We start from the raw sequence: 115,343 nt of genomic DNA, 5'->3' as shown, positions 1-115,343 counted from the left end.
TTGTTACAGTCAAATTAGTTTTAACAATTGTTGACTTTACATTATTTTTGGTTGATAACTCCACTAAATGTTTACCGACAGTTAAATATTTTGCAGATATTTTTCCATCTTTATATTCGATTTCATATAATTGTATGGTTTTAAAAGTTACAATCCCATTTTTGTCAGCAGTTCCAGTAAATCCTGACCTAATATTTTCACCTAAAGTTATGGATAATGTTAAACCAGTTAAATTTTCAGTATTATTATCACAATCCACTAATTTAAATGTAAATGCACCATTATTATATTCACTTTTAGTATTAATCTCTTCAATTTTAACATTATAAATTCTATTCAAGGTAACATTTGCCGATTTAACGCTTTCATTAGCATTATAAACAAGAGTTATTGTTGATGTGGTAATGTTATTTGCTAATTCATAATTGAATATTAGTGTATTGTTCACAATTCTAAAATCAGTTATACTGATGTTTTTGGTAACATTTCCATCTTTATATGTTAAAGTAACATTGAAATCTTCTTTGTTAATCACTTTTGGATCAATACCATTTGTAACATTGATTGGTACTTCAACGGTTCTTGTACTGTTTACATTAACAGAACTTGGTGCTTGAATTGTATAATTTCCAAAAATGGTCAAAACAATATTTTTTGAAGAATTGGTATAGTTACCGTTTCCTAAATAGCTAACGAGTAAATTATGTTTACCAAGAATTAATGTATCTTTGATAATGATTTTTGAATTATTATAATCAAATTTGATTGTTTTTGTTCCTTCTTTAACTGTTAGGTTGTTAGCTGTAATTCCTGTGATTTCTTTGGATTCGTTATCATTAACAGTCAAATCAATTGTCTTGTTTGATGTTTCATCTATTGAAATTTCGTCATCTGAAACAACTGTTGTATTTATTTTCTGTGGTGTTGTGGGTGTTGACGGGTCTACAACTGGGTTGTCATCCATAACAACACTGGATCCGTCATCTGATAGTTCCACTGTATCGTTAGCAGAAACATCACTAGCACAAGCAGATCCTATGATTACTAATTGGAATAATGCCATTGCTATTAATAAGACATAAGAGTTTTTAAGTTTCAACTTTAATTCCTCCTTTTTGAAAAAAATCATATTAGTTAAAATAGAGTTTATGATTTTCAGTAATTTCTATATTACTTTTATAAACAATTATATTTTTGTACAAGTTAATATATAATCATTTTTATTTTATTGTTTATAAATTAAAATTTACTTTAACTTGTATCAAGCGAAGTATAAAAATTTATCATCGTAAATTTTATAAAAAAAAGAAATTTTGAAGAGTATAATTATTCTTCGAGGTAAGAATCTAAGTCGATACTTAAATCGTCACAGATTCCTTTTAATTGTTTGTATAATTTTTCGTCAATGTTAATACCATTAACTTCAGCTTCTTTAACCCTTTTAACTTCCAAGTCACCAGGTACAGGAACGTTGTCACCAGTAGCTCTTACTTGTGCAATGAAATCTTCGGTGTTTGCTTTGAATTCATCAAAGTCACCAAATTTGGAAGGGTCAATTACTACGTATAAATCTCCTTTAGTACAGTTTTTCTCAGGTGAGGCAGTACCGGTTACTCCATGTCCATATCCTGCTTGTACTAATGGTCCAGTTAATACTTCGATTAATAAGGATAATGCGTATCCTTTGAATCCACCGAATGGTAAGATTGATCCTTTTAATGCTTCTTCTGGGTTGTTGGTTGGTTTTCCATCAGCATCTAATGCCCATCCGTCAGGTAAATCTAAACCTTTTCTTTTGGATTCGATGATTTTTCCACGTGCAGTAACTGATGTTGCCATATCTACAGTAAGGTAACTGTCTGATGGAATTCCTAATGCAATAGGGTTGGTTCCGATTAATGGTTCTTTTCCACCGATTGGAGCAATTGCAGGGTCAGTATTTGCAATTACAAGTCCAATACAGTTTTCTCTTAATGCTAAGTCGGAATAAAATCCAGTAACTCCAAAGTGGTTGGTATTGTGAACACCAACACATGCAATACCCATTTCTTTTGCTTTTTTGATTGCAATTTGCATAGCTTTGTAGGATACTGCTTGTCCAAATCCGCTGTTACCGTTAATTAATGCCACTGCAGGAGTTTCTTTTTCAATAGTAATGTTTTCTTTTAAGTTGATTGCTCCTGCTTCAATACCTATGATGTATTGTGGAAATCTACCGAGCCCGTGTGATGTAAATCCTTTTAAATCTGCGTCTACTGTAGCTTCAGCCACTAATTCCTGATCTTCTTCGCTAGCCCCTAACTCCTTTAATATTTCTTTTACAAGAGCTATTTCGTTATCTATCATTATTTTCATCATATCAGCCTCTTTTTTTTAATTAGTATTCAAGTTCGCTGCCTTCGAAAGCTTTGACTTTGATTGTTTCATCGTCAGTTACGGTACCGATGATTTGGCAGTCGCAATATTCATTTAAAGTATCCATAATTTTATCTGCCTCTTCCCCATCACAGATAACAACAAAACCGACACCCATGTTGAATACTTTGTACATTTCTTTGATGTCTACGCCTTGTTCATAGATAAGTTTGAATATTTCTGGAACTTCTGGAAGGTCTGTAATGTCATATCCTACGCCTTTTTTCAAACGTCTGAGGTTGGTGAAACCTCCTCCGGTAATATGAGCAAGACCATTAATATTGTATTCTTTTTCGAATAAAGCAACAATAGGTTTAACGTATAATTCGGTTGGTCTAATTAATTCTTCACCAATGGTTGTTTCTCCATTAGGCATTTTGTCATCGACAGAATAGCCACCTTTGTCGAAGATTGCGCTTCTAGCTAAACTGTATCCGTTAGAATGAATACCATTACTGTTAATACCGATTAAGACATTTCCAGGTTGGATGTCTGCACCGCTGATGATTTTATCAACATCTACAAATCCGATACCTGTTCCTGCTAAATCGAAATCTTTGATAATTCCAGGAAGTGAAGCAGTTTCTCCACCAATTATTGCAATTTTTGATTCATTAGCACCTTTAACAAGACCTTCAGCAATTTCAGCTGCTCTTTCAGGGTCTGGTTTTTCAACAGCGAGGTAGTCCACTAAAGCTATTGGTTCTGCGCCGACACATAAGATATCGTTAACTACCATAGCAATACAGTCAATACCTACTGTATCGTATTTGTTCATCATTTCTGCAATTAAAATTTTACTTCCAACACCGTCAGTACTCATTGCAATAGCTTTGTCTCCTAATCTTACTAAAGCTGCGTAATGACCACTGTCTGTAATAATATCTCTGCATTCTAATGTTGATTTGAGTTTATCAGCTAATTTTGAAACAGTAACTGCTTCTAAGTCAATGTCAACACCTGATTCTGAATATGTAACCATTTTAACACCTATTGTTTTAAAAATAAATAAATTGTTGTAATTATACAACATTCATCATAATTATTATTTGTTCTAATTAGTATTTATTTATTATTAATGTATTCTCACACTATCTAAATTAATTGGAGTTTTTGTCTCTATTTTATAACTTCTGTGTATAGAAGATGCGAGGTCCACAGTTTTGTATGGGTCTCCGTGACATGTAATGACTTTGTCCGGTCTTGGATTAAGTCTTTTTACGTACTCCATCAATTGTCTTCTGTTAGAGTGACCACTGAATCCATTAATGGTTTTGATTTCCATTCCAACATTGAAAATTCTGGTTTTTCCGTCGTCGTCTTCAAGAGGAATTTCTTTCCAACCTTTTTGAACTCTTCTACCCATTGAACCTTCGGATTGGTAACCTACAAAGATTAAAGTGTTTCTTTCATCTTCACATAACCATTTGAAGTATTCAACTGAGTTACCACCGGTTAACATACCTGAAGTGGATAAGATGATTGCCGGATCTTCACTTTCAACAATATCTTTTCTTTGGTCGTGGTTTTGAACTTTATTGAATAATTCAGAAACAAACGGATTTCTTCCCATGTGGAAAATTTGGTCTCTTAAGTCTTTACTTAAGTATTCTGGTCTTGCAGTATGGATTGCAGTTGCTTCCCAAATCATTCCGTCAATGTAGATTGGTACTTCTTCAATTAATCCATGTCTCATGTATTCTTCTAATACTACCATAAGCTCTTGTGCCCTTCCTACAGCAAATACTGGAACGAGTATTTTTCCGCCACGTTTAAGAGTTTTGTAGATGGTTTTCATCATTTCTTTTTCAGCGTTGTTTCTGGAAGGTTGAATGTCTTCTCTTCCACCGTATGTACTTTCCATAATAACTGTTTCAGCACGTGGGAAACGAATGGTTGCAGGTTCAAGTAATCTGGATGGTTCGTATTTGAAATCTCCTGTATATACCAAGTTGTGGGCTCCGTCTCCAATGTGCATATGGGAGATTGCTGAACCTAAGATGTGTCCTGCGTTGTGTAATGTTAATCTGATATCCGGCGAGATGTCAGTTACTTCACCGTAATCTAATGTGATTGTATTTTTAATTGCCTGTTTCACATGTTTTGATGTGAATGGTAAAGGATTACCTTCCCTGTGAGCAATATCGAGATGGTCGAATTGTAAAAGGGTGGTTAAGTCTCTAGTTGGGGTTGTACAGTATACTGGTCCATCATATCCGTAATGGAATAAGTATGGTACAAATCCACAATGATCTAAGTGAGCGTGAGATATAATAACTGCATCTAATTCTTCAATTGAGAATTCTGGAACATTCAAGTATGGGAATGCATTTTTGTTATCTGATGCAGCAACGTTTACTCCACAATCTAATAAAACACGGCTGTTTGGTGTTTGTAAAAGCATGGATGAACGTCCAACTTCTTTAAATCCTCCCATGGAAGTAACTCTTGCCCAGTCATTTGGGTATTTGCTTCCTTGGTGAATTTGACGTCCTAAACGTTGTAATAATTTTTTCCTGTCTTTACTACTACTTTTTTGAATAGTTCTAATTTTTCCAATAATATCGGAACTGATAGGTGGGGTTCTTAAGATTTTAGGTGCCCATCCTGTATTTTTAACAATATTTCTAGAAGTAACTCCGTATTTTCCAATAACAAGGCCTGGTTTCTTAGCAGTAATAACTACTTCTCCAGTTACAGTATCAAAGTAAATATCAGTAATTTCCGCTCCGTTGGGAACAATTTCGTGAATTTTATTAATGGTTGCTTCGTTGTCAAGCAATGCGCTTTTATCTGATCTGATAATTATTCTTTTTCTAAGTTCTTTTGCAAGTGATCTAATTAAGTCACCGTTTTCTGTTATAATTTCTGGATTTTTGGTGTAAACTACTACTTCTGGTCCTTCGAATTCTACTTTGGAAACCTGAATTTCATTAGGTAGTTTTTGCAAAATCTCTTTTTTAATATCTTCTAAAATATCTGAAGCCATATAATCCCTTCAAAAAAAGTTTGTGTATTAAGAATAGTTTATGAAAAGCTTTAAGCCAATAATTAGTTAAATTTCATAAACTATGTACACATTTTATATAAAAAAATAGTTAGTTATGAAAAATTAGTTTTGCTTATAATTTATCCAAAATCTCTTTTACTTTTTCATTATCTAACATTTCAAAGCCGTCTTTGTCCACTTTAGCGACTAAAAATCCGTTTCCGGAGTAAGTGTCACGTTCGGAAGCAGCTCTGATAGCTCTTATAGCTAATTCAAGTCCTTCTTCTACTGATAAATCATCTTTAAATCTGTCTTCAAGAACACCGTATGCTACGATGGAACCTGATCCAGTTGAGATGTAATTATCTTCAATCATACCACCAGCAGGGTCTAATGAGTAGATGGATGGTTTGTCTCCGTCCATACCTCCAAGTAATATTTGTACATACATTGGTCCTGAACGTAAGATATTTGCAGTTAATGATGCTGCAGCTTTAACGCTGATTTCATCATTGTTTCTCATTTGGTATAATGAGACTTCTGCACCAATAACTTTCATTAAACTTTGTGCATCTCCAACAGAACCTGCAATGGTTGTTGCAATGTGATCATCAATTTTAAATATTTTTTCTGCTACTTTATGAGCTACTAAGTTTCCCATAGTTGCTCTTCTTTCAGTTGCGAATACAATTCCGTCTTTACAAGTAATTCCGACGGTGGTTGTACCTTCTACGATTTTATCTTTCATTTAAATACACCTCATATAAGTATTTAAAATATCTAATTTCAACTACTCATAGGTTAATATAACAAAATAAATTAATATATTCAGTATTAATTTTATTTAAAATCAGAATCAATATAGTATAAACTAACAATACTATATTATTAGATTAGTATATATAAACTTTTCTTTCTAAAGGTGAGTAAAATGAAATATAAAAAAATTGGGGATATTCTAATTTTGGACAACAAGTACTCAGATAATAATTTCGAGGAGTTGTCAAAGAAACATAATGTGAAAACCATAATGAAGATCGACCACATTCAAGGGACTAAAAGGGAACCTATCTATAAGGTTCTCTATGGAAGTGAAACAGAAACTATCCATAAGGAAAATGGCTGTCTGTTTAAATTGGATTTGGCTAAGGTAATGTGGTCAAAGGGAAACAACAATGAAAGATTGAGGATCGCAAAGCTTGTTGAGGATGGTGAAACAGTGCTTGACATGTTTGCTGGGATTGGATACTTTTCCATTCCAATTGGAGTCCATGCAAATGCAAAGGAAATCATTCCAATTGAAATAAATCCGAATTCCTATAAGTTTCTATGCGACAACATCAAACTGAACAAGTTGGATAATGTAACTCCTATATGGGGTGACTGTAAGAATGAAACACCAAATTTCAAGGCTGACAGAATCCTAATGGGTTATGTAAAAACAACTCATCATTATCTAAAAATAGCTATTGGCAGTCTAAACAAAGGTGGAATTATTCATTATCATGAAACAGTTCCAGAAAAATTAATCGAAACTCGACCGATAGAAAGAATAAGGGCTCAAGCGGGAAACAGGGATGTTGAGCTATTGAAAATAAATAAAATAAAAAAGTATGCTCCCGGTGTAGAGCATGTTGTTATTGATGCTAGGATAAATTAGATATCTTCTCAAGAAGATTATTGTTTAACCATTCACCATTAATGTATTTTTCATAGATGCATAACCTTTCGGTCAGTTCGAATCCTGCATCAACGGTTAGCTTTTCAAGTTCATCAATTCCCGGCCATGGGGATGTGATGTTTACATAATCAGGACTTACGGGTGAAACTCCGCCCCAATCGTCTGCACCGCATAATAAGAATATCTGTGCGGTTTCATTGTTGAGGTTAGGTGGAACCTGAATACTGACGTCAGTATCTCCAAAAAGGAGAGTTCCTGCAATTACGGTTCTAATCATATCTAAAAAGCTTGGTTCAGGCCAGTCTTCCATTTCAATTCCAGGTATTGGTGTGAAATTTTGAATAATCACTTCTTGGATATGTCCGTATTGGTCATATAAGTCTCTGATTGCCATTAATGATTCTGCAACTTCTTCTTTTGTCTCTCCAATTCCGATTAATATTCCTGTTGTGTAGGGTATTTTAAGTTTTCCTGCATTTGCAATGGTTTCAAGTCTTAAAACCGGATTTTTTCCAGGACTTTTATTGTGTGCAGGCAATTCCATTAACCTGTTGGATGAGTTTTCAAGCATTAATCCTAATGATGCATTAACTTCTTTTAGTCTTTTCAAATCATCAAAACTGAAGTTTCCACCATTGGTATGAGGTAATAATGTTGTTTCGTTCAAAGTCATTTGGCATATGTCTATAACATAATCAATCATTCTGTTATATCCATATTCTTTTAGTTTGAGCTGAACAACTTCTTCTTCATCAGCATCTTCACCGAAGGTAAAAAGAGCTTCCTTGCAGCCATATTCTTCAGCTTCCTTTAAGCTTTCCAAAACTTCTTCCTTTGTTTTGAGAATAATAGCTTCTGGATCATCAGGATTTTTTTTAAAGTTACAGTATCCACAGTCATTTCTGCAAATTTCAGTCAATGGTATGAATACATTTTTAGAATAAGTAATAAGATTATTCTCCCTATATTGCACTGTCTGTGACATGTATTTAATTATGTCACTGTCAGTAGCATTTAAGATTTGGAGAATATCTTCTTTTTTTAAATTAGATTGCATTTTAATCTGTGTCATGTTTTGAAACAGTTACTTCAACATATAATGGTGGGAATTCATTTTTATCTTCCCAAATAGCAACAACAACATCAAAACCTGTAAGTTGGAATATTTTATATTCAACAACAAGTCCCATTGATTCAAGCTCTTTTTTCATTCTAGCAAATCCATTTGCATCAACGGAACCTAAAGATTTGTCAGTTTCTTTTATATGTTCGTCTCCAGCCTTTAATATTTCAGTAACTTTTTCTGAGGTTGCATCTAACTCTGTTCCCCCAAGGATTTTGCCTAACTCGGTAAGTTTTGAGTCAAATTCAGCAATTGGGATAACTTTTCTAGATCTTCCTCTAACAATAAGTATGCTGTCATTGTCAATTGCAGGTCTTGAACCTTTAAAAGATTCAAAAAATCCCATTACTTGTCCTGCAATTTCATAACTTTTTTTCATCAAATCAGACCTATTCGATATTTAATTCAGCTTTTAATTCAGCTTTTAATTCGCCCATAGTAGTTACTTTTTCAGCATAAGCATTATGTCTGTGAATACTTTCTTGGTTTTCTTGACGTGCTGTGATTAAAGTATCGTTAGGTAAATTGCCATATCTTGCAGCAATTTGGTCCATCATGTTTCTAACACAATCTTCAACAAAAACAGGGTTTCTGTGTGCGTTTAAAACGGTTGCATTTTCATCTGGTCTTTTAAGTAATTCGCAAACAGGAGAACTCATTGAAGTTTCAATGATGTCAATAAGATCTTCAGCTTTAACTTTGTAATCTTCTGGAACTTCAACTAATAATGTTCCAACTCCTCTTTGGTTATGTGAAGCAAAAGTAACAGTGTCTAATACTTTTTGAGTGGTTTCTTCATCCAAGAATTCTAATAATTGGGTTTTATTGGATTCTCTTACGGATTCCTGTGCACATGGGCAAACAGTCATTCCAATAACTTCTGCACCTACGCTTTTTGTGATGTTGACGTTTCCATCTTCATCTCTAAAACCAACAGCTTTTGCTATTAATTTGCTCATTTCTTGAGTTTTGTTTTTTGTGACTGGTGACTCTTTCATGAACATGAAATCGGTTGTCATTGAGATTTCAACACGTTTTGCGTATTCATGTTTGGTCATCATTTTGTCAACAATTTTTGCACATAATGATTCAATGTCTACAGTTGGATCTTTAGCAGCACTTTCAAGTACTTCACTAATAGCTTCCGGGTTTCTAGACATGTGAACTCCTTTTTGATCACCTGGTAAATCTACAAATGCATCAAAAGTAGGTAGTAAAATTATTGGTCTTTTATTTGTTCTTTCTAATTGTAATAATTTCTTTACTCCAGTAACACCTACTCTTGTTAATTTAATAGGTATCTGAGGAGTATCGTCTTGAGTATCGGGTAAGCATACTGCCAATTTCATAACCTCTAAGTTTTAATATCTAATACTATATGTATTGTCTGTTTTTATTTATATAGTTTAATAAATTTTTATGCCATTTAGTTAACTTTTCATTACAATTGTTATTTTTTTACAAATTTTATAAAAATAGTTCAGAAAAAATATACTTTGAAAAAAAGTGTTGGGTGAAAGTAGTTCGGTTGAACTACTTTAAAAAATAAATTTATAAGATGTTTGAAGATCCCATATCTTCTTTGATTACATCTAAAACAGTTTGAGTATAGGTTCTTTCTATAATTGGGTCTTTTAATAACTCTTTAATGAATGCATTTAATTCATTGGTGTTTCTGAACTTAGCAATTAAAAATGCATCGTATTCCCCGGTAACATCATAGATTCCAACAACGTTTTTGTTGAAAAATGTTTTTTCTTCCCAATTTTTGAGTTTTCCACCTTTTACTCTTACACCTATGATTGTGGTTAAAACGAAACCTAATTTTTCGTGGTCAATTACTGGTGAGAACTTTTTAATAACTCCGGATTTAACCATCTTATCAATACGATTGTGAACAGTTCCTACAGATACATCTAAACTACGAGAAATTTGTCTATAAGAAGTTCTTACATCTTCATTGATTATTTTCAAAATGTTGATGTCAGTATCGTCCAACTTAATAACATTATCTTTAGCTTTTACCATCTTTACATGCCTCTTAATATTGACTTAATACAAGATTGGTCAATTAATTCTAATCAACCGTATAATCTGTAATATATTTTTTATGATATTTAAAACTTTATAAATTTTTTTACTTTTTACTTATTTTTTTTAAAAATCATTAAGATTTATGTGTTTTTTTGGTATTTTTTATAAAAATATCATTTGTTATATTGGTTTTTATCTAAAATATTGTACTCTGTAAATCGATAAGTATCTCTTTAATTTTATCAACAGGAGCATCTGTTTTCAAACCTAATGGCTTGAAATGTGTTTTAACGGCTATAAATCCCTCTTTTTTTAGTTCATCTAATATCAAATCAAATTTGGGAGCGCTAACTTTCAATGTCTTACATATGCTGTGGATATCGAAGAATGTAGCAGGTGCATCGGCTTCCAATAGGCATTTGTTCAATAATTTCAATGCTTCCTTTTCAGTGTTGATTTTTTTGTGTTCAGTTTCTTCAATCATTTTCTGGATAAACTCAGCATTTTGTATAGATCCTAACCATAAAGGTCCTGCTTGAATCAATTTTTCACCGCAGACAGGACATACTTCAGCAATTGGTCCTGCAAGGCCGTTACTTGTTTGTCTGTGGTGGCAATGTTTACAATGGCTGATGTAACCGATATTTTTTAATGTTTCATCAGTTCTTTTTGAACCTTTTTTAATTTCCAGGTATAATCTCATATAATGTTCAGTACTATGGGACATTTTTACTTCAATGCATTTTGCATACTTTGAAAGAGTGAGTGCAACAAAACCTGCCAATATTCTAATTCCGGTTTCATGGCAGTATTCGCTTTTGTATGGTTTTGCATTGTATTTACGTATACATGGTTCTTTGTATGTTCCGCATAATGCTGATGTGTCTGTTGCTGTAACGCATAATAATGAGTTTCTTCTAGCACAGTATCCTGATGAGTCAAGGAATGGGGATGGAGTTCCAAACGGATCGATGTCTATTACATCAAATTCGCCACGTTTCATTCTAAGAAGCATGCTTGCATCATGTTGGTATACTTCGACATCTTCTAAATTGTTCAATTCAATATTGTGTCTTTCGTAATGGTTTGCCACTTCACTGATATCGTTGATTGAAACTTTGCCAACGCCGTCAATTTCATTTTTATAACGGATACCGCGTATTCCACTTCCTCCAAACAAATCGCAAATGTTGATTTCATGGTCTTGTTCTTTTTGGAAAGTTTGTATTGCAAGGATGGATAAGTCTCTGTTCAATTCCATGTGGGGGTTATAAAAAACAGGTGCATCAGAAGATACTTTATCGAATTCTGGAAACTCGATTTTTGTCAATCCTTCTTCAATAATTTTGGTTTTATATTCTTCCATTAAATCTCACTCTTAAATGTTTTTTTCTAATAAGTAATGTTTTAAATATTATTAGATTTAAAGATTAGTATAGAATTTATATTTATTTATTAATATGGTGATTTATGTGGCAAATATTAAAGTCCCAATTGCAAAACCAATAATTGGAGAAGAAGAAATTGAAAATGTGGTCGAAGTTTTAAAATCAGGCATGATCGCTCAAGGACCAAAAGTTGAAGAATTTGAACAAAAATTCGCTGAATGGGTTGGAGCAGATTATGGTATTGCTGTTAACTCTGGAACTGCTGCATTACACGTTGCATTACTCTCCTGTGGTATTGGCGAAGGAGATGAAGTAATCACAACTCCATTCACTTTTATTGCAACTGGAAATTCAATCGTATACACTGGTGCAAAACCTGTCTTTGCTGACATTGATTTAAAAACATACACAATAGACCCTGAATCAATTGAAGCATTAATAACTGAAAATACTAAAGCTATTTTACCTGTTCAATTATATGGACAATCTGCAAATATGGATAGAATCAATGAAATTGCTGAAAAACACGGTTTAATAGTCATTGAAGATGCTGCACAAGCTCATGGTGCAACATGCAATGGTAGAAACGTTGGTAATATGGGAGACATGGCTTGTTTCAGTTTTTATCCAACTAAAAACATGACTACTTCTGAAGGTGGAATAATCACTACTAACGATGAAGAGTTAGCTGAAAAAGCTAAAATTTTCAGAGCTCACGGTGCAAGCGTAAGATATCATCACGATGAAATCGGATACAACTTCAGAATGACTGATATTTCTGCAGCAATTGGTCTTGCTCAATTGGATAAAATCGATGGATTCAATGATGCAAGAATCAAAAATGCAGCTTACTTAAATGAAGGTTTAAAAGATGTTGATGGTGTTGTAACTCCTTACTGTGAAGATAACTCAAAACATGTATATCATCAATACACAATCAGAGTTGAAAAAGGAAATAGAGATGATTGGGTAGACATTATCAATGAATGTGGTGTTGGAACTGGAATTTATTACCCAATTCCATTATACAATCAACCAATCTACAAATCATTAGGAATAACTGGAAATTCTCCAAATGCAGAAATTGCTGCTGACAATGTTATTTCTCTTCCAGCTCATCCATCTTTATCAAAAGAAGATTTGGATTTAGTTATCGAAGCTGTTAAAACTGCTTCTGAAAAATTAGCTTAATTGCTAATTTTCTTTTTTTTATTTATTTTAACATTTTATTTACAGTATCAACTTTAGCGTCTAAAGTTCTGTTTTCAAGATCTCTTCTGTCGTCTACTTTTATGACTGTGTATACTCTATCTATTCCAAGTTCAAAAATTGCTTCTTGCGCTTTAGCTATTGTAGAGTAGAGTTCTTCTAAGTTGTCTGCTTCTATTTGTGTTCCCATTCCAGTCAATTGGTAGCTGAGTCCTGAATCCTTGATGGATTGAACAGCTGCAGTTACATAATCTTTACATTCAGTAGTTTCTGTTCCGACCGGTAATATTGCAAAATCACATGTTATCATTTTTTCACCTACTAAAATTATTTATTTATCTTTCTATAAATTAATTTAGTAATGGTTAAATTAAACAAAGATGAATTCAATGAACATATTTTTACAAGGATTAATACATTAATCCATGACTATGAATTGATTAAAGAAGGCGAATTGATAGCAGTAGCATTATCTGGAGGTAAAGATAGTGTACTTACTTTACATGCACTAAAAAATTATCAAGAATATCTGGATTTTGATTTGGTAGCTATTAGTGTAGATGAAGGAATCGAAGGCTACAGACAACATGGTATTGACTCTGCTGTTAATAATGCTCGTGAATTAGGTGTTAAATTAGTTCAAAAATCATTTAAAGATGAAGAAGGTTTTGCTCTTGACGATATTTATCAGGATTTTAAGAGTGCATGCATTCCTTGTGGGGTATTTAGAAGAAATATCTTAAATAAGACTGCATATGAGTTAGGTGCAGTAAAAATAGCTACTGGACACAATTTAGATGATGAAATTCAATCTTTTTTAATGAGTTTTGCACGTGGAGATACAATTAAATTTTCCAAATTCGGCCCTGAACTTGATGTTATTCATCCAAAATTGGTTCCAAGAATAAAACCGTTATGGAACACACCGGAAAAAGAAGTAGGGATGTGGGCTGTAATTAATAATATTGATATTCATTTTGCTGAATGTCCGTATTCTCATTTGTCTTTGAGAGCTAAAATCAAGGAATTCCTGAACGTAAGTGAAGATCACTATCCTGGTGTTAAAAATAATGTGATGGAATCTTTCCAAAAGATATTGACTTTTGAAAATTACATATCCACAAACCTTAATGAATGTGAAGTGTGTGGTGAGCCAACTTCATCCAATGTCTGTAAGGCTTGTGAATTAAAAGAATTAATTTCTCAAAATTGCGAAGGCCATATATGCAATAAATAATGCTATTAAAATAATACCTTCTTTTTTATCATATTTTTCTTGTGTTTTACTGAATATGAAGCACAATGCGGTAATGAATATCATAAATATGACATCTATAAGTAAACTTGAATCAAGTGGTATTTCGCTTATTGCACTACTTGCACCTAGAACAAATAGTATGTTAAAGATGTTTGATCCAATAACGTTACCTATAACTAATTGATTTTCCCCTTTTTTTAAAGCAGTAATTGAGGTTACAAGTTCTGGTAAAGATGTGCCTATTGCAACAATGGTTAAACCTATTAATGTTTCACTCATTCCAAGTGCCATTGCTATAGCTGAAGCACTATCAACAACTAAATCTCCACCAATAATAATTCCTGCAAGTCCAATAATGATGAATGCAATACTTTTTGGAAGGCTTAGTTTTGGCTTTTCAACATCTTTTGCATGGCTGTCTTTTCTTGCTGTATGAACAAGATATGCAATATAACCAATTAATATTAACAGTAGGATAATTCCTTCGATGCTTGATATGTTCCAACCAAGTAAAATGAATATGGATAATAATACTGTAATTGCTACGAGAAATGGTAAATCTTTGTTTAAAACATTTTTTTCCATCAATAAATCGCTGAGTAATGCAGCTATTCCGATAACCATCATCATGTTGAACAGGTTACTTCCAATGACATTACTTACTGCCATTGCATTGTTTCCAGTAATGGATGATGTTATGGATACTGCAGCTTCAGGAGCACTTGTTCCAAATGCCACAATTGTCAATCCAACAATTATTGTTGGTATTTTTAAAAGTGAAGCGATGCTGCTTGATCCATCAACAAAAAAGTCGGATCCCTTAATTAAAAATACAAATCCCACAAGCAATAAAACAACTTGGATTATTATTCCGGCATCCATATTATTCCTCTTCTTCTGTTTCTTCCTCTTGTGGTCCAAGGTCAGTTACAAGAACCTTATCGATTTGGTGACCATCAATATCTATAATTTCAAATATGAATCTGTCACATTCGTATTTGTCTTTCTCATTTGGAATAGTTCCACTGATACTTAAGATAAATCCAGCAAGAGTTGTGTAATTGTCCTCTTCTTCATCAGGAAGGGAATCCTTAAAGTCAAACAATTCCTTAAACTTGTCAATTGGGTATCTTCCATCGATTAACCAGGTTCCGTCATCTCTTTTTATTGCTTCAGGGTCATCTTCTTCATCAATTCCAGGAATATCTCCAACGATTCCTTCAAGTAAATCGTTTAATGTGATTAAACCTTCTACACTTCCAAATTCGTCTACTACAAGAGACATGTGTACGTATTCTTGGTTTTCCTTGAATTCTTTTAATAATTCTAATGTTTCTAAATGTTCAGAGATTACCAAAGGTTCTTTTATGATTTTGTGAATGTCAAATTCTTCATCTTCAATAAACATCATTGAAAGGATGTCTTTTGCTTGAACTACCCCAATAAAATCATCCAATTCACCGTTAGCTATTGGGAAGATTGATCTTCTACTTTCAATGATTTTGACTTTATTTGCGTTTTTGTCATCGTCAAGGTCAATCCAAATAATCTCGTTACGAGGAGTCATTATACTTTCAACTTTTTGATCATCAAGTTTGAAAACTCTTTTGATAATGTCTTCTTCCTCTTTTTCGATAGTTCCGTCTTCTCTTCCTTCTTTAATCATCAGTTCAATTTCTTCTTCGGTAACTATTTCATCGGTTTTATCTTCGATTCTCATTAACCATAAAAGAAAACTACTTGATTTTGCAAGAACAAAACTGACAGGTCTTGATATTTTGGATAGAATAACCATGCTTCTTGCAACTTTAAGTGAAACTTTTTCAGGGTCATTTAAAGCAATTACTTTCGGTACAATTTCTCCAACAACTAAAGTTAGGTAAGTTGTAACAATAACAACCAAAGCTACACTAATCATATCACAATATGGTACAAAATAGATTATTTTAGCTAATGGTTCAGCTAAGGTTATTCCACCGAATGCCCCAGTCAAGACACCAATGAGTGAAATTCCAATTTGAACTGTAGATAAGAATTCGTTTGGATCTTCGAGTAAATCAAAAACAATTTGTGCGTTTTTATTTCCTTCTTCTATGTATTTCTGCATTTTCGCTTTTCTTATGGATACAACAGCAAGTTCTGCCATTGATAAATATCCAGTAAGAATGATTAAAATTATAATTATAATTATTTTGAATGTCGTTCCAATCATTTTTAACAAACCATATACTTATAAATCACTGGCTTTCATGAATCCAGTGTTTCCATATATTTTATCTTGCATCTGCTGTACAGCCAATGACGCTTCCTCTCTTGTTGCTACCTTTTGAAATATGCGTCTTGATTTTACTTTTAATGTTTTACCACAAACGCATTTGCGTGTAGCTACTCCCTCTTTTGCATAGAGTGCACGTCCACAATCACAACGAAATATAAAATACATGATTTTCTTCCTTAAAATGAATAGTATAATAATATAACTAAGTTCATATATAAAAACTTTATTTTATCCGCCAAATATTTTCATGAATAATGGTATGAAAACTTTTGATGGTAAAATTACCAAGGTAGCAAGGCTAACTCCTAAATTGGTTCCAATAACTACAAGCAATATTCTGAATATATTGTTATGCCATAAATCTTTAAGACTTTCGATTTTGGCAAGATTCTTAATGTCACTTTGTCTTACATTTCTGTATTTTGCTTCAGTCAATCCTGAAAACCATCCTGCAGCAAGCAATGGATGTATAATAGTTAATGGAGCAACTATACCACCAACAATTGCTGATTGGATTTTGGAACCTGAAAGAATTGATCCGATAAAACCCATAATCACACTGATTACTATGAATTCATAGATGTTTCCTGTGATGTTTATCCCATTAAAAAATGCCAGAAAAAATATCACAACAAATAATATTGGAATCATTGCTAGGAATATTTTAAGCCATGGAATGCCTTTTTTATCATTGATGACTTCCAATTCTTTTAAGTTTGGTAAGGTTTCTGGGTTATCAAGGTATTTTTCAATTCCAGGTTTGTGTCCAGCTCCAACAACTGCAATAACATGTTCATATGGTATTTGCATTATTTTTCCGGCAAGGTATGCGTCTCTTTCATGTACAAGAACTTCATAAATGCTTGGAGCCTCATCTTTAAACATTTCCATCATGTCATCAATATTTTCGGAGTTTTTCAAGTCTTCAATATCAATGTCTTCTTCTTCATCATCAAATCCTAGAACTGAAGCTATTAGACCATATCCAAATTTTGCTTTTTCCATAAAGCCCATTTTATTCAATGCCCTTTGTAATGTAGTATTTATCTCACGGTCAATAAGAGCAATTGGAATATTCAAGTCTTCACATGCTTCGATAGCACCAATCATTTCAGAACCTGGATCAACATCCACTTCTGCTCCAATCTTTGACTGGAAATATCCGAGAAGTGTACTAACTAAGAATAATCCTACTTTATTTTCTTTGATTATTCTAGTAATCTGGATGTTATCGTCCTCTTCAACACCTCTCATTTTATTTCTTATTTTTATATATCGTCCTCTGTCAAGTTCGATAGCAACGATATCTGGGTGTTGTTCATAGATAGCATCCTTTACTTCATTAACACTTTCTTCAGATACATGAGCGGTACCAATAATTGTTAATAATTCTCTATTCAAAAAAAACACTTCTTTATTATGTTATCATATATTATTAAATAAGAATAATATATAAAGTTAATCTTTATAATAATATTAATTCTTGATTTTCATAGATTGCCACATTTGTGGAGATGTTCTTCATACTGCAAAGTTCCACATCACTTTCATAGCCAAGTTCAATCAATCTTCTAGCTGATCTTGAATTTGTGAATGCTTCTTTTAATGAGTCATAATCTCTGCTTGCAAGAATTGCTGATTTTGCATATTCACTTAACTCACAGTCATCTAATTCCTGACTGATCCAGTATAATATCTCGCCGGATGCCAAAAAGTCCTCTATTGCAAATTCTCCTTTAACTCCTGCCATCACGACGTCAATATGGTCATCTGCAATTTCAATGCTTCTACGTGCAGCTTCACGTGCATTAATCATGGATCCAACAAGCACTGTGGATTTCATATTCTTAAGTATTCTTGTTCCGTTGCTTGTTGTTAAAATTAGATGGTCATTGTCGGTTTTGTAATCTTTTATTGCAACCGGGGAATTTCCAAGGTCAAAACCTTCAATCTTTTTGCCTCCACGTTCTCCTGCAACAACTCCACCAAGTTTTTCTTTCAACTCAAATGCCGCTTCAGGTGTGAAGCATGGAATTACTTTATTGAAATTATCCAAAGCCAATGTTATTGTGGAACTGGCTCTTAGTGCATCAACCATTATTGAAACATCCAAACTTTCACTTTCTTCAAAACTTAATGTAACTTTCATGAATTAATTTATATCAAAGAGTAATATATAATATTATTATGAAAATAATCACAACACCAATGTGTGAAGAAATTGTCAAATTGGCAGGTATTTCTGATTATGTTGTAAATAAATTTCCAGATGAAGAAGAAGGTGATTTGGCTATTTTATTGTCAGAAAGCAAAGTTGAAATGAATTCTTTGGCCATTAAAATCAATACTCCTTCACAAGTTTTTGAAAGTATTAAAAAAGTCTCCAAAATCACTCAAAATGAACTATCTGATGTAGATGTATTGACCTTTTTTGAGGATTATGGGTTATGTAAAAAATATTTATCATCTAATTTCAAAAGAGATGTCAATGTCAAAGTTTACTCTAATTTTTTAAAGGACATTGTTTTGGATATGGGATTCAATATTGTGGATGATGATTTTGATTATGTGATTTATCCGGATTATTTAAAGGATAATGTCACTGAAAGTGAAAATCTGGTTGAAATTCCATCTCATAATGATATTTCTAAAAACCCATTTGAGAAAATTGAAATTAGGTATTCATTATTAGAAACTTTAATATAATATATAATAATATACCTATTAATAATATAATTGCATTTTTGAGAGTTGTTAATATGTATGAAACATTAACATTTACTGGTGGAGTTCACAAAAGTGAAGAAATTAAAGAATTAATTGAAGATTTAGGTGGATTTATTCTTCAAGAAAGTATTCAACAAATGGAATTGGTTTTAAATTTGGCTGTTCCTTTGGAAGATGTTGATAAAATCGAGGAAAAATCCAAAGAACTTTTAGCAAAGATTTCAGTTGCTCCTATGGCAGGTTCTGAGATAGCTATTGTTTCACCAACACTTGCAAGGCATCACTTGCCTCATGCAGCATGTGATATTTCAGAATATCTACGTGAATTTGGTGCAAAGGATAATATGGTAGGTCTTGCTAGAGGTGATGGTAAAGGTACTTCTGGAATCACTGAAAATGAAAAAAGCTTAATCAATGAACATGACATAGCTATTTTTGCTTTAGGCAGTTTTGAAAAATGTATCAAAGAAAAATCATTCTTATATGATGATATTGATATTCCTGTTATCGTAACTGGTGCTCCATATGATCTTACTGCAGATGATCTTCCGGGTGCAGATGCATATGTTGGAGGGTTAGGTAGAATTCCTAGAAGACTCAGAAGAGGACCTGACGTTCGTGCACTTGATAAATTGGTTGAAACCTGTGAAAAAATCTTAAATGATAAAAAACGTGAAATGGCACTTGATGCACCATTAGTACCATCTATTGTTGTAAAAAATGCAATTGAAAATCAAGTTAGAGAAATTAAAGATGTTTTCTCTCCAGCGCCAGTAACTTCACAGCTTGATGGTGTTCGTGTAAAATTAAATTATGATGAATATGCTGATGTAATAGGTAATGTTATTATTGACGGCAAAAAATTATCTGAACTTGCTGAGATTAAAAAATCATTCATGTATGATTATATCTTGGTAAAAATAAATAGTGAGAGTTCTCTTGTTGAGAATTCAAACTAACTTTTTTCTTTTTTTATATTCTTCTCATTCCGAAGAAATTGATTGCATCCACTAAATCATTTAATTGCTCTAATTCTGTTTCTATGACATTTTCATCGGTCAGGTCAATACTTAATTCACCATCGACACTTAATGTATCAGGGCCACGTCCGACAAGTCTTTCAACCCCATCAGCACTCAAGATTCTTTCAGCATCAAGTTGATGAACAAAAGATCTTCCAGGAATGATTACTGCATCTTTTATTTCACTTAAATCAAGTTGTTCCAAGTCTTCTTTTGTAATTAGGCATGCTATTTCTTTTTCAACGGCCACTACATTTACACTTTCCACTTCTAACTTGTCAAATATTTTAGAAATGAATGGTGCTGCTATTTTTGAAGTTATTATTGTTGCTTCACCGGTAACTGGTTTAATGAATTGTAAGAACACTTCATTTTCATCTTTAGCTATTGCAAATGGTCCTCCAGTTTCAGGGTCACATAATGGAGTTCCACTTACTCTAAAGTTATATTCACTGTTGATTTGACGGACAAGTTCTGCAAAGTCTTCAATCGGTTGTGATTCAATGCCTTTTAAGATTGGTTCATTTCCAAGGATTAATCCTTCATTGAATGTATTTGCAAATCTCATTAAAAGCATTCCTTTTGCTCCCCATTCTTCCAAATCGTTACATGTCTGGCGCAATATGTCTCCATCATTAACTCCGGGAATTATTACTGCAGCACCTGTCAATTTGATGTTTTCACAAAATGTTTTACATGCTTTTAATGCTTCTTCAGGATGTTGGTCTTTGACCCATTCTTTTCTAAGTTTGGGGTCTGATGAAAAAATAGTGAATGAAACTTCTTCAACTCCATTATTAATTAATCTTGAAGCAATTTTACCGTCACTTATGCCTTTTCCACATGTGTAACTTAATACTGATGGAATTGATAATTGGTTTAAATTGGAAGTTAATGTCTCAAGATGAGGATAGCAGCTGATATCTCCACCGCCACTTATGTTTGCAGTTACTCTGCCTCTTCCCATGTTCATCATTAATGCATTTTGCACATCACTTATAACTTGGAAAGGTGATTTGAATTCACTTTGTGTTTCACTAATTCCTTTGCTGCATCTTTCACAACCTATCTTATTGGGTAGGCAATATGCACAGCCAAAACTTTTAACTTCTTTCACTTTTCTAAAGTAACAGTATTTACAAAAACCGTTACAATCTTTACCAGGTATTCCTCCAACATCAGCTACAAGTTGCATATTTGTATTATTTATTTATTCATTTATTTATAAATTAACAGTATTTTTTGGGTAAATTTTTGTATTACTTTTTGTATTATTTATTACTTAAAATGTTTTAAGTAATAATTTAATATTTTTATTTATTTTTATTAGAAAAGTCATTTATGTTCTAATTTATTTAATATACTTTTGATTTAATCTTTTTTATTGATTATTGAATATTATATTTATTTATTTTAATTTTTGTTGATTTTAAATAAAAATAAAAAGTATTACTTTCAATATTATTTTTCTTAAATTAGAAATGTTTTATTATAGTTTATAAAGTTTTCTAAAAAAGTTGAGAGGTAATCTTTATATTATATCTTTAATAGAATAAAACTTGTATACCATATCGCTGGCTATTGCAAAAACATTGTTTTATAGCTCAACTCAATTTGGTAAAAAATCTTACCAATGGAGTGGTATATTAGTTAAACTCTATTTATTTAGGAGGGAAAAAATGGCAAAGTTTGATGATAAAGTCGATTTATACGACGATAGAGGATCCTTAATTGCATCTGACGTACCAATCGAAGCTATTAGTCCTTTAAGAAACCCTGCAATTCAAAGCATCGTTAAAGGTGTAAAAAGAACTGTAGCAGTAAACTTAGAAGGAGTAGAAAAATCCGTTAAATCCGGATCTGTTGGTGGAGACAAATCTAAAATTTTAGGAAGAGAATTAGATCTCGACATTGTTGGTAATGCAGAAGCAATTGCTGAAAAAATTAAAGCAACCATCCAGGTTGCTGAAGACGATGATACTGTAGTAAATCCTATTTCTGGTGGTAAAAGATTATTAGTACAAGTACCATCTCAAAGAATTGATGTTGCTGCTGAATACTCTGTAGCACCTTTAGCTACTGCTACCGCTTTAGTACAAGCTATTATCGACATCTGTGATGTAAGCATTTACGATGCTAACTTTGTAAAAGCTGCAGTTTTAGGTAGATACCCACAATCTGTAGAATACAAAGGTTCTAACATTGCAACTATGTTAGACATTCCACAAAAACTCGAAGGACCTGGTTACGCTTTAAGAGGAGTAAAAGCAAACGATTTCACTGCTGCTACTTTAAAAAATACTTTCCAAGCTACCGCTTTAGCATCTATCTTCGAACAAACTGCTATGTTTGAAATGGGTGATGCAGTTGGTACTTACGAAAGATTACACTTATTAGGTTTAGCTTACCAAGGTTTAAATGCTGATAATATTGTTATGGATTTAGTAAAAGACAACGCAGACGGAACTGTTGGTTCTATTGTACAAGCAACTATTGCTCGTGCAGAAGCTGATGGAGTAATTGCTCCTCAAAAAGCATTAACTGACTTCTCTATCTACAACACTGATGATGCAGCTAAATGGAACGCATACGCTGCTGCTGGTGCTGTAGCTGCAACTATGGTTAACGTTGGTGCTGCTCGTGCTGCTCAAGGTGTACCATCTACTTTATTATACTTCAACGATAACATCGAATTCGCTACTGGTTTACCAAGTATTGACTATGGTAGAGCAGAAGGTGTAGCTGTAGGATTCTCATTCTTCAGTCACTCCATCTACGGTGGTGGAGGTCCTGGTTTATTCAACGGTAACCACGTTGTAACCAGACACAGTAAAGGATTCTGTATCCCTTGTGTAGCTGCTGCTATGTCCTTAGATGCAGGAACACAACTCTTTTCACCAGAAGCAACTTCTGGTTTAATTAAAGAAGTATACAGTCAAATTGACGAATTCAGAGAACCTATCAACGCTGTTGCAATTGCAGCTGAAGAAATTAAAGGTGACATCTAATTAATTTAATATAAATCTAATTTTCGAAGGTTACAAAATGGATATTGAAATATTCCCACACAGAATTCTTGGAAGTGACACAACTGAAGCATTATTAAATGATTTAGAATCAATTGATGATGTTCAAAGAACTGTTATTCATGGTCCTAGATTTCCAAAAGGTGAAGCTACTTTACCTGATAAATATAAAGAACGTAGAGTTATCAATATTAAAGGTGAAGATGTTGTTTTACAAGTTAAAACTGCTAGAATTTTCATTGAATTAACAATGGAATCCACCATTAAAGAAATTGAAGAAGTCTGTGAAAAACATATTCCGTTCGGTTTTGAAATTAATCAAGACAGAGCAAATTATATCAGAAAACATAAAACTGTTACTGATAGAATCAAATATGGTTCTGCAGATATTCCAGATGATTTAGTAGGAATGACTGATCAGTATTCAGAATTTGAAAGCCATGTGAATATTATTAATAGAGATCGTTTAGATTAATATGATAGGACGCTGTACTCACGTAGTTGATTGTAGGGAAACAAGTGGTATGGGAAAAGGTGGGAGCCTTGCTCAAAGAGGAACTTTCGCTGAATGTGGTACTGATGTATGTGCAGTAGCTATGTCTCCTGGACGTAGACACATTACTAAACCAGTTTGTGAAATTACTTTTGGTTTACGTGAAGCAAATGTTTTAACAAGTACTGTTGTTTTAAATGCAGGTGCTGGTGTGCCTCATGATGCTCCAGCTAGTGGTGGAACATTATTTGGTATAATGGAAAAGGAAATTGATCAATTAAATAATTTTAAGTTACTTGTAATTCACTTAGGTGGAGTTGCAAATCATATTATTTATAAAGCAAGGTTAATCTTAAGGAATGTAAACAAACCTTGTGTGATTATTTGTGAATCACCAGTTGATTGTGAAGATTTTGCTAAAATTGGTGTAAAAACTTCAAAAGTTATGCCTGCAGATGAAGATATCAAAACTCAAGGAACAATTGAGGATATCGTAACAGGAGTTATTCGTGGTGAAACAATTTCACAAGAAAAATTAGATGAAATAATTAGAAAAGTTAAATTAGCATTAGGAGATGCATAATTATGGTACAAATTTATCCAGGTACTTCTCAGGTTGCTCAAAACAGAAGAAACTTCTGTAATCCAGAATATGAATTAGAAAAGTTAAGAGAAATCTCTGATGAAGACGTAGTAAAAATATTAGGTCACAGAGCTCCAGGTGAAGAATACAAATCTGTTCACCCACCATTAGATGAAATGGATGAGCCTGACGACATTGTAAGAGAATTAGTAAAACCTATTGACGGTGCAAAAGCAGGGGACAGAATTAGATACATCCAATTCGTAGACTCCATGTACTTTGCTCCAGCTCAACCTTACTTAAGAGCAAGATCCTACTTAAGCAGATACAGAGGAATCGATACCGGTACATTATCCGGAAGACAAGTAATCGAAGCAAGAGAAAGAGACATCGAAAGATTATCCAAAATCCTCTTAGAAACCGAATACTTCGATACAGCAAGAACCGGTATTAGAGGTGCAGGTGTACACGGTCACTCTTTAAGATTAGATGAAAACGGTTTAATGTTTGATATGCTCAGAAGACAAGTATTTAACAAAGAAACAGGTAACGTTGAAATGGTTAAAGATCAAATTGGTAAAGAATTAGATGAACCTGTTGTATTAGGTGAACCATTAGACGAAGAAACTTTAAAAGCAAAAACCACTATTTACAGAATAGATGGTGAAGCATACAAAGATGATGTAGAAGCTGTTGAAGTATTACACAACATTCATGTTTCCAGATCCTTTGGTGCATTTGATCCAAACGCAGGATGGTAATTAATATGGCTGATAAAAAATTCTTAGATGCAATGAAACAAAAATTCAGTGAAGACCCAACTGAAAAATCAACCCAATTCTACAACATGGGCGGTTGGAAACAATCTGAAAGAAAAACTGCATTTGTAAACGAAGGTAAAGCAATCGCTGAGAAAAGAGGAATCCCAATGTACAACCCAGACATTGGTACTCCTTTAGGTCAAAGAGCTTTAATGTCTTACCAATTATCTACTACTGATACTTTCGTTGAAGGTGACGATTTACACTTCATCAACAACGCAGCTATCCAACAAGCTTGGGATGACATTAGAAGAACTGTAATTGTAGGTTTAAACACTGCTCATAACGTTCTTGAAAAAAGATTAGGTATTGAAGTAACCCCTGAAACTATTACTAACTACCTTGAAACTGTAAACCATGCTATGCCTGGTGCAGCAGTAGTTCAAGAACACATGGTAGAAACTGACCCATTACTCGTATCAGATTCATACGTAAAAGTTTTCACTGGTGACGATGAATTAGCTGATGAAATTGATTCTGCATTTGTATTAGATATCAACAAAGAGTTCAACGAAGAACAAGCTGAAGCTTTAAAAGCTGAAGTAGGAAACGCTGTATGGCAAGCTGTAAGAATCCCTTCCATCGTAGGAAGAGTTTGTGATGGAGGTACTACCTCTAGATGGTCTGCTATGCAAATTGGTATGTCTATGATTTCTGCATACAACCAATGTGCTGGTGAAGGAGCTACTGGTGACTTCGCATACGCATCCAAACACGCAGAAGTTATTCAAATGGGTACTTACTTACCTGTAAGAAGAGCAAGAGCAGCAAACGAACTTGGTGGAGTTCCTTTCGGATTCATGGCAGATATTTGTCAAGCTTCCAGAGTTGTTCCTGAAGACCCTGTAAACGTATCATTAGAAGTAGTAGCTTTAGGTGCTGCTTTATACGACCAAATTTGGTTAGGTTCTTACATGTCTGGTGGTGTAGGATTCACTCAATATGCTACTGCTGCATACACTGATAACGTATTAGACGACTTCACTTACTACGGTAAAGATTACGTCGAAGACAAATACGGTGAATTATGCTCCGCACCTAACAATATGGATACTGTTTTAGATGTTGGTACTGAAGTAACCTTCTACGCATTAGACCAATACGAAGAATACCCAGCTTTACTCGAAACTCACTTCGGTGGATCTCAAAGAGCTTCCGTTATTTCTGCAGCTGCTGGTTGTTCCACTGCATTCGCTACTGGTAATGCACAAACTGGTTTAAGTGCATGGTACTTAGGTATGTACTTACACAAAGAACAACACTCCAGATTAGGTTTCTACGGATACGATTTACAAGATCAATGTGGTGCTGCTAACGTATTCTCCATCAGAAATGATGAAGGTTTACCACTCGAAATGAGAGGACCTAACTACCCTAACTACGCTATGAACGTAGGACACCAAGGTGAATACGCAGGTATTGCACAAGCTCCTCACGCAGCTCGTGGAGATGCTTTCGCATTCAACCCATTAATCAAAATCGCATTTGCTGATAAAAACTTAACATTCGACTTCAGTAAAGTACGTGCAGAATTTGCTAAAGGTGCTTTAAGAGAATTCGAACCAGCTGGTGAAAGAACTGTTATTACTCCAGCAAAATAAATAGATAAATAAACACGTAGGTAGGTGTCTTTTCACCTATCTATTTTTTTATAATTTATTGTTTATCTGAACAACTTTTCACAAAACATTTATATTAATAATTTAAAAAAATATACTATGCAATATTATTATTGCAATTTCAATGATTTTTGTAAGGAACAAAAATCTAAAATCATTTCACGTTTATTAAATGATCAATTTAATAAAAAATATGGAGGAAAAAAATTATGGACCCTGTAACATTAGGTGTAGTTGCATTAATGGGTGCAGTTGCTACTATCGGAGGGGCTGCAGAGGACTTAGAATCTGATATCGGTTCTCAAAGTAACCCTAACTCCCAAGTTCAACTTGCTCCACAAATGGGACATTTACACCGTATGATAAACAAGGCGGCTTCTGGTGAACCAGTCGCTTATGGTGGTTGGTGTGGTGTTGCTGGTGCTATTGCATACATAGTAATGTCTTTAGGTATGTTACCTATCGTTGCTATCGCAATGGGTGCTTGTATCGCTGCTTTTGTTCACGCTATTTATACTGTTACATCCCACATGGGAAGGATTGTTGGACAATCTCAATTTGAACAACCATTGTTTATGGATGTATTAACTCAATCTTTAGGACCTATCGTTGGTCACGGATTTATAACTAGTTTTTGTATTGTTGGAATTTCATACTTAATGACCATTCCAATTAATGGTGTTGCATTACATGTATTCCCATTACCACTCTTAGCAATGCTTTGGGGTATTGCTCTCGGTGCTATCGGTTCTTCTACCGGGGATGTACACTACGGTGCAGAAAGTGAATATCAAAAATTCGAATTTGGTGGAGGTACTCCTGTAGCTATCCAAGGGGATATCGTTACTAAAGCTCCTATGGGTGCTAAAAACTCTATGGATGTAGTAAACTTCTGTGCTAAATTCGGTGGACCTTTAACTGGTTTCTGTTTCGGTCTCGTTGTATTTTTCAGTTTCTGGAATACAGTAGTATTCGGAGTATACGGCGGTATTGTTGTAGGTATTGTTATTGTTATCTTATTAATTATCATGGATAACTACTTAGAAGTATTTGCAAGAAACCAATACGGACCATATGAGGAAGAATAAGGAGGTTTCGATTATGGATCCAATTAGTTTAATTTTATTCATCGCAATAGGCGGTATTATGATTGGTGCTGGTGTGCACTTTATCCCTGTAGGAGGAGCTCCTGCAGCTATGGCAACCGCTACTGGTGTAGGTACCGGTACTGCTATGTTAGCTGCTGGTGCTGGATTAACAGGTCTCATTACTGCTGCAACTATGACTGGTGAACCATTCTATATAATAGGAATTGGTGGAGCAATAGGTGCTATGATTATGATGGGTATTACTATGCTCATTGCAAACTTAATTTACATCTTTGGTGTAGGTATCGTTCCTGCAGCATCTAAAGTACCTGTTGACTGGATTACCAAACGTAACCAAGAAGCATACAAAACCCCTGGTACCGAAGGTCACGGTGTACCAGTAACTTCATTTGTAAGTGGTCTCATTGGAGGTCTTCTCGGTGGTTTCGGTGGTGGATTAGTATACTACGGTATCAACACTGCTATCAACCAAAGTACCTTTGTAACTGACCCTGTTGTAAGTGTAGGTTTAGCTGCTATTATTGGTGTAGGTGTATTCTTTATCAACTCTGTAATTGCTTCATACAACATCGGTGGTACCATTGAAGGTATGCACGATCCTAAATTCAAAAGAATCGGAACTGGAGCTATCGCATGTGCAATTGCTTCTATCGTTGTAGCAATCTTTTGTATTATCTTAACTGGAGGTATCTAAATGTCTGCTGGTGGAAGTGCAGATGGTGCAGCTGCAGGTGCAGTTGACTCAATGCAATTATTAGTATTAGGTGTTATTGGTGGATTAGTCGGTATTTATTTAACCGGATTCTTAGGTTCAACTATTGGACCTTTATTCGCAGCTCTCGGTGCAGTATGTGCTATTGTATGGGGATCTGACGCTATTCGTAGAGTAGCAAGTTACGGTTTAGGTACTGGTGTACCATCTATTGGTTACATGTCTTTATCTGTTGGTATTATCGCAGCTTTTGCAGGTATTAGTTTAGCTACTATCTTAAAAATGCCTATGGTTGGACCTATCGCAGCTTTAATTGCAGCTATTATTATTGGTGTAGTTATCGCTCTCGTCGCAACTAAAATTGTAGGTATGAAAATCCCTATTATGCTCCAATGTACCGTTGAAATTGCTGGTGCTGCAGCATTATCTATCTTAGGATTCTCTACTGCGATTGCAGGTAGTTTCGATATGACCGCAATTTATGAAAGTGTTGTTGCAACTGGATTTATTGCTGTATTATTCATTATGTGTACTATGGCTATCCAACACCCATTCAACGCATGTTTAGGACCTAACGAAGATCAATTAAGAACTCTCAAATGTGCAGCATCTACTGCATTCTTATCCATGACTCTTGTTGGTCTCATGGCTGTCACCGCTGGTGGCTTAGCATGGTTCATTATATTCATCGTTGGTTTAATCGGTTGGATTGTTTCATTCAAAGCATTTGTAGATGCTTCTATGAACGATGCTGCATCAACCAAATGGGCTGGATTATGGCCTAAAGTTGAAAATTAGATTTGGAGGAATTAAATATGGCTCAAATGTTACCTATGGTACAAATCGTACCTGAAATGAATTTCGCATATGACCCTGTATCTGGGGTTATCGGATCATCTTTAGGTTCAGGAGTTGTTCTCCTATCTATGGATGAAGTAAATGAACAAGTAGCAAAAGTCGAATTGGCTGCTGATGAATTAATGGCATCATTAGACCCATACACCAGTCCTGTTGGCGCTTACCCTGGAAGGGAAGGTTCCTATGTTACTGCAGGATTATTAACTAACATGGTATATGGTTTCTTATTAGCATCATTCATTATCTTTGCTGCATTACCAATCTTACAAGCAATGGGGGTTTTATAGATGGCTGATAAAAAAGCTCCTGCAGATGGCTGGCCGGTTATTAGTGGGGATTACATTGTAGGTGATCCTGAAAGCCCTGTTGCAGTAACCACTTTAGCTTCCCACATTGAAGCTGAACTTTCTGGAGCAGCAATCGCAGGTCCATGTAAAACAGAAAACTTAGGAATTGAAAAAGTTGTTGCTAACATTATTTCCAACCCTAATATTCGTTTCTTAATATTAGCTGGTGCTGAAGTACAAGGTCACATCACTGGTCAAAGTTTTAAAGCTTTACACGCAAACGGTGCTGACCCTGACAAAAAGAAAATTGTTGGTGCTACTGGAGCTATTCCTTTCGTAGAAAATGTTCCACTCGAAGGTGTTGAAAGATTCCAACAACAATTAGAAATTGTTGACTTAATTGATACCGAAGATATCGGAGCAATTCAATCAAAAATTAATGAATGTGTAGAAAAAGATCCAGGTGCTTTTGAAGAAGAAGCTATGGTTATTTCTGTAGAAGGCGACGACGCTGAGGAAGAAGAAGGAGAAGCAATTAGGGTTGTTTCTGCTGAAACTGGTCTCATTGAAGCAAGAATTAGGGATATTAACACTAAAATCGATATGGTCGGTGCTATTCAAAGAAATATGGCTGGTAATTACTCTGGTAAAGTTCAAGGTATAATGATCGGATTAGCTTTCACTTTAATCCTTGGTACTTTATTCTTGTTATTCTAAGGAGGAATGAATTATGGTACAAATTTCAAACAAACCAAATATAGGCGGAATGAAAACTGCAGCTGATGATGCTGAATACAGTTCAAAACTCCTTGCAAGAGAAGGTAAATTATTCGCTGGTTTACTCGCAACCAGATTCAAAGGATTTGCTATCGGTGCTTGTATTGCAACTCTTTTAATCGTAATTATTCCTTTCATTGCAAAAGCAGCAGGATTATAGAGGTGTTATTATGAGTGAAGAAAATTCAATACCTCAGGTAATGGTTTCCTCAGATGAATTCAACGAAGTTGTTGCTAAATTAGATGCAGCAGAAGAAAAAGTTGATTTCACTGTTGGAGAATATTATCAACGTTTAGGCCAACAAACTGGTAGAGATGTTGGTATATTATATGGTATTATACTTGGATTAATGATTTTAGTTGTAGCTATTAAATTCGGTTTAGCTTCAATGTTATCTACCTTATTATAGGAGGATTATACTTATGTTTAGATTTGATAAAGAACAACTCGTAGTTGATGTTGCTGGTATGAAAATGGGGGGCCAACCTGGTGAATACCCAACTGTATTAGCTGGTACTATCTTCTACGGTGGACACAATATTATTAGTGATGAAAAAACTGGTGTCTTCGATAAAGATGCTGCTGAAGAAAGAATTAAAACTATGGAAGAAATGTCTGATGTAACTGGAAACCCTTGTATTGTACAAACTTTCGGTGCTACTGCAGAAGCTATGGTAAAATACTTAGAATTTGTAGGAGACATCTGTGACAAACCTTTCCTTATAGACTCAACTGCAGCTGCAGCAAAAATTGCAGGTGTAGAATACGTACAAGAAGTTGGATTAACTGACAGAGCTGTTTACAACTCTTTAAGTATGGCTGCAGAACCAGCAGAAATTGAAGCAGTTAAAAACTCCGACATCGATGCATCCATTCTCTTAGGTTTCAACCCAATGAACCCTGGTGTTGCAGGTAAAATCGAAATCTGGGAAAACGGTGGAGATGTAATCGACCAAGGTATTCTCGAAATGGCTGAAGAATGTGGAATTACCAAACCATTCATGGATGTAGCAGTTACTCCATTAGGTCAAGGTGCTGGACCTGCAGTAAGAACTTCTTTCGCAGTTAAATCCAAATGGGGTTACCCAGTTGGATCTGGTATCCACAACGTTCCATCCGCATGGGACTGGTTAAGAGGATACAAAAAAGAACACAAAGAAGCATGGCCTGTTTGTGATATCGGTTCTAACATCGTTCAACAAATGGCTGGTGGAGACTTCGTACTCTTCGGACCTATCGAAAACGCAAGACTTGCATTCCCTGCTTGTGGTATGGCAGATATTATGATTGCAGAAGCTGCTAAAGATATTGGTACCGAACCAGTAGAAGAACACCCAATTAACAAATTATTATAAATAAATATATAGGGTCTAGATTAGATGATTTATTTCATCTAATCATTTACTTATATTTATTTAATTGTTAACTATTTTTTAAGCATTTTTTTTAAGATTATAACTTATTTTGCTCTAACTTATTTTAATAAAATTTATATTATCATAAAAAGATATTATAATTTAATTATACTCGAGGTTATAAAATGTCTTTTTTAAGTAAAATTTTTAACAAAGGTCCTAAACCTGTTATTGCTAAATCAAGGGAAGGCAATTTAGGTACATTAACTGCTCAAAAAGCAGGTCCTGCAAGTCCAGGTGTTGTTAAAAAACCTGATACTTTTTATGTAACTGCATCTGTTGAATTAGGTAACACTACTACAAAGTGTATTGTCATGGCAACAAACTTAAACACAAGTGAATCTTATTTGCTCAATAAAACAGTTAAAATGACAAGGGATATCAGAAAACCTAAAGCAGGTGAGAAAGTATTCGGTAAAACAGTTTGGGGTATTGAACTTTCCAAAGAAGCTGTAACTGAATTGGTCAGGGACACTGTTTTAGAAGCTTTAAGAAAATGTAATGTTGATAAGGATAAAGATTTGGATTTCGTTGTAAGATCAACTGGTGTAACTGCAGGTTTTGCAACTGCTGAAGAGGCAGGTCAACTTATTATTGCACTTGCAGATGGTTGTCTTGAAGCAGATATTCCTCCTCGTAAAATGTCTCCTGCGATGAGTATTTCCCAACTTCCTGAAAGATTGCAAAAACATTCTCTTTTAGAAAATATCATGTTTGATGGGGCTGTTGTTAGTGTAGTTCCTCCTGAAGGAAAAGAAACTGTTGCAAATGAAATGGAAGGTGAACTTGTTACTGCAGGTATTAAACTAGGTGCAAAATGGACTGATGTGGATTATAGAAACCCATGTGTTTCCCTTGACTTCGGTTCTACTTTAGCAGGTCGTATTGTAAATGACAATGAACCGTATGCTAACACTATTGGTAACTTCTTAGGTTTAGCAGGGGTTGTCAGTGATTCAATTGCTAGAGGTTCTGGTTTAATTGATAAGAAAAATGGTGCTGCATTAGATTTATTCTCTGAAAAAGCAATGAAAAAAGCTAATCATAAAAAAGCTCAGGCTAATGCACTTGAGGCTCATAAATTAATTAATATCTGTAAAGTTCCTGATGTTGAAAGATTTGGTACTGTTCCATTAAATTATGAAGCTGCTACAAAAGCAGGAACCACATTAATTGGTTGTGATGTTGGTGTTAACGGGGATAAATTAGGTGAATTAATGGAATTGGGTGCACAATTCTATGATGCAGATGGTCTTCCAACATTGCTTTCCACTTTGGATTATGTAAGTACAAATATTGTTACAAGATTATTGGATGTTGCATTTGAAGAAAAGGTTATAGTTCCAGGTTCAGCTTTAGGTATTACCGGAAGAGCTGGTATTACTGGTCGCAAACCACAACTTATTTTGGAATCTGTTCAAGATAGATTTGATAATGTTGTATTTGTTGAAGATGGTCTTGCTTTAGGGTCTGCTATCATGGCTCGTTGTATGAATTCAATGGGTACTCCTAAAGTTCCTATTGGTGGAAAACAAGGTGGTAGATGTATTCTTAAAGATCGTATGAAAATGGCTGGCGGTAAATTCGCTTAAATATAATGTGGTTTATCATGATTTATGCAATTTTGATGGCTGGAGGTAGGGGAACTAGACTCAAGGTTCCTTGCGAAAAACCTCTTTTTGAATTACATGATAAACCTTTAATTAAATATGTACTTGATAATTTAAAAGAATCTAAATTAATCGATAAAATAATAATTACTGTTAGTCCTCACTCTTGTGAAACTACCAGATATCTTGAATCATTGGATGATGATTTTGAAATTTTAAATACTTCCGGAAAGGATTATTTGGTTGATTTATCATATATTTTAGATTACTTTGAAAATAGATCTAAAGAAGACATTTTGCTTTTTATTAATGCAGATTTACCGTTTATTTCTGCTGAAACTGTGGATGATGTTTTGGATTGTTATTTGAAATCAGACAAGGATGCATTGTCTGTTCAAGTTCCAGTGGAAATATTTGAAGATTTGGGTTTGGATTATTCATATGAATTCAATGGAAATGTTCCTTCTGGATTGAATGTATTAAAGAGTATGAATATTGTCCAAGATGAAACTCAAATTGTTATTCCAAAAGTGGAATTAGCATTGAATATTAATACTCTTTTGGATAGTAAAGTTGCAGAAAGGCTGTACAAAGAATACTATATTTAAATATAATGAAATTAAATATTTATATAACTAAATTTAATTTTTATCAGGTGATTTAATGGAACAAAAACAAATTCCTAGAAGAGAAGAGAAATTATGGAGTGAAATTAAAAACTATCAAGTAGCTACCAACAATGCACGTATCCTTGGAGTTCTTGATGAATTAATTATCAATGAAAAAACTGGTAAAATCGTGGATATTGCTATTAGAGTTGAAAGTGATCGTAATATCCATGTTAAAGGTGCTAAAAGAAACGGCGATTTATTATTAGTTCCTTTCGCTAAAGTTGAAAAAGTTGGCGAATTTATTATTGTAACTGAATAATTTCAGTTATTCTCTTTTTTTAATTATTTTTTTATTTACTTTTTCTTTCAATATTTTCGCAATGTTTTATTAAATTTTATATATTTTGTTAAACAAAATTTATAATGTTATAAAATATTTGATGTTATAAGGTGATTATATGTTACTTGAAATAGAAAATTTGGCTGTTGAAGTAGCCGGAAAAAGAGTTTTAAAAGGAGTTAACCTTTCAATTGCTGAAGGTGAAACTCATGTTCTTTTAGGACCAAATGGTGCTGGTAAAAGTACTTTATTTTTAACTATTTTAGGATTCCCAAATTATAACGTTGTTGAGGGTTCTATTAAATTTAAAGGTCAAGATATTACTGAATTAAGCACTGCTGAAAGAGTTAAATTAGGTATTGGTGTTAGTTTCCAAACTCCTCCTGCAATTAGAGGAATTTCTGTAGGAGATTTGTTAAAAATTATTTCTAACCAAGATGTTAAAGATGAATTAAATCCAAGAATGAAACAATTGGCTGATCAGCTTAAGTTCAGTGATGAGTTTTTAGACCGTGATGTTAATTTAGGATTTTCAGGTGGGGAGGTAAAACGTTCTGAAATCTTACAATTACTTGCTCAAATGCCTGATTTTACTATGTTTGATGAACCTGATTCTGGTGTGGATATTGAAAATGTAGAGTTATTAGCTTCCGAAATCGGAACTCTATTGGATAAGGACAAACCACAACGTAGTAGAAAAAGAAGTGGTCTTTTAATTACTCACTTAGGTTATATTTTAAACTTTGTTAGTGCAGATAAAGCACATGTTTTAATAGATGGAGTTATTTCCTGTTCAGGAAATCCTAGTGAAATTCTTGAAGATATTAGAAAAAATGGTTTTAATGGATGTGTTGAGTGTGCGCAATGTTTATGAGGATGCTGAAAGAGCAAAAGATAAAAAAGCAGCTCTTGGAGTTGATGTAACAATTGAAAATTTCTCTGATGAAACAATCAATGCAATTGATATGATTGATGATTTGGATGATTTGAAAAAACAGACAAAAAAAGACTTATTAAAAGTTGGTGTTGATACAACTGAAGAAAACAGGTCAGGATCCTTTTTACAAGTTGATCAAAGTAATATTTTTACTAACAATTCCATTTCTGATTCAATTGAAGTAATGAATATGGCTGTTGCATTGGATAAATATCATTGGTTGGAAGACTACATGTGGAATGTAGTTAAACCGGATGCTGATAAATACACTGCAAAAACTGCATTAAGAGAAAAAGAGGAAGGAGTAACAAGCGGTTACTTTGTAAGATCTCTTCCAGGTACTAAAGAAGTAATGCCTGTACAAGCTTGTATGTTTATCAGTGATGAAGATATTATGCAAACTGCTCACAACATCATTATTGCAGAAGAAAATTCAGAATTGCACTTAATTACAGGTTGTGCAACTGGTGATGACATTTCATCTGCAATGCATGTTGGTGTTTCTGAAATGTATTTAAAACCTGGTTCAAAAATAACTTTCACAATGGTTCATAATTGGGCAGAACAAGTTGCTGTACGTCCAAGAACAGGTATTAAATTAGCGGATAATACAACTTATATCAACAATTACATTTTGACAAGTCCTGTAAGCAGTATCCAATCTTTCCCTACTGCATACTGTGATGGTAAAAATTCACGTGCTATCTTCCAAAGTATTCAAGGTGGTAAAAAAGATTCTATTATTGATGTTGGATCAAGAGCATTATTGAATGCAGAAGGAGCTAAAGCTGAAGTTATCTCAAGAGCAGTTGCTCAAGATGAATCTCAAATTTTTGCTAGAGGTCATTTGGCTGGTACTGTTCCTGATGTTAAGGGGCATTTGGAATGTCATGGATTAGTATTGTCTGATGATAGTTTCATTTATGCAGTTCCTGAACTTCAAGCTAGTTCAACTAATTTGGAGATGTCTCACGAAGCAGCTGTTGGTAAAATTTCTGAAGATGAAATTAACTACTTGACTTCTCGTGGAATTCTTGAAGAAGAAGCTGAATCTATGATTGTTAGAGGATTCTTAAACATGGATATTACAGGCCTTCCTGATGAATTGGCTCAACAGACTCAAAAAATGATTGATATGAGTCTTGATGGAATGTAATTCCATCTATTTTTTCTTTTTTTCTTAGTTATTAATATTCATTTTATTTTTATTAAGACTCTTTTTTTAGTATATAAATCTTTTGACTTTTTTGTCTAAGTAACCTTTATATTAATTATAAATAAAATATATTAATTAGTACATAATGTAATGCTGAGCTAGCTCATTACGTACAGAAATTGTGTTTTTAAGGCATACCTAAACGGTATTCTTTAAAAAGAAAATTTTAAAATTTTTTAAAAAAGTTTAAAATTGGTTCAGAAGAGCAAAAATGTTTTTCTGAATTGGAGAAATATTTATAGAGGAGGAGAAACTCTATGGCTGATGATGTAAAAATTGTAATGTTTTGTTGCAACTGGTGTTCCTATGGAGGAGCAGACACAGCTGGTACTGCACGTATGCAATACCCACCGAATATCAGAGTTATTCGTGTAATGTGTTCTGGAAGAATTGACCCACAATTTATTTTAAAAGCATTTAAAGAAGGTGCTGATGGGGTATTTGTAGCTGGATGTCACATGGGTGACTGCCACTATGATGCTGGTAACTATAAATTAGATCGTAGAATGAGATTAGTTTATAAATTAGTCGAAGATATGGGAATTGGAAAAGAAAGACTTCACCACGACTGGATTTCCGCATCCGAAGGTGAAAAATTCTCTGAAGCTGTTAAAATGATGGTTAGCAGAATCAAAGGATTAGGTCCAGCTCCATTAAAAGAACAATTAAATGTTGAGGAATAAATTGGAGGAATTAATATGGCAGATAAAGTAAAAATAGGAACTATGTGGTTTGGCGGATGTTCCGGATGCCACTTATCCATTGCAGATTTCCACGAATCTTTAATTGATGTTATGGAATTCGCTGATTTCGAATTCTCTCCTGTACTTATGGATACTAAATATGATGAAGTACCTGAGTTAGACATTCTCATCGTTGAAGGTGGAATCAGAAACGATGAAAACAGAGAATTATCAGAAATGTTAAATGAAAAAGCAAATATGGTTATTGCTTACGGAACCTGTTCTTGCTACGGTGGTGTTCCAGGTCTTGGAAACTTATGGACTGTTGAAGAATTAGAAGAAGAAGCATACATTAACTCTGTATCTACTGTAAACCCTGAAGGAATTATTCCACATGAAGAGGTACCTCACCTCGAAAGTAGAGTAAGACCTATCACTGAAACTATGGATATTGACTTAATGATTCCAGGTTGCCCACCTCGTTCTGATGTTGTAGCTGAAGCTATTTTAACATTATTAAAAGGCGAAACTATCGAATTACCTTCCACTAACCTTTGTGAAGTATGTCCTAGAGAAAAACCACCTGCTGGTTTAGCTATGGACTTTATTAAAAGACAATTCGAATTAGGTGCACCTGAAGCTGATTTATGTTTAATTAGTCAAGGATTAGTATGTTTGGGTCCTGCAACCGTATCTTTATGTGGTGCAGAATGTCCTTCCATTGGTATCCAATGTAGAGGATGTTACGGTCCTACTGCAAAAGTATTAGATCAAGGAGCAAAAATGATCAGTGCTATTGCATCTGACTACGGTGTACAAGAAGATAAAACTGTAGATCCTGAAATTGTTGCTGACCAATTAGATGATATTGTAGGTACTTTCTACACTTACACATTACCTGCAGCTTTAGTTCCAATGAAAATGCAGAAAGGAGGAGAATAAGATGGTTAAACTTACTATGGAACCTGTTACCCGTATCGAAGGACACGCAAAAATTACTGTACACCTTGACGATGCTGGAAACGTCGAAGAAACAAGATTACACGTTATGGAATTCAGAGGATTCGAAAAATTCTTACAAGGTCGTCCTGTAGAAGAATTACCAAGAATCGTACCTAGAATCTGTGGTATTTGTGATGTACAACACCACTTAGCAGCAGCTAAAGCTGTTGACCAAATTTTCGGATTTGATGACAATGAAATTTTACCTGATGCATACAGAATGAGAGAAATCATGAACTGGGGTTCATACATGCACTCCCACGCTCTTCATTTCTACTTCTTAGCTGCACCAGATTTAATCATTCCTAACGGAACTAGAAAAACTAGAAATGTTTTCCAAGTTATTAAAGACATGCCTGAATTAGCTCTTCAAGCTATTAACATCAGAAGAAACGGTTTAGAAATTGTTAGAAAAATCGGTGGTCGTCCAATTCACCCTACTTCTTCCACTCCTGGTGGTATTTCTACAGAATTAGATGATGAAACTCAAAAAGATTTACTCGCAAGAGCTAAACAAAACGTAGAATTAGCACAAGCTACTTTAGACTTAGCTATTCCTGTATTTGAAGAAAACATCGACTTAATCTCATCTTTAGGTAACTTCGGTGACACCAGACACTGTGGTCTCGTAAAACCTGATGGAACTTGGGATGTATATAACGGTAACGTTAGAATCAAAGATAAAGATGGAAGCGACCTTTTAGAATACAGAAATGCTGAATATACTGATATTGTTGCTGAACATGTAAAACCTTACTCCTGGTTAAAATTCCCATACATTAAAGAATTAGGATACCCAGAAGGTATTTACAGAGTTGCACCATTATCCAGGATCAATGTTTGTGACGACATGCCTGCTGAAGCACCTCTCGCAAGAGAAGCTCTCAAAGACTTCCGTGATGCTTTCGGATATGCTCAAGCACCATTATTATTCAACTATGCTAGACTCATTGAATTATTAGCATCTGCTGAATGTGCTGCTAACGCATTAGAAGGAGATTTATCTGGTCAAAAATTCCCAGATGAATTAGAAAGAACTGAAGGTAAAGGTGTAGGTATTGTAGAAGCTCCTCGTGGTACTTTAATCCACCATTACGAATCTGATGACAATGGATTATGTACTAAAGCTAACATTGTTGTTGCTACAATCCAAAACAACCCAGCTATGGAAATGGGTATTCACCAAGTTGCTAAAGATTACATCAAACCTGGTGTTGAAGTAGATGACAAAATTTTCAACTTAATGGAAATGGTTATCAGAGCTTACGACCCATGTTTATCTTGTGCTACTCACTCAATGGATAGTCAAATGAGATTAGCTGAAGTAAATATTGTAGACAGTGAAGGAAACCTCATTAAAAAATTCTAAATTTAAGGGGGTTTATTAATGATTGTATTTAATGAAGATGGCTGTATTAAATGTGGGGCATGTGAAGGTACATGTCCTACTTCAGCTATTGAAGTAACACCAACCGCTATTGTACACTGTGACACTTGTGGTGGAGAGCCAAAATGTGCTGACGTTTGTCCTAATGGTGCATTAAAAGTAGAAGACTACGAAATTGCTGAAGGAGTTTCCCAAGCAAGATTAGTATTCAACTCTGTTTTATGTGACCAATGTGGTAAATGTGAAGAAGTCTGCCCACAAGAAACTGTTAAAGTCACTGGTACAAAATTAAAAGAAGTTGAAGGTTTCTGTGTAATGTGTCAAAAATGTGTTGACATTTGCCCAGTTGACGTAATTGGTATTCCTGGTGTTAAAGAACCTGCTGAATGTGACTTAGATCTCAAAGGTAAAGGTCCTGTATACATCAAAGATTGTGTTGGATGTGGAACTTGTGTAGAACCTTGTCCTGTAAATGCAATTACTCTTGATGAAGTAGGTAGTCCAGTTACTGTAAATGATAATTGTATCAGATGTGGATTATGTTCCCAAACTTGTCCTTGGAATGCAATTTTCATTTCCGAGAAAAAACCTATTAAACGTACTAAAGAAATTAAATCATTTACTTTCGATTCAGCTAAATGTATTGGATGTAACACTTGTGTAGAAGCATGTCCTGGGGACTTCATTGCTGCTAACAGTTCCAGTTTAACTGTTGCTATTCCTAGCGTATGTGCTGCATGTGGTTTATGTGTAAATCTTTGTCCTGTTGACGCATTGGAAATTGATGTTGAATGGGGTGAAGGTACTCCTGTGGATGCAGAAGGTATCGGAAGAGATCTAGAAAAATGTGACTTCATTGGTGCATGTGCTAACAAATGTCCTACTGAAGCTATTCGTGTAGTTACCAAAACTGGTATGTTATGTCCTGCTTTAGTAGAAACTGATGATGAACCATCTTTCACCAGTTGTATTAGATGTGGAGCTTGTGCTGCAATGTGTTCCAACGACGCATTGAAAGTTGAACAATACGAAGTAACTATCAACGGCGAAGCTGTTGCTAGAGACAGAATTGCATTCAACCCATCTAAATGTGATCAATGTGGTGACTGTATCGAAGCATGTCCTTACGATATGATTCACAAAACAGAAAATCCTAAATTACCAATTGCAGGATTCTGTACCTTATGTGGTCAATGTATGGAAGCATGTCCTGAAGATGCATTATGCTACAAATAGGTGTGATAACACGCACACCTTATTTTTTCTTTTTTTTTAAAAAATAGTTAATAAAAAAATAATAAACAAATTATTTTATAATTTATTCATTACTTGTTTCCCGTTTATTATTGTCATTACTGGTTGTCCAATGTATGTCCAACCGTCAAATGGAGAGTATTCTGCTTTTGTTTCAAAGGTATCTATATCAAATTTACCTTCTTGTTTTAGATCAATTACAGTAAAATCAGCATCTTTTCCAACTGCAATTTCTCCTTTGTTTTCAAGACCATAAACTTTGGCAGCATTTTTAGATAATATGTCTGGAATTATACTCAAATTTATGTTTCCTTTATTTACTTCGGTTAATAGTAGTGGAACAACAGTTTCGAGATTTGGTATTCCTGGTGAGGATTTCCACACTCCTTTTGTTTTGTCCTCAAGTGTATGTGGTGCATGGTCAGTTCCGATTATTGATGTTTCATCCAAGTCACTAACTCTCACGCTCTTGTTTTTTGGTCTTAATGGAGGATTTGTTTTTATTAATGTTCCATATGTATTGTATGCAGAATTATCCATCAATAAATGATGAGGTGTAAATTCCCATGAAACAGACATATTTTTACTTGCATCTTTTGCCATTTCTAGTGCTTTGGATGAACTTAAGTGACAGATATGTAATCTTAAATTATTCTCTCTTGCAAGTTCAATAGCTTGCCTTACAGATTCGTCTTCACTTTCTGTTGGTCTTGCATAAGTGTAGTCAATAGGAGTATTCTCTTTTTTTTCCTTTAATTTTGCAGTTTCACTTTCAACAATGGATTTTTTCTCGCAGTGTACAGCAACAAGACCATTATATTTTGTGGTTTCTTTTAATGTTGATAAATCTTTAAATATTTTTTCTAAGCTTTCATCACTTTCTAAATCCATGAATATCTTGAATGAAATAGGATCTAATTCAATCATTTTTTTCATTTCTTCAAGGTCATTGGTTCCTGCCTGAAGTTCAAAGTTAACAACAGATTTCTTTTCTGCGATTTCAATCTTTTCCTTAAGTGCATCATATGTGTTTGTTTTTGGGAGTGTATTTGGCATATCTATTACGGTTGTAAATCCTCCATTTGCAGCACTTAAACTTCCGGTTTTAAAATCTTCTTTTTGAGTTAATCCTGGATCTCTGAAATGTATGTGTGGGTCAATAAAACCAGGCATGATGTAATTGCCATTGATATCAATTGTTTCATCTGCTTTCAGTGGTGTTTTTGATATTTCGGTTATTTTGCCATTTTCTACTTTAATTGAATATTCTCCAATTTTATCAACCATCTTACAATTTTTAATTACTAAATCCATTGTTAATCTCCTATGGTTTTTAATTTCATATTTGTAGTTTCATATTTTTAAATCATAAGTTTTTTTTAATTTAAAAATTATATTTATTTCCATGTCTCAAGTTTTAGATATTCTCAAAAGGGATAAGGAATTATTTTTCAATGATGTTGATATGGACTGTGAGATTTCAGGCACTTCTTCAGATGCAACTTTGATTGCTGATTTCACAGAGTATAATCCTTTACATAATGGCCATTTTCATTGCATGAAAACTGCAAAACATATGTTTCCTAACGCATTATTTGTTGCTATTGTACCAGGGTTATTTGAGAGAAGTGGTAGAGGTATTCCATATATATTGCCAAGGGAAATTAGAGCAGAAATTGCCATCTCTGTTGGTGCGGATATTGTTGTTGAAGGTCCACCTATGGGAATAATGGGTTCTGGACAATATTCATTATGTCTCTGCAAGATGTTTAAGGCTTTAAATACTGATTATATTCCAAGAGGATATAAACCAAAAGAAGGTTTTGATGAAATTTTAAAAAGAATAAATTTGGGCCACCATATCGCTCCAAAACCTTATAAAATTGTAGATAAAACTACTCATGAAACAGTTTTAAAAGATAAGCTTGAGGAAGATAATTATGTTATCACTTCATTCTCAAATTCACTAAGTAAAATAGGGTTTGATTATACAAACAAGTTTATTTTTGTTGAGAGAATTGAGGGAGTAAGTGGAACTTTGATTCGTGAAAGCATTCAGAAAGATAATTTTGGCAATGTTTTAGATATGATGCCTTCAAAGACAATTGAAGTTTTAAAAAGGGAAATCAAAAATGATTCTATAATTTATGGAATTCGGGATGTTGAATCAATTCTCAACACTGCAAATACTTTCTCTTTAGATGAATTGTCTGCATTGAACATGTTCAATGATAAACTAGCTAAAAATATTGTTGAGAATAGACCATATGATAACTTGAAAGATCTTGAAAAATCTATCTTGCATGGATTTTCATCTCATTTTCATCAAAGAGTGTTGAGTATCTTGGAAAATCCTATTCCTAAAAAAATTATCTCAGAATATATTGATAAATATCCGTCAAATATTCGTATTTTAGGCTATAAAAATAAAGAAATATTGGAAAAATTTATAAAAAAAGTAAATAATGAAAATATTTCATTATTATAATTGGGTTAAAAGACTGTTAATAACATTTTGTGGATTTTGAAGTGCAAATACTGCATCCATGAATGTTGGATAAGTTGAACTTAACAAGAATAAGTAAACAAGGTAGTATAATACAACTAAAATCACAATAACTAAAACTATTGTTAATAATATGTCAGCAACACCCATCGGTTCTTTTTCATCTTTGTAATTAATGTTGTGGATGTTTTTGTCTTCAATATCAGTTATTAATTCATCTTTATTCTCTTTTTTATCTTTATTTCTTAAGCTGAAGCGTTTTTTATCTTTTTTAGATTCAACTTCATCTTTAAGACTTACGTCTCCAGTCATTAATCCTTGTTCTTTTAAAATTTCAGCTCTGATTCTAGCTTCCATTTCTTCAGGAGTTTCAATTTTTGGTTTACTCATTACTGGGGTTGGGATTTCCGGTTCAATAACTTCTTCTTGAGGTTCTGGTTCTTCCTTAGGTTTAGGAACATACTCTTTTCTAGTTAAAGATCCGTATTGTGCTTCATCTTTTGCTAATTGTTCACCTAATGGAATTTCATTTTCATCAAAGTACAAGTCATCAAGATATTTTTCATATTTGTCTTCTAATTCTTGTCTAGCACTTGTAGTTGGTGGTTCATAGGTGTGATCTGGATAGATGAAGTCAGTATTCTCCCTATGAGTTAATGTCTGTTTAGGAATATCTAATTCATTTTGAGCAACTTGAGGTTGTTGATTAATCTCTGAATCTGTTGTGTAGGATGATTCGAGTCCTCCGGTGTATTCGATATTCTCCTTAATGTTATATGGGGAATCATTACTTATTCCTTCGAATTCATTTGAAGGAACTTCTTCTTGAGGTGTGTATGGTATCTCAAAATCAGCAGTTTCTTCTTGTGGTTGATATATTGAATTATCTGCACTTACTGCAGGTGCTTCTGTTACTAGAGGTTCTTGTTCAACAGGTTTGCTTTCTTCAGGAACTGCATTTTGAATGCTCATGCCTACAATTTTTTCTAAACATTCTTTACAGTAAACTTTACCAGCAATCTCTAAACTACAGTCTCCACAAACAGATTTTCCACATATTGCACAAGTATTTGTGCCTTCTTTGTCAGGATGATAATAACATTCCATAAATTACACGCTCTAAATGAATTAATATAATAAATTAATATATCTTTTTTATAATTATATAAAACTTTTTATGATGAATTTTAAAGGTTCTTGTAAAAAAGATCTATTTCACTAATGATGATACTCAGTGGGATGCATCCAATATTTTTTCAACAACAATTTCGGATGCAATTAAATCATCTGCTGTTGCTAAGAAACTGCCTAATGTGGTGCTGTTAATTTCATAAACTATTCTGTTTTCTTTTAATTCAGATTCCAAATAATTTTCATTATCAATTTCTAATGAATCAAACACTACTTTTGCTGATTCTTCGTCCTTGTAATCTAAGCATATTTTTCCTTTAATTTTCATCTTTTCACATTTGTTATTTTTAATTTTTTTTAAGATTTTTTCTAGATTATGGTAACATTTATTAATAACTTAATTAATATATTTAAGTATTCTATCTATTGTGATATAGTAATTTTTATTATAGCTATTATCGAATTTGATTATATTGTAGCTATTTTTAATTAAACATGTTTATCATGTCATATTTATTTCGGAGGAATTATAATGGTTCGTGCTTATACAAGAAGAGATTATATTAGAAAAACCCCAAATTCAAGAATTGTACAATATGATATGGGTAATTTAAGAGATGAATTCCCAGTATCTGTAAGTTTAGTTGTTAAAAAACCAGCTCACATTAGACACAACTCTTTAGAAGCTGCAAGGATTGCTTCTAACAGATTAATGCAAAGAGCTGCTGGTAGAATGGGTTACCACTTAAAATTAAGAGTTTACCCTCACCAAATCGTAAGAGAAAACCCAATGGCAACCGGTGCAGGTGCGGATAGGGTACAAAGTGGTATGAGAAACGCTTTCGGTAAACCTGTAAGTGTTGAAGCTATTGTTAAAAAAGGTCAAAGAATTGTTACTATCGACTGTAACGAAAGAAACTTTGAACAAGCTAAAGTTGCATTAAAAAGAGCAGGTATGAAATTACCAGTTCCATGCAGAATTGTTGTTGACAAAGGTGCAGATTTAGTTAAATAGATTTTTTAACTAAATTTTTTACTATTTTTTTTATTTTTCTATTTTATAGATTTTTTTACTAAATTTTTGCTTTTTATAATTAAATATTTAAACTTTAAATTTTATATTATTATATAATATTGACTATACGTTTATTTAATTATTGGTCAATGTATTAATATTTCAAGCCAAGAGGTTATATTTCATGTATGTTAAAAAATTTGAGGATTTAAACAAATCTGATATTCCAATTGCTGGTGGAAAAGGTGCTAATTTGGGTGAATTGACCCAAGCAGGTATTCCAGTACCTCCAGGTTTTGTAGTAACTGCACAAACTTATGAAAAATTCATGGTTGAAACAGGAATTAATGATCAAGTTTTAAGTATTCTTGAAGAAATTGATATCAATGATACTAAAGCTCTTCAAGCTGCGGCTGAAGAAATCAAAGCTATTATTGTTGAAGCTCCTATTCCTGAAGACATGGTTTTATTTATTACTGAAGCTTACAATCAACTTTGTCAAAGATGCGATGAAGATGATGTTGAAGTAGCAATTAGATCTTCTGCAACTGCTGAAGATTTACCTGAAGCTTCATTTGCAGGTCAACAAGACACTTATTTATACGTTTCCGGAACTGATTCTGTATTGGAATATGTAAGGAAATGTTGGGCTTCATTATTTGAAGCAAGAGCTATATTTTACAGAGAAGAAAACAATTTTGAACACTCCAAAGTTTTAATTGCTGTTGTTGTTCAAAAAATGGCAAATGCTGATAAAGCAGGTGTAATGTTTACTGTAAACCCATCTACTGGTGAAGACATTGCTTTAATCGAAGGATCATGGGGTCTTGGAGAATCTGTTGTATCTGGAGATGTAACTCCGGATAACTATCAAGTTGCTAAAAAAGACAATGATATTCTCAATGTTACTGTAAGTGACAAAAAATTCATGTATATCAATGATGAAAACGAGACCAGTGTCAAAGTTGAAGTTCCAGATGAATTAAGAAAAGAAAGAGTATTATCTGATGAAGAGCTCATTGAATTAACTGAAATGGGTAAAAGAGTTCAAGCTCATTATGGTGAACCAATGGATACTGAATGGGCATTTGAAAAAGGAAACCTATTCTTATTACAAGCAAGACCTATCACTACATTAGGTGATGTTACTGAAGATGTTGTTGAATCTTCTGCTACTGGTGAAGTTTTAGTAAGAGGTCTTGGTGCAAGTCCCGGTATGGCCTCTGGTAATGTTAAAATTATTTTAGATATTGAAGAATTAGATAAAATTAAAGATGGAGACATTATGGTTACCACTATGACAACTCCGGATATGGTTCCTGCTATGAAAAAATCAAGCGGAATTGTAACTGATGAAGGTGGAGTAACTTGTCACGCATCCATTATTTCCCGTGAACTTGGAATTCCTTGTGTTGTAGGTACTGGAGATGCTACTTCTGCATTAAAAGAAAATACTGGTGTTACTATTGATGGTAAAAAAGGATTAGTATTTGATGGAATTTCAGAAAACAAAGAAGAAGCAGTTCAAGTAGTAGCTAGTGCTGGAGCAGCTCCAATTATTACTGTTACTGAAGTTAAAGCTAATGTAAGCATGCCTGAAGCAGCAGCAAAAGCAGCTGCAACTGGTGCTGATGGTGTAGGTTTACTCAGAACTGAACATTTAATGTTAACTGCAGGTATTCACCCTGGAAAATTCATTGCTGATGGAAGAGAAGATGAATTAATTGATACTATTGCAGAAAACGTTAAAATTGTAGCTGATGAATTCTATCCAAAACCAGTGTGGTACAGAACTTTAGATGCTCCTACTGATGAATTTATCACATTAGAAGGTGGAGAAAACGAACCTGAAGAACACAACCCAATGCTCGGTTGGAGAGGAATCAGAAGGGAACTTGATCAACCTGAAATTCTCAAATGTGAATTCAAAGCTATTAAAAAATTACATGAACAAGGATACACTAATATTGGAATTATGATTCCTTTATCACAAAGTCCTGAAGAACTCAAACAAGCTAAAGCACTCTGTTCTGAAATTGGTTTAGAACCTCAAAAAGATGTTGAGTTCGGTATGATGGTTGAAATCCCAGCTGCTGCATTAACTATTGAAGATTACATTGCAGTAGGTATTGACTTTGTAAGTTTAGGAACCAACGATTTAACCCAATACACTCTTGCAGTTGACAGGAACAATGAATACGTTGCAAAACACTATTCTGAAGAACACCCTGCAGTAATGAAATTGATTGAAATGACAATCAAAAAATGTGTTGCAGCTGGTGTTAAATGCAGTATCTGTGGTCAAGCAGGTAGTGTACCTCGTATTGTTGAAAAACTTGTTGGTTTTGGAATTACAAGTGTATCTTCAAACACTGATGCTATAGCAGAAGTTAGAAAAACTGTTGCTAGAGCTGAACAAAAAATTATTCTTGACGCTGCTCGTCAACGTTTAGAATAATTCTTTTATTTCTTTTTTTATTTTTTTTTATTAAATTTTAAATTCAGGTTATTTTATGGACGAAAAACCAATAGATAAAGATATTATTTTAAAAGAGTTAGATGAACTCCATCAATTGGATCATGATTATGCAGATGGTAGAATTTTAGGATCCATGTGTACAGAAGCACATCCTTTTGCAAAAGAAGTTTATTACAAATTCATTGATACTAATTTGGGAGATCCTGGTCTTTTTAAAGGTACAAAACTAATTGAAAATAAGGTTATTGAAAATATAGGTGAACTTTTATCTATTGAAAAACCATATGGTCATATTGTAACTGGTGGTACTGAAGCTAATCTCATGGCTATACGTGCTGCTAGAAATCATGCAAGAAAATATAAAGGGATTGTTGATGGAGAAATAATCGTCCCTGAATCAGCTCATTTTTCATTTAAGAAAGCGGCTGATATGTTAAACTTAAAAATTGTTGAAGCAGACCTTGATGACAATTATAAAATTGACGTTGAATCAGTTAAGGATTTAATTTCTGATAAAACAGTAGCAATTGTTGCTATTGCAGGTACTACTGAATTAGGTTTAATAGACCCAATTGAAGAAATCTCAAAAATAGCTTATGAAAATAATATTTATTTTCATGTTGACGCAGCTTTTGGTGGATTTTCAATTCCATTTTTAAGAGATATGGGTTATGATTTACCAGTCTTTGATTTTTCATTAGATGGTGTTTGTTCTATAACTATTGATCCTCATAAAATGGGTTTAGCACCTATTCCTGCTGGAGGTATTCTTTTTAGGAAAGAAGAATATTTGGATGTTATGGCAGTTGATTCTCCTTATTTAACTGTTAAAACTCAATCTACAATTGTAGGAACACGTTCTGGTGCAGCTTCTGCAGCTACCTATGCTGTTATGAAATATTTTGGAAAAGAAGGATATTCCAAGTTAATTAAAGAATCAATGGATAATGCTAAATTCTTAAAGGAAAACTTGGAAAAAATAGGTTATGATGTGATTTGTGAACCAGAATTAAATTTAGTTGCTTTTAATCATCCTAATATTGAAGCTCATGAATTTGCAGAAAAATTAGAAGAATTAGGATGGAAAGTTTCTGTTGCTAAATGCCCGGTAGCTATTAGGGTTGTATTAATGAATCATATTAAATTAACTCATTTGAAAGAATTGTTAGAAGATTTAAAAGAAATATTCTAATTTTTAATCTTCTGTTATGTCTTCTACATACATTAAAGGATAATTGAGTTCTTCGATGAATTCAATCCTTATTGTAGCTTTGACATTGTCTACTTTTGTATATATTTTTACATCTAACATATCACCATTAAGAGAAGTGTAATCAAACTCAGTCATGGATTCTTCAAGTTTATCAAATCTGATTTTAACGTCAATATCTTCAATTGCAGGTTGCAATCTTAAAGAGTCTTCCATACTTTTTTCTAAACCTTCTTTGGTGTCTTTGTTTACAGGTGTTCCTACAAATTGATGGAATAAAGCACCCATACTAATTGCACCTTCAAATATTGCTCTTTCTCTTGTTGTTATGTTTGAAAAATATTCTTTATCGACATCCATTTACAGGCCTCCATTTAAAAATATGATTTTTTCATATATTATTTCAGATGGTATTGGACTAATGCAGAAATAGAATAATAATGCGGAAATTATTAAAACAACTGCTAAAATATATATCCTATTATCTTTTGGATAGAAATAACTGAATATGCCTCCGACTATAAGGAATACTGCTGCTATTATGAATGCATTTGATTCCTGAGGATTTTCTTTAATGATTTTATCATTAATAGGACTTTGATTTACTAATTCTCCTTCAACAATTATTCTGTTTGCTGTTGAACCGATTGGATCACAAGTTATTAAGAATAATGATTCATTATCTTCTGTTGGTGCATCCGCAGTCCCGGGTACGATAGTTGTATTTGTTACTGTGTAGTTTAATTCACCAACACCAGGCCATTCTAGAAGTAATGTATCTCCTGCTGAAAGTTCATTCAATCTAAAGAATGGAGAACCTTGGAGGGTTCTATGTCCATATAATGCAATATAATCATTAGTTGGAACATTTGTCCCAGGGTCACTTAAAACACCTTGATTTAAGGATACATTATTAATTTTTTCATGTACTCCAATGCTTGGTATTACAATAGAGGGAGAGTCAATATTTCTTTCTACAGCTATTTTGGATGAAAAGTAATTCACTTCACCCATTGCATATAATCCAATTATTAATATACAAATAATAATGACTATAGTTGAAATAGTTGGTTTATTCATAATATCAAATTTGTTAAATCTAATATAATACTTTTCTTAATCTTGGTACGTGGAACTTATTTCATTTATCATCCAATCTGGAGCTTTTGTTGTTGGAATGGTTAATATGATACTGTCCATATTATTTATCACATAATCCACTTTGTCTTGTGGTGTTTCAATTAAAAGCATATATTGAGCATTCAAATCACCTAGATTTATTTGTCTTTCGTAATTTGATAGTTTCACTCCATAATTTTTAAGCATTTCAAGAGTTTTCTCTTCATCATAACCATCAATAAGTGATCCTTTTAGTAATTCCAATACATCGGATGAAAATTCTTTGGTGTTTTCTTTGGGATTTGTAGTGTTTCCTTTCACTATTGTATTTGATTTTGAGTATTCGGAATCAATTTCGCCATTGTCCTCATATCTCATTATTGCCAGAACAGTACAGCCACTTATGTCAGGACTTGTGTTGTTGGGGGTGTAATTCTCATTTGTGCTGTTATTATTGGTGTAGATATCCACAACGCTGCCGACATTAACAAGGCCTGCTCCTGCCTGAAGTCTTGAAATCAAAATGGGAACTGATACTGTATTTGGTTCTTCAAATTTAATTTTGGATAATACTTCAGCATTATTATCATTTACAATTTGTATTGCTTTGGCAGTTGGAAGAATGACATTTTTGCTTTCATTTGAGTATACTGCCATAGTTCTGTTGTATTTGTCTGCATTTGAATAAATTGACTTTTTGTGGAATGATTTCCAATCTTTTGTTGCGAGAGTCATTATATTTATTTGATCAATTTCTCCAGGAGTATGGGCATCATTGATTTTTTCTTCCAATAAATAGGAATTTGGGGATGTTGTTAACGGACCACAATATAATTCATGTAATTCATTGAGTTTTGTGGTTTTTGCAAGAGTTAATTCTTCTTGTGAGGGTTCATAAATCAAAAAATAATATGCTGATGAGATTAATGTAATTAAAATCAATGTTGTTATGATAATACCTGTTTTCTTCTTCTTTTCATCATCAGATATTTCCACGGAATTTGGACTTAAATAAACTCCGAGTTTATGGTTTAATTTTTTTAATGGTGTTAATTCATCATCTTTTTTTGATGGTTTTGAATATTCTTTTGAGATTTGGTTTTTTAATTCTCTTGTTTCTTCAAAACCTTTCGGATATAATGGATCTCTTGGTTTTTTATTATTCATTATTCATACTCCTAATTTTGAATAAATATAGATGGATAATTTAATTATAGGAGTAATTGCTCATTTTTTAATTAAATTAATTATTAGGTAGTATAGGCAGAATAATAGTAATAATACTGCAGGAATATTTACATTAAATAAAATAATGTCAATTGGAAGGATTAATATGATTATTAATAAGAATGAAAATGCAATTACTGGAATGTTATCAAATTTTGGATATCTTATGTTACTTATCATAAGTAATGAAACTATGATACTTAATAAAATTGCAACATATGGATTATACAATCCACTTAAATAAAATGATCCTATGATTAATGACATGCTTGGAATTGGAAATCCAATAAAGTCTTGTGTGTCTAGTTTACCTGAAATCACGTTATATCTTGTTAATCTTAAAACTCCACAAACAACAATCAATAAACTAACGAGGGTTACTATTATCTGAAAAATGCCTGGGGTGGTGTTAATACTGCCGTAAAGGAGTACTGCTGGCGCAACTCCGAATGAGACAATATCGGATAGTGAATCGATATTTTTCCCGAAACCTAATTCATCTTGCCTATTTATCTTACGTGCTACCCAACCATCTGCTGAGTCGAATATGATTGCAATTATCATGAGAACTGCTGCTATGCTGAACTCATGGTTCAATGAAAATATGATTGATAAGAATCCTGATGCCATATTCAATAGAGATATGATGTCGGATAATGCAATGAAACTTTTCATATTTGTGCTTTCAATTTTCATATTCAAACTCCAGTATTACTTTTTAGTTTATTTCTTATTAATTTAATCTTTTATTTTACGTTATTTTTATGTATATTTGTATTTAATACTTAATAATACTTATTTTTATCTATGCATATTAATTAATTTAGTTTTTCATTATTTGATTAAGTTATTATTAATGTTTTTAATTTTAATAATTGATTTGCTTTATATTTACTTTAAAATTATTTTTTTAGTTATTTTTTTTAAAATATCGGCATAAAAGATAAAATATATATAATAATTTTTTAATAAATAGTAATGGTTAAACTTTAATAAATAGCTTATACATTCTTTAATTTAAAATGTTGGATTTGTAATTGATTTAATTAAATTTAATATTTTTTAATAAAGATGATGTTTATTTATGTAAATTGAATTTAAATTAATATTTAGTGAGTAGTTAAATGATAGAAGATAATATACGTGTTCTTAGACAGGCTGCAAGGGTTTCTTCCAATAGCGACTATAAAATTGAAAAAAATTGGTGTGTTATTGCAGGAAATGCAGATTTGGTGGATAAAATAGCTTATAAGGCTATTGCTTCCAATCATCGTGTTAAAATATTATTCAGGGAACATGTAATGTTGAAGGATGGTAAACTGGATAAGAAGTTTGATTTTATCATGCTTTATGGAAGTTCTATCGTTATTGATGAATTCAAAAAACTTGCAAAACAATATGGTGGTGCTTATGTAAGAATATTACGTAAGTATCTTGTTGAAGAGCCTAATTTAATGGTACTTGTAGCTCCAGATAATGTTATTAAAAAGACAGTGTCTGTAATTGAAAAATCAAGAATATCCTTTGCAATTTTACAGGATTCTCAGACTACTGGATTCATTGATGTTGATTTAAGTAATGAAGTAAAATTACCCAATTTTATTAAATCTGCATTGAAACCATTTTATAATGCGAATGAAGTTGTTTTATCAACAATTTTGATTTCTGTCGATAAGAAAGAAGAAATTAAAAAAGTTCAAAGTATAGCTACATCTAACAGAATTTTCGTTATCGATTTTAAAGATATTGTAACGGAGGATTAATCATGAATATTTTTGGAAAAGAAGAAGAACCACAAATTAGTGAAGCCAAAGTTATTAGCAATAGTTTAGGTATTGATTTAGGAACATTAAACACTGTAATTGCAAAACCTTCAGGTGATAAATTTGACTTATACCAAATTCCATCTGTTGTCGCTGTTAAAAAAGATGACCCTACAGAAGTTTTAGCTGTTGGAGAAGAAGCTAAAAAAATGCTCGGTAGAACTCCTGAAGATATTCTTGCTGTAAGACCTTTGAAAAAAGGTGTAATTGAAAATGTTGTTCAAGCTCAAGCATTATTAATTAAAGCAATGCAAATTGGTATTAATGAAGGAGAAAGTGTTGGAAGAATTGTTATAGGTATTCCTGGTGATGCTTCTGAAGTGGAAAAGAATGCTGCTGAAGAAATTGGTAGAAAAGCAGGAGCTCAAAATATTTTAGTTATTAGTGAAGGATTAGCTGCAGCTATCGGTGCGGGATTGCCTATTGCTGAACCTAATGGAACTATGGTTGTTGATATTGGTGCTGGATCAACTGATATTGTTATCATCTCTCTTGGTGGTATTAATGATATTGAAACTGTTAGATGTGGTGGAGATGACATTGATAACAAAATTGTTGAACTCGTAGCTGAAAAATACGATGTAGCTATTGGTATTCATGATGCAGAATCTGCTAAAATAGAAGTTGGTATGGTTCATTGTTCCGAACAATTAGAAAACCTCAGCGTTGAAATAATTGGTAAATCCTTAGAGACTAACAGACCTAAAAAAGTTATCATTGATTCAATGCTTGTTGCAGAAGCAGTTGAACCTTACATGCAACAAATTGTTGCTGGATTGAATGTAATCTTAGAAAGATTATCTCCGGAATTAATGATGGGTGTTTACAATAATTCTGTTGCAGTAGGTGGAACTTCAAGACTTCGTGGTTTGAAAGAAAGAATTTTTGATGAAATTTCCATTCCTATTGAAGTTTCTGATGATCCTATGACTGTTGTAGCAAAAGGTACTGCTATTGTTGCTGCTGAACCTCTTGCATTAGAACCTGAAGTTCGTCTTAGAGCTATGAAATAAATATTTTTATTTATTTCTTTTTTTACTTTTTTTTTAACTGATTTTTATGGATATTTTAGGAATTGATGAAGCGGGTAGAGGATCTGTTTTAGGCCCGATGGTTATTGCAGGTGTTATTGTACCTGAAAAAATGGATAAAGTTTTAGAAAGAATGGGTGTTAAGGATTCTAAAAGACTCACTCCTAATAGACGCACTATTTTGTCTAGAAAATTAAGAAAAATGTTCGAATATGAAATTGTTGTTATTTCTGCTCGTGAAATTGATGAGTTAAGAGCAAGTGGTGTTAATCTTAATGAAATAGAAAAAAATGCTATGGAAAGCATTATTTTAAAATTAAAACCTGAAAAAGCTATTGTTGATGCAGTTGATGTTAAAGCTGAGCGTTTTCAAGAGAATTTGCGCAAAGATACAGGTTGCAATGTTGTAGCTGAACATAAAGCTGATGATACGTATATTGAAGTTAGTGCAGCATCAATCATTGCTAAAGCAGAAAGGGATGATTATATTAAAGAGCTTAATAAAGAATATATTAAATCTGGTGGAATTGGTTCAGGTTATCCTTCAGACCCAAATACAAAAAAATTTTTAACAAATTTCACTTATGATGAAATGCCTGATTTTGTTAGAAAATCATGGGCTACTGTTGCAAAAATGAAGTAATTTGGCGCTTTTTTTAAACAATATTTAAGTATATGAATTAATAAAGTATTCTTATAGCAAATTTTCAATTTAATATTTTATAGAGGATGAAAATGATTATTGAGAGTATTATGCCTTTCATTGATGGAGTGATGGATATTTTTACTCATGGTGGAATTATTACTTACATAATTCTCTTTGTTGGTATTTATGGTCTTATTATTGCATTGAGAAAGATTGCATATCTTAAAAAAATTAGTAAAGTGGATACAACTGAAATTTTTGGGGTTGTAACTGCATCTATGGAAAGGGGAGGAGCTGTAGAAGCATTAAAACAGATTAATGGTTTTAAAAATCCTATTTCCAGAATTATTTCTGAAACTTTAAAAATTGGTTATAAAAATAAAACTGAAGTTGAAGAAAGTATGGAACAAATCTTCATTGTTGAAGTTGGAAAAATGACTAAAGGGTTAGGTACAATTAAAACCCTTACTGAATTGGCTCCATTTTTAGGATTGATAGGTACTGTTATTGGTATCTGGTTAACATTCAAATCATTAGGTGTTAATCCGGATTCTGCTGCAATGGCGGAAGGTATTTATGTTGCATTGACTACAACTATTATGGGACTTTTAGTTGCAATTGTGTTATTGCCTCTTCATACTTATATTCAAGGACTTATTGAAATAGAAATGGATAAAATTGAACTTGCTACAAAAATGACTAATTGGGGTTATGCTGTAGTTAAAGTTAGGGTTGATTCAAATGTTGAATGTGCACTTGAAGCGTTACAAGAAGCTGAAGGTGTCGTTAACACCAGATTAATTTCTGATCCATACGCAAATATTAAAGTTTCTTTTAAACCAAGTATGTTAGATAAGAGTATTTCTAATATTATTTTGGAAAAATGTAATGTTAATGCTGAAATTACTGAAAGTAAACTAAAACAATAGGTGATTAGATGGCAATTGATGTTGGAAGACATAAAAAAAAGATTTCAGACAGCAAGCCAAGTATCAATTTAGTCCCGTTTATTGATATTTTATTCACAATAATGATTTTTTTAGTTGTAACAAGTAATTTTTCAGCCGATATTCAAACGGACGATGCAGATGTTGCTGATGATGGTGGAAGTGGAAAACCTAATGTCACTTCTGTCTCAGGGGATGCTGAATACTATGTAATGCCTGTAGCTAATTTACATAAGGTTACAGTGAATGGTGTGGATAGGTCAGATACGATTCTGAATAGTGCAGTTGGAGTTCAAGCTAATGTGATTGACAACGGTCAAATCACAATTAAACCTGGAGAAATTGTTATTACAACTCCGCCGGATGTCTCACCTGATAAGGCTGTTCAACGCCCAGAACTTAATTGAGGAATAAAAAATGTATACTGGTAGAATTTTATCAACTGGAATGAACTGTGATGGTAAACCTTTTATTGCATATAGGGTTTCAAGCAGGTCATTTCCAAATAGACAATGTCTTAAATTTGAAAAACGTGCATCTATTGTGCCAAAAGAAGGATTTGAAAAAGATATTTTTGAAAATCCATATATTACTTACAATTGTATTCGTATTGTTGATGATATTGCAATTGTATCTAATGGATCTCAAACTGATGTTATTGCAGATAAAATAGCTTTAGGAATGAATTTAAGGGATGCAATGGCATTTTCATTACTTGCCATGGACTATGAAAAAGACAGTTACAATACTCCAAGAATTGCTGCTGTTGTTACAGCTAGCACTGATGAAGAAGAGTATGAATGTTATATTGGTATTGTTAATGACGGCAAAATTTTAGTTGAAAGAGTCCCATATGGAAAAGCAGCATTCATTTCAACATATGGTAGTCAAGTTCCTGATGAAGTTGATTTCGATGCAACAACTGCTGATGGTGCGGCTAAATTTATTTTCGATGAAGGTACTTTTGTAAATTATGAAAAGCCAGTAACTTCTTCTGCTGCGATTTTTGATGGAGAATGGACTATTGACGTCTATAATCCATAATTCTTTTTTTTTAAACTTTTTTTAGATGATTATTATGAGTATTGAATTATTTGGTTTAGAAAATATTCCTATTATTGATGGTAATAGTGATATTTCAAAAATTATTAAGGAAGCTATTGAAAAACAAGGATGCAATCTTTGCCATGGGGATATTATATTGATTGCAGAAACATTAATTTCAAAAGCTGAAGAGAATTTTATAAAGTTAGATGACTTAACTCCATCAAAACAAGCTATTGAACTTGCTGAAAAATCTCAAAAGGAACCTGAATTGGTTGAATCTATTATTCAACAATCAAATGAAATTGTTGCAGTAGGTCCAAAATTCATTATTACTGAAACTGTTCATGGTTTTGTTTGTGCTAATGCTGGTATTGATGAATCTAATGTGGGCGATGGTTTAGTAACACCGATGCCAAAAGATGCAGATAAATCTGCTTCAGAAATTCGTGAATATTTAGAAGATGAATTTGGCGAAGAGATTGCTGTTATTATTACTGATACCCAAGGAAGAGCATTTAGATTTGGAGCAGTAGGTACTGCAATCGGATGTTCTGGTATTTCACCAATATGGAAAAGAGTCGGTGAAAAAGATTTATATGGTAGAGAACTTGAAACAACTGAAATTGCAACTTGTGACGAATTGGCTTCAGCTGCATCACTTATAATGGGTCAGGCTGATGAGGGACTTCCTGTTGTTGTTATTCGTGGTTTCAATGCTTTTGATACTTTAAGAGATGTAGATTCAAATATTAAATCTGTACTTATGCCAAAAGAATTTGATGTATTTAGAAATTAAGTGGTTTTTATGATTACTGTTTTATCTGGTGGAACTGGTACTCCAAAATTATTACAGGGTTTAAAAGAAGTTGTTGATCCTAGTGATTTGACAATCATTGTTAATACATTGGAAAATGATTATTTTTCTGGTGTTTATGTATCTGCAGATATTGACACTGTATTATATACTATGGCAGATATGATTAATGATGAATTTTGGTATGGTGTTAAGAATGACACTTTCATAACTCATGAACGTCTTGAAGAATTAGGATGTCCTGAATTACTTAGGATTGGAGATATTGATCGTGCAACTAAAATACAAAAGACACAATTGATGGAAAAGTATGGTCTTAGCAAAGCATGTGAAATCCAGGCAGAAAATATGGGTCTTCAATCAAAAATTATTCCAATGAGTGAAGAAGATTCTGAAATCAAAATAATTACTGATATTGGAGAATTGGAGTTCCATGATTTTTTAATCAAACATCAATCTGAACCTGATGTTATCGACCTTAAATTTTCTGAGGTTTCACCAACTGATGGTATTGTTGATGCAATTAAAGATTCAGATGCAGTAATTATCGGACCGTCAAATCCAATTACTTCAATTTCACCAATATTGTCTCTAGAGGGTGTTCGTGAAGCATTAAAAGATACTTATGTTATTGCAGTATCACCAATTATTGGTTCTGATTCTGTCTCAGGGCCTGCAAGCAAATTCATGAAAGCATTGAATATTGATGTTTCCTCTGTTGGTGTTGCATCATTGTATGAAGATTTTTTAGATACAATTGTAATTGATATTCAAGATAATGTTAAAAAAGCTGAAATAAATCAAATAATTAATAAGGTAATAGTTACAAATACAATAATGAATAATTTAGATGCTAAAAAAAATTTGGCGCAAATGATTATTGACAGTATTCCTTAGATATATAGGGAGGAGGGTATTCAATGATACAAATGACATTAATACAAATTGACAATTACGGACCTTGGACTGTAACTCCAAGACCAAGAACTGAATCAGACTTACAAATTCTTCAAGCGAGATTATTCGCTGATTTAAACAGTTATTTTGGATCTAAAAAAGGTTTAGTTTTCTTCACTAGATTTGATAACTTACTCGCAATTTCAAATGGTATTAACGAAGAAGATCATTTAAGAATTCAAAGATCTATTAGAAATAAATATCCTATCACAGTAAGTATGGGTGTAGGTGCTGCTGATACTCCGCATGAAGCTCAAAAATTAGCAACTATTGCTCTTCAAAAAGCAGGTAGTGCTCAATCAGGAGAAAGAAAAGAAATCTTAGCTATTGATAGTTTAGTTAGTGAAGAAGATAGCTTTGTTCAAGCAGCTCACATTGATATTAACAGTGTAACAGAAACTTTCACTGATATTGAATCTGCTTTTGATACAAGTTTTAGTGTTAATAAAGCTCAACATTACTTAATGACTAAATTAATCAAAAGAGGGGCATTATTATTCTTCATTGGTGGAGACAACTTCATGGCTCCATGTAATGGATTAACTGAAAAAGATATCGAAGATTTAATGATTGAAATTGATGAAGAAATTGGTATCAAACTCAAAGCAGGTATTGGAAGAGCTAAAAATGCTGAAGATGCTGCTTACATGGCAGATATTGGTTTAGAGGAAATCCGTGCACATAATAATGAAATGTGGACTTGGGTTGTTGAAAAAGAAGACTGAGGATTTTGTATGCTTAAAGTAGTTGCCCCAATGGCGGGAATAACTAATGCTGATTTTCTAAATGGGGTTATTCCTTATGGATTTAATGTAGCTACTTTGGGAGGATACAGTTTAGACTCTCCTACTATTGAAGCAAGCAAAAAAATTATTCAACGTGGAAGGAAGGAATTTGACTTTCCTTTGGATATGATTTTTAATCATATTGCAAATGAAGTTGATTTAATTAAAAAAACTCATAAAAATGTAAAAGTTTCAGCAAATGTTCGCGCAATAAATCCACAACCGATTATTGATGTTGGAAATATTAGTAATCTTGATATTGTAGAAATTAATTGTCATTGTCGCCAAAATGAGATTGTATCTATTGGTTGTGGACAAGAAATGTTAAAAAGAGATGATTTACAAAATTTCATCTCTCAAATTGCTGATAATGTTGATAGTGAAGTTTCAGTTAAAATGAGAGCTAATGTTGAAGGTACTGATTCTTTAAAGATAGCTCATTTGATTGAAGATTCTGGTGCAGATTATTTACATATTGATGCAATGAAAAAAGGTGTTTTTGAGGCAGATTGGGAACTTTTACGTAAAATTTCGGATGATGTTGATATTAAAGTCATTGGAAATAATTCTGTGAACTCTGAAAGTAATGTTAAAAAAATGATTGAGACTGGTGTTGATGGTTTTTCAATAGCTCGCTCAGTTATTTCTGGTAAGTTGGAGTTCGATATTACTAATTTTTAATTTTAAAACAATTGTTATTAAACGATTGTTATTAGAAAATATTATTAATAGTTTTAAATATACATTATTCTAAATAAGGTGATTTCATGGATTTTATAACACTTAAAAATATTACAAAAACTTTTGATGGTGTTGATGTTCTTAAAGATATTAATTTAAAGATTACTGAAGGAGAAACTTTAGGTATTCTTGGACGTAGTGGGAGTGGAAAATCTGTTTTAATTAACATGCTTAGAGGTACCAAGGAGTATCATCCTGATGAGGGCCAAGTATTGGTTAATGTGGCTGTATGTCCAGACTGTTTAGCTGTAGATTCTCCATCTCATGCTGGTGAAAAATGTAGTTGTGGAGCAACTTTGGAAGCAAAAGAAGTTGATTTCTTTAATGCTGAGAGAAAATTATTCGCAAGTATTAAAAGAAGAATTTCTATCATGTTGCAACGTAACTTTGCATTATATGATGAAGAAAGTGTAATTGAAAATGTAATGAGGGCAATGCCTGATGGTAAAGAGTATGATGAAAAAATCTATGAAGCTTTAGATTTATTAGAAATGGTTCAAATGAACCATAGGATTACACATATTGCTCGTGATTTGAGTGGTGGGGAAAAACAGAGAGTTGTTCTTGCAAGACAATTGGCTAAAGAACCAATGATGTTTTTAGCTGATGAACCAACCGGTACTTTAGATCCTCAAACTGCAATTAAACTTCACAATACTCTGAAAGAAGGTGTTAAAGATGAAGGAATCACCATGTTAATTACTTCTCACTGGCCTGAAGTAATGGTTGAATTGGCAGACACTGTAATTTGGTTAGAAAATGGTCAAATTAAAGAGTCTGGTGAACCTCAAAAAATTGTTGATGAATTTGTATCAACAATCCCTATTCCAGAAAAACCGGAAGTTCCTGAATTCGGAGAACCTGAAGTTATTCTTGAAGGTGTTAAAAAACATTACTACTCCATTGAACGTGGTGTTGTTAAAGCAGTTGATGGTGTGGACTTAACTATTAATAAAGAAGAAATTTTCGGCATTGTAGGTTTAAGTGGTTCTGGAAAAACTACAACAACTAAAATGTTGATGGGTTTAACTGAACCAAGTGGTGGTAATGTTCAAATTAAACTTGGTGATGAATGGATTGACATGACTAAAGTCGGACCTCTCAACCGTGGACGTATCATGCCGTACATTGGTTTATTGCACCAAGAATATTCATTATATCCTCACAGAACAGTTCTCGGTAATTTAACTGATGCAATTAGTTTAAATTTACCTGCTGAATTCGGTAAAATCAAAGCAATTCATGCATTGACTACTGTTGGATTTGCAGATGATGTTGCTGTAAATATTCTTGATAAATATCCTGATCAATTAAGTGTAGGGGAAAAACATAGGGTTGCTTTAGCTCAAGTTTTAATTAAAGAACCTAATTTAATTGTGTTAGATGAACCAACAGGTACTATGGATCCAATTACTCGTGTTATTGTAACTGATTCCATTTTAAAAGCACGTACTGAATTAGAACAAACATTTGTTATCATTTCTCACGATATGGACTTTGTTTTAGATGTTTGTGACAGGGCTGCTTTAATGAGGGGAGGTAAACTCTTGGATATTGGTACTCCTGAAGAAATAGTTGATAAATTAACTGCAGATGAAAAAGAAGATATGCTTAAAGAAAATAGATAATTCTTCTTATTCATTCAATTCTTTTTTTATTTTTTTCCAATCTGGACAAAATGTGTCCATTAATTTTTTAAATTTTTTTCCATGGTTAAATTCTATTAGATGGCATAATTCATGTATCATCACATATTCTAAGCATTTTGGTGCTTTCTTTGCTAGATTTATATTTAAAGTTATTCTCCTGTCCTGTCTGCAATTTCCCCAATTTTTCATTTTTCTTACTTTAATTTCTGATGGTTTTTCCCCAACGATTGCACTACATTTATCTAAAACTTCTGGAATTGCCTTTTTCAGTTCTTTTCTATAAAAATCCACTAATATTTTCTCTCTTGTAGCTATTGAACTTCTTGGCGGCACTGGTAAATACATCATTGATTTTTCTTCATCAACTAAAACGTGTTTTACATTGTTTTTAATTAGTTGTAATGTGTATTCATTGCCCCATAAGTAATGTTTCTCACCTGTTGTGAATTTTAAAGGAGCATTGATGTTGTTATCTAAAATATATTTCTGTTTTTTCAAAATCCAATCTTTTCGTGATTTAATGAATTTAGCTAATTCTTCATCAGGTAAAAATAATGGAACTGAAACTTTTACATTTCCTTTTGGAGGTATGACTCGAAGATACATATTTTTGATATTTTTTCTTTCTAATGTGATGGTTATATCTTCGATTGTTACTATTTCCTTCATAAAAATCTATAGTTAGTTTGGTAGTTATAATATTAAAAATTTATTCATTGTTAAAAATACTATTCTATTATAAAAAAGATTATATATTCATTGTTAAAATAAATTATATTATTATTTTATAATTATTTTTAATGATAATTTACAATGATGAATGAATTTTTTGGAGGTTTATTATGACTTGGGAAGATGCACCATCTCATATTTGTAGGGGTGGAGATGTTAGGGGGCTTGCTTTTTGTTGTCCTCCAGTAAAACCGTGCCCAGTTTTAAACGCATTACAGGAAGTTAATTTAACTCCTAGAGAGTATGTTGATATTAAAACTCAGTTTGCTAAAGAGACAAGGTTAGGTGAAGGAGCAGGGACCTGTTTCGGTTCACTTGTATGGTGTTGTAAACCATCTAAGCCTTGCCCATTAAGAGACATGACTTTAAAAAGTATGGGAATGAGTCATGATGAATATTTGGACTTGAAAAAAGAATTATCTGAAAGATTGGTTGGTGTTAAAAAACCCGCTCCTGATGAAAAAGCTGAGGCATTGGCTGAAACATTCAATGTAACAAAACTTGAAGCTATGAATGTTTTAACTGAATGCAATGATGATTTGAGAGCAGCTGTAAAAGTTTTACATGCAAGATCTCTTGAGAATTCTGATTAAAATGGATTGGACTTCTCTTTACTTAAAAACATTTGATTTAAATGTTTTTATTTTAGGCACTGGTGAAGTTGCAACCAGACGTGCAAATAAATTTTTAGACCATGGGGCTAATGTCAAATTGGCTGGAAGTGATATATCTCATGATTTGATATCTAAGGGAGCGATTTTATGTTCTGTTGATGATGTTGATGAATTGGTCAAATGGTCTGATTTGGTTGTCATTGCCAGTGGAGATAGGGATTTATCTAATTATGTCTGTGGAATTGCCGATGACAAACTTATTAATAGGGCAGATTTTCCACAAGATGGGGATATAATTGTCCCTACAAGTTTTAATATTGGTGAAATTGAAATTTCTATTTTTACAGGTGGTAAAAGTCCATTAATGGCTCGCCAACTTAGAAAAAAGATACAATCAATAATCACTGAAGAAGATATTATGGAAATTGAGCTTCAGGATTATGCTCGAAGCATTTTGAAAAAAAGTGTTAAAGACCAGAAAGTGAGAAGAAAGTATCTTTATGAAATTTTTGAAGATGAAAATATTAATGTTTTGATTAAAGATGGGAATATTGATGGAGCTAAAGAGTACATTGATAATTTAATAAGGGGATTAGATTGATACTAAATTTAAGAGTTGATCATAAATTAGCAGATATTCAATCAATGGAAGTTATTTCAAAGGATATTGATGAATTATTTACTAAATTACAAGAAAAATATTCAATAGGTGAATATATTGAGATTAGTACATGCAACAGGAAAGAATATTATCTTCATAATAACAATATTCCTGAGGATGAAGAATTATTGTCTCATGAGAATAGAAGCATTGTAATTGATTATGGTCAGTCTGCAGTTATGCATTTGTTACGTATGACTTCTGGTTTGGAATCAATGATTGTTGGTGAAGACCAGATTTTAGGTCAAGTTAAGGATGCAAAACATAATGCAATGAAAAATCATCATTGTGGTAAGGTTCTTGATTTAATTTTTACTAAATCTATTCATGTTGGTCAGGTTGTTAGAAATAAAACCAATATTAATAAGGGTTCTGTTTCTATTGGTTCTGCAGCTATTGATTTGGCTGAAAAATATATTGGTTCTTTGGATGACAAGTCTGTTTTGGTAATTGGTGCTGGAAAAATGGGTAAATTGGTTGCTAAAGCACTTGCTGAAAAAGATTTGAATGCTATTTTTGTTGCAAATCGTACTTTTTACGTTGCTGTTGAGCTTGCAAAAGACCTTGGTGGGGAAGCTATTTTATTTAATGATTTGGAAAAATACTTAGCTGCTGCTGATTTGGTTATTAGTGCTACTAGTGCTCCTCATGCAATTATTAATAAAGAACGTCTTTTAGGAATTGATATGGATTATGAAGATGTTATGATGGTGGATATTGCAAATCCTCGTGATATCTCTGATGATGTTTTAGAATTAGGGGTTAAAGCATTCAACATTGATGACTTAAGGGAAATTGCTGATGAAAATACTCGTCTTAGAAAAAAGGAATTTGGTGAAGCTGAAAATATCATAAATGAAGAGTTCATTTTACTTAAAGAATCCTTCAAAATGATGGATGTTGATGAGTTACTTGGTAATTTAAGAACCTCTATGGAGGATATAAGACAACGTGAAGTACAAAAAGCTATTGGTAAGTTGTCTGATGTAGATGACAGTGCTAAAATTTTAGATAATTTAACAAATTCTATTGTTAATAAAATATTTTATGATATTTCTAAAAAAGTTAAGAAAGCCGCTAAGGAAGACAATGAAGAAGTTCTTGCAGCTTGTGAATATATTTTTGATTAAATTTGAATGTTTGGTTATTCAAACATTCCTTTAATATCTTTATTTTTGATTTTTGTTGATTCGAATGAATAATTAATGTTTTTCATTGTTATTAAATCAGAATCATTAGCTATTGCATTGTGCAGTGCTGTTTTTAATATTTTTTCTTTTATGTCCCTTCCGGATAATCCTTTTGTAAGTTTAACAATTTTTTCTAAATTAAGTTCATAATCTAATGGCATTGTTTTGAGATTATTTTTTAGAATTGCTAATCTTTCTTCATCATTAGGTAATTTGAATTCAATTTCTTCTTCAAATCTACTTCTGATAGCATAATCTAAACTGCTTGGATTATTGGTAGCACCAATGGTTATGACATATTCATTCTCGCTGATTCCATCCATTTCTGTTAAAAGGGAGTTTACGATTTCTGAAACATCTCCTCTCAGTGACTGGAATGATCTGTGGAGTGCAACTGCATCAATTTCGTCTATGAAAATTATTGATGGTGAATTTTCACTAGCTTTTTTGAATAAATCATGGATTTTAGATGCACCATCTCCAACATGATCTCCAATTAATGATGTTGCTTTTATTAAATGCAATGGAACTTCAAGTTCATTGGCAAGTGCTTTAACAAGCATAGTTTTACCAGTACCTGGAAGTCCGTAAAACAATATGTTCTTAGGAGCCCATGGTCCAAACTTTTCAGGATTCTCCAAATATTTTCTTATAACTTTAAGCTTGTTTTTTGCATTAACTTGACCAACAATATCTGAAATAAGTATATTGGATTTAAATGGTTTTTTATCCTTTTTATTTTCCAATTCATCGGCAATAAGTTTGATTCTTGTTGTTTCAGAGATTATTGAGTTATCAGGTTTTGCTTTAATCACTTCAAAACCGTAATCTGGAATAATTTTTTGATCGAATAAATGTGATTTTTCTTTTACAACTAATCCTAACCATTGTTCACGAGCATATTCTTCGAATAATTCTTTGTTGGTAATTTCGATATGTTCATCCATCAATGCAAATTCAAATGGATAACCAACAGGTTTTAAAATGACACATTCAGCACATTCTTTATCTTCAGTTTTTTGTAGTTGTTGCTTTTGATTAGTTGTTTTGATTTCTGCTTTTTTGTTATCATTTTTCATATCCACTCGCCTCCGATATTTTTTACATTTCTAACATTTGTTTTAATTGTTTAAATATTTGATGGGGTATAATAGATTATTGGTGTTAAATTTATGAGTTTTAGAACAAGAAGGATACTATTTATTACTCCATTTTATATGATATTTCAGTTCTTTTTACTAAAATATTTATTAATGCTTTTTGGTGGAGTTAGTGATGTATATTTGATTATTCTTGCAGTTGTGATTGGATTATTGCATTTTATTCCAATGTTTTTTGAATCAAAAAAATCTACTGTTGTTAGAAGATTCTTAACAACAATTGATGGTGTTTGGATGTGGACATCTCTAATGTTATTAATAGATATTGTGGTTATTTATACTCTTGGAATGTTTGTTAAACTGCCTTTTGAAATTATTTTAGGTTTGATATTGATTGTGCCTATTTTGGCCATATACAATTTCTATAATGCTCATAAATTAGTTATCAATGAGAAAACTTTAAAATTGGATAATATTGAAAGGGATATTGACATTGTGCATTTGTCTGATGTTCATTTTGGATCTGTACGTCACAAAAAACTTATTCAATCTTTAGCTAATAAGTTAAAAGACTTGGAAAACACTTGTGAATTAGCAATTATTTCTGGTGATTTTGCTGATGGCTCTTCTGTTGTTGAAAAAGATGACTTTCTGGCATTAAAAGATGTTAACATGCCGATTATATTCACACCAGAAAATCATGATTTTTATCCTGGAATTGATAGTGTTATAACTACTTGTAAAAATGCAGGAATTATTGTTTTGGACAATGAAAGAAAAGAATTTGGGGATTTAAGTATCTTTGGTTTAACTTTTAGTTTTGGTGATAGGAGTGCTCCAACTTGATGAAAGTTCAATAAATCATAATTTGGTCAATATTATCAATTATCATGTTCCATATTATTGGGATAATTTTTCCAAATTGGGCTTTGATATACAGTTTTCAGGCCATACTCATGGTGGACAATTTTATCCTGTAGTTTGGTTTTCAAATAAGCTATTTGAATATAATATGGGTTTATTTAAAAATAATCTTGGAAAATATCTTCATGTTACAACTGGTGTAGGTTCAATGGATACTCCAATGAGATGGGGAACCGATTCAGAATTGGTTATTTTAAAATTGAGAAAATCATAGTATTTATAAAAAACTTATGTTAAAATAATAACTGTATGACAATTAATGATGACCATAATCATTTTTGTATTTACTGTGGTGCTAAACTAGAATTTGGCCAGCACTTTTGCACACAGTGTGGAAGGGAAGTTTTCCGTGTTGAACAACCTGTTGAAGCAATTCCGTCAAAATATGATGATATGCTGTTTGATATTGAACAGGAGTATGATATTAAACAAAAAAGAGCAAAAGAATTAGTTGGAAAACTCTTTGATCCGACTCATATGACATATACCAAGTTTTTATCTTCTATTAACAATTCCAATAAACTGTTTATTAGTCAGATGGAAGTTACAAAGAAGATGATTGAAGTAAATGATGGTAGTAAAGAATTTGTTGAACGTGAAATTGACAATAAACTAAAAATATTAAGAACATTCATTGATAAGATGAATGATTTGATTGATGAATTGGTTATTCATCTAAGTTCCAATAAAGATGATTCTATTGAGATAAATAACCTTTTTAAGGATATGGATGATTTAATAGATTCTGTAAAAGATTATTAAATCATATTTTCATATATCTTTTTCATTTTAAGTGAATCAATATCTCTAAGTGGAGTTTCACAGATGATGTTTGCATTCCATCCATTGTCAATCAAATTTGAAAGCAAATCTTCAATTTGCGGCCCATATTCATCATTTTCATCTAAAGTATGATGTTTAACTTCTCCACCGTTACCATATTCAATTGTTGTAAAATGGCAATGCAACATATCAATATCTAATTGGTCTTCGATTGTTGAAAATATACAATTGTAATCTTCTTTTTTATTCAAAAAACCTCTTCCTCTTGCATGAACATGTGCAAAATCAATTGTAGGTTCAAAGTGATCAAAAGTAGCACATAATTCAACAACTTCTCTGACATTTCCAAGTTGTGTTCTTTTACCGGTTGTTTCAGGTGCAAAAGTGAACTCTTTGATTCCTTCAGCTTCAAGCTCTTCAAATAATCTGTTAACAGTATTTTTTGATATTTCCATAGCTTTTTCAGGTTTTCTATTCAAATAAGCTCCTGGGTGGAATACTAATCTATATGCTCCCATCCATTCACCAGCACGTGCAGCAGATATTAAATGCCCAATACTTTTATCAAGTTTTGACTCTTCTTTTGCACATAAATTAATATAATATGGAGCATGCATTGAAATTAAAATGTCGTGCTTTTTAGATTCTTCTTTTAAGGTATTTGCTGAGGATTCTCCAATTCTCACTCCGTAGGGGGATTGATATTCATAGGAGTCAAGACTTTCCTCGGAGATGTATTTTGGAGCTTTGTATGCAGCACCTTTATAATCAACTGGACTTCCTGCAGGTCCAAAAAGTACTTTATGTTTCATTTAAATCGTTTAAAAAAATAGTAAAAAAGGGGAATTTAGAATATCCCCATAGCTTTGTTAGTTTTTGCGATGGATTTTTCGTTGTCACTTTCCATTTCTAAAAGTGCACGAATTGCATCAACATTTTCTGGAACAACGTCAGATTCTTGGTGAACAGCTTGCATGTAGAATAATTCATTTCCTACAATATTGATGGATTCTCTCCAAACTGGGATTTCATATAAATCGTTTCTGTTTCTTCCAAGTTCTTTAGCATATTCCATTAATTCAGCAGTGGAACCTAAGCCTTCTTCTGCAGAAACAACAAGAACTCTGGAACGTTTTTCTAAAGCTTTAATGATTTCTTCGGTTTCTACTTCGTTATTGATTTCCACCATAATGTTGTGTTGGTGCATTAATGTAGTAGGTACGAGTAATGCAATGGTTGTCACATCAATGCCTTTCATAACAGTTTTTACGTCAGGACCGTGGTGGGAAGGTACTTTTGGAGGGTTTGGTACAATTGCGTTGATTGGACCTTTTTTAATTTCAGAGGGATCTGATCCTCTTCTTACCATTACTGCTCTAACTTTCTTGATGTCTGCAATCGGGTCAATTGTGGATAATGTACGGGTTAATCCGGTAGTGTTACAGGATACTACTCTAGTGTAATCTGCACCGTATGAGTCATCGTAATTAGAAATAGCATTAAATGAAAGACCTGTTAAATCGTGGTCTTCTCCACCTTGGTAAATTGCTTTAACACCTGCTTTTTTATACATTTCAAGATTTTGTGGTCCGATAGTTCCGGGAGTACAGTCAACGACAACATCTGCTTCTTGAATCATGTCTTCAACAGTACCAGCTATTTCGATTCCAGCATCTTTGAACATTTGTTCTCTTTCTGGGATTCCAATGTATAATGGGTATCCTTTTTCTTCAACTGCAGTTCTTGCTTCGTAGTTTGGTCTAGTTTTACTTACACCAATTACTTTCATATCATCTTGAGCAGCTACAGCATCAGCCACTCTTTTACCGATGGTTCCATAACCATTAATTGCAACAGTTTTCATTTTTTATCCCTTTTTATTTTATAATAAATTTAAAAAAATATTATATGATTAAATTTTGTTTTTTAACTTATTTAAAATTTGATGATTAATTTTAAATTTACGTTAAATAGAAATATACTTATTGAATTTTAATTTCGGTGATTGTTTTGGTTAAACCTGCTATAAATTATCTTGTTGAAGGTGAAGGTGAAACTATTGTATTTATTCATGGGCTTTCTGATAACTTAAATTATTGGGAAGTTTTAGCAAATCCTCTTAAAAATAAATATAAAATACTACGGTTTGATTTAAGGGGCCATGGGGATTCTAAATTATGGGGTGATGAAATAACTGTTGATTCATATACTGAAGATTTGAATTGTCTTTTAGATGAGTTAAATATTGATAATGTGAATCTGGTAGGACTTTCTTTGGGCGGTGCCATTGCACTTAACTTTGCAATAAAGTATCCTTCAAAGGTTTCATAATTGGTTATGATGTCTAGTTTCTCCTATTGCAGCAACCATCTTGAAAATGAATTAAATAAATTTAAGAGAGCTATTTCAAATAGTCCTGAAGAATTCTTTGATACAATTCTTCCGTTTACTCTATGTCCTGATGTTATTAAAAGGCATGAACATAATCTTGGATTGCTTAGAAATAATGTAAGGGTTGTTTTAAATGTTGATGCAGTTAAAAAAGCAATTGATGCTATCTTAAATTTCAATGTTGAATGTATGTTGGATGCTATTGATATTAAAACATTGATCTTGGCAGGAAAATATGATGATTTGTCATTGTTGAGTGAACAAACAGAATTAAGTAGCAACATCAAAAATTCCGACTTAATTGTTTTTGATAACTTGAAACATAATTTGTTGGTCGGAAAGGATATTGGAAAAATAGTTGATATTTTAATTAAATTTTATAGTTAAAAAAATAAAAGTAAAAGAGGATTTATTCTACTTTAAATCCTGCTTCTTCAACAGCTTCGTTGATGTCTGCATCGCTTACATCAGCAGATAATGTTAAAGTGGTAACTCCAGAATCTAAATCTGCTTTAGCATCATCAATTCCGTCAACATCTTTTAAACATAATTCAACAGCATTTACACAGGAAGGGCAGTGCATGCCCACAACTTTGATTTCTTTTTCAGGCATATTAAATCACCTTGTGTTTTATAAATTATAATTATTCATTGTTATATTTAAAGTTTTATATAAATCAAACTGTTCGGTTTTATAATCTATTTTTGAACTTTTGTAATTGACCAATATGGAGGAGTAAATAATTACAATTACTGAACCGATATTATGAATTAATGCTCCTTCAATCGGATTTAATATTCCAAGAATTGCCAATGCCATTGCAAGCACATTCAATGTCAATGCAAAGCCAATACTTATATTGATTGTTCTTATAGTTTTTTTAGATATTTCAATTAAATGAGGGATATTTTCTATATTGTCCTTAATTAATGTAATATTTGAAGATTCAATAGATAGATCGCTACCTATTTTTCCCATGGATATTCCAACATTTGATTTTCTTAAGGAAGGGGCATCGTTTATTCCATCTCCAATCATTGCAACTCTATGGTTTCTTATTTGTTCATCTTGAATATATTTGATTTTATCTTCTGGTAAGCAATTAAATTTAATATTATTTATCTTGAGCTGATTTGCAATGGATTTTGCAGTATTTTCATTATCACCAGTGAGTAATATTGTTTTGATTCTTAGTTTTTTAAGATTTCTGATTGTTGGTTTGGAATTATTGCGTATTGTATCTGCAAGGGATATTGTTCCAATGTGCTCTTTTTCTTTTGCAACAAAAATTTCTATTTCTCCATTTTTATTATCATTTAATGAATTTATTTTAATCCCTTCAGATTCTAAGAATTTTTTATTTCCCACTATTGCTTTTTCTCCTTTGATTGTTCCGGTAATTCCCTTACCTATATGTATTTTAAAATCATTAACCTCTGTTAAATCTTTATTATTGTAATATTTTACAATAGCTTTTGCTAGGGGATGTTCTGATTTGGATTCAAGTGATGTTACAATTTGCATCATTTCTTCTGGATTTTTTGAGGTAACTTTTATTACAGTGGGAGTTCCATAAGTTAATGTTCCTGTTTTATCGAATATTACTTCATCGACATGAGCTAATTCCTCTATTGATTCTCCATTTTTTACCAAAATTCCATATTTTGTTAGATTACTTGTAGCAGCCATTAGTGCTGTTGGGGTAGCAAGAACTAATGCGCATGGACAGAATACTACTAATATGGTAACTGATCGGATTATTTCAAATGTAAATAAGTATGTTAATATTGAGGCAGTGAATGCTATTACAACAATCATTGTTGCCCATTTGTCTGCTGTTTTTACAATTTTTGCATTTTCAGGCTTTGAGGATTCAACAAGTTTAATTAATTTTTGAAGGGAACTGTCTTTACTTATTTTTGTTACTCTCATGGTAAATGATCCATAAAGATTGATTGTTCCACTATATACTTCATCATTCACTGTTTTATCTACAGGTATTGATTCTCCTGTAAGTGTGGATTGGTTAATGGATGTTTCTCCATTAATAATGATTCCATCATTTGGAATGCTTTCCCCCGGAAGTACTTTTAATATATCTCCAATTTTAACTTCTTCAATAGGAATTGTATTTTCAATATTATCTTTTATTATTGTTGCAACTTTTGGGGTCATTTTTGCAAGTTCTTTAATTCTGCTCTGTGCTTTTGATACAGTATATTCTTCTAAAAATCCACCAATTGCCATGATTGTTGCAATTTCACCTGCTGCATAAACTTCACCAATTATAATTGATGCAATAATTGCTATAGAAACAAGTAAATCTGCTTTAATGTCAAATTCAGTTGTTAATCCTTTATAACATTCTTTAAATATTGGAATTCCGCATAATATTATCGGAATCCATGAAAGATAATTAATTGATAAGGTAAATCCTAAAATTAAACTGACTGCTGATATTGTGATAAAAATGATTTCTGTTTTTTCTTCTTTTTTAAATTTCAAATCCATACTATACAACTCCCAATATATAGATATACCCCTTAGGGTATAAATTTAATTTAAAAAAAATTAAAGTCTGGAGTAATATTCTAAAATTGATGAGATATCGCCTAATGCTTTATATGAATCTCCAGCATCAATAGCTTCTTTTACACAGTGTTCTAAGTGGCCTTCAACAATTATGTGTCCAACCTTATGTAATGCTGATTTTGATGCATTTACTTGCATTAATATCTGTTCACAAGGAATGTCTTCTTCAATCATACGATCAATTGCATTTAACTGCCCTATGATTTTCTTGAGTCTTCTATGTAAATTTTCAGTATCCATACATTGTTTCATAAATAACACAACCCATACCTACTAGGGTATATGATTTTTTTAATATATAAATATGATTGTAAAAAATATTTTAAAAAAAGAAAAAGTAATGAAGAAATAGATTTAATTTTCTAATTCTTCAAGTTTTTGTGGGAAGTAAGTATCTACTACGTACTCAAGCCCATATTTTGAGAAAGATTGCTGTTCTGCTTTTTTACCAATTTTAAGCATCTTTTTGATTTCAGTTTGCCAGAAATCATTTTTATACCTTGGGTCTTTGGAAAGCTCTTTGAGTCTCATGACGTCAACATCTTTGAGTTTATCAGTTGGCAAGTCATAGTTGATGATGTCAGATGCAGTTACTCCCATGAATTTAGCATCAGGTGTTGCTAAATCATTGTTAACGTGAGCTAATTTTGCACTTCCAGAAATAATTACTTGTGCAATGTGGAATCCCCAAGGGTCTCCGTCGTTACAGATGTAAACAGGTAATCCAATTTCATCATTTACTCTGTGGAGGAATCTTCTTGTTGCACGAGCAGCTTGTCCTTTAAGTCCAACAATTAATGTGTTGAATCTTTTGTCTGCATTTTCCTGAACCATCCTGTGGAACATTCCCATGGTTTCCACTGCGATAACTCTGTCAACATTACAGTCTAAAAATTCTACTTGATCGATAGTTGGTGATATTGTATAACCGGATTTACCTGCTTTTGCAGCATTAATTTCAACATCATCATCTAATAATGTAATATCTCCGTATACTGATGCTCCGTCTTCCTCTGGCATTAATCCTAAATCTTCACGAGTGGTTCCAAGAGTTACTTCTAAATCTTCTCCAACAATGTTGGATTCTTGTTGTGTTTTAAAACTAATTCCCCAACCTTCAGAAACATAATACATCTCCCTGATGGTTGCTGTTTTTTCACGTGCTACTAAATCTTTACAGAAATTAGCTACATAAACCATTTGACCTAATTTTCTGATTTGTTTTACATTACCTAAGGATCTTTTACCGTATCTGTCTCCTAATACGTAATATCTTTTAGCTTCATCATAAACGATGTTTCCAGTACCCCTTGATGGGACTCTAACGGAAGGAACTTTATTTTTTTCAATGTCTTCAATGATTTCTTGACCTAATCCTTTTAATTTGTTGTATGTGTATTCTTTCCTTTTTTCCCTGTGGGCTTTTTGGTCTTCTTTAATTTTAGTCATTTAATCACCTAGTCTTCAAATCCATCATCAACATCATCTTCTTCAAAGTCGTATAATGAGCTATTTTCTGAGTCAACAGTATGGCCCATTTCATCAACTTCTTCCATGATGATTGCGTCAAGTTCTTCTTCTTCCTCTTCTTCCTCAACTTTTTCACCAAGTAATTCTGCAAGAGCTTTTTTGGTAACTTTTGCTAAAACTTCTTGATATTCTGGAACTCCAGTTTCTCCTAGTTTTGCAGCTTCTTCGATGATTACTGGTACATAATCTTCGAATACTTTTGAACGTTTTTCTTTTTCTTTTGCTGCTTTTTTAGCTCTTAAGTGTTTTTGAAGCTTACGAGCTAATTTCATAGTGGATTGTCTGATCTCATGCACGATTTCAGGTTCTGGTGATACACTTTGTTTACCAGTTGAAAGATATGGTACTTGTGTTGAAATAATATTTACAAATAAAGTTAATGGTGTGTTATCTAAGTCTCTAAGACCGTAACGTTTCCAATCGATACTTTTGAGAGCTTCAGTAATAGCACAGCTTCCTGCATCGAAAGTTAATGGAACTCTGTTTGCAAATCTCATGATTTCAGATTTTCTTTGTTCTTTTACAACTCTTCCTGCATCTCCACCGTAAGCAAGTCCGGCTTCAATAATGAATGAAACCCCACCTTGGTAGGTTACAGGTTTTCTGGTAATTGTTGTTACAAATTCAGGTTTAAGAATTTGTTTCATACCTTTTTCAATTTGTTCTGATCCAATAGGTATAAGTCCATCAGTTGGAGGAGCCATGAATTTCATTTTTTTGAAACACTGTACAATAGCTTCTGCTTCAGGAAATGTGAGGTCTTTCGGACGTTTATTCATGTCAATTTTAGTAAGTTCTGAAATTTCATCCACTCTTTTGTTGGACATTCTAGATAATGATGAGGTTAACATACTTTTATATCTTCTACTGTCTGTGTTTTGTGCCATTGTCATTAAATCATCAGCACTTACACCTTTTGGATGAGGTAATACTTCTTTTGGAAGGATTGGAACAATGTCTGCTGCTCTTTTGAATATGTATTTATGTCCGGATGGATCTCTGAATGTAATTTTAGCGTGAGGGTTTCCAATCATGGTTCTTCTGATGTATTCAAAAGCACCTTGTTCTGCAAGAGAATATGAAACCTCTTTGAATTGTAATTCAATACATACTCCAGTACTTTCTGCTGGATAATCTTCTCTTTCCATTAAAATTCCACGGTTGTTTTTCACATCCATTTGGAATTTCATTTTCACTCCTTTAATTTCACCGTTTTCTTTGTAACAGGAAATTACACGAGCAGGTTTACCTGTGGTCATCTGTGAAAGTAATACACAACCACTACAACCTAATCCTTGTTGTCCTCTTGATTGTATGTTTCTGAATTTGGATCCTGAAAACATACTACAGTAAACTCTCATTACATAATCTTCAGGGATACCTGGCCCATTATCTTTATGTCTGAGAATATAATGTTCCTTGTCAACTCTTTTTAATTCAATTTCGATTTCAGGTAATATTCCAGATTCTTCACATGCATCAAAACTGTTTGTGATTAATTCGTGAAATACAATAGTTAATGAACGGATTTTACCTGTAAATCCTAACATTTGCTTGTTTTTTCTAAAAAACTCGGATGGAGTCAAGTTTTTAAAATCCTGATTCCAATCAAGTCCTGGTTCCTGACTTGCCAAAAAATTCCTCCTAAAATTGGTATATGTTTTACTTTATTATGTGATGTTTTATATTTAAATGAAGTTAGAGAGCATTTGAAAACTAATATTTTTCTATTGCCCTATCTATATTGATTAAATATATAATAAAATAATAAGTTAAAAACATGTAGAAAATATCGTATTTGTACTACACTATCTATATATGTCTATCGATGTATATAATAGTTTTCTATTATTTGAATAATTATGGTATGAAAATTGCATTAAAGTAATACTTTAATTTAAAAAAAGAAAAAATAGTAACATTAAATGTTACTGTAACATGTTTTCATCAAATTCAATTCCGTCTTTGAATTCGATTTTGTCATCTTCGATTCCAACAAGGTCTTTGAATTCTTTCATTTTTAAATCTTCTTTTTTATGTTCTAAGAATCCGTAAACTGATTTATGTCTGGAACCTTTCAAAATCATTTCAATAGCTTCTTTAGCAACCATTATGTTGTCCATTTCCCCTATCAATGAAACTGTTTTACCGTAAATTGCCATGTCAACTTCAGCCATTTCCATAATTATTTCACGTGTTTTCCCGTCTTTTCCGATGATTCTTCCTTTATGTCTTGCGAGGGCTTTTTTGGATTTTCCAATGTATAATGGTAAGCTAATTACTTCTAAATAATAATCGTCACTAACTAATTTCAATGCAACTTCTGGATTGAATCCACGTGCAACTGCTTTGACGATATGGTTTGCATTCCAAACTCCTAATGGATCTTCCATATTGTCGCTAGGTGTGATGTAAACGGTACCTTCATCACTATCTATGTCGAGAATAGTTCCAGTTGCTTTTTCAATGGACTTTTTAACTCCTCCATTGCTTCCAATTAATGCCCCTACTCTATTTTGAGGTATTTTTAAATAATCTGTTTCCGGCATAATTTCACCTTTTTTCTTAAATTAAAATTATTAATAATTATTTATCTGAAGTTATTTAAAATTTAGGATTAAAAAGATATTGTTTACTAAAAAATAAGTTTATAAAAAATAGTTTTTATTTTAATAGCACTGGACGTGTTTGGAGGTCCAGTGCTAATTCGGTATTTTGGATTAATGTTTAGATTTGTTAAATATCATTTTAGGGAATGACATTTAGAACAAATTGATGTTGAGGTTTGAAAATGTAACTTTTGATAAGTCTATAACAAATTGCTTATAATAATTTGTTCATTGGGTGGTAATCTACAGGTTCAGTTCCTAAAGGTTTTGCAGCTTCGGAAATGAACATATCAGTTTGTGCTACTGCAGGGAATGCAATTTTTGCGTTTTCAATAGGTCCAAAGAGAACGAAGTCTCCTCCACACATAACTTGAACAATGTTTGCACCAATATCACAAACGGTGAATGCAGTTTTGTTACCTTCTTTTTTGTAGTCTCTTAACCAGTCCCATGCAGAAGGTACGTTGTGAATACCGGATCCAACTGGGTATCCCCATTTAGCTTTTTCTGCAAAGGAAGTTCTAGCAGCAATACCTGCACCTTGTCCTAAAGGAGTTACAGCAGTATCCATCATAAATTTGTCGATACCACATTCTGCAGCTACTTCAAGTAAACCTTTTTCATAAGCACCATTGTCTCCGTTTTCCCACATGTTCATTTTACCTTCAACGGTAGCATTCATTGGGTTGAATCCTAAGATAATGGATGCAGAAATGTCAGTTTCAGCGAGAGCTTGTAATTCAGATTTGTCTGCTGCCATGTTGATTGAGTTGTAGATAGCTCTTTCGGTTAATCCGGTTTCATCAGCGTACTGTGCACCAGCAACTCTAGCATCTCCAGATGTAGAATCTATAAGGAAAGGAGCATCACAAATTTCACCAACAAATTCAATATATTTAGGGAGAGCTTCAACAGTTTGTCCGAAAACTTGTACAATGTATGGGTTTCCAGTTACATCAGAAATGGATGCCATATCGTTGATTAAAGTTTCAGCTTTAGCTTTATCGAAGTCACCGGTTAATTCATCATTAAGAATGTTGTGTCCACCGTAGAAAATAGTACCAGCTAATACAGTTGGGTATTCTCCAGGTTGTCCACCCATTTTGACTCCACCGAAGTCAAAAACTTCTTGTTCTTTATCAAATTTAAACATTTAATATAACCTCTATATTTTTCGACTTAATTTTCAATAAATAATTTATTCATGTTAATAAAATTAAGTCTAATTAGAATTTATGGTGTAATGTTATTTATACTTATTGTACAGTTTTTAATAAATTGTATATATTTTTAAATTACTGTTTAATTTTATAAATAATATATTAGACAGTTTAACACAACTAAAAAAGGGGCAAATATAAGTTATAATTGAAAATAATGTTTAATTCTTATTTTTTAGCTATTTTGATTGAAAAAATCTAAAATAATTAATTAATCATAATTAATCATTATTATATAATTTAATTCTTAATTTGAATTTTAATTATTAAATCATTGATTTTTAATAAGTTTTAAGTGATATAACTTTAAATTATATGTAAAAAATTTATTTCATGTTCTAAAATGGTTTCAATGAAAAAAATAAGTTACTATGTAGAATTAAAAAAGTAATAATATTTGCGGTGTGTGAGTAATATTTTAATTAAAATTTAGGATTGACATATTCCCAAATTTTTTCAAAACTAGTCTCAACACCAAATTTGGTATACTCACGAACAAGTGTGTTAATGTCCCTTTCAAGAAGTTCTTTTGAAATGGGATTGTCTAAAACAACGGACTGTGAAACATCTATAATGACTGGTTCTTCATCTTTATTTAAAATATTGTAATTTGACAAGTCTCCATGCACTAATTTTGCTTCATTTACAAATAATTTTAGATTTTCGATTAACTTATTGAAAAATTCTTCAGGGTCTTTTGGTGGTTGATTTTTAACAGGTTGGGCAGGATTCCCTTGTTCATCACCTATAAATTCAATTAACAATACATTATTTGCACTTGTAATTGGATGAGGTACTTTAACTCCTGCAGACTCAAGTCTTGTTAGGTTTTTAAATTCTTTTGTAACCCAAGAATAAATGATTTTTCTTTTATTTTTGGTTTTAAGATGGAATCTTGGATCTCCTTTGAGGTAATAATCCATTTTTTTAAAATCAGATGTTGCAATTCTATAAACTTTAACTGCAATAAATTTTTTGTCTTCAGTAATGCCTGTAAGTACATTGGCTTCTTTACCTGTACTTATAGCACCATTTAAAATATCAATGTGTCCCTGATTAGCTAATTTGTATAATGTTTCTAAGGTTATTTTATCGAAAATTTCATTTCCCACTTTTCTATCAGAACTGTCTTTCTTTCTTTTTCGGGAATGTATTTTTTCGTGTTTTGCATCTGCTTTAACTATTTTGGAATCCATTAAAATCAAAAAAATAAGTAGTTAGACTACATTTTTAAGTAGCCTTTTCTTTCAAGCCAATTTGATTCGGTTTTGGTGTATCTCCAAATTACATCAGCTTTTTCATCAGATTGGAAATCCCATGGTTTTACAAGGATTACGTCTCCTTCACGAATCCAAATACGTTTTTTCATTTTTCCAGGGATTCTGGTCATTCTCATATTTCCATCAGCACAACGTACTTTTAATTTTCCGTGTCCCATAATTTGTTCAACTACTCCAGGAATTTCACCTTTTTTAGGAGTTCTTACTCTTTTATATTCTTGTTGTTGATTTTGATTAGGTCTAGACAAATACTCTCCTCCAAAATTATAATAAATTATATAAGATTAAATTATTTATATATTTATCAATATATTATATATTAAGTTATTGTATGTTATATAAGTGGTGATTATGGGAACTGAATTTTTAAAAATTAAAGAATGTGATGAAGCTACTGATATTATTCAAAATTTATTCAATGAAAAATTAACTCAAGAAAGTGAAGAAATTCTTGTTACAGAAGCATATGGAAGAATTTTATTTGAGGATGTTTATTCAAGAATGGATTTTCCTCCATTCAACAAGGCTTTAAAAGATGGATTTGCAATACTTGCTGAAGACAGTTTTGGGGCATCAGAAGAAAATCCTAAAACCTTGGAAGTTGTTGACTTTCTAGAAGCAGGTGCAACAACTGATAAGAAAGTGGAAAAAGGAAAATGTATTGAAATCAGTACTGGTGCTGCAATGCCTGAAGGGGCGGAATCTGTTGTAATGGTGGAGTATGCTGAAAAATTGGATGGTGAAGTTAATTTACTGACTACTGCTACTCCTTCACAGGATGTTGCTCGTAAAGGATCAGATATTGAAGAAGGTAAGTTAATTCTTAAAAAAGGAGATTTCCTAAATCCTGGTAAAATTGGAGTATTGCTTTCACAAGGTTTTGAAACTATTGAAGTTTATAAAAAACCTAGTTTGGGAGTAATTTCCTCTGGAAATGAGATCACTCTTCAAGGAGAGGAATTAAGTTATGGTAAAATCTATGATGTCAATGGTGGTATGATTAAGAACGCAGCTATTTCCTGTGGTGCGGATGCTCATTTTTTAGGCATTATGAGAGATAACTATGATGAAGTTAAACAAAAATTAACTGATGTTTTAAAAGAAGTGGATATTGTACTTTGTTCTGGTGGAACCTCTGCTGGTCTTGGAGATGTTTTAAACAGTGTTTTAGAAGAATTGGGTGAAGTTTACATTCATGGTATTTCAGTTCAGCCAGGTAAACCTACTATTGTTGGTGTAATTGAAGATAAATTGGTTATTGGTCTTCCTGGAAATCCTGTTTCCGCTTTAATGATATTCAATGCATTTGTTGCAGAACCATTGACTAAATTAGCGGGTATTGATAAGGACTTTGAACTTGATACTGTTAAAGGTAAAATGACTAGAAGGATACACTCTCCTGTTGGAAGAATGCAATATCAGCTTGTTAAAGTGGATGGTGAAGATATTCATCCGATCTTCAAAGATTCTGGAGCAATTTTTTCACTTTCAACAGCAGATGGTTATGTTAAAGTTCCAAAATCTGTTGAACTTTTAGATGAAGGCGAAGAAGTCGAAGTTTATTTATTTAATTAAATATTATAAAGTATTATAAAAGGTGTAAAAATGGAAAGTGAAGTTAAAGTAATTCCAGAACAAAAATTAGCTGTTATTAATTGTAAAACTCCAATTACTGATTTAGAAATTTTCCTTTCAATGTTAATGGGTTGGATTGATGCAGAAGATATTAAAACTGATGGTGAACCATTCATTGTCTACTTCTCACCAAGACATCAAGTCAATGAAGGCGATGCAGTATATGATGTAAGTATTCCAATTAAAGAGGATGCTAATGAAACTGATAGGATTCGTGTTGTTGACATGATTTCCAACAAAGTTTTATCTGGCCGTCATTATGGTCCTGTTGACAATATCATGGAAACATATGAAAAGTTGGTTGATATTGCTCAAGAAAATCATTATGATATTATTGGATCACCTAAAGAAGTTTTAGTTAAAAATGTCCACAATTGTGACAATGAAAAAGATTATATTACTGAGATTCAATTACCAATTATCGAAATGTAGGTGTTTATATGCCTAAAAAAGAAGAATTTGATGTTGATAAAGAACTTGAAAAGATTTCTCGCAAAAGCAACATTGATATTAGAAAATCAGAATATTCTTTTGAAAATCAAATTAGAAAATTAGATAAAGAAATTGATAAAATCATGGATAGTAAAATTAAAGAATTTGATGATAATAAAAAATTAACATCAGATTATTTGTCTATTGACTATTCTGAATCCACAATTAATAGATATAGAGAAAAATTAAAAAAGATTTAATTTTTCCACACTCTTTTTTTTATTAGTTCTGTCCGACAACTCTTAAATCGTGAACTAACAATTTAGGAATAATGAATGATCCGTATTGTTTTATTTCGGATTGCAGGCCTTCTACTTTTTTCATAATTTCAAATATATTTCCTGAAATCATAGCTTTATTTATAGGATCAGTTAATTCACCATTTTCTATTTTGAATGCATTACTTGCTTCAACTGAGAAATCTCCAGAAATAGGATTTGCAGTGTGTGCTCCTAAAACACTGGTTGTCAAAACACCTTTTTTGATTTCAGACAGTTCTTTCATGTCTTTAAATTTAAATTCAAGGTTTGTAGGCGAAATCATGGGTGTTGTTAAATAAGAACCTCTAAGTCCGTTTGAAGTTGTTTCAACTCCTGCTTTATTTGCAGTATAAATATCATAAATGAATGAGTTTAATGTTCCATCTTTAATTAAATCAGTTTTTTGACTTACACTACCTTCTCCGTCACATTTTGAGGTGTACATTCCTTTTTCCAAAAGTGGATTGTCGATAATTGTTAAGTTAGGATTTGCTATTTCTGAGCCCATTTTATCTTTCAAAATGGATCTTCCTCTCATAACATTTTCTCCATTGAATGCACTCATGAAAGTCTGTAAAAGACCAGTTGCAGCATAATAATCAAGAACTACATCATAATCATTTGTTTCAACAGGTTTGGTGTCAAGTGAACTTTTAGCAAGATTACATACTTCAATCGCTAATTTTTCACCATCCAAATCAAAGAATCTTGAGGATTGTGAATTGTATGCTGTTGCGATTTTACCGTCTTTTTGCATAGTTACAGATAAACCAATGCCAAACCCAGTGCCTTCATCTTCAATTGAAACTCCGTTTGAATTTAGAATAAGTGATCTTCCTTCACTTGCTGAAAATCCTGATCCGGTTATGTCACATCCTTGATCAAGTGTTGTGTCTATTGTATTCTTTAAAAATTCAATAGATTCATCAAGACTCAATTCATTAAACTTTTTGTCATATACCTGTTTAACAGTTGGGACATCTTCAATTTCTGCAAATGTATAATTTTCATCAACTTTGTTAAGTTTAGTGTTTTCAATTGATTGTTTTGCAGTTTCAGCTATTTTATCCATGTTTGAAGTGAATGCAAAACCAATTTTGTTATCTTTAATTACTCTGATCCCAACTCCACAATCAATTTCCTCTTTTGCAAAATTCAATTCCTCTTTTCTGGAGTCAAGTTCTATGGATTTTGATTCATCAATGTATATCTCATAAGCATCGCAATCATTTTCTATTGCTTTTTTTGCTTCTTGTGCTATTTCATATATCATTTTATCCCTATAATGCAAATTTTTCAATAGCTTCTGCTACTCCATCACCAAACATGTTTTCACAGGTGTAGGTACTTATTTCTTTTAACTTATCTTCTGCATTTCCAACAGCTATTTTGTATCCTGCTTCTTTCAAGAAATCTTCATCATTTTGACTATCTCCAATGGCCATAACGTTTTCCATGTTTATTCCATTTCTTTCACATAGATATTTGAGTGAAGTTCCTTTATTGATACGTTTGTCGGTAATGTGCAATGCAAAACCACTGTCATAAATTTCGAGTTGGTCCAAATATTTAAAATCTTTTAATGCATCTTCTAACTCTTCACGAGCAAGTGTTTTATAAAATACAGTTTCTGTTAATCTGTACATATTGTCGTGAGATGCATGTTTATCGAAGTTATCACCTAATTTGTCTTTTAGGTGTTCTTCAGCAGAGGTTACAAATCCTCTTTCTACTAATGTTTCAACAGCATTATTGTTTTCCCCTTCTTTGAAGACAACGCCGCCGTTTTCCGCTACAAGTCCACCACTACAACCAATCAAGACTTCAGTTGCATAAGCGTAGTTTACAACATTTCCTGTTACGATAATTGTTGGGATTCCTTTCGCTTCTGCTTTTCTTAATGCTTCAATAGCAGAGATGCAGATTTGTCTTTTTTCATCAGTAATTGTTCCGTCAATATCTACTGCAATTGCTTCAATTGTCATGTTATCCTCTTGAATATCTGTGTGCGATGTTACATGTTCCTTCTTTACTTACCATACAAGCTCCGATAGGGTGCAATGGGTTACATGCTTTTCTAAATAACTTACAGTCTTCTGGTCTTGCAAGTCCTCTTAAAATAGGTCCGCAGATACAGCCTTTTGGTGCTTCGTTAACATCTTTTACTTCAATATCATATTTTTCACGAGCATTAAATTCACTGAATTCATCTTTAATTTCTAAGATTGAGTTTGGTATTTTAGGAAATCCTCTCCATTCTCTGGAGGTCACTTCAAATACTTGATTCATCTTTTCTTGTGCGATTACGTTTCCTTCATCTTTAACTGCTCTTGTGTATTCATTTTCAATTTTTGGTGTTTCGTTATGAATTTGTCTTAAAATCATGTATACAGACATCAATATGTCTAATGGATTAAAACCAGCTACTGCTTGTGGAATTCCAAATTCACTTGAGAAATATTCGAATGGTTTGGTTCCTATTATTGTACAAACGTGTCCTGGTTCAATTAATGCATTTAAACTGGTTTCTCCTGAATTGATTAAAAAATCAATAGCTGGGGGTATTAATCTGTGGCATGAGAGTACTGAGAAGTTTTCAGGAGGTGTTGCTAACAATTCTGCTGCAGTTGTTGGTGCAGTTGTTTCAAATCCTGCTGATATGAATGCAACATCATTGTCTTCTTTTTCAGCTATTTCAATAGCTCTGTTAATTCCATAAACAACTCTTACGTCTCCTCCTTCAGCTTTTGCATCTGCAAGTGATCTTTCAGAACCTGGGACTCTTAACATATCTCCAAAGGTTGTAATTGTGACTCCTCTGTCAATTAATTCTAATGCTTCATCAATTTCACGTGATGGGACCACACAGACAGGACATCCAGGTCCTGCAATAATTTCCACTTCTTCTGGAAGTAAACTTCTAATCCCATTTTCCATTATAGTATGTTCGTGGGAACCACAAACATGCATTATCTTAACCGGTGTGGATAATTCATTTATTTTTTGTAATAATTTATCTGACATACTTTTCATATTCATATTAACACCAAAGATTTAATAATATATTATTAGTATATTTATTATTGTATTAATTAAATTTATGGATATAAGGATTGACATGTTTAATAATAATAAAATTTTAGTAGTTATTCCAGCAAAAGGAACCTCAAAAGGAATTCCCCGCAAATATGTTCGTTTGTTGGATAATAAACCTTTGATTTACTATTCAATTAACATCGCTAAATCATCCCAATATGTTGATGATGTTGTTGTAACTACTGATGATTCTGAAATTGCTTCCATTTCTGAAAAGTTTGGAGCAAGTGTTATTAGGCGCTCAGAGGATTTGTCTGGTGAAGATATTCCTCTGGAAGCTGTTATTTTCGATGCAATGGTTCAAAAAGAGAAAGAGGCATTTGATGAATATGATATTGTAATCACAATGTTACCGACAGCACCATTACTTAAAGTACAAACTTTAGATTCTGCTATTGAAAAATTTGATGATTTTGGTCTTGAAAGTGTAATATCTGTTGTGGAGGATAAACATCTATATTGGGGATATGATGAAGATAATAAAAGATTCTTCCCAAATTACATTGAAAGAGTGGATAAAAAAGATTTACCAAGTTCTTTTAGAGAAACTGGTGCAGTCATTGCTACCCGTAGAGGTTTTATAAACGAAATTTCTTGCATTGGGGACAATATTGATGTAGTGGTGTTGTCTGATGAAGAAGCTATTTCTATTGATGGGTTTAAAGATTGGTGGGCTGTTGAAACAATTATTCAAAGAAAAAAAATAGCTATTGTTGTCAATGCGAATAATGAAATCGGAACCAGAAGAATAAATAGCTGTTTAGCTTTTGCATCAAAACTTGTTTCTCATGAATTTTTGTTTGTTTTAGATGAGCAACAGGAATTAGGGCAAAATTTAGTTAAAAAGTTTGGTTTTAACTATAAAATTTATGACGGTCATGAGAGTATTTACAATATTTTAGAAGAGTTTGGTGCTCAAATTGTAATCAATGATGTGTCTGATACCACTGAAGAATATATGTCCGATTTAAAGGAAAAAGGATACTTTGTTGTTAATTTTGATGATTTAGGTGTAGGATCAAATCTTGCAGATGTGGTGTTTGATTCATTATATGAACATGATTTGAGTGATACAAATGTATATTCTGGCCATAAATTCCATGTTCTTAAAGATGAATTTTATTTCCAACCTTGTAAGGTAATTACCCAAGATTTAAATAATATTTTAATCATGATTGATGGAAATGATCCTAAGAGGTTATCTGAAAAATTCTTAGCAGCAATTTTGTCCACAACCTACGAAAAGAAAATTAATATCATTTTAGGCAGAGGATATGAGAACATTGAACAGTTCATATCCAAATATGAAACCAATCCTTTAGTCCAAATTTATCAAAATGTTTCAAATGTCAGCGATTTCATGTTTAAAGCAGACATATTAATTACTTCTGCTAGTAAGATTATGTATGATGCTTCTTCATTAGGTATTCCTACTATTTGTGTTTATCAAAATGATTTAGAAGCTTCACATGTTTTTGCAAATAATGTTAATGGTATTTTAAATCTTGGTGATGTTGATTCTTTAACAAAACAGGAGTTCATTGATCAATTTTTAGAGTTGGTTAATAATTATGAACTCAGAGTGGATATGCATAAAAAAATGAGATCAATTGACTTTAAGCATGGTTATGAAAATATTTGTGCAGTGGTTAAGGAAGAATATAGGAATTTCTTAATGAAAAAGTGAGGGATATTATGAATGTAATCAACAAACATCCTTTTTTGATTGGAGAAATTAGTTTTAATTACTATGATCTTGCTGAAAAAGAGAACGTTCATTATATTCAAATGGCTAAATTTTTAGTTGAAAAATGTAGTGAATCTGGTCTTGATGGTGTTAATTTCCATGTTGGGGATTCTGAATATCTTCATTGTAATTATGAAGATGATTCAAACATATCAGACAAATTAACTTTTGATGAGTATAAAAAATTAGCGGATTATTCAAAAGAACTTGGATTAGCATTTATTATAACTCCAGATAATAAAGAAATTGTTGATAATTTAGATGATGTGGTTGATGGTTATAAAATATCTTCTTCTAATCTAACTAATATTCCACTTATTGATTATATTTCCACTAAAAAGAAACCAATAATGTTGTCAACTGCTGCAGCCAATCTAAAGGAGATAAAGAATGCTGTTTCTTGCATTGAAGATAATTCTAATTTTAAAATCATTATAATGCATTCTGTATTGTCTTATCCTGCTAATTTGGATGATGCTAATCTTTTAATGATTAAGGATCTTGCAGGTCATTTTGAAGATTATGATGTAGGTTATTCTGATTATACAATTTCTGATGATTTCATGTTCATTTTAACTACTGCATTTAATTATGGTGCTGTAGTTTTAGAAAAATATTTTACTATTGATAAATCTATTGAAGGCCATGAATTTGCTATGGATGAAGATGACATTCGTATTTTCAAATTAAATTCAAGTGTATTATCTAAAATTAATGGATATAAAAGTAAACAGCCTCTGATTTGTGAATCTTTTTCAAGGAAAAATGTTAGGAAATCTATTGTTGCTAAAAGAGATATTAAATCTGGGGATATTATTAATGAAATAGATATTGACTTTAAAAGACCTGCTAATGGAATTTCTCCTGAAAAGATAGATGAAATCATCGGTAAAAAAGTAAATTATGATATTCCTAAAGGTTCTTTGATTGAATATGATATGTTGTCATAGACTATTTTTAAAAAAATAAAAAAAGAAATTAAAATTCTGAAGAACAGTCGGCTGAATATTTGTTGATTAAAACAGCACATTTATCGATTGTTTCAGAATCTAATTTAATTGTAGCAGTCTGGATTTTATTTAATAATTCTTCAATAAATAAGTCTTCATCGGTTAAAGGCATATTTATGACTACAACCTCATTGTTTATGAATCCAACTAATGGTTCAACAAAACAATTTTTAATATTGTTGTCATTAAGGAAGTTTATTAAATCTTCACCTAAACTTAATGATTTTTGTTTGACTTTATTGTCCTGTGAAAATTTAGCTTGTTTTGTTGTATATCTAAATTTTCTTGTGTTCCCATAACTTGGGAATTCTTCAATTTTATTTTCTTCAGGTTCAATAGTACCAATTAAATTTAGATTTTCATTTTCTGATTCTAATCTAAGTTTTGGATTATATTTTTGTGAAAGTAATGCATAAATTCCAGTTGGTCCTACAACAACGTGGTTAATACCTGAAGTGGAAGTTGGAGTTTTAACATTGTAGAAAACATAAAATTCTTCTGGAAGACTTAACAAGTGTTCTCTGATTATTCTTGTTCTTTCTTCAGTTTGTTTTACATCTCTAGTTTTATAAATTCCATAACATAAGATAATTACTCCAATAAATAAAGCAACAATTCCTACACCACTGTTGATAGCTAAAATTTCAATTATACTTAAAATAAATATGACAGCTCCAATAATAATGATTGTATTATTGGTGTCCATGTTTTTCACATCAATATTTTTGATGTCAAATTTAGGTTCATTATTTATAAGTGAAGTTTCAACAGGAGTTAATTCTCCATTATCAGGTTCTTTTAAGCTAATTTTATCAAGGAAACGATTACTTGATTTTGTTTCACTATTTTTTGGATAGTATTCTTCCATTCCTTTGAAAAATTCAGTTTTAAGGAAATTTTTCAAGACATCATAATCATTGGTCTTAGGAACTGCAAATTCTTTTCCAAATCTTGATAAAACGGATTGTGGTATAGTTGTTCTTGCTGTTTTTGCAATTACTTTTTCTTGAATTTCTTCCTCTTCTTTTTCTGTATCTGCTATTTGCAACATACGTTCTTCTGAAAAGAAATTTTCAAGTTTGTTAGTAATTGATTTTATTGAGGGGGTATTATTTGTGTTTAATTCTTCAGATGTTGGTTCTTTAGGTTTTGATTCTCTTCTAATGTTTTGAATCTCTGTACGTCTTTCCTCAAGATATGAATCTAACTCTTTATTCATCTCTTCATCTAAATATCTTAAAGATCCACCACAACTGTCACATTCATAATCAAGTATGCTATCGCTGCTTTTGATTTTGTATTTCAATCCACAGTCTTGGCATTGAACAATATATGAATTATCATATCTTGAACTAATTAATGAATTGTTGGATTCTTTTTCTTCATTAGAATAGTTTTCTAAGTATTCTAAGTCACCTGCACATGAAGAACACTCGAATGTAGATATGTCATCATCATCATCGAGTTGGTATTTTGCACCACAGTTCTTACAGCATACAACTTTCATATTATCCTCTTAAATTACTTTTTATGATATTTTATTTTTATTTTTTTTATTATATATGTTTCTAAAAATAGTTAAAAAAAGTAATTTTCAGTGGTGATATTTGGCTAAAAATTAGTATTTTTATATAAATATAATTCATTAATATTTTTTATTTCAGTAAAATTTGTCAAATTGTCCATGTGCTTGTTAGAAATGTAATAACTGACATTGCTTTGGTCGATTTGACTTTGATTGTCTGATGGGATTCCTATTGTATTTGAACCAAGCCACCAGCTATATGGTCTTATATTATAAACACCAATGCTCATGTTTTCATAGTCTGGATTATTATCAATTATCTGGTTTGAAATCTGCTCAGGAGTTAAGTATTTATCTGTCGGTTCAACTGTATATGTAAATGCAAATGCTTGGATTACAAACAAGACTATTAAAGCTATTGGGATTATATTTTCATTGATTTTAGTATGGGAATGAATATTTTCTATTGCCATTAAAACAAAGAATATGAATGGTGGCAATGTAGGAATCATATATCTGTTAACCTTGACTATGTCAAAACTAAGAAATATTCCATTTGCTAAAATCCAACCTAACATGAATACTTCATTGTTGAATTCACGATCTTTTGCAAGCAGATAAATTCCAATGTAAACTAAAACAGAGGTGATTACAGAAGTAAACATTTTAAAAGTTGCAATGCTTATTATAAGTAATAAAATTGCAAATATGTCTGTTTTTGAAAGGTCTATGTCATGATGGTCATATAACCAGAATCCTGCTCCAATAATTAATAATGCAAAAATTGCATATGCTAATATTGTAGGAGAGTAGAATGTCGGATTTGTTTCGAATACTGTATGTGAACTTGATATGTAAGTGATATAATTCACTAAATAATATGTTGAGTCCGGATTGTATGCAGGATCATTTAGTTCTCCTGTTTTTCCTTGTATTCCATTTGCCATTTGGCTAGCAGCATCAAATCTGCCATGTCCCATAGTAAAAACTAATAAAAATACTGCAACAGCTATGACTACTGCAATAATTATTCCTCTTTTTATATATTTCCATTCGTCCGGTTTTATTTTAAATCCATTTTCGAGGACATATAATAAGAAAAATGCAGGTATTGTTAGAATTACTGGATATCTTGTATAAAGTCCAATAACCATCAATGGAATTACATATTGATAGTATTTTGGATTTTCTCTAACTGCAATCACACTTAATAATGCAATCCAGATTATTATGCCGGTTGCAGGAATGTCCAATGTTCCATTTGCAAGCCAAATAAGGTATAGTGAAAATGATGAATAAAGTATTGTTCCAGTTAAACTTAATTCTTCGTTGAAGAATTTTTTGAGAAATAAGTAAAATCCTATATTTCCAATTATTGCAAATAGTCCAGTAACTGCATAAATTGCTATTTTATCTACAAATCCTAATCTGAAAAGAAGAGATGTTAAAATGCAAATTACTGGTGATATGTGGATAAATTGAGTTATGTTTACACTTTCACCAGAATAATAAAGAGAATTTATGAGATAAACATAGACATCAGAACAAGAAATGCCAATCTGGTTATTGAAATTGATATAATAACCTATGAGGATTGTACTAAATATTAAAATAGCTAGTAAATAATATTTGTCCTTTTTGTTTATGTTAAACTCTTTAAACATTATTAATAATTTTTCATATTTCTATATATATAAATGTAATTAGTTATTACATTAATGATCCAAATACGAATGCAACAAAAGTTATTAACATTCCTATTTTTAAATTTTTAGATACTTTTGCTGCAACTGCTCTTTCCTGTGATTTTAATATCAAAATTGCAGAGTAAATGAATAATATAACTGCAATAGCAATTACTACCAAGTATAATATTCCAAAAATATGATAATAATATAATAAAGGGCATAATGCACTGTCAATTATTATTAAAACAGCTGCAAGTATTGCTGGTTTTTTCTCACCGATTAATATTGGTAGTGTTTTTGCACAGTCTGCTTTATCTCCTTCAATGTCTTCAATATCTTTCACGATTTCACGTGCGGTTGTCATTACAAATGCAAAGAAACCTAAGAACAATGAAGTCATTATTATGCTTGGATTATTAATTGAAAATCCTCCAAATACAAATCCAAATCCTGTCATAAAACCTACAGTTAAATTACCAAGTAATGGTGTTGTTTTTAATGTGTATGCATATAAATAAAGAACAACATCTGCAAATAATACAATTCCAAATGGTATCCAATTGTTTGTAATGTAACTAATTAAAAAACCACACATTGTTCCGGCAGCAAATAAGAGATATCCATAGTTTCTACCATTTTCAAGTGAAATTCTTCCGGAGGGTATTGGTCTTTCAGGTTTGTTTATTAAATCAATTTTATAATCAAAATAGTCATTAATCACATTTCCTGCTGCTGTTTCAAAGAATACTGTGAGCATTGCAAGAATTACTGGGATTGAAATTGTCTTATCAATAAGTGCAACTAAAATTATTGATATTGCACCCATTAATGCATTTCCTGGTCTTAAAATTTCTATATATGGGTTCATGTTATTGTTCCTTATTGTTTAGTTATTACCATAATTATATAAGGTATATTGATTAACATAATATTAGTATTTTATTTTATTAAAGTATTAATTATAATTATTAAAGCTGGTGTTATATTGAATAAAATTAAGATAGCAATTGTTGGAATAGGAAACTGTGCTAGTTCTCTTATTCAAGGAATTCATTATTATGATGGTAAGAACCCTGAAGATGCAATAGGACTTATGCATTGGGATATCGGAGGTTATGAACCTAGCGATATTGAAGTTGTTGCTGCTTTCGATGTTGATGCAAGAAAAGTTGGAAAAACTATTGATGAAGCTATTTTTGCAAAACCAAATTGTACAACTGTTTTCCAAGAAGATATTCCTAAATATGAAGCAAAAGTAAGTATGGGTCATGTTTTAGATGGTGTTGCAGAACACATGGCTAACTATGATGATGAATACACTTTTGTTGTAAGTGATGAAGATCCTGTTGATGTTGTTGAAGTTTTAAAAGAAAGTGGTGCAGAAATTTTGGTTAATTACTTGCCAGTAGGTTCAGAAAAAGCTGCAAGATATTATGCTCAATGTGCTCTTGATGCTGGTGTTGCATATGTTAACTGTATGCCAGTATTCATTGTAAGTGATGATGAATGGGATGCTAAATTCAAAGCAAAAGGAATTCCAATTGTTGGTGACGATATTAAAGCTCAAATTGGTGCTACTATCACTCACAGAACACTGGCTAGTTTATTCATGGATAGGGGAGTAAAATTAGATAAAACTTATCAAATTAACACTGGTGGTAACACTGACTTTTTAAACATGCTTAACCGTGAAAGATTAGATTCTAAAAAAGAATCTAAAACAGAAGCTGTTCAATCAGTTTTAAAAGAAAGAATGGATGATAGGGATATTCATATTGGTCCTAGTGACTATGTCCCATGGCAAAACGATAACAAATTATGTTTCCTCAGAATGGAAGGTCGTACATTTGGTGATGTTCCAATGAATATTGAACTCAGATTAAGTGTAGAAGATTCTCCAAACTCTGCAGGTTGTGTAATTGATGCTGTCAGATGTTGTAAAATCGGTTTGGAAAGAGGCGTTGGTGGACAATTGACTTCTATCTCTTCATACACAATGAAACACCCTCCAATTCAATACACTGATGATGAAGCATTTGAAAATGTTGAAAAATTCATTTCTGGTGATTTAGAAAGATAATTTTTCAATTTTCATCTTTTTTTATTTTTTTAATTTAAAACTTTTTTTTAAAATCTCTTGAAATTAATAGTATATACTGATTTTTTGCATATTTTTATATAATACAAAAAAGATATATTATAGTTGAATATTTTATGATTATTTGTAAATGAATAATTTATAAGAGGTGTAAATAATGGCAAAAGTAAGATTTACAGAAACAGCACTTCGTGATGCTCACCAATCTCTACTTGCAACTAGGATGAGAACCAGAGATATGATTCCTATTGCTGAAGAAATGGATAAAGTAGGTTATTTTTCAGTAGAAGCTTGGGGTGGAGCTACTTTTGATACTTGTATTAGATATTTAAATGAAGACCCATGGGAAAGATTAAGACAATTAAAATCTGAATTTAACAAAACTCCTATTCAAATGCTCTTAAGAGGGCAAAATTTAGTAGGTTATAAACATTATCCTGATGATATTGTAACAAAATTCGTAGAAAAATCCTACGAAAATGGTGTAGATGTATTTAGAGTATTTGATGCTTTAAATGATATCAGAAACATGGAAAAAGCAATTAAAGTTGCTAAAGATCAAGGAGCTCATGTACAAGGTACAATCAGTTACACTATAAGTCCAGTTCACACCATTGATGGTTTTGTGGATTTAGCTAAAAATTTAGAAGCACTTGATTGTGATTCTGTTGCAATTAAAGACATGGCTGGTTTAATCACTCCTACTGCTGCTTATGAGTTAGTATCAAAATTAAAAGAAGAAACTGATTTGCTTGTAGATTTGCACTGTCACTGTACCAGTGGTATGACTCCAATCAGTTATTATGCAGCATGTCAAGCTGGAGTTGACATTTTAGATACTGCTATTTCACCTCTCGCATGGGGAACAAGTCAACCACCAACAGAAAGTATGGTTGCTGCTCTTCAAGGAACTGAATTTGACACTGGTCTTGATTTAAAATTATTGACTTCAATTAAAAAATACTTTGAAGACATTAAAGAAAAATATTTAGGAATTTTAGACCCAATATCCACAAGTATTGATGCTGATGTATTATTATACCAAATTCCTGGTGGAATGCTTTCAAATCTGATTTCCCAACTTAAAGAACAAAATGCACTTGACAGATACAATGATGTATTGGATGAAATGCCTCGTGTAAGAAAAGATATGGGATACCCGCCTCTTGTAACTCCAACAAGCCAAATTGTGGGTATTCAATCTGTAATGAATGTTTTAGGTGGAGAAAGATACAAAACTGTGTCTAACGAAGTTAAAGATTACATGAAAGGAATGTATGGTAAATCTCCTGCGCCTGTAAATGAAGAATTATCCAAAAAGATTTTAGGTGATGAAGAAATTATTACCTGCAGACCTGCAGACTTACTTGAACCTGAATTTGATAAATTCAAATCTGAAGGTGAAGAAAAAGGATTTGTCAAATCTGATGAAGATGCATTAACCTATGCATTATACCCACCAATTGCTCCAAAATTCCTTAAAGGAGAAGCTGAAGAAGAAGAACTCAAAGCACCTCATGCATTCAGTGAAGATGAAGCAATTGGAATCCCAACTCAATATAATGTTGAAGTTGATGGGGATATGTTTGAAGTTAAAATCATGCCTACTGGATATATGGAAATCGGCGAAGCTGATAATGGTAATTTCCACCCAGTTGAAGGAGGAGTTACATCTTCCATGAATGGTATGGTAATCAAACTTAAAGTTAATGTTGGAGATAAAGTTACTAAAGGATCCACAATCTGCGTTCTTGAAGCTATGAAAATGGAAAACGACATTCAATCTGAAGTTGATGGTGTTGTTGAAGAAATCTTCGTAGAACCTGGTGATGCAGTAAATGCTGGTGACACTTTAATGGTAATCAAATAGATTACATATAAAGTTTTAAGGTAATGCACATGAATACTAATTCTTCATGGTTTCCTCTAATTTTAGTGGCTTTCGCTTCTTTTATTATAACATTGGATTCTACATTTATGAATGTGTCAATCTCACAGTTAGTTGTGGACCTGAATACGCAAGTAAGTGTTGTGCAAATGATTATCTGTTTTTATACATTAACTACTGCTTCTCTGATGCTGGTTAGTTCCAAATTGCAGGATATAATTGGTAAAAGAACAATATTTCTAATTGGTGCTGGAATTTATGGTTTAGGTGCATTAATTGCAGCATTGAGTCAAAACGCTTTAATGCTATTTATTGGCTGGTCTTTACTTGAGGGAATTGGTGGAGCATTTATGACTCCTGCTGTTGTTTCAATTATCAGTGGAACTTATTCTGGCGAAAAACGTACATTTGCATTGGCAATAAGTAGTGCAATCGTTGGAATAGCTGCAGCTATTGGTCCTTTATTTGGAGGAGTTGTCACAACATTCTTGTCATGGAGATATGGGTTTGTTTTTGAACTTTTAATAATTGTATTCATTTTTGTTTTCCATAATCAAATTAAAACTTTTCCAACAACTGCATCAAAAAGCGATTTTGATGTTGTTGGCGGAATTCTTGCTATTTCCGGTCTTGTAACATTTGTATATGGAATTCTAACATTGCAGCATAATCAGATGAATAGTGCAATCCTGATGGTGGTTGGTTGTTTAATTTTAATCTGCTTTGCATTATTTGAAACTAGATGTAAAAAGCAAGATAAAATTCCTTTATTGGATATGTCCTTGCTAAAAGATAGAAATCTAAAAGCGGGGATGCTAATCAGATTAATTACAAATCTTTCAATTGGAGGATCATTATTTGCGGTTTCAATATTCCTTCAAAGTGTTTTAAAGTTAGGTGCATTCTCTACTGGTCTGACATTGCTACCTCTCACTGTTGTGATGATGGTATTTTCTATTTTGGCACCTAGACTTGTTACTAAGTTAAATGTCAAGTCTGTAATGAGTATTGGGTTTATAATAACAATTATTGGTGTCATTTTACTTAGAAACCAATTTGAATTAACTACTGGATTTATGGATTTGGTCCCTGGTTTGATTGTGTATGGTGCAGGTTTAGGATTGGTAATTTCATTGGGAGTGGGTATCGCACTTAAAAATATTGATAAGGAAAAAGAGAATACTGCATCTGGTTTAATAACAACTGGTCAGACACTCGGAACATCAATGGGAACTGCTATAATTGGGTGCTTATTGATTATGGGTGCTGTTGGAGGTATGCATGATGCTATTGATACATATGCTCCAGACCAAATCAGTGATGCTGAGTTTCATGATAATGTTCATGTATATTTCGAAAAATTAGGTCATGTAAATACAACTCAACTTAAACATGAAAATACTCTAAAAGAAAAAATTGTTAATACTGTTGTTCAAGATGCAATGAAACTGGTCATGGAAGTAACTGCAGTAATATTGTTTATTGGTTTATTGTTGACTTTAACATTAAAAGATGAAAAAATTAATAGAAAAAATAAAAAAAGTATGTCCAGATAAAATCTCTGGACCCGTTCATGATGTTATTAATTAAATAATATCATACTTCTATTTTATATGCATCGTATGCAGCATAAATTGCGTAAAGAAGATAAATAATGTTTCCTAAGCTACCGAGGAAGTTCATTAATAAGTAACTTAATACGATAGCAATAATGAACATTATTATTCCTTTTTTAACATCTGCACCTTGTATTATTTGACCAATACCTGGTAAGAAGAAAGAAATAATTGCTGCAATAATTGGATTAACCATATTTTTTCCTCCATTGTTATTAATTATTATTTTATTTTTAATTTTATATTTATATAATTTTGTATAATATATTTTAATATTTTATTAGATATTTTAAAGTTATTCATTAATATTTTAATGTATTGTGATATTGTGGATGTATTTTAATATTATGGATATAATTTTTAACATTAATTAATTTAATTAATTTAAAATCAAATAAATTTCTTATTTAAAATATAATTATGAACATTATTATGAATTTTTTAAAAATGAATGAGTTATGATATAAAATTCATTGAATCTTGAGAAAATATATGAAAAAATAGTATAAGTCTATAAAATGTTATAGACTCAAAATGTGTTTTTTATTTTACCATGTTATATGCATCATAAGCAGTGTAAATGTTGTAAATAATGCTTATGTATGAAATAGGATTGCCCATACCTAAAAGCATAATCAAAATTGCGCTTATGATAATAGCAATTACGAAGTATATTGCACCTTTTTTAATGTCACCAGCTAAAGCTTGACCTAAACCTGGAATGATGAATGATGCAATTGCTGCAACTATTTGACTAACCATTTTAGTTTTCATCCTTTTGATTTTATTATATGTCATTTCTAGTTTACTTTGTTAATAAATGTTTATACAAATATATATTCTTCCCTAAATTATATTAATGAGTTTTTTAAATAACTATTATAATATTTTAATAAGCGGTGATATTATGAAAGATATTTTTGATGAAGTTCAATTTGGAAACTTAAAACTTAACAGCCGTATCGTTAGAACAGGAACTTGGGAGACTGAGACTGCCGAAGGAGGATTTCTAACACCTGACATTTATGACAGATATGAAAAAATTGCAAGTAGTGGTACTGGACTTATTGTATCTGAAATATTTGCACTTGATCACAAAGACAGATTTTTCCCTTACTCAACAAATATGAATTACAGAGGTTTTATTAAAGATTATCAAATGGTTACAGATATTGTTCACAAATATGAAGTTCCAATTTTGGGTCAATTGGCATTCTTTTACTATGATGATGGTGAAAATCAGAAAGTTGAAGCTAATGACATTTCAGAACAGGGTATTAGAAAATTGCAGGCAGAAGTAATCATGGCTGCTAAAAAATTCTCATTTGCTGGTTTTGATGGAATTCAAATTAACATGGGAAACAATTTTTATCTTGCAAGGTTCATGAATCCTTATTTCAATCAAAGAGATGATAAATATGGTGGAAACACTGAAAATCGTGTAAGGATATGTTCTGAAATAATTAAAGTTATTAAAAAGACTATGGATATTCATGTGAGCTGCAGAATCAATCCATGGGATGCTAGAAAAGATGGAATGACTGCTGAAGAAAGCATAGCTATTGCAAAAGAACTTGAAAAAGTAGGTGCTGACAGTATTCAACTTACTGCACGTACAATCTCACAGGTTTATGACAAAGGTGAGAAACATCCTTTCTTGGTTTATGTTGAAAAGTTAATTGATGCAGTTGACATTCCTGTTGTTTTGGGAGGATCTCTTAGAGATATGAAAACAATCAATGATGTTTTAAACAGCTCAACTGTTGAATATATTTCAATGTCAAAACCGTTTGTTGCTCAAGCAGACTTTTTAGCTGACTGGAAAGCAAATGGTGAGGGAGTAGCAATTTGTCAAAGCTGTAATAATTGTTATTCTAAAAAAACTAGTACTTGTTTCAAATATTAAACAAGTATTTTATTCTTTTTTTTAAACACAACTTAAATATCATATCATCTATAAAATACTAATTATGGCAAAAGATGATAGGAGTGAAATAAATCCATTCACTGGCAGAAAACATTATGATACATTAAATGATGATAAATTTATCCAAGAATCTTACAATGAGTATTATAGTATGCTTAATCAGGCACGGATTTTGGACAATACTCAAAATGGACAAATTGTTATAAATGTTGCAGTAGGTTTGATTAATGCTGTTAACAATTACTTGTCTAAAATTGGTAGACTTGATTATGTTGAAGATTATTATGACTGGGAAGTTCATTTGGTTGAGGATATTACTGTAAATGCATTTTGCATGCCTGGTGGTAAAATTGTATTGTTCTCGGGAATTCTTTCAGTTGCAAATACTGAAGAAAAAGTTGCTTTTATTTTAGGCCATGAAATGGCACATGCACTTCTTGACCATGCAAGGACTAGAATTAGCGCTCAAAATACACAAAATGCAATTGCAGGTGCTGCATGGATTGGCAGTATTGCAATGGATCTTGTTGGTTTGGGGGAACTTGGAAGTCTTACAAGAGCAGCTACAAATGTTGCAAGTATTGGATCTCAATTTTTCCTGATGAATCCGTGGGGAAGAGATCAGGAACTTGAAGCTGACAGATTGGGTATGATGATTATTCATTGGGCAGGATATGATGTGTCTCACATTCCATCATTTTGGGCAGATATGTCAAGACAAAATTCTAACGAACATGATTTCTTTTCAACACATCCTGCTGATTCAAAAAGAATTGCTACTATGCAGCAATTGATTTGTGAAATTGAAAATGAGGATGATTTTTACTCAAAACCGGTCATTGGTGAAATTAATTCATCTAATGGTAAACATGATAACTCTGCTGGTTGTTTTTGTACTGAATGTGGTGCTCCAGTTGATGTGGGTGATAAATTCTGTACTTCTTGTGGGACTAAACTTGGAGTGGAATTAAAATGCCCTAAATGTGGTTCATCAATTGGAAGTAATGATGCATTTTGTATGAATTGTGGATATAAACTTTAATCTGTTTTCTTGTATTATTTTTTTTATTTTATTTTTAGTAATACTAATATATATTATAATATGAAAAAAGTATTACTTAATTATAGAAAATTATTAATAATATAATTTCATAATTATAAAATTGGTGTATAAAAATATGCACAAAAAATTAGGAGAATAAAATGAGGTTTGAAAATATATTGTCATTATTGATGGTTATGTTGGTATTGTTTGTTTCAATATCTGCAATTAGTGCACAAGATACAAATGATACATTAGCTATTGATAATGTTCTTGATGATGAATTATTTGAAGGTGATTTAAGTTATTATGTGTCTAATGATGGATCAGATGACAATGATGGTAGTTTAAATTCTCCATATAAGACAATAGGGAAAGCAACTGAAAAATCAGATTCAAATAAAACAACTAATATTTACTTAGGTGATGGAGTTTACCAACAGGAAGGAAATGTGAATTTAACAGTAAATGGAAATGTTAATTTAATAGGTTCTTCTAGTGAAAAAACAATATTACGGTTCTAATGCAAACTGGTTAATAAATATGAATGGTGGAAAATTAACCATTAAAGATGTGACAATTACTAACTTCTTCAAATCAATTAACCAAAGTGGAACTAAAGCGGGAATCATTACAAGTAATTCCAAAATAGATTTGAATGCTGTGGTTTTATCAAATAATGTAATTCAAACATCCTTGGGTGTTGGTGAGGAAAAATCAACTATTTATACTGGTGTTGTATTCAGTACTGGTGAAATAAATATTGAAAATGTAACTGCATTCAACAATAAAATTAATAATACTTTAGGAAATACCTTAGCTGATTTAAGAAAATTGGCTGATTGGGGATGTGTAATTGGGTCATTCAATGCAACAAGAATTAGTAATTCCAATTTTTACAATAACTCTGGAAGTAGGTCTTCTGTTGTTTATGCACATACTTTAACAACTTTAGATGTTTTAAATTCTAGATTTGAAAATAATACTGCATCATACTGTGGTGGAGTATTTTTGGTCTATTTAAACACTACTACTCACATTTCTAACTCAATTTTTATAAAAAATGATGGGACTAATGCTGGTGGAATTATCTATCAACAAAGATATTCAAACATGTATGTTGACAATTGTACATTTGATGATAATTATGCAAACACTGGTGGATCATTATATGCACATCACTATAGTAATCTTACTGCTACAAACAGTTCTTTTTCAAACGGACGTGCAAGAACTGGTTCTGCAATAATTGGTGCGGACTTTGTATTTTTAACAATTAATAATTGTAAATTTGAAAATAACACTGCAAGTGAAGGGGCAGTGATGGGTGATGAAGGTTGTCAAATTGATATTAATGACTGTGTTTTTAATAATAATGTCACAACATTTGGTGCAGCAGTATTTGGGGATATGATTAATAATATCACTATTAAAAATTCTGTCTTGACAAATAATAGTGCAACTTATGGTGGAGCAATATTTGGAACTTTTGAATCCAATATTAAAATCATTAATGATACTTTCATTGGAAATAATGCAGTAAATGGGTCTGTTGTATTCTTGGATAATACTGGAAAACTTGATGAAGAACCTGAAACTCCGGCGTATGCTGGTTTAACAAGTTCCATTTACTCAAAAGATAATGTTTTTGTAAATAATACTTCTGAAGATAACTTATTGCTTGTAAATTATGAAATTGAAAATCAACATAACTTATCAGAAACTAAAATTATGGTATCTAATGTGGTAACTACAGTAAATAAAAAGAATACACTTATTTTTACTTTAATGGATGTTAATGGAAATGTGTTATCTAATAAGGAAATTGCTATTATTTTAAATGGTGCAATATATAAAAGAACAACTGATGAAAATGGTTGTGTATCATTAAATGCAGTATTTTCAAAAGATGGAAGTTATAATTGTGTTGTCTGTTTTGTAGGTGATGATAATTATAAATCTTCATTTGCAATATCTAAAATTACTGTTAAAAAACTGACTTCTAAAATTACTGCAAAAAAAGCTACTTTCAAAGCAAAAACTAAAACTAAAAAAGTTACCATAACTTTGACTGCATCCAATAAAGCAATTAAAAAAGTTAAAGTGACTATAAAAGTTAGAGGTAAAACTTATAGTGCAATTACAAATTCTAAAGGTAAAGCTACATTTAAAATTACCAAATTAACTAAAAAAGGTAAATATTCAGCATTAATTAAGTTTGCAGGTAATAAATCTTACAAATCATCTAGTAAAAAAATATTAATAACTGTAAAATAGAAGGGTCAATGAACTCTTCTAATCTTTTCTTTTTTCTTGATGTTCAACTCTTTTTCAGGGTATGTTTTGATTTTTAATTAAATTCTATTGTGATTTTAATATTAATTTTATAATTATGTGTATAACTTATGTAATAGATATGTTTATATATTTCTTAATTCATACATTATCTTGTGTATAAATTACTAATAAATTATAGTTAATTTATTTATATAAAAGTTTTTTTTACTGGATGTGAAAAAATGAATGATGTATTTAAGAACCAAAACCTTGATATTGTATTTGTAATTGACAGAAGTGGATCAATGCATGGGTCTGAACTAGACACAATAGGTGGATTTAATTCATTCATTGAAAAAGAAAGGAAAAAAGGATTCCTAACTAATGTAACCACTATTCTGTTTGATGATAAATATGAAATGCTGTACAAAAGAAAAGATATCAATGAAGTTGAAGAGTTAACTTCTGATGTATATTATGTAAGAGGAATGACTGCTCTTTTGGATGCAATCGGAAAATCAATTGTCATTCTTGACAAAGAGATTGACAACAAAGTATTATTTGTCATAATGACTGATGGATATGAGAATGCCTCTGTTGAATTCTCAAAATCTCAAATTAAAAACATGATTGAAAGTCATAATTGGGAATTTATATTTATGGGAGCAGATATTGACTCATATGGTGAAGCTGCAAGTATTGGTATTAGAAAATCTCATGTAGCCAATTATGAAAAATCTAAAGCTGGATTTAATGATGCATTTGTTTCTATGGAAAGGGTTGTTGAGTTTTCAAGGGCAGATATTGCTTTAGATTGTGAAGATTGGAAGGAAAATTTAAGAAAGTATGATTAATTTTCATACTCACTTTTATCTTTTAAGCCTAATGCTTCAAATGCTCTTTTCCTTCTCATACAACTTTCACAAACACCACATTGTTTTTCTCTACCTTTATAACAGGAATAACTTAATTCCATTGGAGCACCACATTCAACTCCAAGTTCAACAATTTCCTCTTTATTTAAGTTAATCAATGGTGCTTCAATTCTAATTTTTTCAGGGGAACCCTCTTCAATTAATTCATTGAATTTTTCCATATACTCTTTGGAATTATCTGGGAATGTTGCACCTTCTTCACCATTCCAACCAACAATTATTGTATCTGCTCCAATGCTTTCTGCATATGACAATGCAATTGATGTAAAAACGGTGTTTCTTGCAGGAACCCAAACACTGCTTGCAGTTTCATTACTTTTTTCCAAATCATCTAAATCTTCAGCAGATGGTTCTGGAACTTCTTCGTCAGTATTTAAGCTGGAATTGCTTATATTCGCAAGCCATGGAAGATCGATTACTTCGTGGGTCCAGTTCATCTTATTACATATTGCTTTTGATGCTTTTACTTCTCTTTCTAATGCTTTTTGTCCGTAATTGAAGGTTATTGCATGAATTTCGTGGTCTTTGCTGATAATACTTGTTGCAACGGTACAGTCAAGACCTCCTGACATGACGGATATTGCTTTTTTCATCTAATCATCTCGCTCACTTTTCTAAGTGGGAGTCCACTATCTTCAGCTATCTTTTTCAAATCTTCATATTCTGGTCTTTTGGATATGATTTCGCCGTTTAAATATCCAATTTTGAATGTTACTTCATAATCTTTATCATTTATGTTAAATGTCTTTTTTATGAATTCTCTTTTGGAAATTCCTCTGTGCATATTTGGTGCTATTCTAATACCTAAACTTCCAGTTTCTTTAAATATGGTCTCAATAACCTGTTCTCTGTTTTCTTTTCTGGAAATCACTTTAAGCAAGTTTCCAGGTCTGTTTTTCTTCATGATTATTGGGGTAATAGAAACGTCTCTTGCACCGGAATCCAAGAGTTTATTGAATAGATATCCTATTTCTTCACCTGTTAAATGATCCATATTTGTTTCAATGACTTCTATTTTGTCACTTTCAGTAATGTCGGAACTTTCTATAATTCTTAAAACATTTGGATGGTCAAAATCTTTTTTACCAGCACCATATCCTGTTTTTTTAGCTTTAGTTAATGGAATGAATTCTTTTATTTCATCACAGATTTCCATATATATTGCTGCTCCTGTTGGTGTTGCAAGTTCACTGGCTACTGGTCCACCAATCATTTTTCCATCTTTAAGGATTTCCACAACTGCTGGTGAAGGAACGGGTATGATTCCATGTGCAGTTTTAACTCTTCCACCCCCTACAGCTATTGGAAGGCCAATTATCTTTTGTTTGTCAAAATTTAAACTGTAATATGCATAAATTGAACCTATCACATCAGCAACTGCATCGCTTGCACCAACTTCATGAAAATGTGTTGTTTCTAAAGTTTTTCCATGAACTTTGCTTTCTGCAATAGCTATCCTTTCAAATACTTTGATTGAAGTTTCCTTAACTTTTTCATCAATGTCTAATTGTTTAATCTTTTCAATGGATTTTTGATAATTAATTGGATGCTTGTTTTCAAGCATTTTAACATGACAATAAGTAGATGCAATGCCTTTTTTGTTTATTTTTTCAAAAGTAACTTCTACTTTTCCAAATCCTTCAGCAGATTTTTCCATAATTTCTTTTAATTTATCTGCATCCGCTCCTAAGTCTACAAATGCGCCAATTAGCATGTTTCCAGCAATTCCACTTCCCTGTGGGTCAATAATAATTGTCATAATGATAAGTCCTTTTGATGTTGTTAATATAGATTTAAATTAAATAATTAATATAGATTATCATAGGTTATAACATGAATTTTAGTATCATAGAAAAAGATTATGGGATTTGTATAAATAATCCAAATCATTTCTTGGCATTCAGTGATTTTACAGTAAGTGATGGAATTGATATTGTTGAAAATGTTAATGTTGTAAAAGCTAAAAATAAATTTAATGCTACTGCAAAAAGGGCAGAAGCATTTAATCAATCTCAAGGTTCTTATATTGCACAGGCGGTTGATTCCATTGATTATTTTCAGAATACATATGGTGATTTGACTATTTTTACATTTATGGCAAATGATGTTGTAATTGAAGATTTTACTGAACATTTAAAGGTAGCGAACTCACCAAAAGGTTTTGCTGATGCGAGAATCAATTTAAGTCACATAATTTATATTGATAAGAAAATCTCTCCAAAAGATTTGCTTAAAATATTTAAAATAGTGACTAATATAAAGGCAAAAGTTTTAGCAAGTATGCGTTTACCTGTACATATTCAAAATATTATCAATACTGATGATTTTCTTGCGGTGTTATCTAATGTTAATGTATCTGAAAGTGAAGATTTTGATATTAATAATGAAGAATATGATCAAATTGATTGGGATGATTTGAAAATAAGAATTGAAGATGCAGTCGAAATAAGTTTGGAGGATGCATTTGAACACATGAGATTGACATTCGGAATCCTTGATTACTTTGTATCTGAAGGAATTTTAATTGGAGATTTGGTGGATGCAGGTATGGAACTTGCTGATGTTGAAGTGACTTCTGAACTTAAGGATAAAATGGAAGTTCAAATTTTAAAGTCATTAAGTGATATTGATGTTATAACTTTGATTGTTGCTGCAATGAGGACTGAACAAGACTTGGCAGAAAACAGAGTAAGAGAAATTGGAATAAATAATGCTGTTGGTATGTTTTCCGATGAAGTGTTAGGTCTAGCTATTGCAAATCATATTGCAGGAACAAAAGCAATATTTAATTTCAGAAGATATGTTGAGGCAAAACCTGGAATAATCTATGGATTGCCTCCTGTACTCAATGATATTTTTGCAGGCCTTATTGCAGGGTGTATGTCTAAAATATTTGAGGAATAATCTTATGGAGGATTTAATATGATTATTGATAAAATTAAGAATGATTTTCCTGAGTATGTTACTTTTGCAAGGACATTTGAAAATTATAAATGGTATAAACCGTTACTTGTATTCGTAGTTGGTTTAATTGTATTTTTCATATTCTTTGTTGTTGTTACTTTAGGATTTTCTATGATTTAGGGGATACAAATTACAGGAGATATTATGAGTGGGGGATATAGTATTTTAAATACTGATGCATGATCTTATTTCTCTTATGCATCTCTTGCTATTTTGATTCCTTCACTGTATATTGCTTCCAGAATTATTCGTGATAGACCGTTTTCATATTATTCTTCTTCTCGTGGAGGTTGGAATTGGAAGATTTATCTTAAATGTTTAGTTATTCCATTGGCAATAAATTTGATTTATTATATTGGTTATCCGTTGATTAATGGGTGTGTAGGTCCGAATAGACTTACAATACCATTTTTTATCATTTGCTTAATTTTAGTTCCACTCCAATGTATTGCTGAAGAATATTTGTTTCGTGGATTCATAATGCAAACTTTGGGATCTTGGATTAAGATACCTGTTGTTGCATTGATAATTCAGGCAGTACTTTTCACAGGTGGGCATATGTATAGTATGGGAATGATTGGAATATTATATGATGGTATCGTTTTAGGATTTTTGGCTATGTACACTAAAGGTTTGGAAGCAGGTTCTGCTCTGCACACTGTAAATAATTTATTGCTATGCTATTTTGTGGCTTTAGGACTTGGTACATCATCATTAATTACAATTTGGGATTTTATACCTGGAATTTTAGTTCCATTAATTTATGTTATGTTGGAAATAAACACGGATGGTTTGATGAAAAAACAAATGAATGTAGTCTGATTTAGATTATGTAGCTATTTTTTCATCTACTTTTTTTTATTTTTATGATGTTAATTAAAAAGAGTAATATATTACATTAAATATATTATACTTTACAAAACATTTTTTTATGAGAAATTATCAATTGGAGAATGTATTATGGAAGATGATAGTTATTTTGAAGATGAAGAATTTTCCCCAATAAGATCTCTTTTGGGTCTTTTGACATTTTCAACAATCTTACCAATAAATGTGTACACTTCAATTGAGTATATGACTAAATTAACTTGGTGCTGGCCATTTTTGCATATTTTTGTTGGAATTTTAGCTGCAATCTGTGGATATGTTTCTTTGGAGTTTTTACATTTAAATGCATTTTTCACAGCGGCTATTGTCTATGCATTCTTGATGTTGATTACAGGTTATAATCATTTAGATGGTGTAATGGATATGTCTGATGGTGTGATGGTTCATGGAGATCCTGAACGCAAAATCAGTGTAATGAAAGACTCATCTGTAGGTGCAGGTGGTGTTGCATCTTTATTTTTAGTTGCAAGTCTAACTGTTGCAGGTTTATATAATATATTGGATTATAATTTCATTTTTGGCATTATTGTCTGTGAAATGGCGGCTAAAACATCTCTAGTGACTACTGCACTTTTATCTAAGCCTTTAGTTCCAGGTATTGGTAGTTATTTTATTAAAGAGACTAATGGTACTAATTATTTGGTTTCAACAGTCCTTGTAACTTGCATTGCATTTTTACTTGGTAATTTGGTTGGGGTTGTTGGAGTTATTGGTGCTATTGTTGGAGGCATTATCATTGCGACTATTGCAAAACGTAATTTTGTTTTGGCCAATGGTGATGTTCTTGGGATGAGTAATGAAGTTGGACGTTTGTTTGTTTTATTATTTATGGCAGTTGCTTTATATTTTATTTAATTTAATTTAACATATTTAAATCAATATTTAGATTGAATAAGCGATTAATTTATTAATTTGGTGTTTCATAATACTTTTTGATGAGTTATCACTTGTATGGTTCACCTCCATTTTTCAATAATATCTAATCAGTACATTTTTCTCACATTGCGTCTAAAAGTGGTAACTTCATCATTTTCAAGCAAATTATTATATATTTTTAAAATGAAATATTATATTATTATTTTTATTAGATGATATTATGAATGTTAATGTTTTAAGATTAGATCACAGATTAAAAAGAGATACTCGTATCACTACTCACGTTTGTTTAACTGCTCGTGCATTTGGGGCAAGTAAAATCTACCTTGCTGGTGAAAGGGACACCAAATTAATGGAAAATGTAAGGGATACTGCTTCAAGATTCGGAGGTAACTTTGAAATTGAGTATGCTGAAGGTTATATGGGTGTAATTAACAAATGGAAGGCTGATGAGGGAAAAGTTGTCCATCTCACAATGTATGGTTCACAGGCTCATGAAGTAGCACCTGAAGTAAGAGAAGATGGTTCTGACATTTTAATTGTTGTTGGTGGTTCTAAAGTTCCTGGAAGTGTTTATAAAGCTGCTGATTGGAATGTGTCTGTTACAACTCAGCCTCATTCTGAAGTATCTTCACTTGCTGTGTTTCAACATTTGTTGATGGATGGTAAAGAGTTTGATTTGGAATTTGAAAATCCAGTATTGGAAGTTATTCCAACAGCCCATGGAAAAAACGTTAATATTCACAATGAAAATCGTTAAGAGATGAAATCATCCAGTCTTTTAATGGCTTTTAATTTTTCATCTTTTTTTATACGTGCCTGGTCAAGCGCATCTCTTATTGTTTGAATGGAATTGTCATAGACTTCCTGGTCAACAGGATATGGGAATCCGTCTTTTCCACCATGTGTGAAACTGTATTTTACAGGATCTTTCCAACTTGCAGGTTCACCGTAAACCAAATCAGATATCAAAGCTAATGCTCTTATTTTTTTAGGTCCAATTCCTTGAAGCAGGATTAATTCTTCATAGTTTTCAGGCTGTATCTCATATGCTTTTGTTAAAACTTCAAATTCTTTATCTGATATGTCCATATCTAAAACGGGATGGTGTTGGGGCATTGAAAAATCTTCTAAAAGCATTTGATTATTTTTTCTTTTAAAATATTGTCTTAAATGGTCTGGATTGTCATTGATTAAGTCAACACTTATTTTTTGAGCTTCTGTACTGTCTTTTGAAGACATGTTTAATGTATTTGGTGTTTTTTTATCGCATGATATTCCACTATGGGGATCATTTAATAATTCTTCTACTTCAGAGCCTAGCCAATGATATCTTCTAGCATATTTGTTGGAAATGTTTAATCCTTGTTGGACAACGGCCCAGTCTCCTTTTTCAGTAACAAAGAAATTGTGCTGGTATAATGTGTAACCGTCTTGAATGCATGAATTGTCAATTTTAGCAGACAACTTGCTGGTTTCAACTAACTTTTCGGTTGTTTTAGTTTTTAGATTAAATATTTCTCCAGCATGTTCAATTCCTTGTGGTGTTTTTCTGGATTTTGCACCTTTCCCTCCACTTAGATATATTCCATGTTCTTCTGGTGAAAGTGATGCCTTCAATGCACCTAATGTGGTTGTGGTTGTTCCTGAAGAGTGCCAGTCAAAGCCTAAAACACAAGAAAATGCCTGGAACCAGTATGGATTTGATATTCTATTTAAGAACTCTGATAAGCTATATTCTTCAATGATAATTGATGCAAGTGCTCCTGATAAATCAACCATTCTGGAAAATAACCATTTTGGAGGATGGCCTCCATGGAGTGGTAAGTTAACTGCTCCTCTTCTTTGCATGACTAATATTATATGATTAATTAGTATTATGTTTTTAGAAAGAGCATTTGGAAAGTATTTTTTTTTATTTTTTAATAAAATCTTATTTTTTTACATTTATATACAAAACTTTAATATATAATGGTTACTAAAATTATTAATGTTATATTTATTAACAAGATTATTTTAATCAAAATTATTAAGGAGCGTATTTACTATGGCTGTAGATAACGGAGATTTTGTAAGAGTAAATTTTACAGGTAAAGTTAAAGAAACTGATGAAGTATTTGATACTACTTATGATGAAATTGCACAAGAAGCTGGACTTTTTGATGAAAACAAAACTTATAAACCAATTCCTATTGTTGTAGGTGGAAACCACTTATTACCTGCTATTGAAGAAGCAATCATTGGATTAGAAGAAGGAGAAACCAAACATGTTGAAGTAGATGCTGACAACGCATTTGGTCCTAGAGACCCTAAAATGGTTCAATTAATTCCTATGAAAGAATTCAAAAGACAAGGTATGACTCCTTTCCCAGGTATGAAACTCCAATTTGAAGGTACAACCGGAAAAGTTTTAACCGTAAACGGTGGAAGAGTAAAAGTTGACTTAAACCACGAATTAGCAGGAAAAGATTTAATCTATGATGTTGAAGTAACTGAAATCATTGCTGATGAAGAAGACAAAATCAAAAGTATGATTGAATTACATTACGCAAGCCCTAATGTGGATATTGACAAAACTGAAATTGACATCGTTGATGGTGTTGCAAACATCAAATTAGATGAAATGGCTAAATTCGATCAAAAATCCTACATGGATGTTACTTTCGCAAGATTCAGAATCGCTAAAGACATCTGGGATAACGTTGAAGGAATTACCAAAGTTAATTTCGTCGATGAATTCGAGAAAAAAGAAGAATCTGAAGACGATGCTGAAGAAGAATAGTTCTATTCTTCTCAATTTACTTTTTTTTAATTAAATTTTCAATCCATTATTGATTGCTACAATTCCAGGAATTTTTTCTACTTTTAGTTCAAACATAGCTTCCATTCCTTCGTTTTCAAATAAAACACACTTTTTTTCTAGAACTTTGCTTGTAAGTAATGCAGCAACTGGAGGAGTTATTACAAAAATAGAGTTATTTTTATCCAGTTCTTTGATTGTTTCTTCATTCAACATTCCTTTTCCAATGTGGATTTTAACTCCATTTTCACTTAAAGTAGGGATTGTAGATTCAATTTCCACTTTGCTGCTTGTTGTTGGAGCAATTCCTGCATCACTGAATGCAGTATGCATTATTACAATTCCGTTTAAATCGAATGGAACTTTATTTTTTTTAATTAACTCAACTAATTGCGGAAGTGCAGCATCACGACCAGTATATATGGTTCCGGAAATTGTAATTTGATCTCCTATATGGAGATTTGATAAATCATCATCAGTAATTGGTGTAGTTAAATATTTCATATTTATTAATTGTATTATTTTTTTAATAAGTTTTTATTTTTTCAATTTATCACGATTTTACATAAGATATTTAAATGTTTATTAACAAAGATATAAAACATTCTAAATTAATTTATTATAGAATTATTAGGAGATTCAAAAATTGATTATTATTGATGAAAATTTGTGTAAAGGATGTCATCTCTGTTTATTCATGTGTCATGCAAATGTATATGCAATCTCTTCAGAGGTCAATAAAAAAGGTGTACAGTTGCCTTTCGTTAAATTTGAAGAAAGATGTAACAAATGTGGTACTTGTGAAGTAGCATGTCCTGACCAAGCGATTACAGTAGATTTGCCTGAAAACTGGTGGATGAAAGATGACAATAATGTTAACTTTAATCCTAGATTCACAAAAGGAAAAAGTGGGTGTTAAAAATGGCTGAAGAATTTTTTGTTCAAGGAAATGAAGCATGTGCTAAAGGTGCATTGGCTGCAGGTTGTAGGTTCTTTGCAGGGTATCCAATTACTCCATCTACAGAAATTGCAGAAACTTTATCCCGTGAATTACCAAAAGTAGGGGGTTCATTTGTTCAAATGGAAGATGAAATTGCTTCTGCTGGAGCTATTATTGGTGCTTCCTGGGGTGGAGCTAAAGCAATGACTGCAACTTCAGGTCCTGGTATATCATTAATGCAAGAAAATATCGGTTATGCATTCATGACAGAAACACCTATTGTATTTGTTAATGTTCAAAGAGGTTCACCATCTACAGCTCAACCGACTATGGCTGCACAAGCTGATATGATGCAAGCTCGTTGGGGATCACATGGGGATTACGAACCTATTGCATTATCTCCTTCAAGCGTTCAAGAATTCTTTGATTTCACAATCAAAGCATTTAACTTAGCTGAAGAATACAGAGTTCCTGTATTTGTAATGGCTGATGAAGTTATTGGTCATATGAGAGAAAAAATCACTGTTCCTGATGATATTGAAACCGTTGCTAGAAAAAGACCTGAGAAAAGTGATGATTATTTACCATTTGAACATGTTGAAAATGGAACAACTCCAATGCCGGCATTTGGTGATGGATTTAATATACACGTAACTGGTCTTACTCACGATGAAAGAGGTTATCCTGATACAAATACTCCTGAAACCCATGAAAATCTTATTAAAAGAATTTGTAATAAAATTTTAATGAACAGGGATAAAATCTGTTCTGTAAAAAGTGAAAACTGTGAAGATGCTGATGTTGTCATTGTTTCATACGGTGCTCCTGTAAGATCTGTTATTGAAGCAGTTAAAAAAACAGATAAAAAAGTTGGTTATATTAAAATCGATACTCCATGGCCATTCCCAGATGAGCAAATCAAAGAATTGACTGCAAATGCAAAAGATGTTCTTGTTGTGGAAATGAACTTGGGACAAATGTATTATGAAGTCGATCGTGTAATTAAAGATAAAAATGTTTATTTACTTGGTAAAATCGGAGGATTATTACCAACTCCTGATGAAATATTAGATGAAATTGATAAAATAGGAGGAAACTAAAATGTCTGAAGGAAAACAAAATAGATTTCTTCCGTACTTAAGAGAAGACAGATTACCACACATTTTCTGTCCAGGTTGTGGGAATGGTGCAATTATAAATGCATTCCTTGTAGCTATGGAAAAAGCAGATATGGACTTTGATAATATTGCAATGGTTTCTGGAATTGGATGTTCTTCAAGGATTCCAGGATACTTAAAATGTGATTCTTTACACACTACACACGGAAGAGCATTAAGTTTTGCAACAGGTTTAAAAACAGCTAACAAAGATTTGGATGTTGTTGTATTTACTGGTGATGGTGATGCAGCTTCTATCGGGGGTAATCATTTAATTCATGCAGCTAGAAGAAATATTAATTTAACTGTAATTTGTATCAATAATAATATTTATGGTATGACTGGTGGTCAAATCAGCCCTACATCTCCTAAAGGCAGTTTTGGAACAACTGCACCATATGGTAATCAAGACACTCCATTTAAATTAGCAGAACTCGTTGCAGCTGCAGGTGCTACATATTCTGCAAGATGGACTACTGTCCAAATGGAAAATTTAGTAACTTCCATTAAACAAGGTTTACAAAACCCTGGATTTTCATTTATTGAAGTTGCAACCCAATGTCCAACTTATTTTGGCCGTAAGAATAAACTTAAAACTCCTACTGCAATGGCAGCTGTCATGAAAGCAAATACTGTATTCAAATCTGCTGCAGATAGAATGAGATCAAAAGAGTTAGAAGGAAAAATTGTTGTTGGTGAATTTGCTAATACTCAAAGAAACGAATTTACTGAGAATATTGAGAAATTAAGTGTAGAAAAATCAGGTAATAAAACTGTTATCAATTCTGCATATGAAACAGAGTTATAGGTGGATAATATGAGAACTGAAATTAGAATTTGTGGTTTCGGAGGTCAAGGAATTATCCTTGCAGGTATTATCTTAGGTAAATCTGCAAGTCTCTTTGATAATAAAGAAGCTGTTCAAACTCAATCTTATGGTCCTGAAGCTCGTGGTGGAGCTTCAAAATGTGAAGTTGTAATTAGTGATGACACAGTTGATTATCCTAAAGTTCAAAGTCCGGATATTTTAGTTGCAATGTCCAATGAAGCATTAATCAAATATATTGTGGATTTAAAAGACAATGGAACTTTGATTGTTGATCCAGGTACAACTGATATAGAAGATGTTAAAGAATTTATTGAAGAACATAATATTAAAGTTTATGAAGCTCCTGCTACTAAAACAGCTACTGATGAGATAGGACTTAAAATTGTAGCAAATATTGTTATGGTTGGGGCTATTACAAAAATTACTGGAGTTATATCCAAAGAATCTGCTATGAAAGCAATTGAAGATAGTGTTCCTAAAGGAACTGAAAAGAAAAATATTGGTGCTTTTGAAGCAGGATATGCTCTTGCAGAATAGGTGTTATAATGAAATTTTTTGAAAATATTGCAAAACAAATTTTCCATAATGCAGGAATCCCAATTTTAGAAGGCCATGTTGCTTACTCTCCAGAAGAAGCTATGGAGCTTTCCTCTGAAATGGGTGTTCCAGTTGTTATCAAAGCACAAGTTTTAACCGGTGGAAGAGGTAAAGCTGGTGGTGTTAAATTTGCTAACAACCCTGGTGAAGCTTTTAAAGTTGCTAATGAAATTTTAGGAATGCAAATTAAAGGTGAAACTGTAAAACATTTATTAGTTGAAGAAAAAGCTGAAATCTTAAATGAGTTTTTCGTAACTGTTTCTGTAGACAGAGGTGCTAGAAGACCAGTTATTATTGCAAGTAAAGAAGGTGGGGTTGAAATTGAAAACTTAGCTAAAACAAACCCTGAAAAACTTATTAAATACTATCCAAATCCTTTAATTGAATTTTTACCTTATGAAGCACGTGAAATTGCACGTAAAATGGATGTTCCTTCTGAATTAATCTCTCCATTAGGTTCTGTAATTTGGAAATTATATAATGTATTTACAAAATACGATTGTGATACTGCTGAAATCAACCCATTAATTACCACTCCTGATGGAATTATTGCTGCTGATGCTAAATTGGTCGTTGAAAACGATTCTTTATTCAGACACCAAGATTTGGTTAAACGATTACATTATAAGAAAAAAACTGTTGATTTTGTTCAATTAGATGGTGATATCGCTGTTATTGGTAATGGTGCAGGTTTAACCTTGACTGCTATGGATATGATTAAACTTAATGGTGGGGAACCGGCAACTTTCTTGGATATTGGTGGTGGGGCTTCAGAACAAATCATTAACCAAGCTTTAAACATTGTATTGAACTATGAACCGGTTAAAGTTGTATTCTTAAATGTTTTAGGTGGTATTACCAAAGCAGATGATGTTGCTCGTGGTGTAATTAAAGCTTTAGAACAAGTTGAACGCAAAGTACCAATTGTAATCAGATTGACTGGTACAAATGAAGAAGAAGGTCAAAGACTTTTAGAGGAAGCTGGAATTCCATATGAAACTTCAATGGAAAAAGCAGCTAAAAAAGCAGTTGATCTTTGCAATGAATTAAAACAAGAAGGAAAATAATTTTCATTTCTTTTAAAATTTAAATAAAAAAAGTGAATTTGAAATGTGTAAACTATTCTAGTAATACTACGCGGCTGATTTCAGATTCATTTACTAATTCTTTACCACATGCTTCGCCTATTTTTCTAGCAAATTCTTTAACTTCATCAAATGTTGGCATGTTGTCTAAAGTCAAGCGGTCACGTGATGAACCAACGCACATATATGCTTTTACTTCTACATAATCTGGGTCTGCTTTTTTAATCAGTTCAGCATATTTTTCAGGTTGTTCCATGTTTCTTCCCTTAACACAAGTATTTCTTATACATGTACGTGAGTTAAAACTGGATAATGTTTCAAGTGATTCATTTAAATTGTCCCAAGCATTGTT

The 115,343-nt window shown here is 32.2% G+C and carries 124 protein-coding genes (2 of these 124 cut by a window edge); 74 read left to right on the top strand and 50 right to left on the bottom strand.

Going from position 1 to position 115,343, the window contains the following annotated elements:
- From MR875_02960 to psmB, 5 genes are all read right to left on the bottom strand, one after another.
- Positions 1–1,099 carry the 5' portion of a hypothetical protein gene (locus MR875_02960; GenBank protein ID MCI6993811.1) on the bottom strand. Its footprint begins 884 nt before the window's first position, so the window shows 1,099 of its 1,983 coding nt (coding positions 1–1,099); the start codon lies at positions 1,097–1,099; its stop codon lies off the left edge, out of view.
- Between the two features lie 227 nt (positions 1,100–1,326).
- The gene (gene comC, locus MR875_02955; protein ID MCI6993810.1) at positions 1,327–2,355 is read right to left on the bottom strand and encodes an L-sulfolactate dehydrogenase; all 1,029 of its coding nucleotides are present in this window, start codon (positions 2,353–2,355) and stop codon (positions 1,327–1,329) included.
- 22 nt (positions 2,356–2,377) lie between these two features.
- Positions 2,378–3,397, bottom strand: a complete 1,020-nt coding sequence (gene purM, locus MR875_02950) for a phosphoribosylformylglycinamidine cyclo-ligase (GenBank protein ID MCI6993809.1) — start codon at positions 3,395–3,397, stop codon at positions 2,378–2,380.
- A 93-nt stretch (positions 3,398–3,490) separates the two neighbouring features.
- A complete protein-coding gene (locus tag MR875_02945; GenBank protein ID MCI6993808.1) occupies positions 3,491–5,404 on the bottom strand; it encodes a beta-CASP ribonuclease aCPSF1 in 1,914 nt (637 codons plus the stop codon).
- Positions 5,405–5,537: 133 nt separating this feature from the next.
- Complete coding sequence (gene psmB / locus MR875_02940) at positions 5,538–6,152, bottom strand: archaeal proteasome endopeptidase complex subunit beta (GenBank protein MCI6993807.1); 615 nt, start codon at positions 6,150–6,152, stop codon at positions 5,538–5,540.
- Between the two features lie 183 nt (positions 6,153–6,335).
- Here psmB and MR875_02935 point away from each other — a divergent pair, with 183 nt between their 5' ends.
- The gene (locus MR875_02935; GenBank protein ID MCI6993806.1) at positions 6,336–7,064 is read left to right on the top strand and encodes a class I SAM-dependent methyltransferase family protein; all 729 of its coding nucleotides are present in this window, start codon (positions 6,336–6,338) and stop codon (positions 7,062–7,064) included.
- Here MR875_02935 and cofG read toward each other — a convergent pair.
- From cofG to MR875_02910, 5 genes are all read right to left on the bottom strand, one after another.
- Complete coding sequence (gene cofG, locus MR875_02930) at positions 7,051–8,142, bottom strand: 7,8-didemethyl-8-hydroxy-5-deazariboflavin synthase subunit CofG (GenBank protein MCI6993805.1); 1,092 nt, start codon at positions 8,140–8,142, stop codon at positions 7,051–7,053. The two genes, MR875_02935 and cofG, sit on opposite strands and share 14 nt — an antisense overlap.
- Before the next feature lies 1 nt (position 8,143).
- Positions 8,144–8,587: a DUF2120 domain-containing protein gene (locus tag MR875_02925; GenBank protein MCI6993804.1), complete on the bottom strand. Its 444-nt coding sequence runs from the start codon at positions 8,585–8,587 to the stop codon at positions 8,144–8,146.
- Positions 8,588–8,597: 10 nt separating this feature from the next.
- Positions 8,598–9,551, bottom strand: a complete 954-nt coding sequence (mptA, locus tag MR875_02920; GenBank protein ID MCI6993803.1) for a GTP cyclohydrolase MptA — start codon at positions 9,549–9,551, stop codon at positions 8,598–8,600.
- Between the two features lie 208 nt (positions 9,552–9,759).
- Positions 9,760–10,236 carry an Lrp/AsnC family transcriptional regulator gene (locus tag MR875_02915; protein MCI6993802.1) on the bottom strand — a complete coding sequence of 159 codons (477 nt, stop codon included), beginning with the start codon at positions 10,234–10,236 and terminating at the stop codon, positions 9,760–9,762.
- Positions 10,237–10,438: 202 nt separating this feature from the next.
- Positions 10,439–11,608, bottom strand: a complete 1,170-nt coding sequence (locus tag MR875_02910) for a tRNA (guanine(26)-N(2))-dimethyltransferase (GenBank protein MCI6993801.1) — start codon at positions 11,606–11,608, stop codon at positions 10,439–10,441.
- Between the two features lie 106 nt (positions 11,609–11,714).
- Here MR875_02910 and MR875_02905 point away from each other — a divergent pair, with 106 nt between their 5' ends.
- Positions 11,715–12,821, top strand: coding sequence for a DegT/DnrJ/EryC1/StrS family aminotransferase (locus MR875_02905; GenBank protein MCI6993800.1), 1,107 nt, complete (start codon positions 11,715–11,717; stop codon positions 12,819–12,821).
- Positions 12,822–12,843: 22 nt separating this feature from the next.
- On the opposite strand, the gene MR875_02900 is transcribed toward MR875_02905, so the two are convergent.
- A complete protein-coding gene (locus MR875_02900; protein ID MCI6993799.1) occupies positions 12,844–13,149 on the bottom strand; it encodes an MTH1187 family thiamine-binding protein in 306 nt (101 codons plus the stop codon).
- A 51-nt stretch (positions 13,150–13,200) separates the two neighbouring features.
- Between MR875_02900 and MR875_02895 the strand changes: the two genes are divergently transcribed.
- On the top strand, positions 13,201–14,076 hold the full coding sequence (locus MR875_02895) for a TIGR00269 family protein (protein ID MCI6993798.1): 876 nt from the start codon (positions 13,201–13,203) through the stop codon (positions 14,074–14,076).
- Here the strand turns inward: MR875_02895 and MR875_02890 are convergent.
- The 5 genes from MR875_02890 to comB form a co-directional block, all read right to left on the bottom strand.
- Positions 14,035–14,979 carry a calcium/sodium antiporter gene (locus tag MR875_02890; protein ID MCI6993797.1) on the bottom strand — a complete coding sequence of 315 codons (945 nt, stop codon included), beginning with the start codon at positions 14,977–14,979 and terminating at the stop codon, positions 14,035–14,037. The two genes, MR875_02895 and MR875_02890, sit on opposite strands and share 42 nt — an antisense overlap.
- A 1-nt stretch (position 14,980) precedes the next feature.
- A complete protein-coding gene (locus tag MR875_02885) occupies positions 14,981–16,243 on the bottom strand; it encodes a hemolysin family protein (GenBank protein MCI6993796.1) in 1,263 nt (420 codons plus the stop codon).
- A gap of 84 nt (positions 16,244–16,327) precedes the next feature.
- Positions 16,328–16,540 carry a DUF1922 domain-containing protein gene (locus MR875_02880; protein ID MCI6993795.1) on the bottom strand — a complete coding sequence of 71 codons (213 nt, stop codon included), beginning with the start codon at positions 16,538–16,540 and terminating at the stop codon, positions 16,328–16,330.
- 63 nt (positions 16,541–16,603) lie between these two features.
- Positions 16,604–17,785, bottom strand: coding sequence for a TraB/GumN family protein (locus MR875_02875; GenBank protein MCI6993794.1), 1,182 nt, complete (start codon positions 17,783–17,785; stop codon positions 16,604–16,606).
- Positions 17,786–17,840: 55 nt separating this feature from the next.
- Entirely contained in the window at positions 17,841–18,524 is a 684-nt protein-coding gene (comB, locus tag MR875_02870; GenBank protein ID MCI6993793.1) for a 2-phosphosulfolactate phosphatase, read from the bottom strand.
- Between the two features lie 38 nt (positions 18,525–18,562).
- Here comB and MR875_02865 point away from each other — a divergent pair, with 38 nt between their 5' ends.
- Both MR875_02865 and MR875_02860 read left to right on the top strand, forming a co-directional pair.
- Entirely contained in the window at positions 18,563–19,081 is a 519-nt protein-coding gene (locus MR875_02865) for a hypothetical protein (GenBank protein ID MCI6993792.1), read from the top strand.
- 53 nt (positions 19,082–19,134) lie between these two features.
- Positions 19,135–20,061 carry a methanogenesis marker 7 protein gene (locus MR875_02860; GenBank protein ID MCI6993791.1) on the top strand — a complete coding sequence of 309 codons (927 nt, stop codon included), beginning with the start codon at positions 19,135–19,137 and terminating at the stop codon, positions 20,059–20,061.
- Between the two features lie 13 nt (positions 20,062–20,074).
- Here the strand turns inward: MR875_02860 and mmp10 are convergent, their stop codons facing one another.
- On the bottom strand, positions 20,075–21,319 hold the full coding sequence (mmp10, locus tag MR875_02855; protein MCI6993790.1) for a methyl coenzyme M reductase-arginine methyltransferase Mmp10: 1,245 nt from the start codon (positions 21,317–21,319) through the stop codon (positions 20,075–20,077).
- 484 nt (positions 21,320–21,803) lie between these two features.
- On the opposite strand from mmp10, the gene mcrB reads away from it, so the two are divergent.
- From mcrB to MR875_02745, 22 genes are all read left to right on the top strand, one after another.
- The gene (gene mcrB, locus MR875_02850; protein ID MCI6993789.1) at positions 21,804–23,132 is read left to right on the top strand and encodes a coenzyme-B sulfoethylthiotransferase subunit beta; all 1,329 of its coding nucleotides are present in this window, start codon (positions 21,804–21,806) and stop codon (positions 23,130–23,132) included.
- A 37-nt stretch (positions 23,133–23,169) separates the two neighbouring features.
- A complete protein-coding gene (gene mcrD, locus MR875_02845; protein MCI6993788.1) occupies positions 23,170–23,625 on the top strand; it encodes a methyl-coenzyme M reductase operon protein D in 456 nt (151 codons plus the stop codon).
- A gap of 1 nt (position 23,626) precedes the next feature.
- Positions 23,627–24,226: a methyl-coenzyme M reductase I operon protein C gene (mcrC, locus tag MR875_02840; GenBank protein ID MCI6993787.1), complete on the top strand. Its 600-nt coding sequence runs from the start codon at positions 23,627–23,629 to the stop codon at positions 24,224–24,226.
- Positions 24,227–24,228: 2 nt separating this feature from the next.
- Entirely contained in the window at positions 24,229–24,987 is a 759-nt protein-coding gene (mcrG, locus tag MR875_02835; protein ID MCI6993786.1) for a coenzyme-B sulfoethylthiotransferase subunit gamma, read from the top strand.
- A gap of 5 nt (positions 24,988–24,992) precedes the next feature.
- Positions 24,993–26,648, top strand: a complete 1,656-nt coding sequence (gene mcrA, locus MR875_02830; GenBank protein MCI6993785.1) for a coenzyme-B sulfoethylthiotransferase subunit alpha — start codon at positions 24,993–24,995, stop codon at positions 26,646–26,648.
- 227 nt (positions 26,649–26,875) lie between these two features.
- Complete coding sequence (gene mtrE, locus MR875_02825; GenBank protein ID MCI6993784.1) at positions 26,876–27,754, top strand: tetrahydromethanopterin S-methyltransferase subunit E; 879 nt, start codon at positions 26,876–26,878, stop codon at positions 27,752–27,754.
- Between the two features lie 13 nt (positions 27,755–27,767).
- Positions 27,768–28,469: a tetrahydromethanopterin S-methyltransferase subunit D gene (gene mtrD / locus MR875_02820; GenBank protein ID MCI6993783.1), complete on the top strand. Its 702-nt coding sequence runs from the start codon at positions 27,768–27,770 to the stop codon at positions 28,467–28,469.
- Positions 28,470–29,285, top strand: coding sequence for a tetrahydromethanopterin S-methyltransferase subunit C (gene mtrC, locus MR875_02815; protein ID MCI6993782.1), 816 nt, complete (start codon positions 28,470–28,472; stop codon positions 29,283–29,285).
- Between the two features lie 17 nt (positions 29,286–29,302).
- Positions 29,303–29,632, top strand: coding sequence for a tetrahydromethanopterin S-methyltransferase subunit B (locus MR875_02810; protein ID MCI6993781.1), 330 nt, complete (start codon positions 29,303–29,305; stop codon positions 29,630–29,632).
- Positions 29,633–30,349: a tetrahydromethanopterin S-methyltransferase subunit A gene (gene mtrA, locus MR875_02805; GenBank protein MCI6993780.1), complete on the top strand. Its 717-nt coding sequence runs from the start codon at positions 29,633–29,635 to the stop codon at positions 30,347–30,349.
- 13 nt (positions 30,350–30,362) lie between these two features.
- Positions 30,363–30,569, top strand: coding sequence for a tetrahydromethanopterin S-methyltransferase subunit F (locus MR875_02800; protein MCI6993779.1), 207 nt, complete (start codon positions 30,363–30,365; stop codon positions 30,567–30,569).
- Positions 30,570–30,579: 10 nt separating this feature from the next.
- Positions 30,580–30,819, top strand: a complete 240-nt coding sequence (mtrG, locus tag MR875_02795) for a tetrahydromethanopterin S-methyltransferase subunit G (GenBank protein ID MCI6993778.1) — start codon at positions 30,580–30,582, stop codon at positions 30,817–30,819.
- A gap of 13 nt (positions 30,820–30,832) precedes the next feature.
- Complete coding sequence (gene mtrH, locus MR875_02790; GenBank protein MCI6993777.1) at positions 30,833–31,765, top strand: tetrahydromethanopterin S-methyltransferase subunit H; 933 nt, start codon at positions 30,833–30,835, stop codon at positions 31,763–31,765.
- Between the two features lie 185 nt (positions 31,766–31,950).
- Positions 31,951–33,417: a methanogenesis marker 14 protein gene (locus tag MR875_02785; GenBank protein MCI6993776.1), complete on the top strand. Its 1,467-nt coding sequence runs from the start codon at positions 31,951–31,953 to the stop codon at positions 33,415–33,417.
- Between the two features lie 17 nt (positions 33,418–33,434).
- The gene (locus MR875_02780; GenBank protein ID MCI6993775.1) at positions 33,435–34,043 is read left to right on the top strand and encodes an NTP transferase domain-containing protein; all 609 of its coding nucleotides are present in this window, start codon (positions 33,435–33,437) and stop codon (positions 34,041–34,043) included.
- A gap of 55 nt (positions 34,044–34,098) precedes the next feature.
- The gene (locus MR875_02775) at positions 34,099–34,365 is read left to right on the top strand and encodes a PRC-barrel domain-containing protein (protein MCI6993774.1); all 267 of its coding nucleotides are present in this window, start codon (positions 34,099–34,101) and stop codon (positions 34,363–34,365) included.
- A 139-nt stretch (positions 34,366–34,504) separates the two neighbouring features.
- Positions 34,505–35,260, top strand: a complete 756-nt coding sequence (locus tag MR875_02770) for an ABC transporter ATP-binding protein (protein ID MCI6993773.1) — start codon at positions 34,505–34,507, stop codon at positions 35,258–35,260.
- The gene (locus MR875_02765) at positions 35,229–36,479 is read left to right on the top strand and encodes a SufD family Fe-S cluster assembly protein (protein MCI6993772.1); all 1,251 of its coding nucleotides are present in this window, start codon (positions 35,229–35,231) and stop codon (positions 36,477–36,479) included. Before MR875_02770 ends, MR875_02765 begins: the two co-directional genes overlap by 32 nt.
- A 317-nt stretch (positions 36,480–36,796) precedes the next feature.
- Positions 36,797–37,222 (top strand): hydrogenase iron-sulfur subunit, encoded by a 426-nt coding sequence (locus MR875_02760; GenBank protein MCI6993771.1) that lies wholly within the window; start codon positions 36,797–36,799, stop codon positions 37,220–37,222.
- Between the two features lie 15 nt (positions 37,223–37,237).
- Complete coding sequence (locus MR875_02755) at positions 37,238–38,164, top strand: F420-nonreducing hydrogenase (protein MCI6993770.1); 927 nt, start codon at positions 37,238–37,240, stop codon at positions 38,162–38,164.
- Position 38,165: 1 nt separating this feature from the next.
- Positions 38,166–39,593: a Ni/Fe hydrogenase subunit alpha gene (locus MR875_02750; GenBank protein ID MCI6993769.1), complete on the top strand. Its 1,428-nt coding sequence runs from the start codon at positions 38,166–38,168 to the stop codon at positions 39,591–39,593.
- An 18-nt stretch (positions 39,594–39,611) separates the two neighbouring features.
- On the top strand, positions 39,612–40,847 hold the full coding sequence (locus tag MR875_02745) for a 4Fe-4S binding protein (protein MCI6993768.1): 1,236 nt from the start codon (positions 39,612–39,614) through the stop codon (positions 40,845–40,847).
- Positions 40,848–40,922: 75 nt separating this feature from the next.
- On the opposite strand, the gene MR875_02740 is transcribed toward MR875_02745, so the two are convergent.
- On the bottom strand, positions 40,923–42,179 hold the full coding sequence (locus MR875_02740; GenBank protein MCI6993767.1) for a dihydroorotase family protein: 1,257 nt from the start codon (positions 42,177–42,179) through the stop codon (positions 40,923–40,925).
- 91 nt (positions 42,180–42,270) lie between these two features.
- Here MR875_02740 and MR875_02735 point away from each other — a divergent pair, with 91 nt between their 5' ends.
- Entirely contained in the window at positions 42,271–43,353 is a 1,083-nt protein-coding gene (locus tag MR875_02735) for a nucleotidyltransferase family protein (protein MCI6993766.1), read from the top strand.
- On the opposite strand, the gene MR875_02730 is transcribed toward MR875_02735, so the two are convergent.
- Positions 43,348–44,478, bottom strand: a complete 1,131-nt coding sequence (locus tag MR875_02730) for an ATPase (GenBank protein ID MCI6993765.1) — start codon at positions 44,476–44,478, stop codon at positions 43,348–43,350. The two genes, MR875_02735 and MR875_02730, sit on opposite strands and share 6 nt — an antisense overlap.
- Before the next feature lie 124 nt (positions 44,479–44,602).
- Entirely contained in the window at positions 44,603–44,830 is a 228-nt protein-coding gene (locus tag MR875_02725) for a hypothetical protein (protein ID MCI6993764.1), read from the bottom strand.
- A gap of 204 nt (positions 44,831–45,034) precedes the next feature.
- On the opposite strand from MR875_02725, the gene rplJ reads away from it, so the two are divergent.
- The 3 genes from rplJ (at position 45,035) to mfnA (ending at position 49,188) form a co-directional block, all read left to right on the top strand.
- Complete coding sequence (rplJ, locus tag MR875_02720; protein MCI6993763.1) at positions 45,035–45,517, top strand: 50S ribosomal protein L16; 483 nt, start codon at positions 45,035–45,037, stop codon at positions 45,515–45,517.
- A gap of 184 nt (positions 45,518–45,701) precedes the next feature.
- Positions 45,702–47,975 (top strand): phosphoenolpyruvate synthase, encoded by a 2,274-nt coding sequence (gene ppsA / locus MR875_02715; GenBank protein MCI6993762.1) that lies wholly within the window; start codon positions 45,702–45,704, stop codon positions 47,973–47,975.
- A 55-nt stretch (positions 47,976–48,030) separates the two neighbouring features.
- Positions 48,031–49,188 (top strand): tyrosine decarboxylase MfnA, encoded by a 1,158-nt coding sequence (mfnA, locus tag MR875_02710; GenBank protein ID MCI6993761.1) that lies wholly within the window; start codon positions 48,031–48,033, stop codon positions 49,186–49,188.
- A 3-nt stretch (positions 49,189–49,191) separates the two neighbouring features.
- Here mfnA and MR875_02705 read toward each other — a convergent pair whose 3' ends face one another.
- From MR875_02705 to MR875_02690, 4 genes are read right to left on the bottom strand one after another with little or no spacing between them, the layout of a single operon-like run.
- Entirely contained in the window at positions 49,192–49,566 is a 375-nt protein-coding gene (locus tag MR875_02705; protein ID MCI6993760.1) for a dihydroneopterin aldolase family protein, read from the bottom strand.
- A complete protein-coding gene (locus tag MR875_02700; GenBank protein MCI6993759.1) occupies positions 49,567–50,286 on the bottom strand; it encodes a class E sortase in 720 nt (239 codons plus the stop codon).
- Between the two features lie 36 nt (positions 50,287–50,322).
- On the bottom strand, positions 50,323–51,492 hold the full coding sequence (locus tag MR875_02695; GenBank protein MCI6993758.1) for a DUF515 domain-containing protein: 1,170 nt from the start codon (positions 51,490–51,492) through the stop codon (positions 50,323–50,325).
- A gap of 60 nt (positions 51,493–51,552) precedes the next feature.
- The gene (locus MR875_02690; protein ID MCI6993757.1) at positions 51,553–52,248 is read right to left on the bottom strand and encodes an archaetidylserine synthase; all 696 of its coding nucleotides are present in this window, start codon (positions 52,246–52,248) and stop codon (positions 51,553–51,555) included.
- Positions 52,249–52,676: 428 nt separating this feature from the next.
- Here MR875_02690 and MR875_02685 point away from each other — a divergent pair, with 428 nt between their 5' ends.
- The 11 genes from MR875_02685 to atwA all read left to right on the top strand — a co-directional run bounded on the left by MR875_02685 (position 52,677) and on the right by atwA (position 61,971).
- Positions 52,677–53,315, top strand: a complete 639-nt coding sequence (locus MR875_02685) for a hypothetical protein (protein ID MCI6993756.1) — start codon at positions 52,677–52,679, stop codon at positions 53,313–53,315.
- Positions 53,316–53,317: 2 nt separating this feature from the next.
- Positions 53,318–54,388 carry a rod shape-determining protein gene (locus MR875_02680; GenBank protein ID MCI6993755.1) on the top strand — a complete coding sequence of 357 codons (1,071 nt, stop codon included), beginning with the start codon at positions 53,318–53,320 and terminating at the stop codon, positions 54,386–54,388.
- Positions 54,389–54,434: 46 nt separating this feature from the next.
- Complete coding sequence (rnhB, locus tag MR875_02675) at positions 54,435–55,049, top strand: ribonuclease HII (GenBank protein MCI6993754.1); 615 nt, start codon at positions 54,435–54,437, stop codon at positions 55,047–55,049.
- A gap of 92 nt (positions 55,050–55,141) precedes the next feature.
- Positions 55,142–55,981 carry a MotA/TolQ/ExbB proton channel family protein gene (locus MR875_02670; protein ID MCI6993753.1) on the top strand — a complete coding sequence of 280 codons (840 nt, stop codon included), beginning with the start codon at positions 55,142–55,144 and terminating at the stop codon, positions 55,979–55,981.
- An 8-nt stretch (positions 55,982–55,989) separates the two neighbouring features.
- A complete protein-coding gene (locus MR875_02665; GenBank protein ID MCI6993752.1) occupies positions 55,990–56,406 on the top strand; it encodes a biopolymer transporter ExbD in 417 nt (138 codons plus the stop codon).
- 10 nt (positions 56,407–56,416) lie between these two features.
- Positions 56,417–57,043, top strand: a complete 627-nt coding sequence (locus tag MR875_02660) for an IMP cyclohydrolase (protein ID MCI6993751.1) — start codon at positions 56,417–56,419, stop codon at positions 57,041–57,043.
- Positions 57,044–57,068: 25 nt separating this feature from the next.
- Positions 57,069–57,842, top strand: a complete 774-nt coding sequence (locus MR875_02655; GenBank protein MCI6993750.1) for a coenzyme F420-0:L-glutamate ligase — start codon at positions 57,069–57,071, stop codon at positions 57,840–57,842.
- Between the two features lie 9 nt (positions 57,843–57,851).
- A complete protein-coding gene (gene cofD / locus MR875_02650) occupies positions 57,852–58,757 on the top strand; it encodes a 2-phospho-L-lactate transferase (protein MCI6993749.1) in 906 nt (301 codons plus the stop codon).
- Between the two features lie 23 nt (positions 58,758–58,780).
- Entirely contained in the window at positions 58,781–59,542 is a 762-nt protein-coding gene (locus MR875_02645) for a GTP cyclohydrolase IIa (protein ID MCI6993748.1), read from the top strand.
- Between the two features lie 9 nt (positions 59,543–59,551).
- Positions 59,552–60,283, top strand: a complete 732-nt coding sequence (locus MR875_02640; protein ID MCI6993747.1) for a tRNA-dihydrouridine synthase — start codon at positions 59,552–59,554, stop codon at positions 60,281–60,283.
- 86 nt (positions 60,284–60,369) lie between these two features.
- Positions 60,370–61,971: a methyl coenzyme M reductase system, component A2 gene (atwA, locus tag MR875_02635; GenBank protein ID MCI6993746.1), complete on the top strand. Its 1,602-nt coding sequence runs from the start codon at positions 60,370–60,372 to the stop codon at positions 61,969–61,971.
- A 6-nt stretch (positions 61,972–61,977) separates the two neighbouring features.
- Here the strand turns inward: atwA and MR875_02630 are convergent, their stop codons facing one another.
- Positions 61,978–62,661, bottom strand: coding sequence for a M48 family metallopeptidase (locus MR875_02630; protein ID MCI6993745.1), 684 nt, complete (start codon positions 62,659–62,661; stop codon positions 61,978–61,980).
- A gap of 173 nt (positions 62,662–62,834) precedes the next feature.
- On the opposite strand from MR875_02630, the gene MR875_02625 reads away from it, so the two are divergent.
- From MR875_02625 to hemA, 3 genes are read left to right on the top strand one after another with little or no spacing between them, the layout of a single operon-like run.
- Positions 62,835–63,317: a methanogenesis marker 9 domain-containing protein gene (locus tag MR875_02625; protein MCI6993744.1), complete on the top strand. Its 483-nt coding sequence runs from the start codon at positions 62,835–62,837 to the stop codon at positions 63,315–63,317.
- Position 63,318: 1 nt separating this feature from the next.
- A complete protein-coding gene (locus MR875_02620) occupies positions 63,319–63,939 on the top strand; it encodes a bifunctional precorrin-2 dehydrogenase/sirohydrochlorin ferrochelatase (protein MCI6993743.1) in 621 nt (206 codons plus the stop codon).
- A complete protein-coding gene (gene hemA / locus MR875_02615) occupies positions 63,936–65,129 on the top strand; it encodes a glutamyl-tRNA reductase (GenBank protein ID MCI6993742.1) in 1,194 nt (397 codons plus the stop codon). The genes MR875_02620 and hemA overlap by 4 nt, the downstream gene beginning before the upstream one ends.
- A gap of 14 nt (positions 65,130–65,143) precedes the next feature.
- Here hemA and MR875_02610 read toward each other — a convergent pair whose 3' ends face one another.
- Positions 65,144–66,268: an AAA family ATPase gene (locus MR875_02610; GenBank protein ID MCI6993741.1), complete on the bottom strand. Its 1,125-nt coding sequence runs from the start codon at positions 66,266–66,268 to the stop codon at positions 65,144–65,146.
- A 93-nt stretch (positions 66,269–66,361) separates the two neighbouring features.
- Here MR875_02610 and MR875_02605 point away from each other — a divergent pair, with 93 nt between their 5' ends.
- The 3 genes from MR875_02605 to MR875_02595 are packed head-to-tail and all read left to right on the top strand — an operon-like array spanning position 66,362 to position 67,975.
- Positions 66,362–67,135 (top strand): metallophosphoesterase, encoded by a 774-nt coding sequence (locus MR875_02605; GenBank protein MCI6993740.1) that lies wholly within the window; start codon positions 66,362–66,364, stop codon positions 67,133–67,135.
- Positions 67,122–67,427: a hypothetical protein gene (locus MR875_02600; protein ID MCI6993739.1), complete on the top strand. Its 306-nt coding sequence runs from the start codon at positions 67,122–67,124 to the stop codon at positions 67,425–67,427. The genes MR875_02605 and MR875_02600 overlap by 14 nt, the downstream gene beginning before the upstream one ends.
- Positions 67,428–67,462: 35 nt before the next feature.
- Complete coding sequence (locus tag MR875_02595) at positions 67,463–67,975, top strand: zinc ribbon domain-containing protein (protein ID MCI6993738.1); 513 nt, start codon at positions 67,463–67,465, stop codon at positions 67,973–67,975.
- On the opposite strand, the gene MR875_02590 is transcribed toward MR875_02595, so the two are convergent.
- Positions 67,972–68,808 (bottom strand): TIM barrel protein, encoded by an 837-nt coding sequence (locus tag MR875_02590; protein ID MCI6993737.1) that lies wholly within the window; start codon positions 68,806–68,808, stop codon positions 67,972–67,974. The two genes, MR875_02595 and MR875_02590, sit on opposite strands and share 4 nt — an antisense overlap.
- Positions 68,809–68,843: 35 nt before the next feature.
- Positions 68,844–69,860 (bottom strand): phosphorylating glyceraldehyde-3-phosphate dehydrogenase, encoded by a 1,017-nt coding sequence (locus tag MR875_02585; GenBank protein ID MCI6993736.1) that lies wholly within the window; start codon positions 69,858–69,860, stop codon positions 68,844–68,846.
- A 146-nt stretch (positions 69,861–70,006) separates the two neighbouring features.
- Here MR875_02585 and MR875_02580 point away from each other — a divergent pair, with 146 nt between their 5' ends.
- Positions 70,007–70,327 (top strand): alpha/beta hydrolase, encoded by a 321-nt coding sequence (locus MR875_02580; protein ID MCI6993735.1) that lies wholly within the window; start codon positions 70,007–70,009, stop codon positions 70,325–70,327.
- Complete coding sequence (locus MR875_02575; protein MCI6993734.1) at positions 70,328–70,774, top strand: hypothetical protein; 447 nt, start codon at positions 70,328–70,330, stop codon at positions 70,772–70,774.
- Positions 70,775–70,796: 22 nt separating this feature from the next.
- Here the strand turns inward: MR875_02575 and MR875_02570 are convergent, their stop codons facing one another.
- From MR875_02570 to eif1A, 9 genes are all read right to left on the bottom strand, one after another.
- Positions 70,797–71,000, bottom strand: coding sequence for a heavy-metal-associated domain-containing protein (locus MR875_02570; protein ID MCI6993733.1), 204 nt, complete (start codon positions 70,998–71,000; stop codon positions 70,797–70,799).
- An 18-nt stretch (positions 71,001–71,018) separates the two neighbouring features.
- A complete protein-coding gene (gene cadA / locus MR875_02565; GenBank protein MCI6993732.1) occupies positions 71,019–72,899 on the bottom strand; it encodes a cadmium-translocating P-type ATPase in 1,881 nt (626 codons plus the stop codon).
- A 60-nt stretch (positions 72,900–72,959) separates the two neighbouring features.
- A complete protein-coding gene (locus MR875_02560) occupies positions 72,960–73,232 on the bottom strand; it encodes a metal-sensing transcriptional repressor (GenBank protein MCI6993731.1) in 273 nt (90 codons plus the stop codon).
- Positions 73,233–73,334: 102 nt separating this feature from the next.
- Positions 73,335–74,429: a DNA topoisomerase IV subunit A gene (locus MR875_02555; protein MCI6993730.1), complete on the bottom strand. Its 1,095-nt coding sequence runs from the start codon at positions 74,427–74,429 to the stop codon at positions 73,335–73,337.
- Positions 74,430–74,437: 8 nt separating this feature from the next.
- On the bottom strand, positions 74,438–76,144 hold the full coding sequence (top6B, locus tag MR875_02550; protein ID MCI6993729.1) for a DNA topoisomerase VI subunit B: 1,707 nt from the start codon (positions 76,142–76,144) through the stop codon (positions 74,438–74,440).
- A gap of 294 nt (positions 76,145–76,438) precedes the next feature.
- Entirely contained in the window at positions 76,439–77,059 is a 621-nt protein-coding gene (locus tag MR875_02545) for a KH domain-containing protein (GenBank protein MCI6993728.1), read from the bottom strand.
- A 274-nt stretch (positions 77,060–77,333) separates the two neighbouring features.
- Complete coding sequence (mtrH, locus tag MR875_02540; protein ID MCI6993727.1) at positions 77,334–78,272, bottom strand: tetrahydromethanopterin S-methyltransferase subunit H; 939 nt, start codon at positions 78,270–78,272, stop codon at positions 77,334–77,336.
- 489 nt (positions 78,273–78,761) lie between these two features.
- Positions 78,762–79,535 (bottom strand): serine protein kinase RIO, encoded by a 774-nt coding sequence (locus MR875_02535; GenBank protein MCI6993726.1) that lies wholly within the window; start codon positions 79,533–79,535, stop codon positions 78,762–78,764.
- 26 nt (positions 79,536–79,561) lie between these two features.
- Positions 79,562–79,867, bottom strand: a complete 306-nt coding sequence (gene eif1A / locus MR875_02530) for a translation initiation factor eIF-1A (GenBank protein MCI6993725.1) — start codon at positions 79,865–79,867, stop codon at positions 79,562–79,564.
- A 103-nt stretch (positions 79,868–79,970) separates the two neighbouring features.
- Here eif1A and MR875_02525 point away from each other — a divergent pair, with 103 nt between their 5' ends.
- From MR875_02525 to MR875_02515, 3 genes are read left to right on the top strand one after another with little or no spacing between them, the layout of a single operon-like run.
- Positions 79,971–81,194 (top strand): molybdopterin-binding protein, encoded by a 1,224-nt coding sequence (locus MR875_02525; protein ID MCI6993724.1) that lies wholly within the window; start codon positions 79,971–79,973, stop codon positions 81,192–81,194.
- A gap of 30 nt (positions 81,195–81,224) precedes the next feature.
- Positions 81,225–81,686, top strand: a complete 462-nt coding sequence (locus MR875_02520; GenBank protein ID MCI6993723.1) for a GyrI-like domain-containing protein — start codon at positions 81,225–81,227, stop codon at positions 81,684–81,686.
- Positions 81,687–81,694: 8 nt separating this feature from the next.
- Positions 81,695–81,946, top strand: coding sequence for a hypothetical protein (locus tag MR875_02515; protein ID MCI6993722.1), 252 nt, complete (start codon positions 81,695–81,697; stop codon positions 81,944–81,946).
- A 22-nt stretch (positions 81,947–81,968) separates the two neighbouring features.
- Here the strand turns inward: MR875_02515 and MR875_02510 are convergent, their stop codons facing one another.
- The 3 genes from MR875_02510 to hypD are packed head-to-tail and all read right to left on the bottom strand — an operon-like array spanning position 81,969 to position 85,039.
- The gene (locus MR875_02510) at positions 81,969–83,279 is read right to left on the bottom strand and encodes a TldD/PmbA family protein (GenBank protein MCI6993721.1); all 1,311 of its coding nucleotides are present in this window, start codon (positions 83,277–83,279) and stop codon (positions 81,969–81,971) included.
- 7 nt (positions 83,280–83,286) lie between these two features.
- A complete protein-coding gene (locus MR875_02505; GenBank protein ID MCI6993720.1) occupies positions 83,287–83,991 on the bottom strand; it encodes a phosphoglycolate phosphatase in 705 nt (234 codons plus the stop codon).
- Between the two features lies 1 nt (position 83,992).
- A complete protein-coding gene (gene hypD, locus MR875_02500) occupies positions 83,993–85,039 on the bottom strand; it encodes a hydrogenase formation protein HypD (protein ID MCI6993719.1) in 1,047 nt (348 codons plus the stop codon).
- 67 nt (positions 85,040–85,106) lie between these two features.
- On the opposite strand from hypD, the gene MR875_02495 reads away from it, so the two are divergent.
- Together MR875_02495 and MR875_02490 are read left to right on the top strand one after the other, a co-directional pair.
- Positions 85,107–86,789 (top strand): UDP-2,4-diacetamido-2,4,6-trideoxy-beta-L-altropyranose hydrolase, encoded by a 1,683-nt coding sequence (locus tag MR875_02495; GenBank protein MCI6993718.1) that lies wholly within the window; start codon positions 85,107–85,109, stop codon positions 86,787–86,789.
- 8 nt (positions 86,790–86,797) lie between these two features.
- Positions 86,798–87,799: an N-acetylneuraminate synthase family protein gene (locus MR875_02490; protein ID MCI6993717.1), complete on the top strand. Its 1,002-nt coding sequence runs from the start codon at positions 86,798–86,800 to the stop codon at positions 87,797–87,799.
- 28 nt (positions 87,800–87,827) lie between these two features.
- Here the strand turns inward: MR875_02490 and MR875_02485 are convergent, their stop codons facing one another.
- The 3 genes from MR875_02485 to MR875_02475 form a co-directional block, all read right to left on the bottom strand.
- Positions 87,828–89,366, bottom strand: coding sequence for a zinc-ribbon domain-containing protein (locus MR875_02485; GenBank protein ID MCI6993716.1), 1,539 nt, complete (start codon positions 89,364–89,366; stop codon positions 87,828–87,830).
- Between the two features lie 104 nt (positions 89,367–89,470).
- Entirely contained in the window at positions 89,471–91,048 is a 1,578-nt protein-coding gene (locus MR875_02480) for a glycosyltransferase family 39 protein (protein ID MCI6993715.1), read from the bottom strand.
- A 46-nt stretch (positions 91,049–91,094) separates the two neighbouring features.
- On the bottom strand, positions 91,095–91,940 hold the full coding sequence (locus tag MR875_02475) for a UbiA family prenyltransferase (GenBank protein MCI6993714.1): 846 nt from the start codon (positions 91,938–91,940) through the stop codon (positions 91,095–91,097).
- 117 nt (positions 91,941–92,057) lie between these two features.
- On the opposite strand from MR875_02475, the gene MR875_02470 reads away from it, so the two are divergent.
- From MR875_02470 to MR875_02460, 3 genes are all read left to right on the top strand, one after another.
- Complete coding sequence (locus MR875_02470; GenBank protein ID MCI6993713.1) at positions 92,058–93,152, top strand: inositol-3-phosphate synthase; 1,095 nt, start codon at positions 92,058–92,060, stop codon at positions 93,150–93,152.
- A gap of 175 nt (positions 93,153–93,327) precedes the next feature.
- Positions 93,328–95,040, top strand: a complete 1,713-nt coding sequence (gene oadA / locus MR875_02465) for a sodium-extruding oxaloacetate decarboxylase subunit alpha (protein MCI6993712.1) — start codon at positions 93,328–93,330, stop codon at positions 95,038–95,040.
- Between the two features lie 107 nt (positions 95,041–95,147).
- Complete coding sequence (locus MR875_02460; GenBank protein MCI6993711.1) at positions 95,148–96,614, top strand: MFS transporter; 1,467 nt, start codon at positions 95,148–95,150, stop codon at positions 96,612–96,614.
- A gap of 40 nt (positions 96,615–96,654) precedes the next feature.
- On the opposite strand, the gene MR875_02455 is transcribed toward MR875_02460, so the two are convergent.
- Positions 96,655–96,870, bottom strand: coding sequence for a hypothetical protein (locus tag MR875_02455; protein MCI6993710.1), 216 nt, complete (start codon positions 96,868–96,870; stop codon positions 96,655–96,657).
- A 347-nt stretch (positions 96,871–97,217) separates the two neighbouring features.
- Positions 97,218–97,436, bottom strand: coding sequence for a hypothetical protein (locus tag MR875_02450; GenBank protein ID MCI6993709.1), 219 nt, complete (start codon positions 97,434–97,436; stop codon positions 97,218–97,220).
- 145 nt (positions 97,437–97,581) lie between these two features.
- Between MR875_02450 and MR875_02445 the strand changes: the two genes are divergently transcribed.
- The 5 genes from MR875_02445 to MR875_02425 all read left to right on the top strand — a co-directional run bounded on the left by MR875_02445 (position 97,582) and on the right by MR875_02425 (position 102,774).
- Positions 97,582–98,580 carry a tRNA-dihydrouridine synthase gene (locus MR875_02445; protein MCI6993708.1) on the top strand — a complete coding sequence of 333 codons (999 nt, stop codon included), beginning with the start codon at positions 97,582–97,584 and terminating at the stop codon, positions 98,578–98,580.
- Positions 98,581–98,644: 64 nt separating this feature from the next.
- The gene (locus tag MR875_02440) at positions 98,645–99,643 is read left to right on the top strand and encodes a M48 family metallopeptidase (protein ID MCI6993707.1); all 999 of its coding nucleotides are present in this window, start codon (positions 98,645–98,647) and stop codon (positions 99,641–99,643) included.
- Positions 99,644–99,804: 161 nt separating this feature from the next.
- Positions 99,805–100,167 (top strand): DUF1565 domain-containing protein, encoded by a 363-nt coding sequence (locus tag MR875_02435; protein MCI6993706.1) that lies wholly within the window; start codon positions 99,805–99,807, stop codon positions 100,165–100,167.
- Entirely contained in the window at positions 100,142–101,920 is a 1,779-nt protein-coding gene (locus tag MR875_02430) for a hypothetical protein (protein ID MCI6993705.1), read from the top strand. Before MR875_02435 ends, MR875_02430 begins: the two co-directional genes overlap by 26 nt.
- 242 nt (positions 101,921–102,162) lie before the next feature.
- Positions 102,163–102,774 (top strand): VWA domain-containing protein, encoded by a 612-nt coding sequence (locus tag MR875_02425; protein ID MCI6993704.1) that lies wholly within the window; start codon positions 102,163–102,165, stop codon positions 102,772–102,774.
- Here the strand turns inward: MR875_02425 and queC are convergent.
- Complete coding sequence (queC, locus tag MR875_02420; protein MCI6993703.1) at positions 102,771–103,448, bottom strand: 7-cyano-7-deazaguanine synthase QueC; 678 nt, start codon at positions 103,446–103,448, stop codon at positions 102,771–102,773. The two genes, MR875_02425 and queC, sit on opposite strands and share 4 nt — an antisense overlap.
- Positions 103,445–104,614 (bottom strand): nickel pincer cofactor biosynthesis protein LarC, encoded by a 1,170-nt coding sequence (gene larC, locus MR875_02415; protein ID MCI6993702.1) that lies wholly within the window; start codon positions 104,612–104,614, stop codon positions 103,445–103,447. Before larC ends, queC begins: the two co-directional genes overlap by 4 nt.
- Positions 104,615–104,688: 74 nt before the next feature.
- Between larC and MR875_02410 the strand changes: the two genes are divergently transcribed.
- From MR875_02410 to MR875_02390, 5 genes are all read left to right on the top strand, one after another.
- Positions 104,689–105,759 carry a phosphatidylglycerophosphatase gene (locus tag MR875_02410; GenBank protein ID MCI6993701.1) on the top strand — a complete coding sequence of 357 codons (1,071 nt, stop codon included), beginning with the start codon at positions 104,689–104,691 and terminating at the stop codon, positions 105,757–105,759.
- 18 nt (positions 105,760–105,777) lie between these two features.
- Entirely contained in the window at positions 105,778–105,939 is a 162-nt protein-coding gene (locus MR875_02405; GenBank protein MCI6993700.1) for a hypothetical protein, read from the top strand.
- A 93-nt stretch (positions 105,940–106,032) separates the two neighbouring features.
- Positions 106,033–106,641, top strand: a complete 609-nt coding sequence (locus tag MR875_02400; GenBank protein MCI6993699.1) for a CPBP family intramembrane metalloprotease — start codon at positions 106,033–106,035, stop codon at positions 106,639–106,641.
- Between the two features lie 138 nt (positions 106,642–106,779).
- The gene (gene cobS, locus MR875_02395) at positions 106,780–107,562 is read left to right on the top strand and encodes an adenosylcobinamide-GDP ribazoletransferase (GenBank protein ID MCI6993698.1); all 783 of its coding nucleotides are present in this window, start codon (positions 106,780–106,782) and stop codon (positions 107,560–107,562) included.
- A 238-nt stretch (positions 107,563–107,800) separates the two neighbouring features.
- On the top strand, positions 107,801–108,343 hold the full coding sequence (locus MR875_02390; GenBank protein ID MCI6993697.1) for a tRNA (cytidine(56)-2'-O)-methyltransferase: 543 nt from the start codon (positions 107,801–107,803) through the stop codon (positions 108,341–108,343).
- Here the strand turns inward: MR875_02390 and MR875_02385 are convergent.
- The gene (locus MR875_02385) at positions 108,340–109,434 is read right to left on the bottom strand and encodes a DUF763 domain-containing protein (protein MCI6993696.1); all 1,095 of its coding nucleotides are present in this window, start codon (positions 109,432–109,434) and stop codon (positions 108,340–108,342) included. The genes MR875_02390 and MR875_02385 overlap by 4 nt on opposite strands.
- 196 nt (positions 109,435–109,630) lie before the next feature.
- On the opposite strand from MR875_02385, the gene MR875_02380 reads away from it, so the two are divergent.
- Entirely contained in the window at positions 109,631–110,365 is a 735-nt protein-coding gene (locus MR875_02380; GenBank protein ID MCI6993695.1) for a peptidylprolyl isomerase, read from the top strand.
- 30 nt (positions 110,366–110,395) lie between these two features.
- Here the strand turns inward: MR875_02380 and MR875_02375 are convergent, their stop codons facing one another.
- A complete protein-coding gene (locus MR875_02375) occupies positions 110,396–110,887 on the bottom strand; it encodes a fumarate hydratase C-terminal domain-containing protein (GenBank protein MCI6993694.1) in 492 nt (163 codons plus the stop codon).
- A gap of 142 nt (positions 110,888–111,029) precedes the next feature.
- Here MR875_02375 and MR875_02370 point away from each other — a divergent pair, with 142 nt between their 5' ends.
- From MR875_02370 to sucC, 5 genes are read left to right on the top strand one after another with little or no spacing between them, the layout of a single operon-like run.
- A complete protein-coding gene (locus tag MR875_02370) occupies positions 111,030–111,302 on the top strand; it encodes a 4Fe-4S binding protein (GenBank protein MCI6993693.1) in 273 nt (90 codons plus the stop codon).
- Between the two features lie 2 nt (positions 111,303–111,304).
- Positions 111,305–112,423 carry a 2-oxoacid:acceptor oxidoreductase subunit alpha gene (locus tag MR875_02365; GenBank protein ID MCI6993692.1) on the top strand — a complete coding sequence of 373 codons (1,119 nt, stop codon included), beginning with the start codon at positions 111,305–111,307 and terminating at the stop codon, positions 112,421–112,423.
- 1 nt (position 112,424) lies between these two features.
- A complete protein-coding gene (locus MR875_02360; protein ID MCI6993691.1) occupies positions 112,425–113,288 on the top strand; it encodes a 2-oxoacid:ferredoxin oxidoreductase subunit beta in 864 nt (287 codons plus the stop codon).
- Between the two features lie 9 nt (positions 113,289–113,297).
- Positions 113,298–113,846 (top strand): 2-oxoacid:ferredoxin oxidoreductase subunit gamma, encoded by a 549-nt coding sequence (locus MR875_02355; GenBank protein ID MCI6993690.1) that lies wholly within the window; start codon positions 113,298–113,300, stop codon positions 113,844–113,846.
- An 8-nt stretch (positions 113,847–113,854) separates the two neighbouring features.
- Entirely contained in the window at positions 113,855–114,973 is a 1,119-nt protein-coding gene (gene sucC, locus MR875_02350) for an ADP-forming succinate--CoA ligase subunit beta (protein ID MCI6993689.1), read from the top strand.
- 52 nt (positions 114,974–115,025) lie between these two features.
- Here sucC and twy1 read toward each other — a convergent pair whose 3' ends face one another.
- Positions 115,026–115,343: the final stretch of a 4-demethylwyosine synthase TYW1 gene (gene twy1 / locus MR875_02345; protein ID MCI6993688.1), read on the bottom strand. 600 nt of this gene lie beyond the right edge of the window; the window shows 318 of its 918 coding nt (coding positions 601–918); the start codon falls outside the window, past its right edge — the gene reads right to left on this strand; the stop codon is at positions 115,026–115,028.

Origin of the sequence: Methanobrevibacter sp. (assembly GCA_022775905.1) — an archaeon.
GTDB lineage: Archaea > Methanobacteriota > Methanobacteria > Methanobacteriales > Methanobacteriaceae > Methanocatella.
The sequence above is the reverse complement of the archived record's forward strand: the minus strand, read 5'-3'. Positions and strand labels throughout refer to the sequence as shown.

What these genes read in the sequence shown, in the direction of transcription:
- MR875_02380 (MCI6993695.1), top strand. Translation starts at nt 109,631, where the DNA reads ATGGCTGTAGATAACGGAGATTTTGTAAGAGTAAATTTTACAGGTAAA.
- MR875_02625 (MCI6993744.1), top strand. Translation starts at nt 62,835, where the DNA reads ATGACTTGGGAAGATGCACCATCTCATATTTGTAGGGGTGGAGATGTT.
- MR875_02890 (MCI6993797.1), bottom strand. Translation starts at nt 14,979, where the DNA reads ATGGATGCCGGAATAATAATCCAAGTTGTTTTATTGCTTGTGGGATTT.
- MR875_02495 (MCI6993718.1), top strand. Translation starts at nt 85,107, where the DNA reads ATGGATATAAGGATTGACATGTTTAATAATAATAAAATTTTAGTAGTT.
- MR875_02440 (MCI6993707.1), top strand. Translation starts at nt 98,645, where the DNA reads ATGGCAAAAGATGATAGGAGTGAAATAAATCCATTCACTGGCAGAAAA.
- MR875_02375 (MCI6993694.1), bottom strand. Translation starts at nt 110,887, where the DNA reads ATGAAATATTTAACTACACCAATTACTGATGATGATTTATCAAATCTC.
- MR875_02645 (MCI6993748.1), top strand. Translation starts at nt 58,781, where the DNA reads ATGATACAAATGACATTAATACAAATTGACAATTACGGACCTTGGACT.
- MR875_02725 (MCI6993764.1), bottom strand. Translation starts at nt 44,830, where the DNA reads ATGAAAATTAAAGGAAAAATATGCTTAGATTACAAGGACGAAGAATCA.
- MR875_02355 (MCI6993690.1), top strand. Translation starts at nt 113,298, where the DNA reads ATGAGAACTGAAATTAGAATTTGTGGTTTCGGAGGTCAAGGAATTATC.
- MR875_02660 (MCI6993751.1), top strand. Translation starts at nt 56,417, where the DNA reads ATGTATACTGGTAGAATTTTATCAACTGGAATGAACTGTGATGGTAAA.
- MR875_02785 (MCI6993776.1), top strand. Translation starts at nt 31,951, where the DNA reads ATGTCTTTTTTAAGTAAAATTTTTAACAAAGGTCCTAAACCTGTTATT.
- MR875_02515 (MCI6993722.1), top strand. Translation starts at nt 81,695, where the DNA reads ATGCCTAAAAAAGAAGAATTTGATGTTGATAAAGAACTTGAAAAGATT.
- MR875_02935 (MCI6993806.1), top strand. Translation starts at nt 6,336, where the DNA reads ATGAAATATAAAAAAATTGGGGATATTCTAATTTTGGACAACAAGTAC.
- cadA (MCI6993732.1), bottom strand. Translation starts at nt 72,899, where the DNA reads ATGGATTTGAAATTTAAAAAAGAAGAAAAAACAGAAATCATTTTTATC.
- MR875_02485 (MCI6993716.1), bottom strand. Translation starts at nt 89,366, where the DNA reads ATGAAAGTTGTATGCTGTAAGAACTGTGGTGCAAAATACCAACTCGAT.
- queC (MCI6993703.1), bottom strand. Translation starts at nt 103,448, where the DNA reads ATGAAAAAAGCAATATCCGTCATGTCAGGAGGTCTTGACTGTACCGTT.
- MR875_02865 (MCI6993792.1), top strand. Translation starts at nt 18,563, where the DNA reads ATGAAAATAATCACAACACCAATGTGTGAAGAAATTGTCAAATTGGCA.
- MR875_02560 (MCI6993731.1), bottom strand. Translation starts at nt 73,232, where the DNA reads ATGAAACAATGTATGGATACTGAAAATTTACATAGAAGACTCAAGAAA.
- MR875_02435 (MCI6993706.1), top strand. Translation starts at nt 99,805, where the DNA reads ATGAGGTTTGAAAATATATTGTCATTATTGATGGTTATGTTGGTATTG.
- rplJ (MCI6993763.1), top strand. Translation starts at nt 45,035, where the DNA reads ATGGTTCGTGCTTATACAAGAAGAGATTATATTAGAAAAACCCCAAAT.
- MR875_02595 (MCI6993738.1), top strand. Translation starts at nt 67,463, where the DNA reads ATGACAATTAATGATGACCATAATCATTTTTGTATTTACTGTGGTGCT.
- MR875_02510 (MCI6993721.1), bottom strand. Translation starts at nt 83,279, where the DNA reads ATGATATATGAAATAGCACAAGAAGCAAAAAAAGCAATAGAAAATGAT.
- mtrE (MCI6993784.1), top strand. Translation starts at nt 26,876, where the DNA reads ATGGACCCTGTAACATTAGGTGTAGTTGCATTAATGGGTGCAGTTGCT.
- MR875_02475 (MCI6993714.1), bottom strand. Translation starts at nt 91,940, where the DNA reads ATGAACCCATATATAGAAATTTTAAGACCAGGAAATGCATTAATGGGT.
- cofG (MCI6993805.1), bottom strand. Translation starts at nt 8,142, where the DNA reads ATGCAATCTAATTTAAAAAAAGAAGATATTCTCCAAATCTTAAATGCT.
- MR875_02880 (MCI6993795.1), bottom strand. Translation starts at nt 16,540, where the DNA reads ATGTATTTTATATTTCGTTGTGATTGTGGACGTGCACTCTATGCAAAA.
- MR875_02735 (MCI6993766.1), top strand. Translation starts at nt 42,271, where the DNA reads ATGTCTCAAGTTTTAGATATTCTCAAAAGGGATAAGGAATTATTTTTC.
- MR875_02455 (MCI6993710.1), bottom strand. Translation starts at nt 96,870, where the DNA reads ATGGTTAATCCAATTATTGCAGCAATTATTTCTTTCTTCTTACCAGGT.
- MR875_02700 (MCI6993759.1), bottom strand. Translation starts at nt 50,286, where the DNA reads ATGAATAAACCAACTATTTCAACTATAGTCATTATTATTTGTATATTA.
- mmp10 (MCI6993790.1), bottom strand. Translation starts at nt 21,319, where the DNA reads ATGCAACTTGTAGCTGATGTTGGAGGAATACCTGGTAAAGATTGTAAC.
- MR875_02385 (MCI6993696.1), bottom strand. Translation starts at nt 109,434, where the DNA reads ATGCAAAGAAGAGGAGCAGTTAACTTACCACTCCATGGAGGCCATCCT.
- MR875_02640 (MCI6993747.1), top strand. Translation starts at nt 59,552, where the DNA reads ATGCTTAAAGTAGTTGCCCCAATGGCGGGAATAACTAATGCTGATTTT.
- MR875_02900 (MCI6993799.1), bottom strand. Translation starts at nt 13,149, where the DNA reads ATGATAACATGTGATTTTGCAATATTACCGGTCGGAACAGAAACTACT.
- MR875_02765 (MCI6993772.1), top strand. Translation starts at nt 35,229, where the DNA reads ATGGATGTGTTGAGTGTGCGCAATGTTTATGAGGATGCTGAAAGAGCA.
- MR875_02665 (MCI6993752.1), top strand. Translation starts at nt 55,990, where the DNA reads ATGGCAATTGATGTTGGAAGACATAAAAAAAAGATTTCAGACAGCAAG.
- MR875_02915 (MCI6993802.1), bottom strand. Translation starts at nt 10,236, where the DNA reads ATGGTAAAAGCTAAAGATAATGTTATTAAGTTGGACGATACTGACATC.
- mcrB (MCI6993789.1), top strand. Translation starts at nt 21,804, where the DNA reads ATGGCAAAGTTTGATGATAAAGTCGATTTATACGACGATAGAGGATCC.
- MR875_02570 (MCI6993733.1), bottom strand. Translation starts at nt 71,000, where the DNA reads ATGCCTGAAAAAGAAATCAAAGTTGTGGGCATGCACTGCCCTTCCTGT.
- MR875_02460 (MCI6993711.1), top strand. Translation starts at nt 95,148, where the DNA reads ATGAATGTGTCAATCTCACAGTTAGTTGTGGACCTGAATACGCAAGTA.
- larC (MCI6993702.1), bottom strand. Translation starts at nt 104,614, where the DNA reads ATGACAATTATTATTGACCCACAGGGAAGTGGAATTGCTGGAAACATG.
- mfnA (MCI6993761.1), top strand. Translation starts at nt 48,031, where the DNA reads ATGGACGAAAAACCAATAGATAAAGATATTATTTTAAAAGAGTTAGAT.
- MR875_02425 (MCI6993704.1), top strand. Translation starts at nt 102,163, where the DNA reads ATGAATGATGTATTTAAGAACCAAAACCTTGATATTGTATTTGTAATT.
- MR875_02630 (MCI6993745.1), bottom strand. Translation starts at nt 62,661, where the DNA reads ATGAAGGAAATAGTAACAATCGAAGATATAACCATCACATTAGAAAGA.
- MR875_02450 (MCI6993709.1), bottom strand. Translation starts at nt 97,436, where the DNA reads ATGGTTAGTCAAATAGTTGCAGCAATTGCATCATTCATCATTCCAGGT.
- MR875_02910 (MCI6993801.1), bottom strand. Translation starts at nt 11,608, where the DNA reads ATGGAAGAATATAAAACCAAAATTATTGAAGAAGGATTGACAAAAATC.
- MR875_02410 (MCI6993701.1), top strand. Translation starts at nt 104,689, where the DNA reads ATGAATTTTAGTATCATAGAAAAAGATTATGGGATTTGTATAAATAAT.
- MR875_02685 (MCI6993756.1), top strand. Translation starts at nt 52,677, where the DNA reads ATGATAGAAGATAATATACGTGTTCTTAGACAGGCTGCAAGGGTTTCT.
- mcrC (MCI6993787.1), top strand. Translation starts at nt 23,627, where the DNA reads ATGATAGGACGCTGTACTCACGTAGTTGATTGTAGGGAAACAAGTGGT.
- mtrC (MCI6993782.1), top strand. Translation starts at nt 28,470, where the DNA reads ATGTCTGCTGGTGGAAGTGCAGATGGTGCAGCTGCAGGTGCAGTTGAC.
- MR875_02690 (MCI6993757.1), bottom strand. Translation starts at nt 52,248, where the DNA reads ATGAAAATTGAAAGCACAAATATGAAAAGTTTCATTGCATTATCCGAC.
- MR875_02525 (MCI6993724.1), top strand. Translation starts at nt 79,971, where the DNA reads ATGGGAACTGAATTTTTAAAAATTAAAGAATGTGATGAAGCTACTGAT.
- MR875_02655 (MCI6993750.1), top strand. Translation starts at nt 57,069, where the DNA reads ATGATTATTATGAGTATTGAATTATTTGGTTTAGAAAATATTCCTATT.
- ppsA (MCI6993762.1), top strand. Translation starts at nt 45,702, where the DNA reads ATGTATGTTAAAAAATTTGAGGATTTAAACAAATCTGATATTCCAATT.
- MR875_02620 (MCI6993743.1), top strand. Translation starts at nt 63,319, where the DNA reads ATGGATTGGACTTCTCTTTACTTAAAAACATTTGATTTAAATGTTTTT.
- MR875_02680 (MCI6993755.1), top strand. Translation starts at nt 53,318, where the DNA reads ATGAATATTTTTGGAAAAGAAGAAGAACCACAAATTAGTGAAGCCAAA.
- MR875_02780 (MCI6993775.1), top strand. Translation starts at nt 33,435, where the DNA reads ATGATTTATGCAATTTTGATGGCTGGAGGTAGGGGAACTAGACTCAAG.
- comB (MCI6993793.1), bottom strand. Translation starts at nt 18,524, where the DNA reads ATGAAAGTTACATTAAGTTTTGAAGAAAGTGAAAGTTTGGATGTTTCA.
- MR875_02585 (MCI6993736.1), bottom strand. Translation starts at nt 69,860, where the DNA reads ATGAAAACTGTTGCAATTAATGGTTATGGAACCATCGGTAAAAGAGTG.
- MR875_02405 (MCI6993700.1), top strand. Translation starts at nt 105,778, where the DNA reads ATGATTATTGATAAAATTAAGAATGATTTTCCTGAGTATGTTACTTTT.
- MR875_02800 (MCI6993779.1), top strand. Translation starts at nt 30,363, where the DNA reads ATGGTACAAATTTCAAACAAACCAAATATAGGCGGAATGAAAACTGCA.
- MR875_02775 (MCI6993774.1), top strand. Translation starts at nt 34,099, where the DNA reads ATGGAACAAAAACAAATTCCTAGAAGAGAAGAGAAATTATGGAGTGAA.
- MR875_02555 (MCI6993730.1), bottom strand. Translation starts at nt 74,429, where the DNA reads ATGACTAAAATTAAAGAAGACCAAAAAGCCCACAGGGAAAAAAGGAAA.
- mtrH (MCI6993727.1), bottom strand. Translation starts at nt 78,272, where the DNA reads ATGTTTAAATTTGATAAAGAACAAGAAGTTTTTGACTTCGGTGGAGTC.
- mtrA (MCI6993780.1), top strand. Translation starts at nt 29,633, where the DNA reads ATGGCTGATAAAAAAGCTCCTGCAGATGGCTGGCCGGTTATTAGTGGG.
- MR875_02445 (MCI6993708.1), top strand. Translation starts at nt 97,582, where the DNA reads ATGAAAGATATTTTTGATGAAGTTCAATTTGGAAACTTAAAACTTAAC.
- MR875_02480 (MCI6993715.1), bottom strand. Translation starts at nt 91,048, where the DNA reads ATGTTTAAAGAGTTTAACATAAACAAAAAGGACAAATATTATTTACTA.
- cobS (MCI6993698.1), top strand. Translation starts at nt 106,780, where the DNA reads ATGGAAGATGATAGTTATTTTGAAGATGAAGAATTTTCCCCAATAAGA.
- MR875_02770 (MCI6993773.1), top strand. Translation starts at nt 34,505, where the DNA reads ATGTTACTTGAAATAGAAAATTTGGCTGTTGAAGTAGCCGGAAAAAGA.
- MR875_02360 (MCI6993691.1), top strand. Translation starts at nt 112,425, where the DNA reads ATGTCTGAAGGAAAACAAAATAGATTTCTTCCGTACTTAAGAGAAGAC.
- MR875_02535 (MCI6993726.1), bottom strand. Translation starts at nt 79,535, where the DNA reads ATGGATTCCAAAATAGTTAAAGCAGATGCAAAACACGAAAAAATACAT.
- MR875_02730 (MCI6993765.1), bottom strand. Translation starts at nt 44,478, where the DNA reads ATGGAATGTTATTATCATCCTGACAAAGAAGGCACAAATACTTGTGCA.
- MR875_02490 (MCI6993717.1), top strand. Translation starts at nt 86,798, where the DNA reads ATGAATGTAATCAACAAACATCCTTTTTTGATTGGAGAAATTAGTTTT.
- comC (MCI6993810.1), bottom strand. Translation starts at nt 2,355, where the DNA reads ATGAAAATAATGATAGATAACGAAATAGCTCTTGTAAAAGAAATATTA.
- purM (MCI6993809.1), bottom strand. Translation starts at nt 3,397, where the DNA reads ATGGTTACATATTCAGAATCAGGTGTTGACATTGACTTAGAAGCAGTT.
- MR875_02885 (MCI6993796.1), bottom strand. Translation starts at nt 16,243, where the DNA reads ATGGCAGAACTTGCTGTTGTATCCATAAGAAAAGCGAAAATGCAGAAA.
- MR875_02670 (MCI6993753.1), top strand. Translation starts at nt 55,142, where the DNA reads ATGATTATTGAGAGTATTATGCCTTTCATTGATGGAGTGATGGATATT.
- atwA (MCI6993746.1), top strand. Translation starts at nt 60,370, where the DNA reads ATGGATTTTATAACACTTAAAAATATTACAAAAACTTTTGATGGTGTT.
- MR875_02925 (MCI6993804.1), bottom strand. Translation starts at nt 8,587, where the DNA reads ATGAAAAAAAGTTATGAAATTGCAGGACAAGTAATGGGATTTTTTGAA.
- mtrG (MCI6993778.1), top strand. Translation starts at nt 30,580, where the DNA reads ATGAGTGAAGAAAATTCAATACCTCAGGTAATGGTTTCCTCAGATGAA.
- MR875_02545 (MCI6993728.1), bottom strand. Translation starts at nt 77,059, where the DNA reads ATGCCGGAAACAGATTATTTAAAAATACCTCAAAATAGAGTAGGGGCA.
- MR875_02705 (MCI6993760.1), bottom strand. Translation starts at nt 49,566, where the DNA reads ATGGATGTCGATAAAGAATATTTTTCAAACATAACAACAAGAGAAAGA.
- MR875_02605 (MCI6993740.1), top strand. Translation starts at nt 66,362, where the DNA reads ATGAGTTTTAGAACAAGAAGGATACTATTTATTACTCCATTTTATATG.
- MR875_02505 (MCI6993720.1), bottom strand. Translation starts at nt 83,991, where the DNA reads ATGACAATTGAAGCAATTGCAGTAGATATTGACGGAACAATTACTGAT.
- MR875_02750 (MCI6993769.1), top strand. Translation starts at nt 38,166, where the DNA reads ATGGTTAAACTTACTATGGAACCTGTTACCCGTATCGAAGGACACGCA.
- MR875_02895 (MCI6993798.1), top strand. Translation starts at nt 13,201, where the DNA reads ATGGTTAAATTAAACAAAGATGAATTCAATGAACATATTTTTACAAGG.
- mcrG (MCI6993786.1), top strand. Translation starts at nt 24,229, where the DNA reads ATGGTACAAATTTATCCAGGTACTTCTCAGGTTGCTCAAAACAGAAGA.
- MR875_02365 (MCI6993692.1), top strand. Translation starts at nt 111,305, where the DNA reads ATGGCTGAAGAATTTTTTGTTCAAGGAAATGAAGCATGTGCTAAAGGT.
- MR875_02760 (MCI6993771.1), top strand. Translation starts at nt 36,797, where the DNA reads ATGGCTGATGATGTAAAAATTGTAATGTTTTGTTGCAACTGGTGTTCC.
- MR875_02745 (MCI6993768.1), top strand. Translation starts at nt 39,612, where the DNA reads ATGATTGTATTTAATGAAGATGGCTGTATTAAATGTGGGGCATGTGAA.
- MR875_02610 (MCI6993741.1), bottom strand. Translation starts at nt 66,268, where the DNA reads ATGAAAAATGATAACAAAAAAGCAGAAATCAAAACAACTAATCAAAAG.
- MR875_02695 (MCI6993758.1), bottom strand. Translation starts at nt 51,492, where the DNA reads ATGAATAATAAAAAACCAAGAGATCCATTATATCCGAAAGGTTTTGAA.
- oadA (MCI6993712.1), top strand. Translation starts at nt 93,328, where the DNA reads ATGGCAAAAGTAAGATTTACAGAAACAGCACTTCGTGATGCTCACCAA.
- mtrD (MCI6993783.1), top strand. Translation starts at nt 27,768, where the DNA reads ATGGATCCAATTAGTTTAATTTTATTCATCGCAATAGGCGGTATTATG.
- mcrD (MCI6993788.1), top strand. Translation starts at nt 23,170, where the DNA reads ATGGATATTGAAATATTCCCACACAGAATTCTTGGAAGTGACACAACT.
- rnhB (MCI6993754.1), top strand. Translation starts at nt 54,435, where the DNA reads ATGGATATTTTAGGAATTGATGAAGCGGGTAGAGGATCTGTTTTAGGC.
- hypD (MCI6993719.1), bottom strand. Translation starts at nt 85,039, where the DNA reads ATGAAAAGTATGTCAGATAAATTATTACAAAAAATAAATGAATTATCC.
- psmB (MCI6993807.1), bottom strand. Translation starts at nt 6,152, where the DNA reads ATGAAAGATAAAATCGTAGAAGGTACAACCACCGTCGGAATTACTTGT.
- MR875_02810 (MCI6993781.1), top strand. Translation starts at nt 29,303, where the DNA reads ATGGCTCAAATGTTACCTATGGTACAAATCGTACCTGAAATGAATTTC.
- mtrH (MCI6993777.1), top strand. Translation starts at nt 30,833, where the DNA reads ATGTTTAGATTTGATAAAGAACAACTCGTAGTTGATGTTGCTGGTATG.
- MR875_02945 (MCI6993808.1), bottom strand. Translation starts at nt 5,404, where the DNA reads ATGGCTTCAGATATTTTAGAAGATATTAAAAAAGAGATTTTGCAAAAA.
- MR875_02860 (MCI6993791.1), top strand. Translation starts at nt 19,135, where the DNA reads ATGTATGAAACATTAACATTTACTGGTGGAGTTCACAAAAGTGAAGAA.
- MR875_02740 (MCI6993767.1), bottom strand. Translation starts at nt 42,179, where the DNA reads ATGGATTTAGTAATTAAAAATTGTAAGATGGTTGATAAAATTGGAGAA.
- MR875_02755 (MCI6993770.1), top strand. Translation starts at nt 37,238, where the DNA reads ATGGCAGATAAAGTAAAAATAGGAACTATGTGGTTTGGCGGATGTTCC.
- MR875_02520 (MCI6993723.1), top strand. Translation starts at nt 81,225, where the DNA reads ATGGAAAGTGAAGTTAAAGTAATTCCAGAACAAAAATTAGCTGTTATT.
- mcrA (MCI6993785.1), top strand. Translation starts at nt 24,993, where the DNA reads ATGGCTGATAAAAAATTCTTAGATGCAATGAAACAAAAATTCAGTGAA.
- sucC (MCI6993689.1), top strand. Translation starts at nt 113,855, where the DNA reads ATGAAATTTTTTGAAAATATTGCAAAACAAATTTTCCATAATGCAGGA.
- MR875_02590 (MCI6993737.1), bottom strand. Translation starts at nt 68,808, where the DNA reads ATGAAACATAAAGTACTTTTTGGACCTGCAGGAAGTCCAGTTGATTAT.
- cofD (MCI6993749.1), top strand. Translation starts at nt 57,852, where the DNA reads ATGATTACTGTTTTATCTGGTGGAACTGGTACTCCAAAATTATTACAG.